Here is an 83,040-nt window from a genome sequence, read left to right as displayed (position 1 = left end):
TTTTTTAGTTAAATCAGCAAATATGTGTTTTTTTACTTGATTAGAAATATTACAATGTTTATCAACTATTTTAGACTCAAGTAAGAAGTATTTATTACAAGATTTACAAAACATTTTCTGCTTCTTTAAATCAATTAGTACAGGATGATCACCTGCCCTAGAGCACCTTACAATAGATGATTTAAATCCGTACTTAATTAGATTATGGTTGGAACCACAATGGGGGCAAACTTGATTAGAATATTTTAATTTAGCTGTTAGAATTGTATGGGTTACACCTTTAATAACTTTGTGATATATTCCATCAGAAAAATTAAGGTTCTTATCTTTGATATTCAGTAATTTTGTAATAAAATAATTGTTAGACATATTTAATCTCCTTTTTAATTTGTAGCTGATTTAATTATAGGGTAAATGATTAAATATGTCTTCTTTTTTTACTAAAAAATCGTGCTGACAGAAGTTTCATTTACTTCTACCAACACGATTTATTATAGAACCCAAAAAAGACAAGGCCATCTGGCCCTGCCTTTTTAAAATTATTCTTATTTTTCGATGCTCATGGCATTGATTTGGTATTCAGATTCCCAAACTGGTGTATTGATGTCGAATCCTTTAACTCTCTTTGTATAACCTGTGTGGTATTGGTTAGAGTATAGAGGAATTTCTGGTAGATAGTCGTTGTACCACATTTCGAAAGCTTCCCAGTTATCTAGGTATTCTTCTTTCTTGGTTGGATCTGTTTGACGAAGTTTAACTGTAAGTTCGTCAGCCTTTGGATCGTTTGTCCTTGTCTTGTTGTCAGATCCCTTAGAGTTATATTGGTACCATGGATCAAATGGTGTACCAAATCCTGTACCCATGTTGAATGCTGTGTATTCTGCATCTTCTTTTGGGTTAGTGTAGTAATCAAGTAGGGTTGTAAATGATCCTGCTGTTACGTTGTATTCCATACCAATTTGTTTAGCATTTACTGGAACTTGGTTTGAAATAAGTGTGGTGATTGGAGATTCGTCAGAACCGTATTGGTTAACTTGAAGTTTCTTTCCAGTTTCGTCATATCTGTAATAATCGAAACCATCAGCATTTTTAGCAAATTCTTCATCTGCCTTTTTCTTATCCCATGGAGTTTTACCATCTTTTTCGAATTTGAATGGTGTTTGGTCAAGAAGTTTGTTAGCTTCATCAAGGTTTAATTGATATTTCTTGAATTCTGGGTTAGCTTCAAGATCTGCTCCTCTTTCCTTATACATCCATTGGCTTGTACCATACATACCGTTTGTTACTACACCGTAACCACCAGCATATGATTGTACGAAGTTGTTTCTATCCATTAGGTGAGCGATAGCTTGTCTAACTTCTTTATATTTTGTAGCTCCTCTGTCTGTTAGGAATGTTACGTTACCATAACCATTTCTTTCAAATGTGTTGTAGCCACCGATTTTGCCTTCGTCAGCTGCAGCTCTCATTTGGTCTACTAGTGGGCCTTCACCTTCAGCTTCCCAAATATCGATGTCGCCATTTTCAAGTAGGTCGATTGCGATATTTTTATTTACGTATTGAAGAATTACGTGTGGGATGGTTGGTTTTTCTCCTTTGAAGTTGCCAGCGTAGTTTTCGTTGATGCTCATTCTAACCATGTTGTTTCCGAATGAATCGAACTTGTATGGTCCTGCTGTTACAGTTGGGTTGATTCTGTATTCATTGTATTCTTTTTGCATAGCATCTTCGATAAGCATGCTGGTTGGGTCGACATCACCTGTTTTTCTCTTTTCAAGTTTGGCTATATCTTCATCGTGAGCTTTTTTAGCTTCTTTGTATGCTTTCTTTTCATCTTCTTTTGCATCGTCAGCTGGTGCTGGATTTTCTTCTTCAAATACTTCGTTATTCTTAGCGATTTGAGCGTCGATGTTTTCGATGTATTTAGCTTTTTCTTCTTCTGTTGGTTTATAACCATCTTTAGCTACGATTTTATTACCTTCTGGAGCTACAGCAAGGTTTTCGCTTACAGCGTGGATTGGGTATGGACCATATCCTCTAAGAGCTGCTTCTTCGTAGTATGGTAGGAATGATGCGTCTACTGTTACGCTAAATGTGTAGTCATCAATCTTTTTAAGACCATCAAATGTGTCTTTGTCACCGTTTTTGTATGCTTCATATCCCATTAGTGGGTCATCACCGATTGATGTTGAACCTGTTACTAATTGGTATGATGGATAGGTGTGAAGAAGTGAACCGAATAGGTAATTATCAGCGTTGATTGGTGTACCATCTGACCATTTTAGGTCTTCTTTAATCTTGTAGGTTGTTGTTTCAGATCCATCAGCATTTTTAACTGTTTTTGGTTCTTCTTTAAGAATGGTCATGTTGTTAATCCATTGACCACCTTCGTCTTGAACAACTGTACCATATCCGTTGTTTCCTTCGATTCCTAGGAATCTTCTAGCTTTAACGTCCATAGAGTTGTTTGTCCAACCTTGTAGGAAGTCACCGTTAAACTCTTGAACAGCACCGATTACAAGTGTGTCGTCAGAAGTTTGTTTGTCGAAAGATTCAAGTTCTGCCTTATCGTCTTTTGCTTCTTCACCTTCAGCTGGAGCTTCTTTGTTATCAGCTGGAGCTTCTGCAGCTTTATCGTCTGTTTTTTCTTTGGCATCTTCTGCCTTATCTCCACCACATGCAACAAGGGTTGCTGCAAGGCCTAGAGCCATAAGTGATGAAAATACTCTTTTCATTTTCATAAGTTTTCCCCCTAAAAATTAAGTAACTTTTTATAGTATAATATTTTATCCTATTAAACCGTCTTTGTCAAGTTTTAGAGCGTTTAGCTTTTCAGTTTTATGAATAATTATTCTTATATTTCGTCAACTTTTCAAGAACTTTGTTAATTTTTTATGGAAGTTCTTTCAGTTTTGCTTATCTCTCTACCTGATTAAACATATAACGAACTTACACCCATCAATAATTTCTAAAATCAAAATTCCAGGCTAATTTAGGCCTAATTTCCAAAATGAATTTACATGAATAATATACAAGAAATAATTACTATATTTTCGAAATTTTGCCTGGTATTTACCCTCCTCTAGTTTTATTTAAATTTTATTCTATTTTATTTAACTTTCTTATTTCTTCCGTCAATTAGGTTTTCTTTTCTATTTAATTTCAAAATCAATATTGATTTCATTTTTAATCTTTAGTTCAATTCTCTCTTCCAATCTTCTTATATGCCAGTCTTATTTTTAAATTTGAATTGGCTTGTCAAAAAATTTCCCACAACAAAAGCAAGGAGAATTTCCTTGCCTTGTTGTGTACTTAATTTAGTTAGGGTGCTATTTATTGCTATTATCTAGGCTCATTGCATTGATTTGGTATTCAGATTCCCAAACTGGTGTGTTGATATCAAAGCCTTTTACCCTCTTTGTATAACCTGAGTGGTATTGGTTTGAATAAAGTGGGATTTCTGGTAGGTAGTCGTTATACCATTTTTCAAATTCTTCCCAATTATCTAGGTAGCCTTCCTTGTCTTCTGGATCTGTTTGACGTAGCTTAACAGTTAGTTCGTCGGCTTTTGGATCGTTGGTCCTTGTCATGTTGTCAGATCCCTTAGAGTTGTATTGGTACCATGGATCAAATGGTGTACTAAAGCTTAAGCCCATGTTAAATACAGTATATTCAGCGTCATCTTTTGGGTGATAGTAGTAATCAAGGAGGGTAGCAAAAGATCCAGCTGTTACATTGTATTCCATACCAACTTGCTTAGCATTTACTGGTACTTGGTTTGAGATTAGGGTTGTGATTGGAGATTCATCAGAACCGTATTGGTTAACTTGGAGTTTCTTTCCATTTTCATCGTACCTATAATAGTCAAAACCATCTGGATTTTTAGAATATTCTTCATCAGCTTTTGCCTTATCCCAAGGTGTCTTGCCGTCTTTTTCAAATTTATAAGGAGTAGCATCTAATAATTCATTGGCCTTGTCTAGGTTTAGGGTGTATTTATTAAAGTCTGGGCTTGCTTCTAGGTCAGCTCCTCTTTCCTTGTACATCCATTGGCTGGTACCATACATACCATTTGTAACTACACCATAACCGCCTGCGAATGATTGGACGTAAGAGTTCCTATCCATTAGGTGGGCAATAGCTTGTCTAACTTCTTTATATTTTGTAGCTCCCCTGTCTGTTAAGAATACTACATTACCATAACCATTTCTTTCGAATGTATTGTAGCCACCGATTTTGCCTTCATCTGCTGCAGCTCTCATTTGATCGATTAGAGCACCTTCAGCTTCTGATTCCCAAAGGTCAATGTCACCATTTTCAAGTAGGTCGATTGCAATTTTACTATTTACATATTGAACTATTACATGTGGAATAGTTGCTTTTTCGCCCTTGAAGTTGCCAGCATAATTTTCGTTTAGGCTTAGTCTAGCCATGTTGTTTTCATAAGAATCAAACTTGTATGGTCCACAAGAAACTGTTGGCTTAATCCTATATTCATTGAATTCTTTTTGCATAGCTTCTTCAATGAGCATGCTTGTTGCATCAATATCGCCTGATTTACGGCTTTCAAGTTTTTTAACTTTTTCATCTTGAGCTTTTTTAGCCTCATCATAGGCTTTCTTTTCGTCTTCTGAAGCATCATCAGCTGGAGCTGGAGTTTGCTCGTTAAATTCCTCGTTTGATTTAGCTATTTGAGCGTCAATATTTTCTATATATTTTTTCTTTTCTTCTTCTGTTGGCTTATAGCCATCTTTAGCAACTATCTTATTTCCTTCTGGAGCTACTGCTATATTATCAGAGATAGCGTGGATTGGGAAAGGCATCACTTGTTTTAAGAAGGCAGATTCATAATAAGGCAAATAAGAAGCATCAGTTGTTACCTTAAATGTGTAATCATCAACTTTTTCAAGACCTTCAAACTTATCATCATCGCCTGCTTTATAGGCTTCATAGCCCTTAACAGAATCCGAACCTATAGTGAAAGCTCCAGTTACCAATTGATAAGATGGATAAGTATGGAAAAGCATGTCAAATAAGTAGTTATCAGCTGTGATAGGCTGTCCATCTGACCACTTCAAATCTTTTTTAATTGTGAAAGTAGTTGTTTCTGAACCATCAGCGTTTTTAACTGTTTCTGGTTCTTTTTCAAGAACAGTCATATTTGCTTGCCATTTGCCACCTTCGTCTTGAACCATAGTTAAGTAGGCATTGTTACCTTCTGTACCTATGTAACGTCTAACTTTAACGTCATAAGAGTTATTTGACCAGGAACCGTAAAAGTCCCCACTCATTTCAGATGTACCTACTACAAGGGTATCATCTGCGGTTTGTTTTTCAAATCCTTCTAATTCTGCCTTTTCATCATCAGAAAGAGCATTTTCGTCAGCATCTTTTGCGTCTTTGTCGTCTTCTTTTTTATCGTCCGCTTTATCTACTGCTTGATCGTCCTTCTTATCAGCAGCATCATCTTTTTTAGCATCTTCTCCACCACAGGCAGCTAGTGTTGCTGCAAGGCCAAGAGCCATCATGGTCGAGAATATTTTTTTCATTTTCATTGTTTTCCCCCTAAAAATTATTTAGCTTTTATAGTTTATTATTTTATTCTGATAACGTGATTTTGTCAAGGCCTATTTTTGCATTTATTTTTATTGTATTTTATATTTATTCATCGTTTTGTCATAATATCAAGAACTATGTTATTTTATTTGTATCTTCTTTCACTTTTTGATAAGGATTTAGAGTGATAAACCTCATTATCATAAGTAGGAAATCATTTGTCCATTTTTATCAAAATCAAAAAAGTATTATTCTTTTTATAGTATATTATTCACAAATTATTTTAAAGATTTGTGCATAAATCAAGATATTCACAAAGTTTTACACAAACTTGCTCTTTAATGGCAAGAAAAAATCCCAGTTTGAACTGGGATTTTGATATTTTTTATAATCAAGAATTGACCTTTTCTTTTTCTTCTAATTTTTCACTTTCCTCATTCTTACCAAAGCCTAAGAAAGATAGTTTGGTTTCAGATATAAGGATAGCTATAAAAATTAAGATGAATCCTATAATCTTATTTCTGGTCAAGGACTCAATTCCCATAAAGACTGGGATTAAGATACCAAATATAGATTCTGTTGCCAAAATTAAGGCAGCTGATGATGCTGTAGCAAATTTTTGGCCAATATTTTGTAAGAGAAGGGCCACAGTTGTGCACATTACGGCAAGGTAGCCTACTTCAAGGATTGCTTTTTTAGTCAAAACTATGGCAGAATTATCTTCAAAGGCCAAAGTTACTATTATAGAAAGGACAGCAGCCATAATAAATTGAAGAATAGTCATCAATATTGGGTCCTTGTCCTTGGATAGCTTGGTTACAGCAACTATGTGGGCTGCAAATAAAAGTCCTGATAGGAGGGCAAAACCATCTCCCATGATAGCTTCCTTGCCTTGGTCAAAGACTGATCCGCCATCACCACCAGCCATTGATACAAAATATATTCCTACTATAGTAAAGGCTGCGGCTATTATATTAAATTTATCAGGTCTTTTCTTCATAGCAAACCAGGCCAAAAATGGCACGATTACGCAATAAGAAGCTGACAAGAAGGCAGACCTACCTGGATCTGTGTAGCCAACTCCAATGGTTTGAACTGAATAGGCCAAAAACAAAAATATACCTATTATAAGGCCGCTTTTTAGGTCGTCCTTAGTCATTTCTCTTAATTTTTTCCAAAAAATTATGGATAGGATTAGGGCTGATACTGTAAACCTAATCGCTAAAATCATATTTGGTCTAAAGGTCTCTTGGGCAACCTTAACTACAGTTAAAGAAGACCCCCAAAGGATGGCCACTATCAAAAGTAGGACCTTTCCTAAGAGACTTTTTTTACTCATTTTTTGAATATTATTTTTTTGTTCACTCATATATTCTCCTTTTTATTCTTTTCTCATTAAAAAACATGTACCTTGTATTCATACCCGAAATGTTGAGTTTTTAAATATTTTTTATATTAAAAGGAAAATCAAAAGAATTTTATGATCTAATTTTAAAAAATACCCACAAAAAAACTAGGCAAGATTTGCCTAGTTTCCTAATATTTATCTTACATTTTGTTTACATACATCCTGTTAGACTTTGCATTTTTTAGTCTGTAATATTTTACAGGTCTTCCTGACCTATCGCCCATGTTACCTACTCTAGGTGTTACTGTTACGCCGTTGCCTGAGTAATTCATGTGGACAATTGTATCTTGGTTTTTATTTAAGATAAAGCCTGTGTGGCCGCCTTCGCCTAGTGACTTGCCTGGAATTCCTGCTACGAAAATATCGCCGTAATCAATCTCATCTGGGCTTATTTCATACATTATATCCCCCTTATCTCCCATAGAAAATAGGGTTTCTGTGTTGCCTACATAGGCATCTGATTTTAAGAATCCTCCATAAATCAAGGCCCTAAATACTGCAGAAGAGCAGTCAGCTGCTTTTTCTGTTTTTCTTAGGTGGCCCATATGGTAGGTCATACCGCTATTTTTAGCCTTAAACATCCATTCCATTACAGAGTCGATGTTTCTATCACCTACTACTTCGTAACCAGAAATTGTTGCTATTCCCTTTTCATCAGTCTTATATATTATACCATTTTGCTTGAATGTAGAATTAACAACCATTCCATTGTTATCAAAGCAATATAGGTTGCCGTTGATTTCCCAAAGACCTTTTTGGACATAACCTGAAGAATTTGTGTGGAAGGTCTTTCCTTCGAATGTCACCCAATCTTCTTTTACAGTTGTTGCTATACCTTTGTCATCAATACTATAGTATTGACCATTGGTAATTGAAGGCCTATTAGTTATCATAGCCCCTGTATTATAGTTAAAAACATAGGAGTTACCATTAATCTCAACCGCTCCCTTAGCTAGAGAACCGTCAGCCAAAGTCCTATAGGTTATGCCATCAAGTGCAAACCAAGTGTTCTTAGGGTTGGTAACAACACCAGTTTGGTCAACTTCATAATATTTATTTGAAAGGATCATCTTCTTATTTTTTTGAAGAACTCCATCCTTATCAAACATATAGTCCTTATTACCAATTCTTGTAACACCCTTGGCAAACTTGCCGTCAGCTAATGTTCTATAAACAGTATTGTTGACATTTACCCACTTATTTGGGGCAGTATTCATCTTACCTACCCTATCTACCTCGTAGTAAACACCTTCGGTGATGATTTTTTTATTTCTTTGAAGGACTCCATCATTTGAGAAATAAAACTTTTGATTTCCAATTTGGCTAATTCCCTTTAGGATATTGCCATTTTGGTCGTTGTAATATATGTCATTGCCAATATTTAGCCATCTATTTTTAGGTTTTGAAATAGTACCAGTTTTGCCAGCCCTATAAATCCTACCATTTACCATGATATTGGCGTTTTTAACTAGTTTGTTATTTTTATAATAGTTAAGTTTGTTATTGTTTTTTACAAAATAACCACCAGCATTACCTGTATAATAATTTTCTTCGCCTAAATTTGTTTGTTCGTTTTGAAGCTCACTAACTTCTCTAGAAGTATTATTCGCTTCTTTGATAATTTCATCCAGGTTCTTGTTATCATAATAAACAACCCCAGGAATTCTCTCATTTGTTGTATTTTCGTCTTTTGTATTTTCTTCAGAATTTTCACCAGGAATTTCCAATACAGCTTGGTCACTAGAATTATCAGAAAGCTTATTTGCATCCTTAGCAAGAGCTTCAGTATTATCAGCACTTGGGTTATTATCAACAACATCTAGGTTTGTGTATGACTTTGGAACTATTTCCAGGTTTTTATCAACAGCTTCACTATCCTCGCTAAACTTATCCACGCTCTCTTTGACAAATAATTTTTCATCCTCATTAGCATAGGCATTATCAGCTAGGTTGATAGCGGAAGTTATAAATAATGTCGAGGCGAGCAGGACAGTTTTATTAATTTTTTTCATTGTCTTTTACCTCTCTTTATTACAATTTAATTACAGACATTTCTTCACTATTATAAAATCTATACCTATTATATAATATTTTAAGGGAAAATGCAACAAAAAGGTTACAATTTTGTAATAATTTCAAAAATTCTTTGAAAGTTTCCTACACTTTGAAGGTCTACTTTATAAAGACTTGCAAAAATGGTATGATGGAATATATAAACTTATTAAAACCGAAATAAAAAAGGATGGAAATATGAATAGAAAAGCACTAATCCTAGCCCTCGCCCTAGGCTTTGTAATAACAGGATGCAAGGACTCTGATCTTCCTCAGTCCAAAGTTTCAGAAGAAACCATAGCCAAGGCCCTAGATGGCAAGGTCGACTTAGAAAAAGAACAAAAAGAAGAAGATAAGAAAGAAAAAACTGCTGATGAATCAACAGAAAACGAAAAATGGCAAGCAAATGGAGATAACCTAAAAAAACTAATGGTAGATATGGGTGAATTTGCCCCATCACTTGCTAGAAAGCTAGACGGAGATGACCTCGTAAAACTTTACAAAAAATGTGAGAAAATGAGCGAAAGGACAGGCTATTGGGATGTAAAAGACTTTTTCTTCCAAGAACTAGCAAATGAATATCCAGACAAATCCCTCAAATTCCCACTAAAATCAATAGAATCAAAATACTACTGGAAAAAATCTACAGATGATTTAATCGGAGACAAATTTGAATGGGAAAGAAACCTCATGGTAGAAAATGGAGCAGACTACAACGAAATCTGGTCTTTCACCGACAAGGAAATCGAAGATGCCTTCCACGAAGCCTACGAAAAAGATCCACTAGCCTACTATGACGACTATGTAAAAATGGCAACAGAGATCCTAACAGGAAGTTCAGACGAAGAAGACGGAGAAACTGGTGCAGCAGATCCAGAAGACTACAAGGATCTAATCAAATTTGGCTCTAACGAAAGAGACTACGAAGCCCTAAAAGATGCCATGGTTAACCACTACGAATTTGACAAAAAAATCGTAGAAAAAATACCAAACAAGGACATAGACCTAGCCTATACCCGTGCCCAAAAACGCCTAGAAGAAACAGGCTTTGGAGACATTGGACTAATCTTTGACGAACTAGGCAAACTCTACCCAGGGGCATCAACACTTTATACTGGAGAAAATTAAAAAAATACAAGTAAAAAGACGGGAAATTTTTCTCGTCTTTTTTGTAATTAGAGTAACTATCAGATTTTCTTGTAATAAAAACTCCCTAGTCCCAAAAATGCCATAGCAAAGCCTATAAAAGCTTTGTAAACTTTCTCTTTTTTTATTAAATCTTAACGATATTTTCCTAAATTCATTCTTCCTCTTCAAGTTCAGATACATCTTCAATTCTTTAGATTATTGTGAGCATTTTACCATAACTTTTTAATGCAAAAAGCCCAGCGTTTCTACTGAGCTTTTATTTTTAGTCCCTGAATTCACCTGTTATTAATTTTGAAGATATCCAGCCCTTTTCTATTTTTAGCCAGTATCTGCCTCCGTCATTTACTACTTCTTCGCAGTGGACTTTATCGCCGTTGTTGACGTAACCTGATACTCCTGAGTTTAAGTTTGGTTCGGTTCTGACTTCTCCCATGTTGGCGTCGATTTTTAGGTCTTTGTTTAGGAAGTCTGCTTCTTTGTAAATGTCTGTGTAGGCTGGGTTGCCGTTTTGGCCGTAGGAGTTTGTTGCCCTTAGTTGTTCAAGGTCATATTTTTCTGCTAATTCTCTCCTGTTGGCTCTGGCTTCCTTGGCGTCTTCATTGCTATCTGTTTTTGCGTCTTTTTCGCTAGATTTATCACTATCTTCTTCTGTATCTTTGCTTGTTTTTTCTTCTGAATCTTCTTTTTTATCAGTTTTTTCTTCTTCTAGGCCAAGGTCAGCTAGGCTTATATTTTCGCCTTTTAATTTTTCCTTAATATCTGCTAGAGTTTTTGATTCTGGCAAGAGGTCTGTGTATGTGTTGGCAAGTTTTCTTGCTTCTTTGTAGTCCTCATCTGTAACTGCCTTTTTGATGTCTTCTATAACTAGGCTTTCGATTTCATCAAGTTTTTCTTGGGCTTTTTTATAATAATCGCTAGCTTCTTCTGGGATGGCTTTTAATATTTCTATGGCTTTCTTGTAGTCTTTCGCCTTTATCTTTTCTTGGCTGGTTGTAATTGCCTTTTCATAAAGTTCTACATTTTCTTCTATGGCTGTTTCTTGCTTATTATTTTTAGCCATTTCTCTTTGAGCACCGAGCTTAAAGAAATAAGATAGGACTATAAAAATAACTGCAAATGCCATTACGGATCCTAGGATTAGGCCGTAGGTCATTAGGTCCCTGTCTTTTGATCTTTGCCTTTGTCTTTCTGTACGCTTCCTACTTTCTTCTTTAGAGATTTTTATCTTTTGTTTTTCATTATTATCTTCTACAAGACTTGCCCCGCAGGACTCGCAGACTTTGGCCCCGTCTTTGTTTTCTTGGCCACATTTTTTACAAATCATATATTTCCTCCCTTGGTTTTTTTACATTAATATCTAGTCTTGTTATTATTATATCATAAATTATAAATTTGCACTTAAAAAACCGACTAAAATCCTAGTCGGTCTGGTTTTTATTTATTAAGATATTCTTTATAGAAACTTAGGTCTTGGACTGTTTCGACAACTCCCTTGTAGACCCCATCCTTATCCCTTACTGCATAGTAGGAAATGGCAAAGTCCCTACCTTTTATATTTCTCACAAGTTTTAGAGAATCTTTACTTCCTGCCTTGAATTCTTTGATTAGGCCCCTTACAATCGGTTCTACTTGGGGTGGATGGCAGGAGTAAACTTCCCTGCCTAGGGATGTTTCTGGTCTTTTGAAGGCTTTTTTCCCTTTGTGGTCGTTGTAGTAGGCGTTTATGTCATTTTCGTCAACATAGGTTATTTCAATTTCTAAAGTATCAAGCATGGCCTCTAATTGGTCAACTCTCATCTTACCCTTGGCAAAATTTATATATCCATCTGTGTATTCATTTATTTTTTTATTTTCCGCTTTTTTGTAGGAAACAAGGTCGTGATCATAGTCACCAAGATCTTTGAAAAGCAGGTCAAAATCTTCATGGCTAATTGTTTCAAAGGCCAAAGGATAGAGGATATTTTCTTCCTTATAGGTCATCTCCTCAGCTCTTTTTATGGTTTCTAGAGCCAGGTCTTTTTTATTAAGTTTAATAGCTTTTTTGAAATTATTTGCTATATCAATATCCACTGCCCACATGACATCTGATGGGCCTGGTTTATTGTATTTGGCCTTTAGGATTGGATAAATTAAGTCGCCTTTTTTCCTGTAATGGTTAAAGACCTTGTAGATATCTTCTCCTAGGTCTTGGTCATTTTCTAGGGACTTTTTTACATTTTCAAGTATTTCTTTGATTTTATCATTTTCCTTGGCAAAATAATCCAAAAATGAACCTTCCTCGTAGGTAGAAGGATTTTTCTCACTTTCTGTCTCACCATGGAATAAGGCAGAATGAACATCACAGAGCTTTCTAACCTCGGCCTTATCCATGCCAGCCCCTAAAAGTTCTTCTTCGGCATCCATAATTTCTGAAGAAGAAACGCCCTCAAAACTTTTCTTAAAATCTTCCCTAACAGATTCCAAATCTTCGCCAGATGACAATCTCTGAAGGTAAGATTTAATTAATTTTTTCCTCTCCAAAACTTCCGGATTTTCTGATGAATCAACTAATTCATAGCCCATTGCTTTTAGTTTAATCTCATAATCTTTAATCCCCATCATCTTGGCTCCGCGCTTAATGGAGACAGATTTTCCTAAACTTTTTACCATAAGCGGGTTATTAAGGGCAGTAAAGCCCACACTTATTAGGTCGTCTTTTAATTTATCATTATCTTTTATCAGTTCATAAACAGTTTTATTTATATCAATTATCATATTTATCACTCCTAATAATATTATATAGCATTAGATAATGATTATCAGTAACTTTTGTTACAAAATTTGAAATTTTTGCAAAAAAAGACCAATAAAGAATTATAAAATCCGATATTAGTCTTTTAGCGTGAATTTATTTTACAAATATACAAAGCCAAATAGTTTTATCTTGGCTTAAGACCCTGTGGATTTTGTGGGGATGGATTGGGAGGATGTCCCCTTCTTTGAGGTCTAACACCTCCCCCTCAATTTCAAGCCTCGCCCTGCCTCTAACAATTTTTACAATCTCTAACTGGTCTTGGTCGTAAAAATCTGTGGCCTGGTCAAGAGAGCAAATCCTGATTATCTTCACCTGGTCATTTTCAAAAATTGTTTCTTCAATTTCCCTATCTTTAGAAAAGACCAAATTGTCGAAAATATTATAAACTTTCATATTTGTCCTAGTCTTCGAGGCACATCTGGTAGATCTTCTTCACATCACTTGGCTTTAGGTCTATGAAGCCTTTTTTGACTCCGGCCTTGCCACATGCCTTGATGCTCATTTCTTCAAAATGTTCTTCATCTATTCCGATTTTTCTGAGGTTTGAATCAAGGCCTAGGTCTTCAAAGAAAAATTCCCTAACTTTTTCTATTGTTTGCCTTGCAATTTCCATAGGGTCCCCTTCCTTATCAAGGTCAAATACATTTACTCCAAGGTCTACATACTTATGGACTGTTTTTTCGCTTAGGCAATATTCCATCCATCTTGGTGTGAGAATTGCAAGTCCAAGGCCGTGGGTTATGTCGTAAAAAGCTGAAAGCTCGTGCTCGATTGGGTGAACTGTCCAGGCTGCCTTGCTCGAATCTGAAATAAAATCATTGATGGCCCAAGATGATGCCCACATGAGGTTGGCCCTAGCTTCGTAGTTTTCTGGGTCTTTTAGGGCTATCGGTCCGTATTTGATGACAGTTTTCATCAAGGCTTCCATAATCCTATCAAGCATAAACATTGTTCCATCAATGTTGAAATAGGTTTCAAAAATGTGGGATAAAATGTCTGCAGAACCTGCTGCTGTTTGGAATTTTGGCACTGTGTAGGTAAGTTCTGGATTTAGGAAAGATACCTTTGGCCTAGTATCGGCATGGCCTGAGGATAATTTTTCCTTAGTTTCTGGATTTGTGATTACACCGCCACAGTCCATTTCAGATCCTGTTGCAGCCATGGTTAGGACTGTCAAAAGTGGGATGGCTGGGCTCATTGGCTTTCCTTCTGAGATAAATTCCCAAGGGTCAAAATCAGCACAGGCACCTGCCGCCATAAATTTGGCTGCGTCTATGGTTGACCCTCCGCCAACAGCAAGGATGGCCCCAATTTTATTTTCCTTGATTATCCTTACTCCTTCTCTGACAGAGTCTATTCTTGGGTTTGGCTGAATACCAGAAAGTTCAAAAACTTCAATCCCTGCGTCCTCAAGCTCTTTTATAGCCTTGTCATAGACTCCATTTTTCTTGATTGACCCACCACCGTAAGTCAAAAGGATTTTGTCTGAGTATTTTTTTGCCTCTTTCCCTATATAATCTAAAGCGTCCCTTCCAAAATGAATCCTTGTTCCGATGTCGTAAGTAAAATTGTTCATAAAAACTCCTCTCTTTTACTAATTTTTACCCAGTTTATCAAATTTCCCAAAAAAAACTCTTCCCATTTCTGGAAAGAGCCTTATATTTAAATATTTTTTCTTTTGCACTTATCTTCTATACCCGTGCTTAGGATTAAAAACCCAAGTCCCAGACCTGTCACAAGGCCTCTTGCCATATCAGGAATTGCAGATCCCTGGCCTAAAACTAAGGCTAGGATTAAGAGGCTAAGACCGATTAGAAGATGGGCTTTCTTATTTTTTTCCATTATTCAGCCATCCTTTCAAATTCTATAGAAAATTTGTTCAAAATCTTTTTTTCAAGTCTTGATACAGTCATCTGGCTGATGTCTAAGCTTTCTGCTATATCAACCTGGGTCCTGCCCTCGTAGTACCTGAGTTCTAGGATTTCTTTCTCAAGGTCAGTTAGCCTTTCCTTTGATTTTTCTATCAAATCCTTTAGCTCAATCGAATCGAAATTCTTATCTTCTTCGCCGATTATCTCTGAAAGGTCAATGGCATTTTCCCCTTTTTGGACTGTGTATTTCATATCAAGCGACTGAGGAGTGTAGACCTTGCTTGCTTCCATGGTTTCAAGGATGGTTTCCTCGTCTTCTCCCAGATAGTCTGCAATATCAGCTATGGTTGGGACTCTTTGGAGTTCTTGGGGTAGGACTTTCTTGGCCACATTTATCTTTTTATAAAGGTTTTGGATACGCCTTGGCACCCTTATGACCCAGCCCTTGTCCCTGAAATATCTCTTTAGCTCACCCATTATAGTTGGGGTTGCAAAGGATGAAAAGGCATAGCCCTTAGATGGGTCAAATCGGTCTACAGCATTAATTAAGCCTAGGCTTGCCACCTGGTAGAGGTCATCTTTTTCTATTCCCTTGCCCACGTACTTGTTAGATAAAATATCAACTATATACATGTGCTCTTCGATCAGTTCATCCCTAAGTTTCTTATCACGGGTCTTGTGGAATTCCTCAAACTTTTTATTTATTTCGTCCTTATACTCTTGGCTGGCATTTGGCTTAGGCATGAGTCTTCCTCATTGTTATTCTCAAAAGCTCGCCTTCGGTCTCAATTTCATCCGCAAGAGCAGCAAGGATTGCATCTCTCATTGCAAGGGCTCTTGTATCGTCATTTTTATCCTTGCCATTAACTTCTATAGATAAGGAGTCTTCCCCTACAAGAAAGTTTAAATTTAAACCATCTTGGCCCATCTTGTAGTTAATAGCCTCGCTAACTAGGACCTTCAAATCCTCGATTTGTTCTATATTAAAACCCATTTCTGATCCAAGGCCTGCCACAAAAAGTCTCACTGACTTTTGGTATTTTTTGTTGGTGGGTATTTTTATACTTATCTTATCCATTGCTACTCCATATTGAAGACATCTGTTAAGTCTGTAATTTTAAACAGTTTGAGGATATTTTCTTTTGGATTTATTATAGAAACTGTCTTGTCTTTTTCCTTGCCGATTTTATAAACTTTCATAAAAAGTCCAAGGCCTGTAGAATCAAGGTAGTCAAGGTCTTTTATGTCTATGACCATATCCTTATCAGCCCCTTCGATTTCCTTTTCGATAAAGCTTCTAAATTCGTCTTCTGAATAGATATCAAGATCGCCCTTTACTTCTATTAGGAGAAATTTTTCCTTGTCGTAGATCTTACTTTCAAACATCTTTTTCCTCATCTTCCAACATATTGTCATAGGTTGTGACTGAAACTATAGCATCACCTTCGCTTGCGAGGTTTTTAAGCTTAACACCCATGGTACTTCTACCTGTAGTTGAAACATCCCTAGCTGCTAGTCTAATCATATCACCTTTTTTAGATACCATCATTATATCTGTATCAAGGTCTACTGGGAGGGTGTCAACAACTTTTCCTGTTTTATCGTTGACTTTGTGGCACCTTACGCCCTTGCCGCCCCTGTTTTGGTTCTTGAAGTTGTTGAAAGATGTCTTCTTACCAAAGCCATTTCTTGTTACAACTAAAAGATAGGTCTCTTCGCCCTTGATATTCATACTTACAACTGCATCGCCCTCATCAAGTCTGATGGCCCTAACACCTACAGCAGTCCTGCCCATGGTCCTTACGTCTTTTGTATTAAACTGAATGGTCATACCATTTTGGGTTGAAATAATTAATTCTTCGTCCTTTTCAATCTGTCTTACAGAAATTAGCTTATCTCCTTCTCTTAGAGAAATTGCTATAATGCCGTTTCTCCTGATATTGGTGAAGTTTTCTGCATCGGTCTTTTTGATTTGACCGTTTTGGGTTTGAAGGACTAGTTGGCTATTTTTGCCAAGTTCAGAAAGGGTAATCATTTCTGTAATCTTTTCGCCCGACTCTAGGTTTAGGATATTTATTATAGCCTGGCCACGAGAAGTACGAGATCCTTCTGGAATCTTGTAGGCTTCAAGCGAATAGACCTTACCAAAGGATGTGAAGAATAAGAGGTCTTCGTGGGTATTAGTTGTTGCTATCTTTTTGATAAAGTCGCCTTCCTTGGTATTGCCAGCGGCTATTCCCTTACCACCCCTATTTTGAACCTTGTAGGTATCTATAGGAAGTCTCTTGATGTAACCATCCTTTGTTAGGGATATTAAAACATCTTCTTCTTCGATAAGTTCAGTTACATCAAATTCTCCCTCATCTGGGACAATCTTTGTACGTCTTTCATCTGAGTATTTTTCCTTAATTTCACTAATTTCATCGATAATTAGGTTTATAAGATTTTCTTCAGAATTTAGGATTGAAAGCAAGTATTCAATTGTTTCTGCAAGTTCCTTATTTTCTGCATTAAGCTTTTCAATTTCAAGACCTGATAGGCGTTTTAATTGCATATCCAAAATGGCTTGAGATTGGGCATCTGATAATTTATACTTGTCAAAGAAAATCTTTTTGATTTGATCATTGTCATAAGATGACCTGATGATTTTGATAATTTCATCTATGTGGTCGATTGCTATAATTAAACCTTCTACTATGTGTTTTCTCTCGCGGGCCTTTGATAGGTCGAAGTTGGTCCTGCGGGTTACAACTTCCTTCTGGTGGTCAACATAGTATTCGATTAGTTCTTTGAGGTTTAAAATCTTTGGCTCACCATTAACTAAGGCTAGGTTTATGATACCAAAGGTGTTTTCTAATTGGGTGTATTTGTAGAGGTTGTTTAGGACAATATTTGCGTTGGAATCTCTCTTGATTTCAACAACTATCCTCATACCCTTCCTGTCAGATTCATCTCTGATATCAGAAATACCGTCTACTCTTTTTTCCTTAACAAGGTCGGCAATTTTTTCTATTAACCTTGCCTTATTTACTTGGTAAGGAATTTCTGAAATTATAATTCTTTCCCTATTTTTCTTGAAAGGCTCGATTCTCGCTACTGCTCTTTGCTTAATCTTGCCCCTGCCTGTTGTGTAGGCGTCTTTGATACCAGACTTGCCTAGAATCAAAGCTCCGGTTGGAAAATCTGGTCCTGGAATGATTTTTATAAGCTCATCAACATCAATTTCTGGATTTCTCATATAGGCAACGCAAGCGTCGATTGCTTCGCCTAGGTTGTGAGGGGCCATGTTGGTTGCCATACCTACGGCTATACCATTTGACCCATTGACTAAAAGATTTGGAAACCTTGAAGGAAGGACTGCTGGCTCCATCTCTTCGCCATCGAAGTTTGGAACAAAGTCTACTGTATCCTTGTTTATATCCCTAAGCATCTCCTTGGCAATCTTGCTCATCCTTACTTCTGTGTAACGCATGGCTGCAGCTTGATCGCCGTCTATAGAACCAAAGTTACCTTGGCCTTGGGCTAGTGGGTACCTTGTTGAAAAATCTTGGGCAAGCCTTACTAGGGCATCGTAGATTGCAGAGTCACCGTGTGGGTGAAATTTACCCATTACATCACCGACAACCCTGGCTGATTTTCTGGTTGGTTTATTTGGATCAAGGCCTAGCTGTTGCATGCCGTAGAGGATTCTCCTGTGAACAGGCTTTAGTCCATCACGGACATCCGGTAGGGCCCTTGATACTATTACAGACATCGAATATTCAAGATAAGATGTCTTCATCTTTTTTTCGAGGTCTATATTAATTATGTTTTGATTTTCTGTCATTTAAGCCTCCTATACGTCTATATCTGTAACGTACTTGGCATTTTCTTGGATAAAGTTACGTCTAGGCTCAACTTTTTCTCCCATTAATAGTGAGAAGGTGTCGTCTGTGGTTGTTGATTCCAAATCTTCTTCAACTCTCAATAGTACACGCCTATCTGGGTCCATAGTTGTTTCCCAAAGTTGTTCGGCGTTCATCTCACCAAGACCCTTATACCTGTTAATCTTAAATGTCTGATCGCCTAGTTCTTTGATGTACTTATCTTTTTCATCGTCGGAATATACATATCTTTCCTTCTTGCCCTGGCTAATCCTGTATAAAGGTGGAAGGGCAACATAGATATGGCCTTGGTCGATCAAATCTTTCATATACCTATAGAAGAAGGTGAGGAGCAAGGTCCTAATGTGGGCCCCGTCCACGTCCGCATCTGTCATGATGATAATCTTGCCGTAGCGGAGTTTTGATATGTCAAATTCCTTGCCAATGCCTGTACCGAAGGCTGTTATCATATTTTTAATTTCTTCTGAATTTAAAACCTTATCTAGGTGGGCCTTTTCTACGTTCATAATTTTGCCCCTAAGTGGGAGAATGGCTTGGATTCTGTTGTCCCTTCCACCCTTAGCAGATCCGCCCGCAGAATTACCCTCGACTATGAAGATTTCATTCTCGCCAATATCTGTAGATTGGCAGTCAGCAAGCTTGCCTGGGAGTGTTGCAGAATCAAGGATTGACCTTTTTCTTGTGAGATCTCTTGCCTTTCTTGCAGCTTCTCTAGCACGCCTACTCGCAAGGGCCTTGTCGATTATAGACTTGGCTGGTTTTGGGTTTTCCTCAAGGAAGGCTGTGAGGTGTTCTGATACATAAGAATCCACAACTCCCCTTACCTCTGAGTTTCCAAGTTTAGACTTGGTCTGGCCCTCAAATTGTGGGTCAGAAATCTTAACAGAAATGATAGCTGTAATACCCTCTCTGATGTCCTCGCCTTGAAGGTTATCCTCATTGTCTTTTATGAAATTATATTTTCTAGCATAGTCATTAACAGTTCTTGTTAAAGATGTTCTAAGGCCTGAAAGGTGGGTACCGCCTTCTGGAGTTTGGATATTGTTAGCATAGGATAAAATATTTTCGCTATAGCCGTCTGTATATTGGAAGGCAAATTCAACTTCAACCCCTTCTTGGACCCCATCAAAGTGAGGAATCATTTCCATTATTGGGTCCTTGTTGCGGTTTAAAAAGCTAACAAATTCTGAGATTCCTCCATCGAATTTAAAAGAGGTCTTGAAGTCTTCTCTTTGGTCTTCAAAACGTATTTCCACTCCCCTATTAAGGAAGGCCATTTCTCTGAACCTATTTTCTAAGATTTGTCTTTCAAAAATTACTGTATCAAAAATTTCCGCATCTGGTTTAAAGGTGATTTTTGTGCCGGTCTCGCTTGTATCACCTATCACTTCTATATCTTTTGTAACTTCGCCTCTGGCAAATTCCATCCTGTGGATGTGGCCGTCTCTTTTTACTTCTGCTATTAAGTATTCTGAAAGGGCGTTTACTACTGATACACCAACTCCGTGGAGACCTCCGGAAACCTTGTAGGCAGAGTCGTCGAACTTACCACCTGCGTGGAGGACTGTAAGAACTGTTTCAAGGGTTGATTTATGGGTTGTTGGGTGTTCTTTAACTGGAATACCTGATCCGTCATCTTCTACTGTTACCACATTATCCTTGTCAATCACTACCTTTATGTAGTCACAACGACCAGCTAGGGCCTCGTCTACTGAGTTGTCCACAACCTCGTAAACAAGATGATGGAGTCCTCTTGAGCTTGTTGAGCCTATATACATACCAGGTCTTAGTCTAACGGGCTCTAGTCCCTCTAAGACCCTGATATTACCAGCATCATAATTGTTTTCTGTCATACTTATCCTTTCTAATCCTGCCATCCTTAATATAGGAAATCTTATCAGCCGAAACATTTTCCAAGCTTTTTGTATTGGTAGCTGTGATTATAGTTTGGTAATCGGCTAGATTTTCTAAAAGAAACTTGCTCCTAGTCTCATCTAATTCCGAAAACACGTCATCAAGCAAAATCACAGCCCTATCCCCACTTATCTCCCTCAAAAGCTTGACTTCGGCGAGCTTTATATTAATAATAGCCGATCTCTGTTGGCCTTGGGAGGCGAAGAGCCTGGTGTTTTTTCCGTTTATTTTGATTATTATATCATCTCTGTGGATGCCAGCTTGGGTACTTTGGTATCTTAGGTCCTCATCTCTTTTTGCCCTGAAAACCTTATAAAATTCCTCTAAACTTTCTGCATTTATATCTGGAAGATAGTCTATTTCTAGCTTTTCAGCTCCCTTTGTGAGGGCCGTTTGAAATTCCTGGGCATATTTTTCTACATATTTAACAAACTTGAGCCTTGACCTGTAAATCTTATAGCCTTCCTTGACTAAGGATTTATCAAAGGCATCGAGTTGCTCATTAAAATATGAGGACGATTTATTCTTTAGTAGTTTATTTCTAGCGAACAAAATCTTATCGTAGTCTTTTTTGACCCTGGCATAGGAAAAATCAATGGATGTGATTATCTCATCCAACAAATCTCGTCTGAGATTGGGTCCTTCCTTGATAATGCTTAGGTCTTCTGGTGTAAATAAGACTAGTTTAAAGAGTGATTTTAAATCTTTGTTCCTCTTATATTCTACTTCATTTACAAAAATATTCTTATCGGCTCCTTCTACCCTGATTAGGACTTTTTTGAAGGAACGCCCCTTCCTGATGGTGCCTGAGATTTCCATCTTTTCCTGGCCAAAATTTATGATGTCCTTATCCCTTAATTTCTTAAAGGATGTGGCATTGGCTAGGTAGTAGCAAGACTCAAGTAAATTTGTCTTGCCCTGGGCATTGTCGCCAATAAAGATATTGGTCGATTCATTAAAAACTACCGACTCGTAAAAATAATTCCTAAAATTGTATAATTTTATATCCTGAATCCACATTATTTGATTATTATTTTCACACCATCAAAGACGACCTCGTCTCCTGGGTGGATTTTCTTACCTGCTATATAACAAGGTTGGTCATTTATAAGGACGCCTTCTTCCCTTATTATATGCTTGGCAAAGCCTCCCGAAGGTAGCAAATTAGTTGCCTTTAGGAGGTCTTTGAGCCTTATTTCACTTGTTTCAAATTCTAATATTTCCATCTTTTTACCTAGCAAGCCTTACTGGGAGAACCAAATAAGTATAGTCCTCACCTTCGTGTTTGGAATCTGTTGGGTAAATTAAACATGGATTTAGGCTTGATTTGAAATTCAATTTGATTTTCTCGCTGTCACAAGCCCTTACCCCATCTTGCATATATTTTGCATTGAAGGCTATATCTAGGCCTTCGCCTTCTTGGTCTATTTCTATAACTTCCTTTACATCTCCGATTTCAGAATTTGATCTTAAGGTCATGACCCTATCTTCGATATTAACACGAATTAGGTTTGCCCTGCCTGGGTCAGATAAAACTTGGGCCCTATCAAGGGCAGCATTTAGGGCAGATTTTTCTACTATAACTGATGTTTCTGAAATATCGTTGATGATATTTCTGTAATCGATAAAGTTTTTGTCTATTACCTTGCATAGCATAGTAGTATCATCAGATACAAACATTAGGTCGTTTTCATTCCTATATAAAGAAGTCTTGGACTCATCTGAAACTATCCTTGACCATTCCAAAAGAGATCTTTTTGGTATGATGTATTCAGTGTTTTCAAAATCTCCCGGATAATCTAGCTTGATTTTCTTTAGGGCCACCCTATATCCATCAAGGGCTACCATATTCAAAGCCCCTTCCCTTAGTTCAAAGAGGATGCCTGTTAGGGCAAGCTTGGTCTCATCTAGGGTTGTGGCAAATTCTGTTTGGCTTATTGATCTTTTTAGCTTGTCATTATCTATAGAAAGGGCCACTGCATCTGGGACCTTGATTTCTTCCTTGTCAAAATATTCAAAGGCAACAAGGTTAAAGTTCGATCTCTTGCAAGAAATCTTAATCTTTCCAGAATCCAATTCTATCTTTACTAACTCGTCTGGAAGCTTTCTTATAATATTAGTAATGAGGTCTGCCTTCACTGCCATGACCCCTTCTTCCAGGATTTTGGCATCTGCTAGAGTTTTGATAGAGATTTCTCCATCAAAGGAAGTCATTGAAAGTCTATTATTTTCTGTAGAAAAGTATATTAATTCATGGATTTGGATATTGGTAGATTTGGATACTGCCCTATTTACTATCGAGAGGGCTTTCATTAGTTCTTTTTGTTTAATTTCAAATTTCATGGATGCTCCTTAACTATTATTTAAACTTAGTAGTATTAGTAGTAGGCCCTGTATAAATGTGGATATCTTTAAAAGTCTTCTATATTTCAAGCTTTATCTCTGTTAATAAGATATGGATAAGCTTAGGGATAAATCGCTAGTTTTCCACACTTTGCACAAGGCGTTCTGGATTGGTCCGTCAAAAAAAGTTATTAACAGACTTATCCACAGGCTTATGCCCAAATCAGTCCCTAATTTCCTTTATTAGGGCCTCAAGTTCGTTTTTTAGATCCTCATCTTCATCCATCAAGTCTGTTATCTTATCGATGCCGTGGATGACTGTTGTATGGTCCCTGTCAAAGGCATTTGCTATTGTGACTAGGGAATCATCTAAGAGCTCCCTTGAGATATACATGGCAATCTGCCTTGGGTTTACAATTTCCTTCTTCCTAGACTTTCCTTTAAGGTCTGCTAGTTTTACATTATATTTACTGGCAACTGCCTGTTGGATGTCGGCTATGGTTAGTTTTTTCTTTTTGTTTTTAACCCTTGTGCCTACACCCTTGATGGCATCTTCCATTGATACTTCTACCCTGCCGTCACTTTTTGCATAGGCAATGGCAGTAGAAAGTGCACCTTCTAGGTCCCTGATATTGGTGTCAATTTCTAGGGCTATGTAGGATAAGATATTATTATCAATTATAGCGCCAAGATCTTCTAGCTTTTTTTGAAGGATGGCCACACGGGTTTCGTAGTCTGGCCTTGATATATCGGCTATAATACCGTAGTTAAACCTTGATACCAACCTATCTTCTAGGTGTTTTATCTCCCTTGGCGGCTTATCTGAAGTGATTACTATTTGTTTGCCCGCATTGTAAAGGTCGTTAAAGGTATGGAAAAATTCCTCTTGGGTCGCTTCTTTATTGGCTATAAACTGAATATCATCTATAAGTAAGATATCAGCTGAGCGGTATTTTTCCCTAAATTCTTGGTTTTTGTTAGTCCTTAGGGCTGCAATCATTTCGTTGGTAAATTTTTCACTAGATAGGTACATGACATAGGCATCGTCCCTGGTTTCTAGGATTTGGTGGGCTATAGCTTGAATTAAGTGGGTTTTTCCAAGGCCACTTGATCCATAGATAAATAGCGGATTATAAACCTTTGATACATCGCCCCTAGAAATGGTATCTGCTACAGCCTGACTGATGCCAAGGGCGTATTGGTTTGATTTACCTTGGACAAAATTTTCAAAAACATTAGCCTCTTCTAGCTGAGGTCTTGGGAAAGACTTTACCTCATCAATCCTCATTTGGCCGTCCTTGTCGTAGTTCTTGCCCAAGGTTAGGATTTTTTGATAATCTTCCCCATCCTTGGCTATTACTTCCACCTTAAGATTTCCTCCAATTTTTGGCCCTATTTTATCAAGAGCATCTTGGAGTTTGGCCTTCCAGATACCTTCAAAGATAAAAAGTGTATCTTTTTTTGGAATCTCAAGATAAAGGACTCCATTGTATAGGTTTAAGGGTTTTAAAATATTAATCCATGTATCAAATTGCTGGTCATCGCTTACATGCATTTTCATTTCATTTTTTAATTCACTCGTAATGAATTCTAGATTCTCCATCTAAGCATTCCTTTCTTAAGTCTTATCCACATTAAGATTTACTTTGTAATTTTAAGCTTATCATTAAAAATTTTGACCTTATCCCCAAATTCGGGATAAGTTGTGGATAAGTCCCTTGTTGATAAAATTTGTCTTGATTTTTTAGGATTTGCCGGAGGATAAATTAAAAATCAAGATATTTTTTTCTATTTTATCCACAAACAAAGAGCAAATTCCTAGTAAATCCAGAGTTTTACCCCTACTTTTACACATCTAATCTTACCATAAATTAGCCATTATTTCAACTTATCCACAATTTATGGATAAAATTATGGATAAGTCAAAACTTGTGTGGTTAGAGGTAATAAGATTGTTGTTGATATGTGGATAAGTATGTGTATTTATTAATTTTTTGTATAGGAAAAAATATATTTTGGCAGATTTTACAAATTCTTTTTTTAGACTAAACATAAATTTAAAAAAATATTCACATGAATTTTTTTCTTCATAAGTTGTGGAAAAGAAAAAATACCCAAAGATATCAACAATAAATAATTATTCTAAAATTCTAAATAAAAAAGAATATTCATACCAAAAATTTAGGAATTTTTTTGCATAGAAAAAAATAAATACATATTCTCCCTTTAGCACTAGAAAAAAGAGAAAATAATCTTGACAGATAAGCTTATTTTCAATATAATAGTTAGAGTCAAAATTTATTAGGAGGTGTAAAAATGAAAAGAACCTATCAACCAAATAGAAGAAGAAGAAAAAAAGATCATGGTTTTAGAAAAAGAATGTCTTCTCCAGGTGGCAGAAGAGTGCTTAAAGCAAGAAGAAAGAAAAACAGAAAAAGACTTTCAGCTTAATTCCATAAGAAGTAATTAATGGAAAAAAGATTAAGCCTAAAGAAAGACAAAGACTTTAAAAAAGTCTACAAAAAAAACTTTGCATGCTATAATAGAGATTTCACTGTCCTTGTAAGATCTAATGACCTAGAGAATCCGCGTTTTGGATTTTCTATAAGCAAAAAAATCGGCAAGGCCCACACCAGAAATCACCTAAAAAGAAAACTTAGAGAGATAATAAGGATAAACTATAAAAACCTCAATGGAGTAGATATAGTAATCATCCCCAAAAAACATACCGCAGAATTTGACTACCAAAGATTAAAATCCTCTCTAGGTCACGCCCTAAATCAGGCATTTAGAAAAAAGAAGATATACTATGCTAAATAAAGTTTTTATAAAAATGATAAGATTTTATCAAAAATTCATTTCTCCACAAATAGGCTATGGAAAATGCAAATACTACCCAACATGTTCTAACTATGCCCTAGAGGCATTTAGGAAATATGGGCCAGTCAAAGCTTTTTTTATGTCTTTGTGGAGAATTTTAAGATGCAATCCATTTTCGAAGGGCGGCTACGACCCGGTAAAATGAGATAATACCACAGTTAATACTACAGAATAAAACGGAGAATATATGTTGAATTTTATAGCGACAATACTCGGTAAGCTAATGAGGATAATCTATGATAACCTCGCAGCAGGCTCAGCCGAACCAGAGTCTATAAGCTACTATGCTATAGCAATTATAATAATGACCCTACTTGTAAGTTTAATATCCATACCAGTAACGGTATCAACCCAAAAACAGGCAGAAAAAACTAGAGCCTTCAAACCAAAAATGGACGAAATCCAAAAAAAATACGGATACGACCAACAAGTTCTACAAAAGAAAATGCAGGAATTATACAAAGAAGAAGGCGTAGCACCAGGACTTGGCGGATGTCTACCAATGATAATTCAGATATTAGTCCTATTCGGCCTCTTTAGAATGATGCAAAATACAGGTAAATACGTATTTCCAGAAGGAATGGAACACCTAAGAACAGACTTCTACTGGGTACCAACCCTCCTAGAAGCAGATCCACTTTGGTACGGCCTACCCCTACTAACATCCCTATCCCAACTATTAACCACACTTTTCTCAATGAAAACAAACCCACAGCAACAACAAGCCATGGGCGGAATGAATACAATGATGTTAATCCTACCACTAGTATTTTTCTTCACCTTTAGACAATTACCAGCAGGACTTCCACTCTACTACACCCTATCATCAGTATTCAGACTAATAATAATGGTAGTGATGCACTTAGTAATGAAAGGTAAAAAGGTAGAAGAGAAATGAAAAAATCTTTAACAAAATCAGCCAAAACAGTAGAAGAAGCAGTAAAACTTGCCCTAGACGAAATAGGCAAACAAAGAAGTGAAGTCACAATTGACGTCCTAGAAGAAGGAAGCGGTGGCTTTCTAGGCCTAATCGGCGGCAAAGATGCGGTAGTTAGAATATCCTACGACGAAGACATGGAAAAGGTCCTAGAAGATCTAAAAAACGAAATCGAAATAGACTCCCTAAAAGCAGTAGAAAAAGACTACGACATCAAGAAAAGATCTGAAGAAATCAAAAGAGAAGAAGGCATCCCAACAGAAGAACCAATCGAAGAAAAAGCTAAAGACATTGGAGAAGCCATCAAGGAAAAATTTGAAGAAGTAGAAGAAATCGTAGAAGAAAAAACTGACGAACTATTCGAAAATGACCTTGACAAAGAAAACGAAGAGGAAATAGAAAAAAGAGACTACGCCCTCTCCAAAAAACGTTCAAACATAGACAACTACTACAAGGCCAAAGAACTCTTAGAAGAAATCCTAACAGCCATGCACTTTGAAAATGTAAGCGTCATAGGCAACCTAGACGGATCAATCATAAAGCTAGACGCAAAAGTCGATGAAAGCGACACAGGCATCGCCATAGGCAAAAACGGAGCAAGCCTAGATGCAATCGAATTTATCATAAGAAAAGCCATCGACTCAAGATCTAACAACCTAAGAGTAAATGTAGACATCAACAACTACAAAAGACGTAGAGACGAAAAAATCGTAAGACTAGCCAGGGAAACAGCCCAAAAAGTAGCCCAAAGCGGAAAATCATGGAACCTAAGATACATGAACTCCTACGAAAGACGCCTAGCCCACGAAGAAATATCAAAACACAGAAACGTAGAAAGCCACTCCGAAGGCCGAGAACCACAAAGATACGTAGTAGTAGACTACGTCGGGGAATAAAAACAATCGAGTATCCGAAAGGGTACTCTTTTTTTGAAAGGAAATAAAATGACCTATAAAGAAATAAAAGAAAATATAGAAAAATATGCCAAAGAAAATTATAAAGACCTAATAAAAGCTATAATAAGTCTAGAAAGCCCAGAAACAAGCGAAAAAACCTTGGATGAAATTTATGAATATTATATGGAAAATGATGGGGTTTACCTTTTGAGTGAGGAGATTAGGGAGAAACTTGCAAATAATTAATAAGGCAGCTATCGGTTATCAACAATTTTTGATATAATTTATATAAGTAAAAAACTTGTTTGTAAGAAATTGATTTATTTTTTATAAAAAATATTATTAAAAGTTGATCTTTTAGATATTTATGGTAAATTATTGAAAGGAAATAAGATGTTTATTAAACTATATGATGATTCGGATCCAAAATCTATAGAAGAATATGCAAGTAAATTAGTTGGGTTTAGTTTTTCTGATGTCATTTATAATGCCTCAAATAATGAATATGAATATCAAGCTTTGGTCGATTATTATAAATCACCATATGGTAAAGGATCTCTTGGTAATTTATTAGAAAGATTATATTTTTTCTACCAACCTAATAGTGATCCTAGACCAGATTTTCCAAAAGCAGGAGTAGAACTTAAGGTAACACCTTATGAATACACCAAAAAGGGAGAACTAAAAGCTGGTGAAAGACTTGTCTTATCGATGATACCGTTTGATAGACCATTAGAAGATGACCTTAAGGAATCACATCTTTTAGAAAAAATCCAATTAATGTTGCTTATTTTTTATCTTAGAGATAGGGAAAAATTAAGAACTGATTATAGGATTGGTTATGTAAATTTATTTCACTTACTTAGCGAGCAAACTAAAGAAGACTTTGAAATAATTAAGGATGATTATAAAAAAATTGTAAAAAAAATCAAAGCGGGGAAAGCTCATGAATTATCCGAAGCCGATACCATGTATTTGGGTGCTTGTACTAAGGGTGCGACTGCTAAATCTAGCTATAGGAGTCAATATTACAGTGATATTCCCGCTAAAAGTAGGGCATTCTCTCTCAAACAATCCTATATGAGATATATGCTAAACCATTACATAGTTAACGAGGTTGAAACTTATCAACCTGCATTTACTGATGAAGACCTTAAGCATAGTGATTTTGAAACTGTGGTTTTAAACAAAATCAATTCTTATGTAGGATCTAAGGCTAATGACTTGTATAAAAAATTCAATTTAAGAGCTAATGTTAAGTCTGTAAATCATTTGCTTGTTATGAGAATATTAGGAGTTAATACTGAGAACGCTCAAGAATTTGAAAAGGCAAATATTCAGATAAAAACTATTAGGGTAAAAAAAGATGGGAAATTAAGGGAACATATGTCTTTTCCTAATTTTGTAATAAAAGATTTTATAGATGAAGATTGGGATAATTCAGAAATTTACGAACTTTTCTCTCAAACAAAATTTATGTTTGTAGTTTTTAAAGAAAATGAAGATGGAGAAGATATTTTACAGGGAGCAAAATTTTGGACCATGCCTGTCAAAGACTTAGAAAATGAAGGCAAGAAAGAATGGAAAATGTTCCAAGAAAAATTTCTTGATGGTATTAACTTTAGAGTAAAAGAAAATACAAAAGGTGGGTATATAGTTGATAATGATATACCTACAGCTAAAGATACAGTTATATTCCATGTTAGACTCCATAGCTCTCAGACAGCCTATATTATAGATGGAGTTAAGTATGGAAAAGGATCTGAAAGTAATATGGATACATTGGCTAATGGGGATAAGATGACTAAGCAATGTTTTTGGCTCAATAAGGATTATGTAAAAGAACAGATAGAAGAACTTATAGAAGGAAAAGATTAATGAAATTAAGAGTTGTAGAACTATTTGCAGGAGTTGGAGGCTTCAGGGTAGGCCTTAATGATATAAATAGTTTTGATAATAAAACAGGCAGAGCTATTGAAAACAGAGATTGGGAATTTGTTTGGGCCAATCAATTCGAGCCGGCCTATAAAACTCAAGATGCTTTTGATTGTTATATTAAGAGATTTGGAAGAGAAGATGTCTCTAATATAGATATAAACCTTGTAGATAAAAAAGAAATTCCAGACCACAATTTACTAGTCGGAGGCTTTCCTTGTCAGGATTACTCTGTAGCTAGGTCTTTATCAAATGAGCAAGGAATAGAAGGCAAAAAAGGTGTTCTATTTTGGCAAATAAGGGACACCTTGATTGAAAAAAAAACACCTTTTGTTTTGTTAGAAAATGTTGATAGGTTGTTAAAATCTCCAGCTTCTAGAAGAGGGAGAGATTTTGCAGTCATGTTAAAAACCCTTGATGATTTAGGCTATAACCTTATATGGAGGGTAATTAATGCGGCAAACTATGGAATGCCTCAAAAGAGGAGGAGAGTCTTCATCTTTGCTTTTAAAAAAGATAGCAAATATTCAAAATCATTAGAAAAACATGATTTATCAGAGATTGTAAAAACTAATTTTATAAATAGGCGCTTTCTTATAAATATAGAAGAAAAAGAGAATAAAGTTATTGATTTAAAATCTTATAAAGATATAGCTGATGTTTCTGAGACTTATAAGAATGGAAAGTTTTTCGAAACAGGAGTTATGATTAACCAAGAGATTTTCACATCTGAATTGGATTCCATAGGAGAGGAAATTTATCCGCTTAGCAGGATTTTATTAGAAGCGAATTATTTTAATTCAGCTGACCTTTCTGACTATGTGGTGGAGGATGAAAAACTAAAAAAATGGGAATATCTTAAAGGATCCAAGAAGATAAAAAGAACAAACAAACAAGGACATGAATACTATTACAGCGAAGGAGCTATGTCATTTCCAGAAGACTTAAATTCTCCAGCAAGGACAATGCTCACTTCAGAGGGAACTGTAAACAGGTCATCTCATATAATTTTTGATGAAAATATAAATAAATATAGGATTATTACAGAAGTAGAAGCGGAACTTATTCAAATGTTTCCGCCAAACTGGACAGATACAATGCCAAAAAGAAGAAGATACTTCATGATGGGAAATGCGTTGGTAACTGGAATTATAAATAGGATGGAAAAGGATTTAAGGGAAATAATTGAAAACGAATAAATAAGTAAAAAGGCAGTAGGTTGAACTACTGCTTTTTATGTTTTATTCTTATGGAAATTACAATTATAAATTTCTAAAATATATCAAATTTCTCCACATGGAGGTCGGATTCTAAAAATGCTATGAAGTGGGATAGTTCTTCTTGGTCTTTTGGGTAGATGTTGAAGTTTAGTATGAATTTTTCGTCCTTAAATCTTAGGTTGTAGCCTTTTTTGTGGAGGTGGTTTTCGTCTACATAGGCATCGATTTTGCCGATTATGTTTGAGTCTCTGGATTCAATCAGGGCTGTATATTGGGTGTGTCTTTGGAAAATCTCTCCTGGAAACATATAGGATTGGAAAAAAACTTATAAAGCTTGTCGCTATGATGCCCATAAAGTACATGCCAGATCCAAAAGCCATGCCTATTATGGATGTGGTCCAGATCCCAGCAGCAGTGGTAAGTCCTGTGACTCCGTAGTTTTTAACGAAAATCACCCCTGCACCCAAGAAACCTACTCCAGATACAATTTGGGCAGCGACTCTTGCCGCATCGAAGTGTTTGACATCATAAAAACCGTATTTTGACACAATCATAGCAAGACATGCTCCCAGGCATACTAAGGTGTGGGTCCTAGTCCCGGCTGATTTATTCTTATTTTCCCTCTCAGATCCGATTATAAAACCCGCTGCCAAGGCCATGGTAATCCTTAAAAGCAAGTAGAAGTTAAAAACATCAAATTTTCCCAAAACATCCTCCTAGTCTTATCTTTCTTCTAGATTCTAATTATAAGTGAAAATTAATTTTCTGTCAAAAGGTGAGGATTTTTCCCAAAGAAAAAAGCCCCATTTGGGGCTTGATTTAGAATATTGCTTTGCCGTCTTCTCCTTCGATGTGGTAGCCGGTGTGGGTTTTGATTGGCTCTACTGTGACTCTGGATATGTTGTAGGCGTGGTCACCGATTCTTTCCATGGTGGATAGGATGTCGTTGTAGACGTAGGAGGCCATGGTTGTCATGTCTAGGCCTTTTTTGAGTCTTCTGTAGTGGCTCTTTCTTAGATTTAATTCCATCAGGTCGAGGGCTGCCTCGTCTTCTGTTAGTTTGTTGAATTTGGCTAGGTCTTCTTCTTCAAATATTTCCATAGCTACTACTATGTTGTTTATTACTAGGTCGCATATGTCGTTTAGGTCAGCTAAGGCTTCTTCTCCATAGCCTGTACCTGATTCGTATATTTCGTGGTAATAGTCTGCTAAGTTTTCAGATAGGTCGGAGATTCTTTCGGCGTTCATTTGTACTTGCAGATAGGTTTGCATGTCTCTTTCGATTTCAGGTGGCAATTGGTTTTGGGCTAGGTTTAGTAGGTAGGCTTGGATTTTTGTGTCCATGTCGTTGACCATTGATTCAGCTTCCTTGCTTGTGTCGTAGTGTTTTTTGTCCTTTGTGTTTAGGTAGGACTTGGTCGCCTTGATGTTTTCAAGGGCTACTACTGATTCCTGGATTATGGCTGTCTTTGTTTGTGAAAGGGCAGCTGCTGGGAAGGCTGAGATTAATCTTTCGTCTAGTTCGATATTGCCTAGGTCGGTTAGGATTGAGTCCTTGCCTGGGATTATCTTTCTTAATATTCTTGCTACAATCTTTATTAATGGTAGGAAGATTATCATTCCTACGAAGTTAAAGGTGAAGTGACCTATAGCTATGGTCATTAGATCGCTTGCATTAGTGGCGCTTGCTATAGTTTGGACTAATTTTTCGTATGGGCTTAGGAATAATAAAAATATTATTGAGACCGATACGTTAAAGAGTATGTGGAAGAGGGATGTCCTTTTTGCTGACAAGCTTCCTCCAAGGCTTGCAAGGATTGCTGTTATACAGGTTCCTATATTAGCACCAAACATGAGGGCTAGGGCCACTTCTAGGCTTATGGCGCCTGATGCGTAAAGTGATTGGGTGATACCTATAAAGGCTGATGATGATTGGAGCATGGCTGTGAGTGCCGTACCGATTAGTACACCTAGGATTGGCTTTTGGCCTACATTTGCTACTACATCTTCAAAGCCTGGGATGTTTTTAAGTTCTTCAAGGGATCCGCCCATCATTTCAAGACCTATGAAAAGAAGACCGAAACCGATAAAGATTTCACCTATGTATTTGTTTTTCCTCTTGGCTGAGAACATAAAGATTAAAACACCAATGAGGGCTATAAAGTAGGAAAAATATCCTAGGTTAAAACCGATTAAGATTGATGTTACAGTTGTACCGATATTGGCTCCAAGGGTGACTCCTATGGCCTGTTCTAGGCTCATGATACCAGCCCTTACGAAGGATATGGCTATAACTGTGGTTGCTGATGAGGACTGGATGAGTCCTGTAATAACTATACCTACAAGGACACCTTTAATTGGGTTTGAGGTGTATTTTTCAACATAACCTCGCATTTTGGGTCCTGCAAAGTTGGTTAGGGCATCGCCCATTAGGCTGATACCGAATAAGAATATTGCAAGTCCTCCTGCGATGAGATTCCATTGTAGGGAAGACAGTGATGATAAATTCATAATTCCTCCAAAAAATCTTCGTTACTTCTAATATATCATATTTAACTAAGAAAATAAACGAATTTTGCGGATTTTTTTGAAAAAATAGGGAAATTTTACATTTATTTTTATTAATCCAAGCAAAATGGCTTTAAGTCAAGCTTTAATGTTGACAAAATGCCAATTTCCACTATAATCTTTATGTTACTAACCACTAGTGAAAGTAGTGGACAATCACTAAACCATAAGGAGGATTTATGGCAAAGACAATAGCAGCTATCTCAACTCCAGCGGGCACTGGTGGGATTTCGATAGTGAGAATGACAGGGGATAAGACCCTTGCCATTATAAATGAAATATTTAGGCCGATTAATAAAAGGCCTATTGATCCTGATAAGGACAATAGGTACCTTCGCTACGGCCACATAATTGGAAATGATGGAGAGATTGTAGATGAGGTTATGGTTGCCTTTATGAAGGCACCTGCGACTTATACCAGAGAAGACGTGTGCGAGATAAACTGCCATGGGTCTTTTGTGGCAGTAAGGGAGATTTTAAACCTCCTTCTTGATAAGGGGGCCGACCTTGCAGAGCCAGGAGAATTTACCAAAAGAGCCTTCCTAAATGGCAGAATTGACCTTTCCCAGGCAGAAGCAGTCCTTGATATAATCAATTCGACCAACAAATTATCTGCAAGCCAAGGTATCAGCCAGCTTCAAGGTTCACTGACTAAAAAAATCAGAGATATAAGGACAGATCTTAAAGAAGGCCTTGCCCGCCTTGAGTATTCGATAAATTTCACAGAAGACGGCGAAGACTTACCTGTTTCTGACATCACTGCCTACATCAAAAAAGCCCAGGCGAAAATCGACGAACTTGCTTCCACATCAAACAAGGGCAAACTTGTAAAAGACGGGATAAATACCACAATTATCGGTAAACCAAATGTAGGAAAATCTTCACTTTTGAACGTTCTTTTGGATGAGAATAGGGCAATTGTTACTGATATACCTGGCACAACTAGGGATTTGATTACAGAATATATTTCTCTTGGAGATTTCACCCTAAAGATTAACGATACAGCCGGTATAAGGGATACGGATGACCTGGTTGAGAAAATCGGGGTTGATAAGTCAATCGAACTTGTAGACCAGTCCGATCTCATTCTTGCAATTTTCGATATATCGAGAGACTTTGACGAGGAAGACGAGAAAATCCTTGATCTTATCAAAGGCAAGAACGCCATTATAATTTTAAACAAGGCAGACCTTGATGGGAAGTTTAACGAGAATTTATTCAAAATAGACCTTCCTATTATTAAAACTTCAATGGTTGACCAAATGGGAATCAGGACACTGGAAGATACAATCAGGGATATTTTTGATACCAAGGAAATAAATAGAGAATCAGTTTTAATTACAAATACCAGACACGAAAGGCTTTTAAAATCAGCTAAGGATAAGATAAGGGAATCCTTATCCGACATGGAGGCCGGCATCCCAATAGATGCTTGCGAGGTTGATTTGTCTTCTGCTTACGAAGATTTGGGCCTAATTATAGGTGAGTCCGTGTCAGGAGAAATTATGGATAAAGTATTTAAGGAGTTTTGCGTTGGAAAATAAATATCAAGCAGGATCCTATGATGTAGTTGTTGTTGGTGCAGGCCACGCTGGTTGTGAGGCAGGTCTTGCTGCAGCAAGGCTTGGAATGAAGACCCTAGTCTTAACTACATCTATGGAATCAATAGCAGACATGCCTTGCAATCCTAATATCGGAGGAACAGGCAAGGGCCATATAGTTAGAGAAATTGATGCTTTGGGCGGGGAAATGGCGATTAATATCGATAAGACCTTCATCCAATCAAGGATGCTAAACACATCAAAGGGCCCAGCTGTCCATTCCCTAAGGGTGCAGGCTGACAAAAGAAAATACCATGAAGAAATGAAAAAAGTTCTTGAAGACGAAGAAAACCTCGATCTTTTTGAACAAGAAGTAGACAAGATAAATTACCAAGACGGGAAAATTGTTTCATGTGAAACAATCCAAGGGGCTATCTATGAAACCAAGGCCCTTATAATTTGTACCGGGACCTACCTAAACGGAAAAATCTTAATAGGTGATTATGAAAAAGTTAGTGGTCCTCACGGCCTTTCTGCAGCGACATATTTGACTGATAGCCTAGTAGAAATGGGTTTTAATATTCGTAGATTTAAGACAGGTACACCTGCTAGAGTACACAGGGATTCTATAAGTTACGACCTAACTACAGTTCAACCTGGCGATAAGGAAGTAATTCCATTTTCATTTTTAAATGAGGGAAAAGATTATTCTGACAGACATCAAGAGGATTGCTACCTAACTTATACAACAGAAGAAACAAAACAAATCATCATAGATAACCTCGATAGGTCTCCAATTTACGGGGGCAAGATCAAGGGGATTGGGCCAAGATATTGCCCATCAATCGAAGATAAGATGGTGAGATTTCCTGACAGGGACGTCCACCAAGTCTTCATAGAGCCTGAAGGTCTAACTACCAATGAAATGTATGTCCAAGGCGTGTCCTCATCCTTACCTCAAGAAGTCCAGATGGAATTTTATAAAACCATAATCGGCCTTGAGGACGTAAAGATAATGAGACCTGCCTATGCGATTGAGTATGACATGATTGATACCAGGGAACTTAAAAGGACTTTAGAATCAAAAGCCTATTCTGGTTTGTATTTTGCAGGCCAAATCAATGGCTCATCAGGTTATGAAGAAGCTGCTGGCCAAGGTTTAGTTGCAGGTATAAATGCAGCCCTAAAAATAAAAGGCCAGGAAGAGTTTATCCTCGATAGGTCTGATGCCTATATAGGAGTGCTAATTGATGACCTTGTTACAAAAGGAACTAACGAACCATATAGGATGATGACATCTAGGTGTGAGTACAGACTAACCATGCGACAAGACAATGCCGACCAAAGGCTTTCAAAAAAGGGCCACGATATTGGACTTGTATCTGATGACCGTTATCAAAAAATGTTAGATAAGCGTGACCTAATTGAAGGTGAAATTCAAAGGCTTAAGACAATTATGCTTACTCCAAAGGAGGAAACTAACAAGGCCCTTGAAGAACTTGGATCTACTCCACTAAACAATGGCCTAACCCTTTATGAGCTTATTAAAAGACCAGAAATAACTTATGAAAATTCAAAAGTTTTTGATCCAGAAAGAGAAGACCTCCCTTCTTATATAAGTATGAGTGTTCAAACTGAAATCAAATATGAAGGCTATATCAATAAGCAGCTTAAAGATATAGAGAAATTTAAAAAACTTGAGAGCAAAAAATTAAGCCATGATATTGATTACTCAAAGATTCCTGGTCTTAAGAAAGAATCGGCAGAAAAGCTTAACGAAATAAAACCAGATTCACTTGGCCAAGCTTCAAGGATATCAGGAGTTAGCCCTGCAGATATAAACGTGCTCTTGATTAGGCTAAAGACAGGGGAACTTTATGGATAAGAAATATAAGGCCTACACAGATTATCTTTTAGAGGTAAACTCTCACACAAACCTAACAACAATAACCGACCCTGAAGAAATTGAATTAAAACATTTTAAGGACTCGCTTACAGTCTTAGATTATATTAAGGAAGGCGATAAGGTTTTGGACCTGGGTGCGGGTGCAGGTTTCCCAGGTATCCCATTAAGGATTGAAAAAGATTTTGACCTAACACTTATAGATTCAGTTAACAAAAAAGTTAATTTCATGAATGAAGTAATAGAAATCTTGGGCCTATCAAATGCCAGGGCCATTCACACCAGGGCTGAGGATTTTGCCAAGGAAAATAGGGAAGGATTTGACGTGGTTGTTTCTCGTGCTGTGGCAAACATGTCAACTCTTTCTGAACTTTGCCTACCATTTGTAAAGGTGGGTGGACTTTTCATCGCCCTTAAGGGACCAAAGGCAGATGAGGAAGTGAAAGCTGCTGCCAATGCCCTTGAGATTTTAGGTGGAGAGGTTATCAAAATGGAAGAAATTGATCTTGATGGCAATGAAAGGGTTAATGTTATTGTAAAAAAAGTTAGGTCTTGTAAGAAGACCTACCCAAGAGGTCAAAATCTACCGAAAAGAAAACCCCTATAATGTTTCACATGAAACAAAGGAGAATTTATGGAACGATTTAAAAAAGCAATTAAAACTCTTTTTATAATAATAGCATTTCTTTTTGCTAATGTCATAATTGATGCTTTCACAGGAGCGACCATTCCTAGTATAATTGCAGGAATTAAGGATGGAGATATTCTAAAATCCTCTGACTATCTTGTATATGGTCTATTTGTAGGCCAGCTTATAAAACTTACTCTTTTATATTTTTATATAGGAAAGCGTGATAAGACTTATAGGAACCAATTGGACAGGCCATATATTTTAAATAATAGAATTATTAATCCGATTCAACTTTTAGGAATAGGACTTGGAACAGTTGGTTTTGGTCAAATTTTTGTTAACATAATAATGAAGATTTTTGCAGGCACAGATCAATTAAGTAGTGCTATGAAACTCCTGGAAAAAGCCTTTAGCCCAAAAGGTCCTGTAGATGGCGTGATTATATTGGTGGTAGTAGCAATCGGTGCACCCCTTGTTGAAGAACTACTTTTTAGAGGAGTCTTGTTTGAAGAAATCAAAAGAGAATGTTCCTTGAATACCACAATATTTTTGACAGCCCTAATGTTTGGGTTTTATCATTTTAATATCATCCAAAGTCCAAATACTTTTTTCATGGGACTTGTTTTAGCCTATGTATATTACAAGACAAAATCGATTAAGGGTCCTATAATAGTACACGCAACAAATAATATCCTTGCAATGATACCTTTTCTAGACCAAGGCTTAAGTCCAATCGGTCTAGCAATCTATGGAACATTTTTGATAATAGGAATATATTCTATAATAACACTTAGGCGAAATGCTTAGGTGTTTTTTAATTTTGCAAAATTAGAATTTACATTCAATAGGAGTAAAATATAAATAGAAAAGTTTCACGTGAAACATTAAGGAAGTTATATGAAAGCAATAATATATTCAGTGGGAACAGAAATCCTGCTGGGATCAATTCTTGATACAAATTCAAAGTTTATCGCCGAAAGGCTCCAAGATATGGGCATAAATTTATATAAGATGGTAACAGTTGGAGATAATCCAGAAAGGCTCTACCAAGCCCTAAAGGAAGCGGATGGCAAATACGACTATGTCTTTATAAGCGGCGGCCTTGGACCAACCGATGATGATATTACCAAGGAAACTCTAGTAAAGGTTTTGGGTCTAGAAGATGAGATGGCTTTAGATCATGAATCCTATGAGGAATTACAAAAATATTTCAACGATGAGAAAAAAGCCATGACTGTAAATAAGAAACAGGCAATTTTCCCAAAATCAGCAACCATACTTAAAAATGACCAAGGAACCGCTCCTGGTTGTATAATAGGCAATAAGACAAAATTTATATTAATGCCTGGCCCACCAAATGAAATGCAAAATATGTTTGATAAGGAAGTCATTCCTAGAATCCACACTGACTTGATGATAAAATCTATTAATTGTAAAATTGCTCTTTTGGGTGAGTGGGATGTGGCAAGTAGGATTGACCTTTCAGGTTCAAATCCAACCATAAGTCCTTATGCTAAAAGTACGGGAGTAGAACTAAGGGTAACAGCAAGTGGAAAAGATGAAGAAGATTTAAAAGCTTCCTTATATATGGGAGTTAATAAGGTAAAAGAAGTTTTTGGCCCTCTCGTTCTGACTACAGAAGAAAAATCAAGAGAAGAAGTTCTCATTGACGAATTAAGAGCAAAGGGAGAATTTATTTCCACTGCCGAATCCATAACAGGCGGACTCGTTGCTTCATCTATAATTGATGTAGCTGGCGCAAGTGATGTTATAAAAGAATCCTATATAACCTACGCCAATGAAACCAAACACAAATTGCTAAATGTTTCATATGAAACAATTGAAAAGTATGACGTGGTAAGTCCGGAAGTGGCAGGAGAAATGCTTGATGGGCTTTTCAAGGCGACAGGTTCAGACTTATGTCTTGCTACAACAGGTTATGCACATTTAGGAATAGCCTACGCAGGTGCCTTATATAAGGGAAGGAAATATATCAGAAAGATTAGTGTAAAGGGAGATAGGAACAAGGTCAGAAGAGTTATTAAGAATAAACTGATCGACATGACTATATTAATAGTGAGAGGTGAATATGAAAACTATATCAGTATTTAACCAAAAAGGTGGGGTTGGAAAAACTACTTCGGTTGTAAACTTGGCAGTAGCCCTAGCCTACCTAGATAAGAAGGTTTTAGTAATTGACATGGACCCACAAGCTAACGCCACAACAGGCCTTGGCATTGATAAAAACAAGGTAGAAACATCTGTTTATGATCTTTTCTATATCCTAGCTGAGCAAGAGGAAAGTAAAAGAGCGGAGGAAGAAGCCAAAGAAAATCACGATGAAAGTGATGAAGAGAATTTAGGTAAGGATGCGAAAGAAGTAAGCTTAGAGGAACCTGGGAAAAGATATATAGACCTAACTGGCCATAGCGAAATTGTTTCACAAGCAAGTCATGAAGAAGAATCATCTTTTGAAGGTTTTGACCAATATATTATAAATACAGTATCAGGTGTTGATTTGATTCCATCTGAGTCTTCCCTATCTGGTCTTGAAGTTGAACTTGTGGAACTTGATCCACTTGAAAGGACCCAAAAGCTTAAGGAAATAATAAGTCAACTAAAAACAAACTACGACTTTGTTCTTATAGATTGTCCACCATCCCTAGGACTTCTTTCTATAAATGCCCTAGTAGCAAGCAATTCGATAATTATTCCAATTCAAACCGAGTATTATGCCCTAGAAGGTGTAAGTGAACTTATGAATACCTTTGAACTTGTAAAGGGAAGTTTAAACAAGGACCTTTATGTGGAAGGTGTTCTCCTATCCATGTTTGATAAGAGGACTAAGCTTAGCTTTGAAGTTGTTGAGGAAGTTAAAAAATTCTTTAAGGACAAGGTCTTTAAGACAATGATTCCTAGAAATGTTAGGCTAGCAGAAGCGCCATCACACGGCAAATCAGGCATAGAATACGATGCAAAAAGCCAGGGGGCTATGGCCTATATCAGTCTTGCTACAGAACTAATTAAGAATATTTAGGAGGATTTATGACCAATAGAAGATCATTAGGAAGGGGTCTGGGTTCTTTGATTCCGAATATTAAGGAAGAAGTAAAAGAAGAAATCCTTGATGAGAAAACAGAAGAATTATCAAGACCAGAAAATATTAGCCAAGAAAATGCTCCGGATATTAATGGAGAAACAAGGGAAGAAAATTTAAAATTTACAAAAATACAAAGTCTAGCAATAGAAAAGATTAGGCCAAGGCAAGGTCAACCAAGGACAGATTTTGATGAAAAATCCCTAGAAGATTTAGCTAATTCTATTAAAGAATATGGACTTTTAAATCCTATTACAGTCACAAAGGTTAGTGACCACTACGAAATCTTAGCTGGAGAGAGAAGGTATAGGGCAAGCCTTTTAAATAAAGAAGAAACCATTGATGCCATTGTAAAAGATTATGAAGAAAAAGACGTTGAAGTTTTATCTTTGATAGAAAATGTCCAAAGAGAAGACCTTTCAGCTATAGAAGAGGCAACAGCCTATAAGAAACTTGCTGATAATTTTTGCTTAACTCAAGATGAGATTGCTCAAAAAATGGGCAAGTCCCGTTCATATATAGCAAATACAATTAGGTTATTAAAATTAAATGAGGAAGAAAAATCCGCCTTAAGCCAAGGAACTATCTCCCCATCCCAGGCAAGAAGCCTTTTATCTTTAAGCGACGAAGATAAAAGAGCCCAGGCCCTTGATGACTATATAAATAAGAAGGCAGTTGTCCGTGATGTAGAGAAAATCTCAAGAGAAGAAAAAGATACTCCTCGCAAAAACTTTATAGACCTATCTGGCAAAAAAGAAATAGAAACAAAAAAAGCAGAAAAAAACCAAGAAAAAAAAGAAAAAAGTGAAAAACTTCCAAACCTGGACTCACTTTTATTTGACGATTTTGAAGAAAAATTCATGGATAAGCTAGCAACAAAAGTTGCCATAGAAAAATCCAAGGATGCCTACAAAGTCGTTATAGATTGTTTTTCTATAGAAGATATAGAAAAGATTTACGACAGGATTTCCTATGAAGATTAATGACCTTAGGGTAGGAGAATTACTAGAAGAAACTAGAAAGGTAAACGCTAAACCAGGTGGCGGAGCCATTGTAATCTTAAGTGCAAATCTCGCCTTAAACTTAGGGCTCATGATGGAAAGAAACGACTGGGGGAATCTAAAAGAAGAAGCTAGGGAAAATCGCAAGACTATGGAAGAAATTTCGGACCTTTTGGTTAAATGTGCCGATGAAGATATTTATTATGCAAATCTTTTAATTGACCAATACAAAAAGAAGAGACCAATCGACGATAAGTTTTACATAGATGCAGCAAGACCTCAGGTGAGACTTAATACTCTGGCTAGTAAGGCTCTTGAAATTCTCGGGTTTTACTTAGAACATGGGAAGGCCTCCACCCTAGCTGATGGAGAAATAGCAAATGAGATGCTCTATAATGCAATGAAGGCAACAGTGCCAACCATAAAAGCAAATCTAGAGGGTGTGTCTTATAAGTATGATCTAGATCAAGCCTTAAAAGAGGCTTACAAATTATATCAAAATAATAGAAATATTATAGAAAGAAGGAAAGCTTGACAGGAATATATATAGGAATGGGCCTTTTGGCACTAATTGTAATCTTGCAATTTGCAATGCTAAAGGGGCTCCAAGATAGGACTCGTAGACAAAAACAAAGATACGATCACCTCTTAAGGGGCAACGACCCAGATGTGAATATAGAAGAATTATTAAACAACTTAAATGACCAAATTGAATCCTCACACAAGGAGCTTAGAAATATAAACAGGACTGCAGCTGATGCTAAAGATACAACTATGGGGGCAGTATCAAATATGGCAGTTGTCCACTTTGACGCCTTCGAAGGCCAGTCTCGTGAATTATCCTTTGCTCTTTGTATGTTAGATAATTTCCACAATGGAATTATCTTAACAAGTCTTTATGGCGCTGATGGTGCTAATGTTTACCTAAAAGAAATTGCAAATGGTTCTGCCAAGGAAGAATTATCTGAGCCAGAAAACCAGGCCCTCAATAAAGCTAAAAGATAAAATTGCAAAAAATTTGCAAAAAAACTAGCTTTATAAATAGAAAACAATATAATAAAAGTAGTAAAAAACAAGGAGGATTTAATGGCAAACATAGGGATTCTAGAACAAGCTATTAATGTTATAAAAGGAAAAAACCTTACCATAGTCTTACCAGAAGGTAATGACCCAAGAGTACTAGAGGCTGCTATTAAGCACCAAGAAGAAGGACTACTAAGTCCACTTGTCTTAGGTGACCAAGGAGAAATCCAAAAAACAGCAGATAAACTTGGTAAAAGTATTTCAAAGATTAAGATTTTAAATCCAGAAACATTTGAACATTTCGATGAAATGGTTGATGCCTTTACAGAAATCAGAAAAGGCAAAATCGATAGAGAAGAAGCAGAATTTATCCTAAGAAGGGATCTAAACTACTTTGGTGTTATGCTAGTAAAACTTGGATACGCAGACGGACTGGTATCAGGTGCTATCCATACAACAGCAGACACAATCAGACCAGCCCTACAAATTATTAGAACAATTCCAGGCAGGAAGAGAGTTTCTGGTGTAATGGTAATGCTAGGACCAGATGGAGAACAACTAGTATTTGCAGATACAGCAGTAAACATCACTCTTGAAGCGGACGAACTTGCAGAAGTAGCAGTAGAAACAGCTCATACAGCAAAGACTTTCGGTCTTGACCCATATGTGGCAATGCTATCATTCTCAACTCACGGTTCAGCCCACCACGATTTAGCAACAAAGGTTGCAAGGGCAACATCTATTGCTAAAGAAATGAATCCAGAAATGAAAATCGTTGGTGAAATCCAATTTGACGCAGCAATTGATCCTGAAACAGCTAAAAACAAAGCTCCAGAATCTGACGTAGCTGGTAAGTGCAATGTATTTATCTTCCCAGACCTACAAGCAGGTAATATCGGATATAAGATAGCTCAAAGACTTGGTGGTTACAAGGCCCTAGGACCAATACTCCAAGGACTAAATGCTCCAGTTAACGACCTTTCAAGAGGTTGTTCAGCACAAGATGTGTATGAAATAGCTATCATCACAGCCATGCAAGCAGCAGAAAGAGCTAGAGAAGCAGCAGAAGCTGCAGCTAATAAATAAAATAAGAACTTAAGGGCAATCAGTTTTGGTTGCTCTTTTTTTATATAATTCTAAGAAAGAGGGTGAGTCTTATATTTATAGATGAAATAAAAAACACATCCAAGTCAGTAGTGCCCATAGCCATCCTAGTTGTGATTTTGAATTTTTTTGTAGGAGTAGAAAGTAAACTCTTAGTTAATTTCTTGTTTGGATGTCTTGGAGTAATCATTGGCCTTGGAGTGTTTCTAACAGGTGTAGAAATATCTGTATCAGAAATTGGCGCAATGATGGGAGAATTTCTTGCAAGGTTTGATAGGATTATAAAGGTAATTGTCTTTGGGGTTTTTATTGGTTTTACCATATCAATAGCAGAGCCAGACATTTTAATCCTTGCAGGAGAAGTCACATCCGCCATAGGAATCCCTACCCAGGTCATAGTAATGATTATTTCCCTTGGAGTGGGAATCATGATTTCTTTTGGTCTTTATAGGATATTTAAGGATATTAGCCTATCGACTATGATGTGCATAATTTATGGGACAGTTTTTATCCTGATGATTTTTACAGAAGAAATGGGTCATGCCATAGCCTTTGATGCCTCAGGGGCTACTACAGGAGCCATGACAACTCCATTTATAATCGCCCTTGGTCTAGGTGTTGCGGGCCTCAAGGGTGAAAAGAGCGAAGATGATTCCTTTGGCCTTGTTGGTCTTGCTTCAACAGGACCAATTTTAGCAGGTCTTTTGATGAGCCTATTTGCTGGTGGAGGCGGGGAAATTGTAACAGATCATGTGGCCCACTCTCCACTAATGTCAGGCTTTATAAATTCAACCTTCGCTATAGTGCCAATAGCCTTGGTATTTTATATAATGAACTATTTATATTTTAAGATAGAAAAAGATGAATTAAAGTCGATAAGCTTGGGACTTGTTTATACCTATCTTGGCCTAATACTTTTCTTAACTAGTGTTGAAGGCGGATTTATGGACCTTGCTAGGGTTATGGGAGAAGGCTTATCGGATAGCAAATTTTTGCCATTAATTGGTTTCGTATTAGGACTTTTGGTTGTTCTTGCAGAGCCGGCGGTGGCTGTTTTATCTGAACAGGTAGAAGACGTCACAGGTGGTTCTATTCCAAGAAAAAATATCCTAATAGCCCTATCAATTGGGGTTGCCTTTGCAGTTATGCTTGCAATCTTCAGGATAAGAATTGAAGGCTTCGCCCTTTGGATGCTAATTGTGCCGGGATTTTTGATTTCCCTAATCCTATCAAGGAGGGTTGATCAAATCTTTGTTGGTATAGCCTTTGACTCGGGAGGGGTCGCATCAGGACCTATGACAGCGACCTTCATTTTGGCATTTTGCCAGGGCGTTGCAGGCAATATTGCCGATGGCTTTGGAGTAATATCCTTTGTAGCCATGATGCCAGTTTTAACTATTATGATAATGGGCAATTTGTATAAGGGAGCGAGATAATGCAATTATTAAGAATAATCTTACCAAGGGGTAAGGGATCTAAATTTATGAATATCTTAAAGGACCACGGAGCTAGTGCCATAGGATGTTTTTATGGCGAAGGCTCTGCGCCAAGCGAGATTTTATCAGCCCTTGCCATAGATAAGACAAAAAAGGAAATAGTTACAGCCCTTATAGAAGAAGAGTCTGTAAAGAAAATAATAGAGGAAATATCTGAAAAGCTACAAGCGGTCAATTCAGCTGTGGCCTTTTCGACATCATTAGAGGGAGAAAATAAAATGGAATATGTTTGCTTATATGTAATTGTCGACAGACACCAAGGCCAAAAAGCCATCCACATAGCCCAAGAAAACGGAGCCAGGGGTGCAACAGTAATCCACGGCAGGGGTTCAGGAGAAGCAGTCAAAAGCAAGTTGTTCTTGTCAATGAACATAGAACCAGAAAAAGATTTGGTAATTATGCTTGTAAAAAAAGACATGGCGGAAAAAATCCAAAACGAAATTTATGACCAAATGGATTTGAAAAGCCAAGGAAAGGGTATAATATATTCACTACCAGTTAATCACGTAGCTGGTCTGGTAGAACAGAGTAATTAAGAAACAAAGGAGCATTTATGCAAAAATTAGATACATTTGAATTTAGAGAAAAGGTAGAAAACGGCACAGGACTTTGCCTTGTAGATTTTTCTGCAACTTGGTGTGGTCCATGCAAGATGCAAGCGCCAATCCTTGAAGAATTAGCAGGAGAAGTTGACTACGACATTTATACAGTAGATGTGGATGAGTCAAACGAAATTGCAGGCCAATACAATATAAACGCAGTTCCTTCTTTATTAATATTTAAAGATGGGGTTTTAAAAGGCAACCTAATTGGTTTTCACCCAAAGGAAACTCTTGTAGAAGAAATGGCAAAATTCATATAATGACCTATGATATTGCAATAATCGGCGCAGGTCCAGCAGGACTTAGCGCCGCTTTAAATTCAAAAATAAGAAATAAGTCGGTAATTCTTTTTGGGAAAGACTCCGAAAAACTAGTTAAAACCAAGAAAATCTCAAATTACTTGGGTTTTACAGATATAAGTGGGTTTGACCTAAATGAAAAATTTAAAAAATCCCTAAAAGATTTTGAAATCAAAAGAGATACCAGGAAGGTTAAAACCATCTATGCCATGGGATCATATTTTGCGATTGAAATCGAAAATGAAAGCCAAATGATAGAAGCAAGGTCAGTGATAATGGCAACTGGTATTGAGCTTAAAAAAGATTTGGGAAATGAAGAAAAGTTTTTTGCCAAGGGGGTAAACTACTGTGCGACTTGTGATGCGGCCCTTTATAGGGGTAAGAAAGTTGTAGTTATCGGCTACAATGATGAATCTGTGGCGGAAGCAAATTTCACCTCAGAGATTGTAGGAAGTCTTGTTTTTGTAAATATGACAGGCAGGGAAGTTTCCCTAAATGAAGGCATAGACCTAATTGAAGGAGAGATTCCTCTTGGTTTTGAGGGAAGTGAAAGGGCAAAAAAACTCATCTTTAAATCTGGTAGAGAAATTATAGCTGATGGATTTTTTATAGAAAAAGATTCGTCAAAGGCTGAAAGATTAGTTCCATGTATAAAAATGGAAGATAATCATATCCTCACATCTAAGGACACATCCACATCTATCAAGGGGCTTTTTGCGGCTGGAGACATAACTGGCAAGCCTTATCAAATCATGAAAGCTGTTGGCGAAGGCCAGGTTGCAGCTCTTAAGGCAGTCTCCTACCTAGCTAGTAAAAATTGATAAATATATAATAGGTGTAAAATATAGCTTTTTATATTGACATAAACTTTAAGATATGTAAAATAATATAGTATATAGGAGGTAGCTATGCCAGATAAACACATAAACTTTTTTGAATTTAACAATACTATATTCTCTATGATTAGGGAAATATCTCATAAAATAGACTTGTTGCTCCAAGATACAGCAAACAGTCTAGACCTCACCCCTCTCCAACTAAAGATAATAATTGCCCTTTATTCTGCTGATGAGGACGTATCAATAGGTAATCTTGGAAGGGCTATAGGGGTCACAGGTGGCAACATTTCTAATATCTGCAAGAAGCTTGAGAAAAAAGGCTTTGTAGATAGGATAAGAAGCGAAGAAGATGAAAGAGTGGTCAATGTCAGGCTAACCGAGACAGGAATTGCTGCAAGCAAGGAACTTGGAGAATATTTCTACAAGATAAGGGAAGAATTCCCAGATGACGCTGTGGATGTAAACCTAGAAACAATAGTAGAAGAGCTAAGAGAACTTGACATACTACTTGATAAATATATATCAAGGAGATCTATATGAACCAAAAACCAAGAAAAAATAGGCCCCTATTATATTATTGGATAGGTGCCATAATTATTTACTTCATATTTTCATATGTCTTTAGCCCTATTGCCCAACAAGACGGGGCAAAAGAAGTATCCTACAGCCAGTTTGTGGAGATGATTGAAAATGACCAAGTAACTGAAGTTAATAAGGACAATTTAAAATATACCTTCAAGGCAAAGGTTGAAGGGGAAGAAAAGACCTACCAAACAGGTCTTTGGGAAGATACAGACCTTACAGAAAGGCTTTTGAAGGCTCAAAAACGCAACGACAAACTAATTTTTGGCAAGGAAATAGAAACAAGGATGAATCCATACTTGTCCCTCTTCCTTACAAGTGTCCTTCCATTTATTTTCCTAATTGGAATCTTCTACTTCGCATCAAGGTCTTTATCAAAGACCATGGGCGGCAGAGGCGGTTCTGATTTCATGAATTTTGGTAAATCCAATGCTAAAATCTACATGGAAAATGAAACAGGCAAGTCTTTTAGAGACGTGGCTGGCCAGGAAGAAGCCAAGGAAAGCTTAAGCGAAATCGTAGACTTCCTCCATAATCCAAGTAAATATAAGGAAATCGGAGCTAGAGTGCCAAAGGGAATTTTACTTGTAGGTCCTCCAGGAACTGGTAAGACCCTACTAGCAAAAGCTGTTGCTGGTGAAGCCAAAGTGCCATTTTTTACAATTTCAGGATCAGAATTTGTGGAAATGTTCGTTGGTATGGGTGCATCTAAGGTAAGAGATTTATTTAAACAAGCCAAGGAAAAGGCCCCATGTATAGTCTTTATAGACGAAATCGACGCAATCGGTAAGAAGCGTGACGTATCAGGATACTCTGGAAACGACGAACGTGAACAAACCCTAAACCAACTCTTAAATGAGATGGATGGTTTTGATGCGGCTGAAGGAGTAGTGTTACTTGCTGCAACCAACAGACCAGAAATCCTAGACCCAGCCCTCACTAGACCAGGTAGGTTTGATAGGCAAGTCCAAGTCGAACTTCCAGACTTAAAAGGCCGTGAGGATATCCTAAAAGTCCACGCAAAGAGGATTAAAAAAGAAACAGACATAGACTATGAAGAAATCGCTAAGAGAACCGCAGGTACATCTGGAGCAGACCTTGCAAACATTGTAAACGAAGGTGCCCTAAGGGCAGTAAGGGAAGGCAGAAATAGGCTAACCCAAGAAGACCTTGAGGAATCAATCGAAACAGTAATAGCTGGTATGCAAAAGAAAAACGCAGTAATCTCTGATGACCAAAAGAAAATCATAGCCTACCACGAAGTTGGCCACGCCCTAGTAGCAGCCATCCAAACCCACAAGACACCAGTTACAAAGATAACCATAGTTCCAAGAACTGGTGGTGCCCTAGGATATACCATGACAGTCGATAAAGACGAAAAATATATCATGACCAAGCAAGAGTTAATCGACGAAATCGTGACCTTTGCAGGTGGTAGGGCGGCAGAAGAGCTAATTTTCAACACCAAGACCACTGGTGCGTCAAATGATATAGAAAAAGCCACAGCTATGGCAAGAAATATGGTCACAATCTATGGTATGGACGACGAATTTGACTTTATGCAATTAGAGCAAATCCAAGGACGTTACCTTGGCGGTCAAAGAGCTATGATAGTATCAGACGGCACAGGCAATAAGATTGACCAAAAGGTCGCAAAAATCATAGCAGACGCCCACTTTAGAGCCATTGAAATTTTAAAGGAAAACATAGATAAACTCCACGAAATCTCTGCCTACCTCCTAAAAGAAGAAACCATAACAGGAGAAGAATTTATGGAAATTCTTGAAGGAAAAAAGGACAAAAATCTTAGTGAAGAAAAAATCGCAGACAATACCGATGTAGATGTTAAAAATCTAGAAAATTCTGAAGAAGAAAATCAACCACAAGGAGATTCTAAAAGTTCAGAAGAATCAGAAAAGCCAGTTGGAAATGAAAATGAAACTGGAAATGAATCTGAAAATGAAAAGGAATCAGAAGTTGAAGGTGAAAATAAGAGATTTATAGACTTGTCTAAAGATGAGGAATAAAATCAATTTAAAAGTTGATGTTGCAGAAATCTGTTCTGCAACATCAACTTTTTTGTTTGCACCTTGCTAGTTTGTAATTTTTATTTTGTAAAGAATAAGCTTAAATTACAAATAAAGAGATATTAATTCAAGTGATATTTTTCTATAATAGTCAGAGGAGTGTCCTCGAGATCTCCAATAATAAACCTGCTATAAACTTCTGTAAAGTTCTTAAAGTCGATATCATCTAGTATTTCATAATAATCTATTATATTTACAATCTTGTTATTTACCAGTTCCCCATAAGAATTTTCCCATGGTGAGACTTTTAGTTTTTCGTTGAAGTAGGATAAAAGTTCAGATTTTTTATTATCAAAAAAATCTTCTTGCACTTTTATTAAGACTAGAGATAGTTCAAAAATTTTTGCCCTATCCTTATTTTTCCTTTCTTTAATTTTCGATTCTTTTAAGAGCAAAACAGAGAAATTTTTAAGATTCATAAAAATTGACCCTCCTCCATCGTTCTAGTAATTATATACCCAGTTTTATCCCAATATTAAGTATTTCCTAGAACATCTTGGTCCAGGATTTATAAGGACCATTTCGACAGAGTGAACCTAGCGAACGATGAGGAATCTTATATATTAATAGTCAGAATAAAGGGAGAGATTAGCCAAAAATCTACACAAAAAACCAGGACTGTTTTCATGTCCTGGTTTGTCTTTATTTTTCTATTTTTACAACTAAGGCCCTCATCAAATCATAGGCTTCTTTTAAGGATATTCCCTCATTTTCAGCTAAATCCTTGGCGGATTCGTATTCTGGATAGGTATAAACTTTATCCTTATATCTAACTTGCTTTGCAAGGTAGTCCTTGTTCTTATAAGAGATTTCGATAATTTCCCTATCTAAGATTGTCCTATCGAGATCAAATTTTCTCACGCCTATGGAGGTGGTTTCTCTAAAAATTATATCCTCGATTTTTTCTTCGTCACAAGCCTTATAGATTACAGATAATTTATAGGCTGGACGGTTTTTTTTCATAAAAATCGGGCTGTAGTAGCAATCTAGGGCGATTTCCATGATTTTTTCTAAGGCAAACCCCAAGATTTCTCCACTGGTATCGTCGATATTTGTTTCAAGTAATTTTATTGTTTTTTTTTACCAGTTTCTATTTCAATTACTCTTAGGATATTAGTGGATTTTTCGAAGTCCTTGTTGCCGGCTCCTAGGCCGATTTTTTTGATTTTAAAACTTTCTGGAGCTTTTTTATAGAAGTATTTGGCTATTGCAGCTCCGGTTGGAGTGATGTGTTCGCCTTCTTCTCCTATAAAGTTAAGATTTATGTTTGAATCTGCTAGGATATTGGCTACAGCTGGCACAGGGATTGGCATTGGGCCGTGGGCACACATTTGATAGCCGAATCCTTCGTAGAGGTCTGAAAAATAAATATTGTTGGCGCCTAGGTCGTCCAAACAGATGCAAGTGCCGACAATATCAATTATAGAATCGATGGCGCCTACTTCATGGAAGTGGACTTGGGATTTGTCAATGCCGTGGGCTTTGGCTTCTGCATCGCCAATGATGTCAAAAATTCCTAGGGCGTTCTTCTTGATATTTTCATTTAGGTTTGAAGAATTGATTATCTTTTCAATATCGTCTAGGTTTCTGTGAATATGGTCGTGGCTATGATGGTGGTCATGGTCGTGAGAATGTTCATGAGAATGGGTATGACCATCTTCGTGTGTGTGTTCGTGGCAATGTTCGTGGTCGTGGTCATGGTCATGGTGGTCATGGTCGTGAGAATGTTCATGAGAATGAGTATGACCATCTTCGTGTGTGTGTTCGTGACAATGTTCGTGGTCGTGGTCATGGTGGTCATGGTCGTGAGAATGTTCATGAGAATGAGTATGACCGTCTTCGTGTGTGTGTTCGTGGCAATGGCAGTGGTCGTGATCATGATCATGATCGTGACTAGCTAGGATTACGTCAAAGTTATAGGCGTCAATGCCATTTTTCTTTACTTTTTCAAAAACCAATTCATAGCCACTTAGGCCAAGAGATTTGATTCCTGATTCTAATTTCTCCTTGCTTGCTCCGAGGTCTAAAAGAGCCCCTATGGTCATGTCACCAGCGATTCCTGAGTACATTTCAAAATATAGGTCCATTATTTGTTTCCTTTCGCTATTAGCCTATTTATCTGGCAGGCTTGGTATGCCGCACCGTAGCCGTTGTCGATATTAACCACGCTTACCCCTTCGGCACAGGAGTTTATCATTGATAGAAGGGCGGTTATCCCTCCAAGATTTGCCCCGTAGCCGACTGATGTTGGAACAGCTATAATTGGCTTATCAACAAGGCCTGCAAGAACTGTTGCAAGGGCTGCTTCCATGCCTGCTATGGCTATAATTACATTTGCTTTTTGTATTTCTTTTGTCTTATCTAAGAGCCTGTGGACTCCTGCAACGCCCACATCCCTGTAGGATTTTACCTTTGCCCCCAAAAACCTAGCTGTGATTTCAGCTTCAAGGCTAATTGGCAAATCGGATGTGCCGGCAGAGACTATGGCGATTTCGCCGATTTTATCAGTCTCTTTGGAGTAGTCAAGGCTAATAATTTGGGCAAGGTCTGAATACTCAACATCAGGTATGATTTCTTTTACGATTTCGAATTGTCTACGGCTTGCCCTGGTGCCGATTACAGATTCACGTCTGTCGTAAAAGGCCTTAAAAATTTCTATAAGGCTCTTGTCATCCTTTGATGCACAGTAAATTGCTTCTGGGAAACCACGTCTTTCCCTTCTTGAGAAGTCGATTTTAGCATTTTCCCCTACATCTGCATATCCCTTGTCTTCAAGGATTTTAAGGGCGGCCTCTTCAGAGATTGTGCCCTTTTTTATTTGTTTGATTAAGGTTTTTTTATCCATTATAAGATCCACTTTTTCTTTTCTTCTTCACTTAGGCCTTCATCCATTGATCCTGACCTAAAACCTTCTAGGTCGACAGTAACATAGGAAAAGCCAAGATTTTTAAATTCTTTTATCACTTGGTCTTTTTTATCAATAAAGGCCATAAAGTCATTTGGAGTTAGCTCTATTCTTGCAATATTTGAGTGATCTCTAACCCTAAATTTTATAAAACCTAGGTCCCTTATAAAAGCTTCTGCTTTTTCAAGTCTGTCTAGTTTCGCTGGGGTAATCTTTGTACCGTAAGGAAACCTAGTTAAAAGACATGGGGCTGATGGCCTTTTGGCAACGCTTATTTTAAGGTAATCCGCAAGGGCCCTCACCATTTCCTTAGAAAAACCAGCCATATTTAGGGGACTTACAACCCCGAGGTCCCTTAGGGCCATGAGTCCTGGCCTATAAACCTTGTGGTCATCGGTGTTAGTCCCGTCTATGACGTAACCGTAACCGAGCTCGTCCTTTAATTTTATAGCTTGTTTAAAAAGGTGACTTTTGCAATGGTAGCACCTGTCTTTTGAATTATTAACTATGTGGTCATCTATAAAGATGTCCACATCCTTTATGAAAAGTTTGACTCCCATCTCTTCTGCCAAGTTTTTGGCATTTGTGAGGTCTTCTTCTGTAGATGATGGAGCCTTAAAAAACATAGCGACTACATCGTTTTCATCTTTTCTTAAGGAAGTAGCGATTTTTAAGAGTAGGGCAGAATCGACTCCACCAGAAAAAGCTAAAACTACTTTTTCTTTTAGTAAATTTTCTATGATATCGTAGAGTTTTTTACTTGAATTTTCCATAAAACACTCCTTTTTTTGAAAAATAATAAAAAATAATTAAGCCATATAAAAATACAGCTTAATCTTTTCTATGTAAATAGGTCCAAATGGACCTATACATAACAATGTAATCGAGTGTTAACGATAATTGTAATGCATATTCATTGTACTGATAGGCTTAAGAAAATGCAATCATCTTAATTAAGTCTTGATTTTTTTCGGGTATAATATTAAAAGTTAAAAGAGAAAAATAAAGGAGTTTTTATGAAAAACAACGCAAAAAGGTGGATAGCTGTGGGCATTGCCCTAGTCATCCTACTAGGCTCAAGTCTATCAGGATTTAACAAGGACAAAAAAGAAGAAATTGGCATGTCCTATCTCAACAAGATTGGCAAAAAAGCCCTAGTAGACGAAGAAGTTTTAAGCGGTACTAACCCAAAGGAAAAAATTAAAGTAGTTGACCTTAGCGGAGTTATCCAATTCGGATCAGCTAGCGATTTTGTAATTAGTGACCTAAAGGCAGCGGGAGAAGACCCAGCTGTTAAGGGAGTCATCCTATCAGTAAATTCACCAGGCGGCTCTGTTTATGTGTCAGAGCAAATTGCCAAGGAAATTAAAAACTTAAGGGCAAAAAATATCCCAGTTTATTCTGTAATGAGAGAGATGGCTGCATCTGGCGGTTATTATGTATCAGCACCTACAGATAGGATTTACGCCTCAAATGAAACCTTAACCGGCTCAATTGGCGTAATCATGCAGATGTATTCGCTCCAAGGACTTTTTGAAAAATATGGAATCAAGGAACAAAATATCACCTCTGGCAAGATGAAAGACGCTGGCAGCCAAGGCAGAAACCTAACAGATGAAGAAAGAAAATACTTCCAAGATCTTGTAAATTCAGCCTACAATAGATTTGTAAAAATAGTTGCAGATGGCAGGGGCATGTCCGAAGCAGATGTTAAAAAAATCGCAGACGGCAGGGTATATGACGGATCTCAAGCCATTAAAAATGGCCTTGTTGATAAGATTGGGGACCTAGATATGGCTATTGAAGATATGACAAAAGAAAATAAGCTAACAGACCCAGTCGTAGTTTCTTCTTCAAGTTTTACACCTTCCCTAATGTCATTTTTCCAAAAGGCCAAGGACTATAGGCAAGGAGCATCTGATCTTGCTATTATCAAGGAATTTATGGACAAAAATACCCTAAGCCCAATGTACCTATACGGGGGAGCTTATGGAAAATAAAGAAGTTTTAATAGATAGGCAAGAATTTAAAGAAAGAAATTACGCCCACGCTTACGCATCTTTTGGAACTAGGGCCATCGCTTTTATAATCGATATGGTTATAGTAGGAGCTTTAAATAAAATAATTATAGGAATCCTTGGCCTTAATCCAGAATTAAGCTTTTATGGTTTTGCTATGACTGATATTCTTAGCTGGGCAATAACACTGGGATATTTTACCCTAGCAAGCCTTATAACCAAGGGCCAAAGCCTGGGCAAGATTATTACAGGGATTAGGGTTGTAAGTCTAACTTCAGACAAGCTTGACCTTGGTCAAATCCTAATCAGGGAAATAGCTGGCAGATTTATCCAAAACACCATTATGTTTGTCTATCTTCTTCCGATTTTCACACCAAAAAAACAAGGACTAATCGACTTTTTTGTCGATACAGCAGTTGTTAAGGAAGATGCCTTTATAGATTTATACGGGGTGGATTTTAGGTAAATTTGTTTTTATTAGCAAATATACTTTTAAAAAACAAAAATTTTTAGGAAAAACAGCACAAAGATAAGCTTTGAAAGCCTTTGTGCTTTTTTTATCTAGATTTCGCACCAGCCCCTATATAAGGTATGATAGATATAGATTTCGATAAAATACCACTACATCTAGTAGTAAGTTTGGAGTTATGAATGAAGATTATTAAAAGAGACGGGTCAAAAGTTGATTTTGAATTGGAAAAAATCAAAAGAGCTATATTCAAGGCCTTTAAGTCGGTAGATTCTACAATTACTGATGAAAAGCTTGAATACATTGCCCAAAAGATTGTAAGGACAATCGAGGAGAAGTTGCCAGCCGACCACACTGTGACGGTAGAAGAAGTTCAAGATTTGGTTGAGCTTAATCTAATCGATGAAAATTATTACAGGGAAGTAAAATCCTTTATCCTCTACCGTGCCAAGCACAACATGGATAGGAAGGTAATTTCCGACTTTAGCACTTATGTATCCGATAAGGACCTAATGGAGATAATTTCCAAGGTTCAAAGAGAATTTGATAGCCAAAGGTATCCTATAGAGTCACTTTATTTCAAGTTTGAGTCCTTCACTAAGCCAGAAATGAACGACAAGGAAGTTTTAGACGCTGTAATCCGTGCTGCAAGCGAATTAACCAGCAAGGAAGCCCCAGATTGGGAAATAATCGCAGCAAGGTTTTTAGCCTACAAGATAAACCTAGAAATAAGAGAAGAGGAAGAACGCTACGAGATCTACGACTTTAAGTCAAAGCTCAAGTTCTTGACAGAAAAAGAACTCTACGGGGCCTATATACTCGAAAATTACTCGTCAGAAGATATAGATGAACTAGAAAAATATCTAGACCATAAGAGAGATGACATTTTCACCTATTCAGGCCTAGATTTATTGAGAAAAAGATACCTAATCACTAACTACGATGGCCGCATCTTGGAAAGGGTCCAAGAGATGTTTATGGGAATCGCTATGCACTTAGCAATTCCAGAAAAAAATAGGGTCGCCTTTGCTAAAAGACTTTACGATATCTTATCAACTCTAAAGGCAACTATGGCAACACCAACTATGACCAACGCTAGAAAGCCATTTAATCAGCTTTCATCATGCTTTATAGAAACTGTTCCTGATACCCTAAAGGGAATTTATAGGTCCATCACCAATTTTGCCGAAGTTTCTAAACACGGTGGCGGCATGGGCATGTATTTTGGAAAAGTAAGGGCAAATGGGTCTGACATCCGTGGTTTTGAGGGAGTTGCAGGTGGGGTTATCCGTTGGATAAGGCTTGCCAACGATACAGCTGTGGCAGTTGATCAGCTAGGCGTTCGCCAGGGGGCTGTGGCAGTTTATCTTGATATTTGGCATAAGGATATGCCTGAGTTTTTGGGACTTAGAACCAACAACGGCGATGACAGAATGAAGGCCCATGACGTCTTCCCAGGAGTTTGCGTGCCAGATTTATTCTGGAAGCAAGTGAAAGATAACATGGAAGGTGACTGGTATATGTTCGACCCACATGAGGTTGTAAAAAAATATGGCAAGGCCATAGAAGATACTTACGGAGACGAATTTGAAGAATTTTACAAAAAATTAGTTGCCGATAAGGAAATTTCTAGAAGGGTCATGCCAATAAAAGATATGGTAAGGCTTCTAATCAAGTCTTGGTCAGAAACAGGCACACCTTTCATTTTCAATAGAGACTTGGTAAATAAAACCAATCCAAACAAGCACATGGGAATGATTTATTCATCAAATCTTTGCACAGAGATTGCTCAAAACATGAGCACATCAGAAACTGTTTCTACAGAAATAGTCACAGAAGATGGAGACATTGTTATAGTGAACAAAACCAAGCCAGGCGACTTTGTGGAATGTAACCTAGCAAGCCTAACCCTTGGTAAAATTGATGTGAATAATGCCGAAGAGCTTGAAGAAACTGTAAGGACAGTTGTAAGGGCTCTTGATAATGTAATAGATCTAAACTACTACCCAACCCCATATGCGGAAGTTACCAACAAAAAATATAGGGCAATTGGCCTTGGCACCAGCGGCTACCACCACATGCTAGTAAAAAATGACATCAGGTGGTCGGACGAAAAAGCTCACGCAGCTTTTGTTGACAGGGTATATGAGGATATAAATTATTATGCCATCAAGGAAAGTGTGGAAATCGCCAAAGATAAGGGATCCTACAAAGTCTTTGAAGGAAGCGACTGGCAAACAGGAGCCTATTTTAAAGATAGAGATTATTCTTCAGAAAGATGGGAAAAACTCGCTGCAGATGTTAAAAAATACGGCCTAAGAAATGGCTACCTAATGGCAATAGCCCCAACAGGATCAACATCAATAATTTCGGGCACATCGGCAGGAGTAGACCCAATCATGAGCCGCTATTTCCTAGAAGAAAAGAAAGGCGCCATAGTCCCAAGAGTGGCACCAGGATTAACCACAAAGACCTTCTGGCTCTATGAAAATGCCCACGATATAGACCAAAATATCTCAATGCGCATGGCAGGAATCAGACAACGTCACCTTGACCAAGCCCAATCGGTAAACATCTATATCACCACCGAATACACCATGAGACAGATTTTAAATGTCTACCTAACAGCGTGGGAAGCAGGAGTGAAGAGTATTTACTATGTGAGAGGAAAATCACTTGAGGTAGAAGAGTGTGATACTTGCTCCGCATAGGATTCTTACAATTAATAATGGATTTTTTGTTTGATTTACAAAGTTTCTATTTATTAGACGATAAGTTTATATATCTTGATTCTTCGGAATTAGGTAAATAAAATAAAATTTGTTATTCACTTGGCAACTCCGTTTTAAGGGGAGGCCCAAGGGACCTTCCGCAGGGTCCCTCACCCGCCTCCCCTTAAACCCCTCTCGGCTACACCCCCGAGCGGCTCCTTGGCGGAGTGCGGATAATGATGCTTGCCTTTTAGGCAAGCTTTTTTTGTGTAGAGAGAACTACCTTGTATAAGATTACGTATCTCCCCACAGATTTCTAATCGTCGGGTTGCTAAAAACTGATAACTCACTAACGCTCAAACAATCAGTTTTTTTAACGCAACACTTGATTAGAAATCTTTGCCTAATAAAGGAGAGAACTAGCCTCGAGGTTCTAGAATGTCCCAGGCTCGTTTGGCTTTGCCAAACATTGCTAGATGAGTTTTTCATTTTCAAACGAAGAGTTAAAAAACTTAAGATTAAGTATTTTAAAATCCCAAGACTCCGTAAAGAAAATTGCACTGACAGCAACTTACGAATAAAAGCAATATAAATACTGTGAACTAATTAAAAATAAAAAGCACAAGTTAGACGAGATTGCAATTTTTAGGAGGCTTGGGATTTTAAAAAAGTTTGGATATAGTACAACTTAAACAAGGACACCGCCATACCAACATGTTTGCCGATAGGCAAACACAATATCCCCCGAGAGGGGTCGCCCGGAGGGTGTAACGGAAGGGGTTTAAGGGGAGCCGATGAGGGAACGTGCGAAACGTTCCCTAGGGCTCCCCTTTTTACGGAGCAGTCACGTCAATGACTAAGAAATAATAAAAGATAATAATTAATATTGTATTAAAGAAAAAAAGATAATTTATCTCGGATAAGAAAAAAGATAACTTATCTCGGATAAGAAAAAAACACAAATATCTGGTATAATAATATTATAAGAACAATTCATCTTGGATGAAAAAAAGGAGTTTATTTTGTTAATTTTATTTATTGCAAATGCTATTTCATTATTTTTAATGAGTAATTTTATCAGCCATATTTCATTTGACAAGACTTCGGCGCTTATTATTACAGCTATTGTTTTGACCCTGCTTCAGAGAGTTGTTGAGCCTGTGCTTAGGTTTTTTGCCTTTCCAATTACTATTTTAACATTGGGTTTATTTTCCTTTGTTATCAGTGCCTTTGTTTTGTATTTGGCTTTTAAATTTGTTGATGGGGCCCATATTGATTCCCATCTATTTAGTTTGGTTTTTGCATCAATTATTTTGTCATTTGTTTCATCTGTTGTTTTAAATATCATTTCTTAGGAGGTAGTGATGGAAGAAAGTAAAAGAAAAGAAGTCGAAAAGCGTGGGATTTTCAATGAAAATGGGGATATTGATCTTGCTAAGAGAAAAATTATCCAAGGTAATACCACAAACCTTAACGATTTTAACAACCTAAAATACACCTGGACATCAGATTGGTACAGACAGGCTATGAACAATTTCTGGATTCCAGAAGAAGTAAATTTAAATCAGGATATAAAAGATTACAGGAATCTTGACGAGCACGAAAAAAGAGCCTATGACATGATCATTTCTTTTTTAACCTATCTTGATTCTATCCAGACTGCAAATTTGCCAAACCTACAGACCTATGTAACTGCAAATGAGATTAACCTTTGTCTGTCAATCCAGACCTACCAAGAGTCAATCCATTCTCAGTCTTATTCATATATTCTTGATACCATCTGTTCGCCAGAAGAAAGAACCAGGATTTTATACCTATGGAAGGAAGACGACCACCTTCTAAGACGTAATGAATTTATCGGTGACCAATATAACGAATTTTTGGAAAGGGATAATGAATTCCAATTTGTAAAGGCCCTAATTGCAAATTATATCCTTGAAGGAATCTATTTCTATTCAGGATTCTCCTTCTTCTACAACCTAGGAAGAAATGGCAAGATGCCAGGAACTGTTCAAGAAATCAGATACATCAACAGGGACGAAAACACCCACTTATGGCTATTTAGGTCCTTGATCAACGACCTTAAAAAGGAAAGGCCAGACCTTTTCACACCAGAAGCAACCCATATTTATAGGGAAATGCTAAAAGAAGGTGTACGCCAAGAAATCGAATGGGGCAAGTATGCTATAGGTGATAATATACCGGGCCTTTCAACAACAATGATTGAAGATTATATCAAATATTTGGGCAACCTTCGTGCCAAGGGACTTGGCTTTGAGCCACTCTTTGAAGGCTATACAGAAATCCCACAATCAATGAAATGGGTAGATGAGTATTCAGATCCAAATGCAGTTAAGACTGACTTTTTCGAAGCAAAAGTAACTGCTTATTCTAAATCATCAATAATTGAAGACGACCTTTAAAATAAAGGGGCTGTTGCAGAATGAATAAATCGTCCCAATATCACCAGAGGAACCTATAAGAAAAATTTTACTCCATGAGCTGGCAGGCTATAGCTGGCCTGCCGGCCTTAAGAGGCAAAATTTTCTAAGAGAACCCTCTGCTGATGGGACGATAGTTATTCACAATTTGCAACAACCCCTTTTAAATTCAAAAATTTTTTGTTTAAATTTAAAGTTTTGGTATTTATAATAATTTTTAAAATTTTTTGGTGTTTTTAGTTAATGTTTCATGTGAAACATTATTTCTTAATTGATTCTTTAATTGAATCGGCCATGGAAATGGCGAGTGATTTGTTGGCTATAGGACCTACTACTATTATTGTGAGATAGGTGTTTTTTCTTTTTGTGACAAACTTTTTTCCTGTAAGGGTATTTTCTTTCATATAAAGCCTGATTTCCCCTTCTAAAATCCCGCCGTCTAGGCTAACCTTGCCCATATTTATCAAACATGTTGAGTAGATTAGGTCTCCTGAGTTTAGGTTATAGGCATCGTAAAGATTCCCATCGACCCTGTCTTCCTTCATTAGGATGGCCCCTATGGATTCGTTGTTTTCCCTAGCTAGGTAATATTTAAATCCGTCGCCTTCTTGTTGGAGGTAGAAATTTTCTGGGATTTTAATACCAAGGCCTGCAAATTTTTCTTCCTTTGTGGCAAAGACTGTAAGCTTATCTTTGTAGTCGGCAAAAGACTTGTTAACTTCGAAAGGATCATCTCCAGAGGTGTAGGCTGTCATGAGGATATCGGCCATGATTTTTCCGCCAAGATTTGGCCTATCTTCTTTTATTACAAAATAAATGGTTGTGTTTGTAGATTTTATAAAAAAGTGGGTGTAGGAATATTCTTCCTCTTTTGTTATAAAATATGCACTATCAAGACCTGTAAAAGAATTTTTTATTGGTTTTGAAACTATTTTGTCTTTTAGTTCTTCATCCCTAATTATCTTTTTGGATAGGTCGATTAGGTCGGAGGAATCTTCCATAGACTTAAAACTAAGGAGGACTTTGTAGGATAAATCGAGGGGGAAGTCCACAAAATAAGTGTCTTCTTTTTTAAAAAGTTGGCACCTGTCGGGTATCCTAAAAAATATGTCACCCATCCTTATTTCCTTATTGTAGTCTAAATTCTCCAAGTCTTTTTTTGTGTAAGTATCATTTTTGACCGAACTTGGATAGGCGATTAGTCTTTGGCCAGTGAGGAGACTATCGTCTTTAGTAAATTCGCTTAGTTCACCAAGGGGATAGGTCTCTTTTGTATTTTCTTCTTTTTTATCACAACCTACTGCCAATATAGCAAATAAAGCCATTAACAAGATTTTTTTCATAAATTTTCCTTTGAATTGTAAAATATTAGTCTTATTTTGTCTAGACTATACCCGTTTTGGGTAAAAATATGATATAATTTAATTAGCATTAGGGGGTGAATTATGACTGATGACATTTTAAATCAAGTGAAAAAAGCCGAAGAATCGGCAGCCCGTGAGCTTGATTTGGCCAAGGAAGATGCCCGAAAGCTAGTTGAAGAAGCCAAGATTAAGGCGGATGAATCTTATAAAGAAGAGATTGACCGAGCCAAGAATAAGGCTAAAAAACTAGTTGAGGATGCCAAAGCCAAGGCCCTTGAAGAAAGTAAACCGGTGTTAGAAAAAGCAAGTGAAGCATCAAAGGAAATCAAACAGAGAGATTTGACTGATTTATCAAAGACTGTAGACTCGCTTGTAGAAAGGATTGTAAATAATGGCAATAGTTAAGATGGATAAGTTTAGCTTGCTTAGTTTCAATGACAAGCGATCTAGCCTACTTAACATTCTTCAAAATTTTAACTATGTGCATTTTAATGACCTAAAATTAAAAGAAGACGAATCCTATCTTAAAGAGGTTGAAAACTCAGCAGTCCTCAATTCTATAGAAGAAAAGCAGGATAAGCTTAAATATGCAGTGGAAACTGCAAAGAAGTATTCGAATGAAGATTTGCCAAATGACCTTAAAAGACTAGATATAGAAAATGTCTATAGGCAGTCAGAAAATTTTGATTTTAACCTTATTTATGATAAGTTACTAAAATTAGTTAAAGAAAGGGAAGGCCTGGTTGATAAAAAACAGGCTAATGATACTAGGATCCAAGATTTAAGTCCATGGAAGGATGTAAATCTAAATATAAACGACCTCTACGAATCAGAAAGGGTCTTTGTAGAAACTGGCTCAATTTCAAGTCAATTCTACGATAGCCTTAGAAAAGAACTCGTAGAAAAGCATTTAGAAAAATCCCTAGTCTATAAACTAAGCGAAAGAGATAAGATTAGCTATATAGTAGGCATTGCTTCCCTTGATGAAAAAGAAGAATTTAATGAAATCCTCAGAGAATTTGGCTTTACCAGGATAAGGATAAAGGCGGAAGGACCTGTAGGAGAAGAGCTTGAAAAATTAAAAGCTAATTCTAAAAAGTATAAAAACGATATCAGTAAATTAGAAGAGGAAATTGGCGGTTTTGCCAAGTATATGGATGACTTCTACCTTTATGAATCTTTTCTTGAAAATGAAAAGAAAAAGGAAGCAAGCGTTGAAAACTTCTTAAAAACCAAGTCTATGGACGTGATTGAAGGCTTTGTCCCATCAGATATGGCGGAGACTTTTAAAAAGGACCTTACAAGTGTCCTTGGCGAAGAATATATCCTTGATATAGGAGAAGCCGACCTTGATGACCCAGACGTGCCAATTATCCTAGATAACAATTCTGTAGTAGAACCTTTTGAGTCGGTAGTAGAAACCTACGCTCTACCAAGATATAACGAAATAGACCCATCCCTACTTGTAGCAATATTTTATACAATCTTTACTGGGTTTATGATTGGTGACTTAGGCTATGGAATTTTGGGAGTTATTGGAACAATTTTCCTACTAAAGAAAAAAGATTTTCCAAAGTCTAGCGAAAAAATGGTCAAGCTATTTTTGGCTATTTCCCTTTCAGCTTGTTTCTTCGGAATCTTGTTCGGTTCGGTTTTTGGCGGCATAATCGAAGTGCCATTTGGCTGGATTGATACCCAAAAAGATGTCTACACCCTAATCGGCATGAGTTTTGCAATAGGTACTGTAGCCCTTATGGTAAGTGTGGGAATGACTATAGTTATACACCTTAAAAACAATAGGCCACTAGATGCTATATATGATTCACTATTTACATATCTTTTCCTTGGAGGAATTGGATATTATGTTTATAGCAAATCAAAAATCGGTCTTTATGTAATGGCAGCTGGTATGGTTGGTATCCTCCTATTTTCAGGAAGAGATGCAAAAACAATCGGCGGCAGACTTGGATCTGGTTTTTATAATGTCTACGGACTTACATCTTGGATAGGAGACTTTGTATCCTTCCTAAGACTTATGGCCCTTGTTTTATCAGGCGGCTTTGTAGCCTACGCAGTAAATGTTATTGTAAAAATGGTAGGAGGAGCAGGATTTTTTGGCCTCTTGGGCGGAATAATTATCTTTGTGATTTTCCAAATCTTTAATATGTTCCTATCCTACTTATCAGCATACGTTCACGGCCTAAGATTAATTTACGTAGAAATGTTTAACAAGTTCTACGAAGGCGGTGGAGTTAAATTTAGAGAAATGTTAGAAGATACTAAAAAGATTATCATTAATAAAAGGAGGAAATAATGAGTAACTTTTTTATTGAAAATGGCGGAATTATACTAGCAGTACTTGGAATGGCAATAGCTACATTTTTACCAGGTTCAGGTTCAGCTAAGGGAACAGGTATGGCAGGTGAGGCAGCAGCAGCACTAACAGTAGAACAACCAGAAAAATTTGGTAAGGCCCTAGTATTACAATTACTACCAGGTACCCAAGGTCTTTACGGATTCGTTATAGCATTCTTTATCATGCTTAGACTTGACGGAAATGTTGACTTTGCAAAAGGTCTATACTTCTTTATGGCAGCCCTACCTATTGCCATAGCAGGTTATACATCAGCTATCGCTCAGGCTAAGGTAGCAGTTGCAGGTATCAACATCCTAGCTAAAAAAGAAGACGAATTTATCAAGGGCGTTGTATACGCAGTAATGGTTGAGCTTTACGCAATCCTAGCCCTAGTTATTTCATTACTTCTAGTTCTAAGAGCATAATATTAGGATAAGATTATGAATAATCTTGATTTAATATTAGAATCTATAAAAAATAAAGCAGAAGAAGAAAAAAATCAGATATTAGATCAGGCAAGGGCCGAGGCCAAGGAAATCACTGACGCAGCCAAGAAAAAGGCAAGCGAAGAGGGAAAAGCAATCATGGAAAAGGCAGAAAAAGAAGCTGCTATAACCCTTACAAATGAAGAACTTTCTTCATCTCGTAAGGCCCGTGATATAAAAATAGGAGCCAAAAACGACCTTATAAACCAAGTTATAGACAAGGTCCTAGCTGAGCTTAAAAACCTAGACGAGCAATCCTACAAAAAATTTGTCCTTAAAAGGCTCGAGGGCTTCCCAGAATCAAATGCTGAAATCATCCTTAAAAAAGGAATGGAGTCTGTCTTTAATTCAGAGGACCTAAAGGGGCTTAAGATTTCAAACGAGACCACAGACGATGGTTTTATAATAAAAGACGGCAATGTCACCTATGACAATTCTTTTTCATCAATAATTGATTACGAAAAAGACCAAATCAAAAAAATAATATCTGACGCACTTTTTACTAAGGAAGAAATATGAAAAGAGAAAACTTCATAGCAGCTTCTACGTCCACAAGGATTTATGAAGATGATCTGCTTAAGGCCCGTGACCTTGAAAGACTAAATGACTATGAAAGTTTAAGTGAAGTGTTAAATGCTCTAAACGACTCATCCTATGCCAGCGCAATCTCAGAGCTAGATAGGGATGAGGAGTACGAAAAAATCCTCAACAAGGAATTAGTAAGGGTTTATGAAAAAATAGACGATGTGACTCCTGATAAAAATATCAGCCAGTATTTAATCGAAAAATATAATTTTCATAACCTAAAACTTTTAGTAAAAGAAATTATCCAAGAAGAAGATTTTTCAAAAATCTATTCGCCTATGGCAAATGTAGACACAGCCTTTATCAAAAGGGAATTATTGAAATCTGCAGACGGCCAAGTAAGTATTGCTTCCGTTGGGAAAAAAGAAGATAGGGAAATCTACCTCGCCTATGCCCAAAAGGCACTCAAGGCTTATAGGGAAAGCGAAAACCCAGCCATGATAGACATATCTCTAGATAAGTCCTATTATGAAAGGGAACTCGCCCTTGCAAAGGCAACTGGAATAGAAACGCTCCTAGCCTATACCAAGGAAACAATCGACCTTGTTAATATCAAGACCCTCTTAAGAATAAGGGGACAAAAACTTGATTTTGATCATTTGAAAAATTCCTTAATAGACGGCGGCAATCTTGATAAAAATGACATCCTTGCCATGATAAGTATGGACGTAAGCGAGATTGTCTCTAAGACTTCAAGCCTTAAGGTAAACTCTTATCTTAAAAAAAGCTTAGACAGGGACAAAAAGGATTCTGAAAATCTTCTCGACCTAGAAAAGGCCATCGATGATCACTTTATGGACTTTGCCAAAAACGCCAAGTCTATGACCTATGGCCCAGAAGTTTTGCTAGGATTTTTGATTGCCAAGGAGCAAGAGATTAAAAACCTAAGGATAATCTTTATCTCTAAGTTAAATTCACTTCCAAAAGACTTTACTAGGGAAAGGTTAAGAGAAACTTATGTATAAAATTGGAGTAATTGGCGATAAGGATTCGATTTTAGCCTTCAAGGCCATAGGAATTGACGCCTTTACAGCCATTGACGAAAAAGACGCAAGTAAACTAATAGACAAGCTTGCTAAGGACAATTACGGTGTGATTTTTATCACCGAAGCTATGGCAGAGCTTTGTCATGAAACTATAGATAAATACAGAGAATCTATGACTCCAGCCATTATCCTAATCCCATCCAACAAGGGATCAATGGGTATCGGCCTTGCTGATATCAACCGTTCGGTTGAAAAGGCAGTTGGAGCCAACATTCTAAATTAAAGGAGCTTAATTTGAATATAGGTAAAATTACTAAAGTATCTGGACCACTAATAGAGGCAGAAGGCCTAACCGATGCTAATATCTATGACGTGGTTGAGGTATCAAAGGATAAGCTCATCGGTGAAATAATAGAGATGAGGGGAGATGTCGCAAGTATTCAAGTATACGAAGAGACAACTGGTATAGGCCCTGGCGATGAGGTTAGGTCAACAGGAAGACCTCTATCAGTAGAGCTTGGACCTGGTATGCTCGAGAGAATGTACGATGGTATCCAAAGACCACTTGAGAAACTTGAAATGCTTGCAGGAAATTTCCTAGAAAAAGGAGTAACAGCACCAGCCCTAGATAGGGAAAAACTTTGGGATTTTGAACCTCTTGCCCAAATTGGAGACCAAGTTGTAGCTGGAGATATACTAGGAAGTGTAGAAGAAACCACAGTTATTACCCACAAAATCATGGTGCCTTACGGAATAAGCGGCAAATTAAAAGATATAAAAGCTGGTGAGTTTACAGTAGCTGACACCATTGCTGTTGTAGAAACAGAAGATGGTGATAAAGAAATAAACATGATTCAGTACTGGCCAGTAAGGCAAGGAAGACCAATCAAGGAAAAAATCGACCCTAACGAACCCCTAATTACAGGTCAAAGGGTAATTGATACCTTCTTCCCAGTTGCTAAGGGCGGTACAGCAGCAATCCCAGGACCATTTGGTTCAGGTAAGACCGTTGTCCAACACCAAATCGCAAAATACGCTGACGCTGACATAGTAATCTACGTTGGTTGCGGCGAACGTGGTAACGAAATGACTGACGTACTTAATGAATTCCCAGAACTAGTTGACCCAAAAACTGGCGAATCAATCATGAAACGTACAGTCCTAATAGCAAATACATCAAACATGCCAGTAGCAGCCAGGGAAGCATCAATCTACACAGGTATCACCCTTGCTGAATACTACAGGGATATGGGCTACAACGTAGCTATGATGGCTGACTCTACATCCAGATGGGCAGAAGCCCTCCGTGAAATGAGTGGACGTTTGGAAGAGATGCCTGGTGACGAAGGTTATCCAGCCTATCTTGCCAGCCGTGTTGCAGATTTCTACGAAAGAGCCGGTAAGGTAAGAGTTTTAGGAAATAGGGAAGATATTGGTACCCTTTCTGTAATCGGGGCTGTATCTCCTCCAGGTGGAGATATGTCAGAGCCAGTAACCCAGGCTACATTACGTATTGTTAAGGTCTTCTGGGGACTAGATTACGATCTTTCTTACCAAAGACACTTCCCAGCTATTAACTGGTTATCATCTTATTCACTTTACCAAGACAAGATGGATAAGTTTATAGATGGCAATGTTGACGAAGAATTCTCAACTATGAGAAAACGTGCCATGAGTTTATTACAACAAGAATCAGGCCTCTTAGAAGTAGTAAGGCTTGTAGGACGTGACGCCCTATCTGATGATGATAAGTTAAAATTAAATGTAACTAAATCTATCAGAGAGGACTACCTCCAACAAAACGCCTTCCACGATGTGGATACCTACTGCTCACTAAATAAGCAAGATAAGATGCTAGGCATCATTCTTTATAACTATGATAAGTGCCTAGAAGCCTTATCAAAAGGCGTTGAAATCAAAGAAATCGAAGGCCTTGACGTTAACGAATCAATCTCAAGACTAAAACTAATTAGCGAAGATAATAAGGAAAGATTTGACGAAATCAGATCTGAAATTGACTCAGCAATTAGCAAGCTAATAAAGGAGGCATAGACGGATGTTAAAAGAATATAAAACAGTAACAGAAGTAGTTGGCCCTCTTATGCTTGTTGAAGGCGTTGAGGGAGTAAACTTCGAAGAACTAGTAGACATCAAACTTCACACAGGTGAGCACAGAAGGGGCAGGGTTATAGAAATTAACAAGGACCGTGCCATGGTTCAGCTTTTTGAAGGATCAACAGGTATCAACCTTGAATCCACATCAGTAAGATTTTTGGGTAGACCTCTAGAACTTGCTGTAAGTGAAGATATGATAGGCCGTGCCTTTAACGGCCTAGGTGAAGCTATAGATGACGGTCCAGAAATAATTCCTGAAGATAAGAGGGATGTTAATGGTACAGCAATAAACCCAGTATCAAGAGACTACCCTTCAGAATTTATCCAAACTGGAATCTCAACCATAGACGGCCTAAATACTCTTGTACGTGGCCAAAAACTTCCAATCTTTTCTGGAAACGGTCTGCCACACAACCAAGTAGCAGCCCAAATCGCCAGACAAGCTAAGGTTTTGGGAGATGACGAAGGCTTTGCGGTAGTATTTGCAGCTATTGGTATCACCTTCGAAGAAGCCCAATTCTTCATGGATGACTTTAAGAAAACAGGGGCTATCGACCGTTCAGTGTTATTTATGAACCTTGCTGACGACCCAGCAATCGAACGTCTTTCAACACCTAAAATGGCCCTTACTTGTGCAGAATACCTAGCCTTTGAAAAGGACATGCAAGTACTTGTAATCATGACAGACATGACCAACTATGCAGAGGCCCTTCGTGAAGTATCTGCAGCCCGTAAGGAAGTACCAGGCAGACGTGGTTATCCAGGTTATTTATATACAGACCTTTCAACAATCTATGAAAGGGCAGGTAAGCTTCGTGGCAAACCAGGAACAATTACCCAAATTCCAATTTTATCAATGCCAGAAGACGACATTACCCACCCAATCCCAGATTTGACAGGCTATATCACAGAAGGACAAATTATCCTAGACCGTGGACTTTATAACCAAGGTATTGCACCACCAGTTTCCATCCTTCCATCCCTATCAAGGCTTAAGGATAAGGGTATAGGCAAGGGCAAGACCCGTGAAGACCACGCAGATACCATGAACCAAATCTACGCAGCCTACGCTTCAGGTGTGGACGCTAGAGAACTTCAAAAGATCTTAGGTGACTCTGCTCTATCAGATGCAGACCTAGCCTTTGCTGAATTTGCCAAGGCCTTTGAAGAAAAATATATCAACCAAGGTTATTACACAAATAGGTCAATCGAAGAGACTCTTAACTTGGGTTGGGAACTTCTAAAGATAATTCCAAAATCAGAGCTTAAGAGAATTGACGACGCCCTAATAGAAAAATACATGGACTAGCCTATGGCAAGATTAAAAGTAACCCCTACTAGGATGAACCTAAACACCCTGAAGGGAAGACTTGCCACCGCCAAAAGAGGATACAAACTTCTAAAAGATAAACAAGATGAGCTTATGAGACAATTTCTTGAACTAATTAGGGAGAATAAAAAACTCAGAGAGGAAGTAGAAAAGGAACTATCAGACTCCTTTGCAGCCTTCCTCATGGCATCAGCCTTTATGAGCCCAGAAATCCTCGAAGAAGCGGTAAGCTTTCCTACCCAGGAAGTTGGCGTTGACATTACGACAAAAAACGTCATGAGTGTTAGGATTCCTAAGATGGAATTTAAGGTAAATGTAAACGAAAAAGCCTCAATGTTTCCATACGGCTACGCCACAACAAGTGTTGGCCTTGACCAAGCAATTTTGAAGCTAAACCATGTCACAGACAGGCTCCTAGAACTAGCTGAGCTTGAAAAAACAACACAGCTAATGGCAGATGAGATTGAATCGACAAGAAGAAGGGTAAACGCCCTAGAATACAGGACCATCCCAGACCTTGAAGAAACAATCAAATACATCAGAGCCAAACTAGAAGAAAACGAAAGAGCAACTATATCAAGATTAATGAAAGTTAAAGATATAATTTCTGAAGAAAGATAAAAAAGACCACCGATTTTTCGGTGGTTTTTTGCTGTGTGAATTTATCATGTTATCCGACATTTCGACGACCGAGGAAAGGAGAAATCTTATAAAGAAAAGACAGACTCAGATAAGGAAAATCACAATCAGATTTTTTTAATAAATTAGACTAAAAATTTCAAAATAATATTTATTATAGGTAATTTCGTTCTGATTTTAGGTAAAACTAGATATAGTCGATGTTTTACACTTTCTTATATTCTAAAATTAAGTATAATGTTAATCGTACTCTTTTTGAGATATTATTTGATTTACTTAATTTTATATAGAGGAAGGTTTTTTATGAAGAAGAAAAATATGAAACTCGCCCTTTGTGTGGGCCTTGTTTCGATAATTTTATCAATATATATTTCCCTAAGTGGGATAGATACTTTTGCGACTGCTTGGGCACTTTTTCCGCCAGTCCTTGCGATTTTTATGGCTCTTTTGACCAAGGAAGTTTATTCTTCCTTGTTTTTGGGAATCTTAGTCGGAGGGATTTTAGGATCTGGTGGTTCACTTTCTAAATCCCTTGACAATGTGGTTAAAGATGGGCTTATAGCTTCTGTTTCCCAAACTGCAGGAATTTTTATCTTCCTTGTTGTTTTGGGAATCATGGTTGTTTTGATAAATCATTCGGGCGGGTCAAGGGCCTTTGGTGAATTTGCCCACTCAAAGATTAAATCGAGAAAGGCAGCCCAACTTTCGACCTTTTTCCTTTGCTCCATGCTTTTTATTGACGATTATTTTAATTGCCTGACATCGGGTTCTGTCATGAAGCCTGTGACTGATTCTTACAAGATTTCAAGGGCCAAACTTGCTTACATCATCGACTCAACAGCAGCTCCAATTTGTATGATTGCACCGATTTCATCTTGGGCAGCGGCGGTTTCTGGATATGCTGAGGGGATTTCTGGCATAGAAATGTTTGTAAGGGCCATTCCTTTCAATTTCTATTCGCTTTTGACCTTGGTTTTTGTAGTGTCAATCATACTTTTTGACAACGACTTTGGACCGATGAAGGATGTTGAGAAAAAAGCAATGGAAACAGGAGACCTTGGAGTGGTTAAGACTACTAAAATTACAGCAGAAGACGGCAATCCAAATGGAAAAGTGATTGACCTTATCTTTCCGATTTTAGTTTTGATTGTAGTTTCTGTTTTATCTTTAGTCTACGTTGGTGGATTTTTTGATCCTGAAAATGAATTTTACGGAGACTTTGTAAATGCCTTTGCTAATACAGATTCATCTGTGGCCCTTGCTATGGGATCTCTTTCTGCCCTTATCATTTCCATAATTTATTTTGTAATGAGGGGTGTCCTTAGTTTTGAAAAGTCAATGGATAGTTTGTCTGAAGGATTTTCTTCTATGGTTGGGGCGATTTTAATCCTAACCATGGCTACAAGCCTCAAAAATATTTCAAACGACCTCCTGGGATCCCAAGCCTTTGTTGGAAATCTAATGAAAGGGGCAGTTGGCAGCCTAAATTCATTTTTGCCTGCAGTTATCTTTGTGGTTGCAATCTTCCTTGCCTTTGCCACAGGAACAAGTTGGGGAACTTTTGGGATTTTGATTCCAATCATAACTGCCATGTTTGAAATAGGTCAGCCTCTGTTTTTCATAGGCATTTCTGCCTGCCTATCTGGGGCCGTTTGTGGTGACCACATTTCGCCAATTTCAGATACAACCATAATGTCATCTGCAGGTGCAGGTTGTGTCCACGTTGATCACGTCAAAACCCAGTTAGCCTATGGTCTTACAGTAGCAGGCGTTTCCAGCATTTCCTACATCGTAGCTGGCTTTACCCATTCGGCAATCATTTCCCTTGCCTTTGGAATTTTTGTAATCATGGTCTTTATGGTGGTTTTAAAATCTATAAACAAAAATAAATCCCTAGCCTAAGTGCGGGGATTTTTTTGACAAGGAAGTTACTATCCCATAGAATGATTAAGATATTTGAAAAATAGGAGCTTATATGGAATATATTTATAAATTTGATACGGACAATGGTTTTGAAGAAACGACCATGCCAAAATTTTATGATGCCATAGAAGACGACGACTTTTACCTAATGTATTTAGGAAAGGCTGATTTTATTGACTTTGCTAAAAAATATAAGCTTGACAATGCCTTGGTCGACCTCCTTGTCACAGAAAATAGCAAAAAATCCTATGTGGCAGTAGAAGACACTTACACTTTTGCGATTTTAGAACTTTTAGACATTAGGGGCAATCTTGACACCTCAGACCTCATTGGTTTTTATATAGAAAATAATAGGCTAGTTGTGGTTGATATGTACGACAAGGACGATTCTACTACACGTGCCTTTAACAAGATGGTAGCCAAGAGATTTTCATCAAGGTCGCCAGGCCGTGCCTTAAAACACTTCATAACAGCCCTAATTGACAAACACACAGGAATTTTTGATTCTATAAAGGACTCCACAGCCCAGATTGAGGATTCGATAATAAATAACAAGTCAAACAAGGATAAGATAGGGGTAATTTCTGATAATAGGCACAAGGCCCTTAATCTTTACACATCCTACGAGAGACTCCTAGATACAATTGAAGTTTTTGTAGAAAATGAAAATGAAATCTTTGATGATGACGACATCAAACACTTAAAATCTCTGGCCTATAGGGTTGAGAGGTATTCAGCTAATATTTCCTATTTGTCTGACTACATTACCAATGTCAAGGACTCCTATGATTCAAAAATGGACCTAACTATGAACTCAACTATGAAAATCCTCACAGTTGTAACCACGATTTTCACCCCGATTACAGTCCTAACTGGCTGGTACGGAATGAACTTTGAAAACATGCCGGAACTCAGCTGGGAATTTGGCTATATGTACATCATTGGCCTATCAATCCTAAGCGTCATCGTTTGCTATCTATTATTTAAAAAGATTGACAAATAGGGTCTGCCTTTGACAAGGATAGGTCTTGTAGATATAGTCAAGGTATATTACATATGTGATATAAACTATTGAAATCAAGCCGTTGTTTCTTTAACAGTCACAAATCCGTCACAAATATATTAATTAGTTACCTTATATCATTTCTACAGCCTGTTTTGACAAATCCATTGTCTTTTTGTTGGTGTGAACATAATTGTTTATTATAGTTTCTACCCTATCACCTGCAAGATAGGCAACTGTTATTATGTCCGTTTTGTTTTGTACAAGATTAGTAATAAAAGTGTGCCTGAAATCGTGAGGGGTTAAACCCTCTAGATGTGTTCCCTCTGTAATTCTTTTTAATTCAATAGCTATTTTTTGACCCATAGCCTTTTTGTTAAAGATTCTGTTACTAATATCAATAGTGGTTTGACTCTTTTTCCATTTCTTTATATAGATTCTTAAATTACTATGGATTGGAATGGTTCTAACAGAATTTTCTGATTTTGGTTCTCTAAATTCACCATACTTATTACTAAATTGTTTATTTATTATGATATTATTATCTGTTATACAATCCCACGTTAATCCAGATAATTCAGAAATTCTTAATCCTGTGTGATATAGAATAATTACCCCTAATTTCACATCATCGAATTTGATTCTATCAAGCAAAAATTCATAATCTGTTTTTGACAATACAAAAGTTTCAGGCTCTTTTTTGATTTTGCCTGTTTTGAATGGATTAGAGATTTTGAAATCTAACTCATTGATTAAAAAGTTATAGAACATTCTCATATATTTAATATGTGATTTTGATTCTGTTTTATTTCTTTTAAGTATTTCAAGCTTACTTACTTGATATACTGTTTTATCATCAAACCAATCAGCGTTATCTATATTACTTTTAATTGTGAAAAACGTACTCTCTCTAACCTCTAGTTTTTTGTATTCAAGAAATACGTCTTTTAATTGCCTGATTGTCATTTTGTCATAATCATTCTCAATCTTTTTTTGCCATTCAGATGATGTGTTTATTGCCCATTGTTTGGCGTCTGTATTCTTGACAAAAGTTTTTGATTGTACTTGTTTCCAGGTGTTACCTTGTTTTTGTCTTATTATAGCTTGCCAATTTCCTGTATCTTTACGTTCTCTTAAAGTATAAGACGTTTCCATAATTTTCTCCTTTCTGTAAAATGTGTTATAATGAAAATAGCATATCAAGGTATGCAAAAAGAGACTCTTGCTTTTGTGGTGATTAGCGTGGGTCTTTTTTATTATTTGTCATTTATGGCATTTTCTCTTTTAGTATCTAATTCGTTATAATATTCAGTGCCATTAACTAGTAGATACCATGGGTCGTGTTTGTAGTATCCGCCAGAGTCTTGTTCTATTCCATCCCAGTCGAAGATGAATTTTATCCTTGAGTTATCAGAATCTTTGTAAGTAACTATATAAGCATCGTGTTTTGGACTATAATTTTGAATAGCCACATTAAAATCACCCTTAGCAACACTCATTTTTATTCCAGTTTGCTTTTCTACATAATCTTGAGCAAAGACTATAGCCAACTCTTTTCTATCCTTTTCAGACAATTTCTTGCCAGGCTCTCTATCGTTTGTAGATTGTGACGAAGGTTCGTCGACTGGTTGCTCTTTTGTATTGGTTTCTACTAGTGTTTTTTCTATTGATTTTGTTTCAACATTTCGAGATGATTTTAATATATTGTTGTCATTTTTTAATTTTTCTATCTCTATTTTCAGTTCTTTATTCTCATCTTCGAGTTCACCAACCCTTTTTAATAATTGTTCATTAGTAGAATTATCTACATTGGAGGTTCTTGAAGATGTGCAAGATTTTAATAAAACTATTAGTAAAACTACTGGTATTATTAATAATAAATTTCTCTTTTTCATTATCTGCTCCCTAGGGTGTACATACCTATCATTTCACCTAATACATGGGCGTTTAAACTATCTTCTTCATTGATAATAATAATAATAGGTGTGTAGGCTTTGTTTTCTGGTTGTAATATTACTTGATTGTCTTTTTTATAAAATCATTTGAAGGTTGTTTCGTTGTCTAAGATGTTTCCATAATCCACCTTTTTATCAGTTTAATATTTTTTAATCTTATAAATCGTTTAATTCTTGTATTAATCTCTTAACAGTATAATAATCAAATTCAGGCTTTATTATTTCATAATGTAACAGACTTAATTCTCTTTGATATTCTTGATTGTTTTCATCTGTAATTCTGATTGTGTTCTTATCATCTGTATTAATCTCTAGTAAAAGAGATTGTTCATACACTTTATCTAAGTCGCTACTAATAATAATTTCATCTGTATTTACAACTAAGATATATTCTGTATCATTAATGATAGTTTTATAAACATTAAATTCTGAAATTTCATCATCTTCAACCCACTTGATCAAATTAGATTTTGTTTTCATTTTTAATAATCTAATCAATTCAATAATTATGTCAGTATTACTTGACAAAGTGTTTCTATTACTTAAGTTTAAATCATTAACAGAAACGTCTAAAATCTCTGATATTTTCAAAAGATTTTCATCTGATGGATTGGAGATACCATTTTCTATTTGAGATACAAAAGTGGTTGAAACACCTATCTTTTTTGCCAATTCTCCCTGTGTCATTTTTTTCTTTTTCCTGTAATACTCTAAATTATTTTTGTCCATAATTAATCCTCCTACTATTGACTATATAGTGTTTATAGTAAAATTCAAGGGATTAAAGTTTACCCTACTTGAATAACTACAAAACAACAGTAAAGTGTAATTACAGGAAATAAAGTGAAAGGAGTGTAAAAGATGAAAATCAAAACTAATTACATTAAGTTTTTAATGAATGGAATGACAGTAAAGGAGTTGGCAGAAAAAACAAACATTTCTTATACTTGGTTATCTACTGTATTATCAAAAGGTGATGCAAGTATGAGTTTAGTTAACAAGATAGCAAATGTGTTAGATGTTGACCCCTCTGAAATAGTAATTTTAGATGATTAATAAGAGGTTATAGAAAGGTAAATTAGAAATGAAGAAAAATATTAGAACATTTACAATGTACAAGGGTAATGTTACAAGATTGAACAAAAAAGTTAAATCAAAGAATAAGGATAAAGAAAAGAAAACAGATAATACAAGCAATCCAGCTTTATTATATTTACAGGATTTTAACAAGAGTTATTTCATTAAGAAACCTGTTAGAGATGTTTATGATGATTATGAACAATGGTGTGAAGACAATGTTGAAAATTGTAACTTAAATATGATAAAAAATGCAATAGAAGAATTATGGCAATTAACAGTTAAATCAGCATGTATAAATGGAAAAGCAACAAGGTGCTTTATAGAGATATAGGGATAAAGGAGATGTTATGCAAAATAATATATTTAATTTAAAACAATTGGGAAATCTAGATTTTACAATGGAAATACAAAACAATGATTATATAGAACTAGGCTATAAAATAGGTGACTACTTATTTTTTAAATATTGTGATAATAACAATTTAAGTAATGATGATATAGTTTTTGTAGAAAATCGACTTGATCAAAAATATATAGCAAAGAGATTTTCAGAAATATCAGACTCAAAAGATTATAGAATAGTCGCAAAAGCTATTGGAGTATATAAGAAAATATAAAGAAAGATGGTGAAAATGACAGATGTATGTAGAATTTGAAAAAGGACAAAAATATTCTAATAATGATGCCGATATGTATGATAAGCACGACTCATTTGAAGATGCTGGCTGGCTATTAGAAGATGATGATTATGTAATTGATATTGATGAACTAGACAAAGACCTTATAAAGAAAATCATTATAAGTTTTGATATAAAAACTCAAACAGTATGGACTGATAGGGGTGTACATTTCTACTTTAAAAAGCCTTTAGATTTTAAAAGAGGGGCAAACAGGGTTTCTCCACTTGGTTTTAAATATGAAATCAAGCATAAGGGAAATACAAAAGCTGTTACTATAAAAAGAAATGGGGTTTTAAGAGATATAGAAAATGAAGGTGTAAGAGAGGAAGCTCCCTTCATATTCACCTCTAATAAACGATTTGAACCACTTTTAGGACTAGATGAGGGTGAAGGTAGGAATAATAAGTTATTCAAGCTTAGAACTCAATTAACAGGGGTTAAAGAGTGGAGAAAGATATTAGGCTTTATCAATGAAAATGTATTTGCTAAACCATTACCAGAAGAAGAATTTCAGACCCTAACTAGGGAGATGGACTTGTCAAACGATGAAATTAGTGAATATGAAGTCGCTGGCTATTTGATGAATGAATTAAACTTTGTTCAATATGGGCAAAGATATTATTTCAAAGAAGATGGCGAATACACTAGTGAGGAGTCAATACTTAGGAAAAGAGTATTTGAAAGGGTGGGTTCACAAAAGACCCGATATGTAGATGAAGTAATAAAACAGATGCAATATAGGTCAAAGAAGATAGACCAAGGAGAGATATTTCCGATTAAGTTTAGGAATGGCTATATAGAAAACGGTCATTTTGTAGACTTGGTTATTGATTCATTTACCCCTTATCATATTGATATTGACTATGATGATGAGGCGGAAAAGGTAGACAAGGTTGATGAATATATAGACCATTTAACTAACCACGATAAAGATTATAGAAATCTCTTGCTTGAAATACTTGGTCATACTTTAATCGTTGACCCTGAATTTAAAAGACTGTTAGCAAAGTTTTTCATCTTTATAGGTGATGGAGGTAATGGCAAGGGTACATTATTACAAATTATAAAGACTATATTAGGGTCAAATAATGTTACTGGCATGTCTATATCCGAATTATCAAACGAACGTTATTTACCGTCATTTAAGGGCAAATTAGCTAACTTAGGAGATGATATTCAAGACCAATCCATAAATGATAAGCATATGAGGGTATTAAAAAATATTTCAACCTGTGATTTTATCTCTACAAGGGAACTCTACAAGAGTGCTGAAGATATGTACTTTACTGGTTCATTAATCTTTACTTCTAATCATATGTTAAAATCTTGGGAAAAAGGAGAGTCGTACAAAAGAAGGGTGGTTTGGCTACCTATGTACACCAAGGTTAAGAAAAAAGACTCAAAGTTTATTACTAACTTAACTACAGAAAAAGCTCTTAAATATTGGATTAAGCTTATTGTTGATGGTTATAAGAGATTGTATGAAAATTGTGGATTCACCCATAGTCAGATTGTAGAAGATTTTAATATTTCTTATCATGAGGAGAATAATCCTGCTTTGACTTATTTACAGGTTTTCGATAGGGATTATTTTATAAAAAGACCTATAAATGATGTTTATGAAGCATACAAAAATTGGTGTCAAAGCAATGGGGAAAATTTCTCAAAAAATACGATTAGAAATACGTTAGAAGAATTGTGGCAATTAGAAACATATCAGACAACCGTAAATGGTATGGGTGCAAGATGTTTTAGGATAAAGCAAAATAAATAAAATTAATGTTGTGTCTTGCAACCTTATAAATTAAATATGTTTATAAGAATAACTATAAACTGCATTTTATTTCTGACAAGTTTTTCTATTATATTTACTTGTTTGTTTTTCCAGAGAAACAAACGTCCAGAATTACGAAAAGGTTTAATAGTATATTTTATATATTTTATAGTTTTAAGAATAATTAATATTAATAAATAACAATAAACGTTGAAAAATAATCATTCTTGAAAAAATAAAAAACTACTTTGAAACTACATTTAAACTACAAAATAGGTAAAAAACTGTAAAGAGATTTAATGCTAATGCTTTACCACTATAAACCAATACCCCAAAACCTCAAAAATAGCTAATAATTGGAAAAAGCTCTCCCGAACCGTTCTATATACCTACTGTCAGATATAAAAAAGAGGGGGGGCTTGTTTATTTTTGTACAGTAAAGAGGTATTGTAATATAAAGAGTATTTACAATATCTATTATACTTTATAAGCAATATCTTTATAGGTGGTAAAGAATGAACAAAGAAGATAATTACAAAAGCAATGAAGAATTATTAAAAGAATATCAGAGAACAAAAGATATTAACATTAGAAATAGGATAGCTTTGAATAATATAAGATTGGTTTACTCTATTGTTAGTAAATATAGTTTTGATAATATTAATAGTAAAGATGAATTAATACAAGAGGGATTCTACTACTTGCTAAAAGCTATTGATAACTTTGATTGTAACAAGGGAAATAAATTTTCTACTTATGCCCATTGGTATATAATAAATGTTTTGAATAAAACTTTAAGATACAATGAAAATATATCACTTGATGAACCTGTAAAGAATACAGATGATTCTGAAGAATTAAATTTAATAGATACTATTGAAGATGAAACTATAAATATTTTTAATGAAGTAGATAGTAAGAATATAGATAAAGAAATAAGAGATTGCTTGACTGATACAGAATATAAAGTTCTTAAATACCATTTTGATTATAATATAACCTTAAAAGATATAAGCAAGAAACTAGGTATTGACTATAAAGAGATAATAAGAATAAAAAACGCTGCAAGAAATAAAGTAATAGATAATAAATACTTTAGAGAATACAAGCAAGAAATGGAAAACAAAAGAGAAATCTCTTATCTTAAGGCTTATGACTATTCTAGAATAAGGGTACAAAGTTCTAATATATCTAATCCTGTTTGGGATATTGTATTACAAAGAGAAAAGAGAGATAATGAAGTATTCAAAAGTATATTCAAATAGGCTCTGAATACAATCCACTTGATCAAAAATTAAATAATATAAGAAAATTAAAAGTAGGTGTAAAAGCTTACTTTTTTGTATTGCCTACTAGTCAGTTATATTATATACTACCTGTCAATCAGTTATATCTACTATTCAAAATATAATAATCTCTTACAATGATTGGTTAATTTAATAGACCTATTACCTATCTAAAAATATAAAACGCCTTAAAACGCAAAATAGGAGCTTGTATTTTTTATAATTTTGTATTTACTTTGTCTTTTTGCTTAAATAATAAATAAACAATAGAAGTTATTAAAAATCTAAAATATAAAACAAAATCTCTCATAAATATAAATTATTGCACAAAATAGAAATTTTGTGTCATAATTAAAGTTGATAAAGTTTATTAAAGTGTATTAAATTGATTGGTGTTATAAAATCAATCTCTTTACTGTTAATCAATAAAAAAGCCTATGAAATATCAATTCTGATAAATCAAAAGGCTTTATTTTGAGTTTTAAGAGATTTTATTTTGTTACATAGGTATTTACATACCTTATTATTTTAAATAGCTTACAAATTAAAATAGACTTACAAAACTAACTCTAAACAATAGACCCTATCCCTGTTTTTATATTTTAATGTAGGAGGATTAATTTTCAATAAACAAGGGTAGAAATATACAGTATGTGACCGTCACAAATCCGTCACAAATCCGTCACAATTATTGTGATAAATTGTGTAAAATTGTGAATAGTGATTTTTATAAAAGCTTGAAATCACACATTTTATTAGATTTTGTGTGGTAATGTTGAAAATAAGGAATATAGTCAAGGTATATTACATTTTTTAAGGAGAAAATATGGACTCTGTTCCCTACCACAGTTTAATTTTAGTTTTAATAGTAATTGGATTAATTTTAGTAAACGGGTTTTTCACAGCCCTCCACACAGGAGTTATAAGCCTATCCCAGGATAAGCTCCGTGATTTAGAAGAAAAAGGCAGCAAGGATGCTGAAGTCTTGTTGAAAATCACATCCAACCAAGACAGGCTAAACCAGTCATTTTCCATGATAAATTCAGTCTTATCCCTAATCACAGTCGCCTTTATAGCCGATATGATCAGGGACTGCGAAGTGATAATGGATAATATTTCTATGAAAACTGCCCTTTTGATTACTATATTGTTTTACATAGTAGTGAAGATAATTTTTGTTGACAAGATTCCCCAAAGGATTGGGGTTAGAAATCCACTGGGCTTTGCCCTAAAGACCACAGGGACTCTAAGGCTTGTCCTCGGTCTAACTAAGCCCTTTGTCCTTGTCACAGACAAGGTGACAAATTTCATCATGAAAATTTTTGGCATAGAAGCTGGGGTCATCCAAAAGGAAGTCACCAACGAGCAGATAAAGTCAATTGTCCAAATCGGTGAAGACCAGGGTATTATAAGGCCTATGGAATCAAAGATGATCCACTCCATCATGAACTTTGATGACATAATAGTAGAAGAAATCATGACCGCAAGGACTGACGTCTTTATGATTGACATCAACGACAAGGACAGGGAATACATGGACGAATTTATCAAAATTCGCCACAACAGGATTCCTATTTTTGAAGATGATGTTGATAATATTTTGGGAGTTTTATATACCAAGGATTATCTTTTGGAAGCAACCAAGGTTGGTCTTTATAATGTTGATCTTGAAAAATTAATCAGGCCTGCCTACTTTGCGCCGGATAAGATAGAAGCTGACAAGCTTTTTTCTGACATGCAAACGGGCCACATCCATATGGCGATTTTGATTGACGAATACGGGGGTTTTTCAGGTGTAATTACCATGGAAGACTTGATTGAAGAAATCGTAGGCGATATGGAAGATAGCTTTGACTACGATATTCCAGAGATAAAAATCAATAGCAAAAACGTCTTTGTTGTAAAGGCTTCTATTGGAATTAAGGACTTAAATGAGAAAATCCCTATAGATATTGACGAAGAAAACGAAAATTACGACTCACTTGGCGGTTTTATAATCGATAAGCTTGGCTATATCCCAGAAGCGGGCGACAATGAAACCATAATCTATAACGGTTATGAAATAAAAATCCTCTATATGGAAGATAACAGGATAAAGGCTTGTAGGATTAGAAAATTAAAGGAAAAACCAGCTGAGGAAAATACCCAAACACAAACTGAAGAAAAAGAAGAAAATTAAAAAAACGTCCAGCAAATGCTTTGAACTGGAAATCCAAAAGAGGATTGAAAGTTCAGGCTTAAGGCTGGTCGTTTTTCGTTTTGATTTTTGTGGAAAATAAAGAAGCTAGGATTCTTATCCTCCTAAGCTTTTTATCATATTGGAAAAATTCTTTAGATTTTCTTTTAAAACCCAATTGATTTTAAAAACCACCCATAAAATCTTTTCAAAAATCTATAGCATCATAGGTGGTTTTAGCATTTAATTTCAATTGCAAATTATTTTATTATTGAAATTTAAAATCAGAAAATTTTCTTAATCGTCTTTTTCGTCTGGACTTATCTCGATAGACACAAGGTCCATATCTTCTGTGAAGGTAAAGTCATAGACGATTTTTTCTATATTCTCAAAGGTGAAAACAAGGGTCACGTCAACTAGGTTTTGGTCGACTGGGGCCGTTTTTATAAGGTCCTTGGCATAGGAAACCTTGACCTTGGACTTATCTGTAAGGGTATTTCCTGCCATGGCAAGGTCGGTTTTAAGACCGTCATACATCTTGTCAAAGTCATCTCCAGTTTGGCCTAGGCCTTTGGCGTATTTTGCAAAAGACTCCTTATCATCTTTTTTTAGGGACTCGATAATATCGTAGGCCCTGTCTACAAAGGCTTGGTGGTCTTCTTTAAGGTCCTTATTTTTGGAAATTGTTGAAAGAAGTTTTATATTAAGGCCTGTTAGCTTATTGCCGTCTTTGTTTAATAAAATTACCAAGGAATCTTCTTTACATTTTCCAATTACAAGGAAGGAGTCGCCCTTTTTTGTGACTTCTTTGATTTCTAAAATCGGACCCGTGTAGTCTATGGCTGTAAGCTTGTCAGCGAGAACCCTTAAATCTCCGCCAATTTCATTTTTAAGAGGTTGTCCCAAATTTTTGGAAAGACTCTCTAGGTCCTTAGCCTCAATGGCTTTTATAGTTTTTGCCAAAAAAGTTTTTTCCTCATCGGAAAGGTCTTCGTTGGCTTTATCTACTAAGTCATAAAAATTATCGGTCAGATTTTCATCTTGGATTTGATCTTCAGTTTTTATTACAACTGATTTTTCGTTTTGTGCTTCGTTTGTCTTATCATTTTTGCAAGCAGAAAAGATAAGACAAAGGCCCAGAAGAAAA

79 protein-coding genes (1 of these 79 running past the window's edge) are annotated in these 83,040 nt (G+C 36.4%); 47 read left to right on the top strand and 32 right to left on the bottom strand.

Going from position 1 to position 83,040, the window contains the following annotated elements:
• The 5 genes from J2Z38_RS04300 to J2Z38_RS04280 all read right to left on the bottom strand — a co-directional run.
• On the bottom strand, positions 1 to 369 hold a 369-nt coding region (locus tag J2Z38_RS04300), incomplete at its 3' end, for a transposase family protein (protein WP_209772838.1).
• A 176-nt stretch (positions 370 to 545) separates the two neighbouring features.
• Positions 546 to 2,741, bottom strand: coding sequence for an ABC transporter substrate-binding protein (locus J2Z38_RS04295; protein WP_209772836.1), 2,196 nt, complete (start codon positions 2,739 to 2,741; stop codon positions 546 to 548).
• Between the two features lie 588 nt (positions 2,742 to 3,329).
• On the bottom strand, positions 3,330 to 5,555 hold the full coding sequence (locus tag J2Z38_RS04290) for an ABC transporter substrate-binding protein (RefSeq protein WP_209772834.1): 2,226 nt from the start codon (positions 5,553 to 5,555) through the stop codon (positions 3,330 to 3,332).
• A gap of 392 nt (positions 5,556 to 5,947) precedes the next feature.
• Entirely contained in the window at positions 5,948 to 6,925 is a 978-nt protein-coding gene (locus tag J2Z38_RS04285) for a DMT family transporter (protein WP_374045214.1), read from the bottom strand.
• Positions 6,926 to 7,104: 179 nt separating this feature from the next.
• Positions 7,105 to 8,976, bottom strand: a complete 1,872-nt coding sequence (locus J2Z38_RS04280) for a peptidoglycan amidohydrolase family protein (protein ID WP_209772832.1) — start codon at positions 8,974 to 8,976, stop codon at positions 7,105 to 7,107.
• Between the two features lie 238 nt (positions 8,977 to 9,214).
• Here J2Z38_RS04280 and J2Z38_RS04275 point away from each other — a divergent pair, with 238 nt between their 5' ends.
• A complete protein-coding gene (locus J2Z38_RS04275; protein ID WP_209772830.1) occupies positions 9,215 to 10,144 on the top strand; it encodes a hypothetical protein in 930 nt (309 codons plus the stop codon).
• Positions 10,145 to 10,427: 283 nt separating this feature from the next.
• Here the strand turns inward: J2Z38_RS04275 and J2Z38_RS04270 are convergent, their stop codons facing one another.
• From J2Z38_RS04270 to dnaA, 14 genes are all read right to left on the bottom strand, one after another.
• On the bottom strand, positions 10,428 to 11,489 hold the full coding sequence (locus J2Z38_RS04270; RefSeq protein ID WP_209772829.1) for a zinc-ribbon domain-containing protein: 1,062 nt from the start codon (positions 11,487 to 11,489) through the stop codon (positions 10,428 to 10,430).
• A 110-nt stretch (positions 11,490 to 11,599) separates the two neighbouring features.
• Positions 11,600 to 12,919, bottom strand: coding sequence for a DUF438 domain-containing protein (locus tag J2Z38_RS04265; RefSeq protein WP_209772826.1), 1,320 nt, complete (start codon positions 12,917 to 12,919; stop codon positions 11,600 to 11,602).
• Positions 12,920 to 13,052: 133 nt separating this feature from the next.
• Positions 13,053 to 13,352, bottom strand: a complete 300-nt coding sequence (locus J2Z38_RS04260) for an AraC family ligand binding domain-containing protein (protein ID WP_209772824.1) — start codon at positions 13,350 to 13,352, stop codon at positions 13,053 to 13,055.
• Between the two features lie 7 nt (positions 13,353 to 13,359).
• On the bottom strand, positions 13,360 to 14,535 hold the full coding sequence (locus tag J2Z38_RS04255) for an iron-containing alcohol dehydrogenase (protein WP_209772822.1): 1,176 nt from the start codon (positions 14,533 to 14,535) through the stop codon (positions 13,360 to 13,362).
• A gap of 86 nt (positions 14,536 to 14,621) precedes the next feature.
• Positions 14,622 to 14,801, bottom strand: coding sequence for a hypothetical protein (locus J2Z38_RS04250; RefSeq protein ID WP_209772821.1), 180 nt, complete (start codon positions 14,799 to 14,801; stop codon positions 14,622 to 14,624).
• The gene (locus J2Z38_RS04245; protein WP_209772820.1) at positions 14,801 to 15,574 is read right to left on the bottom strand and encodes a SigB/SigF/SigG family RNA polymerase sigma factor; all 774 of its coding nucleotides are present in this window, start codon (positions 15,572 to 15,574) and stop codon (positions 14,801 to 14,803) included. Before J2Z38_RS04245 ends, J2Z38_RS04250 begins: the two co-directional genes overlap by 1 nt.
• Entirely contained in the window at positions 15,567 to 15,908 is a 342-nt protein-coding gene (locus J2Z38_RS04240) for an ATP-binding protein (RefSeq protein WP_209772818.1), read from the bottom strand. Before J2Z38_RS04240 ends, J2Z38_RS04245 begins: the two co-directional genes overlap by 8 nt.
• A 2-nt stretch (positions 15,909 to 15,910) precedes the next feature.
• The gene (locus J2Z38_RS04235; RefSeq protein WP_209772816.1) at positions 15,911 to 16,216 is read right to left on the bottom strand and encodes an STAS domain-containing protein; all 306 of its coding nucleotides are present in this window, start codon (positions 16,214 to 16,216) and stop codon (positions 15,911 to 15,913) included.
• On the bottom strand, positions 16,209 to 18,656 hold the full coding sequence (gyrA, locus tag J2Z38_RS04230) for a DNA gyrase subunit A (protein ID WP_209772815.1): 2,448 nt from the start codon (positions 18,654 to 18,656) through the stop codon (positions 16,209 to 16,211). The genes J2Z38_RS04235 and gyrA overlap by 8 nt, the downstream gene beginning before the upstream one ends.
• A 9-nt stretch (positions 18,657 to 18,665) precedes the next feature.
• Positions 18,666 to 20,567 carry a DNA topoisomerase (ATP-hydrolyzing) subunit B gene (gene gyrB / locus J2Z38_RS04225; protein WP_233463484.1) on the bottom strand — a complete coding sequence of 634 codons (1,902 nt, stop codon included), beginning with the start codon at positions 20,565 to 20,567 and terminating at the stop codon, positions 18,666 to 18,668.
• Positions 20,548 to 21,648 carry a DNA replication/repair protein RecF gene (gene recF, locus J2Z38_RS04220; RefSeq protein ID WP_209772814.1) on the bottom strand — a complete coding sequence of 367 codons (1,101 nt, stop codon included), beginning with the start codon at positions 21,646 to 21,648 and terminating at the stop codon, positions 20,548 to 20,550. The genes gyrB and recF overlap by 20 nt, the downstream gene beginning before the upstream one ends.
• A complete protein-coding gene (locus J2Z38_RS04215) occupies positions 21,648 to 21,854 on the bottom strand; it encodes an RNA-binding S4 domain-containing protein (RefSeq protein ID WP_209772813.1) in 207 nt (68 codons plus the stop codon). Before J2Z38_RS04215 ends, recF begins: the two co-directional genes overlap by 1 nt.
• Positions 21,855 to 21,858: 4 nt before the next feature.
• The gene (gene dnaN, locus J2Z38_RS04210) at positions 21,859 to 22,971 is read right to left on the bottom strand and encodes a DNA polymerase III subunit beta (RefSeq protein ID WP_209772812.1); all 1,113 of its coding nucleotides are present in this window, start codon (positions 22,969 to 22,971) and stop codon (positions 21,859 to 21,861) included.
• A gap of 223 nt (positions 22,972 to 23,194) precedes the next feature.
• Positions 23,195 to 24,574, bottom strand: coding sequence for a chromosomal replication initiator protein DnaA (gene dnaA, locus J2Z38_RS04205; protein WP_209772811.1), 1,380 nt, complete (start codon positions 24,572 to 24,574; stop codon positions 23,195 to 23,197).
• Between the two features lie 713 nt (positions 24,575 to 25,287).
• On the opposite strand from dnaA, the gene rpmH reads away from it, so the two are divergent.
• From rpmH to dcm, 8 genes are all read left to right on the top strand, one after another.
• Positions 25,288 to 25,422, top strand: a complete 135-nt coding sequence (rpmH, locus tag J2Z38_RS04200) for a 50S ribosomal protein L34 (RefSeq protein WP_209772810.1) — start codon at positions 25,288 to 25,290, stop codon at positions 25,420 to 25,422.
• Between the two features lie 18 nt (positions 25,423 to 25,440).
• Positions 25,441 to 25,791, top strand: a complete 351-nt coding sequence (rnpA, locus tag J2Z38_RS04195; RefSeq protein WP_209772809.1) for a ribonuclease P protein component — start codon at positions 25,441 to 25,443, stop codon at positions 25,789 to 25,791.
• Positions 25,781 to 25,996, top strand: coding sequence for a membrane protein insertion efficiency factor YidD (gene yidD / locus J2Z38_RS04190; protein ID WP_209772806.1), 216 nt, complete (start codon positions 25,781 to 25,783; stop codon positions 25,994 to 25,996). The genes rnpA and yidD overlap by 11 nt, the downstream gene beginning before the upstream one ends.
• A 42-nt stretch (positions 25,997 to 26,038) precedes the next feature.
• Entirely contained in the window at positions 26,039 to 26,749 is a 711-nt protein-coding gene (locus J2Z38_RS04185) for a YidC/Oxa1 family membrane protein insertase (RefSeq protein ID WP_209772803.1), read from the top strand.
• A complete protein-coding gene (gene jag, locus J2Z38_RS04180) occupies positions 26,746 to 27,684 on the top strand; it encodes an RNA-binding cell elongation regulator Jag/EloR (RefSeq protein ID WP_209772800.1) in 939 nt (312 codons plus the stop codon). Before J2Z38_RS04185 ends, jag begins: the two co-directional genes overlap by 4 nt.
• Before the next feature lie 48 nt (positions 27,685 to 27,732).
• Positions 27,733 to 27,930 carry a hypothetical protein gene (locus J2Z38_RS04175; RefSeq protein ID WP_209772798.1) on the top strand — a complete coding sequence of 66 codons (198 nt, stop codon included), beginning with the start codon at positions 27,733 to 27,735 and terminating at the stop codon, positions 27,928 to 27,930.
• A gap of 147 nt (positions 27,931 to 28,077) precedes the next feature.
• A complete protein-coding gene (locus J2Z38_RS04170) occupies positions 28,078 to 29,562 on the top strand; it encodes a Sau3AI family type II restriction endonuclease (RefSeq protein ID WP_209772796.1) in 1,485 nt (494 codons plus the stop codon).
• Positions 29,562 to 30,818, top strand: a complete 1,257-nt coding sequence (gene dcm / locus J2Z38_RS04165; RefSeq protein ID WP_209772794.1) for a DNA (cytosine-5-)-methyltransferase — start codon at positions 29,562 to 29,564, stop codon at positions 30,816 to 30,818. The genes J2Z38_RS04170 and dcm overlap by 1 nt, the downstream gene beginning before the upstream one ends.
• A gap of 73 nt (positions 30,819 to 30,891) precedes the next feature.
• On the opposite strand, the gene J2Z38_RS10505 is transcribed toward dcm, so the two are convergent.
• From J2Z38_RS10505 to J2Z38_RS04155, 3 genes are all read right to left on the bottom strand, one after another.
• Positions 30,892 to 31,146, bottom strand: a complete 255-nt coding sequence (locus tag J2Z38_RS10505; protein WP_225304640.1) for a hypothetical protein — start codon at positions 31,144 to 31,146, stop codon at positions 30,892 to 30,894.
• Positions 31,094 to 31,546 (bottom strand): MgtC/SapB family protein, encoded by a 453-nt coding sequence (locus J2Z38_RS10500; protein WP_318527695.1) that lies wholly within the window; start codon positions 31,544 to 31,546, stop codon positions 31,094 to 31,096. Before J2Z38_RS10500 ends, J2Z38_RS10505 begins: the two co-directional genes overlap by 53 nt.
• A gap of 112 nt (positions 31,547 to 31,658) precedes the next feature.
• Positions 31,659 to 33,350, bottom strand: a complete 1,692-nt coding sequence (locus J2Z38_RS04155; RefSeq protein WP_209772793.1) for a Na/Pi cotransporter family protein — start codon at positions 33,348 to 33,350, stop codon at positions 31,659 to 31,661.
• 236 nt (positions 33,351 to 33,586) lie between these two features.
• Between J2Z38_RS04155 and mnmE the strand changes: the two genes are divergently transcribed.
• From mnmE to ftsH, 16 genes are all read left to right on the top strand, one after another.
• Entirely contained in the window at positions 33,587 to 34,951 is a 1,365-nt protein-coding gene (gene mnmE / locus J2Z38_RS04150) for a tRNA uridine-5-carboxymethylaminomethyl(34) synthesis GTPase MnmE (protein WP_209772792.1), read from the top strand.
• Positions 34,941 to 36,833, top strand: a complete 1,893-nt coding sequence (gene mnmG, locus J2Z38_RS04145) for a tRNA uridine-5-carboxymethylaminomethyl(34) synthesis enzyme MnmG (protein WP_209772790.1) — start codon at positions 34,941 to 34,943, stop codon at positions 36,831 to 36,833. The genes mnmE and mnmG overlap by 11 nt, the downstream gene beginning before the upstream one ends.
• The gene (gene rsmG, locus J2Z38_RS04140) at positions 36,826 to 37,458 is read left to right on the top strand and encodes a 16S rRNA (guanine(527)-N(7))-methyltransferase RsmG (RefSeq protein ID WP_209772788.1); all 633 of its coding nucleotides are present in this window, start codon (positions 36,826 to 36,828) and stop codon (positions 37,456 to 37,458) included. Before mnmG ends, rsmG begins: the two co-directional genes overlap by 8 nt.
• A 27-nt stretch (positions 37,459 to 37,485) precedes the next feature.
• Complete coding sequence (locus tag J2Z38_RS04135) at positions 37,486 to 38,289, top strand: CPBP family intramembrane glutamic endopeptidase (protein ID WP_209772786.1); 804 nt, start codon at positions 37,486 to 37,488, stop codon at positions 38,287 to 38,289.
• Positions 38,290 to 38,379: 90 nt separating this feature from the next.
• The gene (locus tag J2Z38_RS04130; protein ID WP_209772784.1) at positions 38,380 to 39,594 is read left to right on the top strand and encodes a CinA family nicotinamide mononucleotide deamidase-related protein; all 1,215 of its coding nucleotides are present in this window, start codon (positions 38,380 to 38,382) and stop codon (positions 39,592 to 39,594) included.
• Positions 39,572 to 40,519, top strand: coding sequence for a ParA family protein (locus tag J2Z38_RS04125; RefSeq protein ID WP_209772783.1), 948 nt, complete (start codon positions 39,572 to 39,574; stop codon positions 40,517 to 40,519). The genes J2Z38_RS04130 and J2Z38_RS04125 overlap by 23 nt, the downstream gene beginning before the upstream one ends.
• Positions 40,520 to 40,527: 8 nt before the next feature.
• A complete protein-coding gene (locus J2Z38_RS04120) occupies positions 40,528 to 41,562 on the top strand; it encodes a ParB/RepB/Spo0J family partition protein (RefSeq protein WP_209772781.1) in 1,035 nt (344 codons plus the stop codon).
• Positions 41,552 to 42,115: a cyclodeaminase/cyclohydrolase family protein gene (locus J2Z38_RS04115; RefSeq protein ID WP_209772779.1), complete on the top strand. Its 564-nt coding sequence runs from the start codon at positions 41,552 to 41,554 to the stop codon at positions 42,113 to 42,115. The genes J2Z38_RS04120 and J2Z38_RS04115 overlap by 11 nt, the downstream gene beginning before the upstream one ends.
• Positions 42,112 to 42,585: a DUF4446 family protein gene (locus J2Z38_RS04110; RefSeq protein WP_209772777.1), complete on the top strand. Its 474-nt coding sequence runs from the start codon at positions 42,112 to 42,114 to the stop codon at positions 42,583 to 42,585. Before J2Z38_RS04115 ends, J2Z38_RS04110 begins: the two co-directional genes overlap by 4 nt.
• Before the next feature lie 81 nt (positions 42,586 to 42,666).
• Complete coding sequence (gene pta, locus J2Z38_RS04105) at positions 42,667 to 43,689, top strand: phosphate acetyltransferase (protein ID WP_209772776.1); 1,023 nt, start codon at positions 42,667 to 42,669, stop codon at positions 43,687 to 43,689.
• A gap of 62 nt (positions 43,690 to 43,751) precedes the next feature.
• Complete coding sequence (locus tag J2Z38_RS04100; RefSeq protein WP_209772775.1) at positions 43,752 to 45,143, top strand: DUF1538 domain-containing protein; 1,392 nt, start codon at positions 43,752 to 43,754, stop codon at positions 45,141 to 45,143.
• The gene (locus tag J2Z38_RS04095; RefSeq protein WP_209772773.1) at positions 45,143 to 45,739 is read left to right on the top strand and encodes a P-II family nitrogen regulator; all 597 of its coding nucleotides are present in this window, start codon (positions 45,143 to 45,145) and stop codon (positions 45,737 to 45,739) included. The genes J2Z38_RS04100 and J2Z38_RS04095 overlap by 1 nt, the downstream gene beginning before the upstream one ends.
• Before the next feature lie 17 nt (positions 45,740 to 45,756).
• Complete coding sequence (locus tag J2Z38_RS04090) at positions 45,757 to 46,065, top strand: thioredoxin family protein (RefSeq protein ID WP_209772771.1); 309 nt, start codon at positions 45,757 to 45,759, stop codon at positions 46,063 to 46,065.
• Positions 46,065 to 46,925: an NAD(P)/FAD-dependent oxidoreductase gene (locus tag J2Z38_RS04085; protein ID WP_209772769.1), complete on the top strand. Its 861-nt coding sequence runs from the start codon at positions 46,065 to 46,067 to the stop codon at positions 46,923 to 46,925. The genes J2Z38_RS04090 and J2Z38_RS04085 overlap by 1 nt, the downstream gene beginning before the upstream one ends.
• An 87-nt stretch (positions 46,926 to 47,012) precedes the next feature.
• Positions 47,013 to 47,483, top strand: coding sequence for a MarR family winged helix-turn-helix transcriptional regulator (locus tag J2Z38_RS04080; protein ID WP_209772767.1), 471 nt, complete (start codon positions 47,013 to 47,015; stop codon positions 47,481 to 47,483).
• A complete protein-coding gene (gene ftsH / locus J2Z38_RS04075) occupies positions 47,480 to 49,552 on the top strand; it encodes an ATP-dependent zinc metalloprotease FtsH (protein WP_209772765.1) in 2,073 nt (690 codons plus the stop codon). Before J2Z38_RS04080 ends, ftsH begins: the two co-directional genes overlap by 4 nt.
• Before the next feature lie 122 nt (positions 49,553 to 49,674).
• Here ftsH and J2Z38_RS04070 read toward each other — a convergent pair whose 3' ends face one another.
• The 5 genes from J2Z38_RS04070 to larE all read right to left on the bottom strand — a co-directional run bounded on the left by J2Z38_RS04070 (position 49,675) and on the right by larE (position 53,290).
• Positions 49,675 to 50,031: a hypothetical protein gene (locus J2Z38_RS04070; RefSeq protein WP_209772763.1), complete on the bottom strand. Its 357-nt coding sequence runs from the start codon at positions 50,029 to 50,031 to the stop codon at positions 49,675 to 49,677.
• Between the two features lie 223 nt (positions 50,032 to 50,254).
• Positions 50,255 to 50,683 (bottom strand): nickel pincer cofactor biosynthesis protein LarC2, encoded by a 429-nt coding sequence (gene larC2, locus J2Z38_RS10630; RefSeq protein WP_209772844.1) that lies wholly within the window; start codon positions 50,681 to 50,683, stop codon positions 50,255 to 50,257.
• Positions 50,680 to 51,699, bottom strand: a complete 1,020-nt coding sequence (gene larC, locus J2Z38_RS04060; RefSeq protein WP_209772759.1) for a nickel pincer cofactor biosynthesis protein LarC — start codon at positions 51,697 to 51,699, stop codon at positions 50,680 to 50,682. The genes larC2 and larC overlap by 4 nt, the downstream gene beginning before the upstream one ends.
• A complete protein-coding gene (gene larB / locus J2Z38_RS04055) occupies positions 51,699 to 52,457 on the bottom strand; it encodes a nickel pincer cofactor biosynthesis protein LarB (RefSeq protein ID WP_209772757.1) in 759 nt (252 codons plus the stop codon). The genes larC and larB overlap by 1 nt, the downstream gene beginning before the upstream one ends.
• Positions 52,457 to 53,290 carry an ATP-dependent sacrificial sulfur transferase LarE gene (larE, locus tag J2Z38_RS04050; protein WP_209772754.1) on the bottom strand — a complete coding sequence of 278 codons (834 nt, stop codon included), beginning with the start codon at positions 53,288 to 53,290 and terminating at the stop codon, positions 52,457 to 52,459. The genes larB and larE overlap by 1 nt, the downstream gene beginning before the upstream one ends.
• Positions 53,291 to 53,533: 243 nt before the next feature.
• Between larE and sppA the strand changes: the two genes are divergently transcribed.
• The 5 genes from sppA to J2Z38_RS04025 all read left to right on the top strand — a co-directional run bounded on the left by sppA (position 53,534) and on the right by J2Z38_RS04025 (position 60,138).
• A complete protein-coding gene (gene sppA / locus J2Z38_RS04045) occupies positions 53,534 to 54,517 on the top strand; it encodes a signal peptide peptidase SppA (protein ID WP_209772751.1) in 984 nt (327 codons plus the stop codon).
• Entirely contained in the window at positions 54,507 to 55,001 is a 495-nt protein-coding gene (locus J2Z38_RS04040; RefSeq protein WP_209772749.1) for an RDD family protein, read from the top strand. The genes sppA and J2Z38_RS04040 overlap by 11 nt, the downstream gene beginning before the upstream one ends.
• A 185-nt stretch (positions 55,002 to 55,186) precedes the next feature.
• Positions 55,187 to 57,715 (top strand): ribonucleoside-diphosphate reductase subunit alpha, encoded by a 2,529-nt coding sequence (locus tag J2Z38_RS04035; RefSeq protein ID WP_209772747.1) that lies wholly within the window; start codon positions 55,187 to 55,189, stop codon positions 57,713 to 57,715.
• 1,022 nt (positions 57,716 to 58,737) lie between these two features.
• Positions 58,738 to 59,070, top strand: a complete 333-nt coding sequence (locus tag J2Z38_RS04030; RefSeq protein ID WP_225304639.1) for a phage holin family protein — start codon at positions 58,738 to 58,740, stop codon at positions 59,068 to 59,070.
• A gap of 9 nt (positions 59,071 to 59,079) precedes the next feature.
• Positions 59,080 to 60,138, top strand: a complete 1,059-nt coding sequence (locus J2Z38_RS04025) for a ribonucleotide-diphosphate reductase subunit beta (RefSeq protein WP_209772743.1) — start codon at positions 59,080 to 59,082, stop codon at positions 60,136 to 60,138.
• Positions 60,139 to 60,416: 278 nt separating this feature from the next.
• Here J2Z38_RS04025 and J2Z38_RS04020 read toward each other — a convergent pair whose 3' ends face one another.
• A complete protein-coding gene (locus J2Z38_RS04020) occupies positions 60,417 to 61,499 on the bottom strand; it encodes a hypothetical protein (RefSeq protein WP_209772741.1) in 1,083 nt (360 codons plus the stop codon).
• Positions 61,500 to 61,601: 102 nt separating this feature from the next.
• On the opposite strand from J2Z38_RS04020, the gene J2Z38_RS04015 reads away from it, so the two are divergent.
• The 11 genes from J2Z38_RS04015 to J2Z38_RS03965 all read left to right on the top strand — a co-directional run bounded on the left by J2Z38_RS04015 (position 61,602) and on the right by J2Z38_RS03965 (position 72,942).
• Positions 61,602 to 61,925 carry a hypothetical protein gene (locus J2Z38_RS04015; protein ID WP_209772739.1) on the top strand — a complete coding sequence of 108 codons (324 nt, stop codon included), beginning with the start codon at positions 61,602 to 61,604 and terminating at the stop codon, positions 61,923 to 61,925.
• Positions 61,912 to 63,834: a V-type ATP synthase subunit I gene (locus tag J2Z38_RS04010; RefSeq protein ID WP_209772736.1), complete on the top strand. Its 1,923-nt coding sequence runs from the start codon at positions 61,912 to 61,914 to the stop codon at positions 63,832 to 63,834. The genes J2Z38_RS04015 and J2Z38_RS04010 overlap by 14 nt, the downstream gene beginning before the upstream one ends.
• Positions 63,834 to 64,301: a V-type ATP synthase subunit K gene (locus tag J2Z38_RS04005; protein WP_209772733.1), complete on the top strand. Its 468-nt coding sequence runs from the start codon at positions 63,834 to 63,836 to the stop codon at positions 64,299 to 64,301. The genes J2Z38_RS04010 and J2Z38_RS04005 overlap by 1 nt, the downstream gene beginning before the upstream one ends.
• A gap of 15 nt (positions 64,302 to 64,316) precedes the next feature.
• On the top strand, positions 64,317 to 64,880 hold the full coding sequence (locus J2Z38_RS04000) for a V-type ATP synthase subunit E (RefSeq protein ID WP_209772730.1): 564 nt from the start codon (positions 64,317 to 64,319) through the stop codon (positions 64,878 to 64,880).
• Positions 64,877 to 65,911: a V-type ATP synthase subunit C gene (locus J2Z38_RS03995; protein ID WP_209772728.1), complete on the top strand. Its 1,035-nt coding sequence runs from the start codon at positions 64,877 to 64,879 to the stop codon at positions 65,909 to 65,911. The genes J2Z38_RS04000 and J2Z38_RS03995 overlap by 4 nt, the downstream gene beginning before the upstream one ends.
• Complete coding sequence (locus tag J2Z38_RS03990) at positions 65,904 to 66,215, top strand: V-type ATP synthase subunit F (protein WP_209772727.1); 312 nt, start codon at positions 65,904 to 65,906, stop codon at positions 66,213 to 66,215. The genes J2Z38_RS03995 and J2Z38_RS03990 overlap by 8 nt, the downstream gene beginning before the upstream one ends.
• 11 nt (positions 66,216 to 66,226) lie before the next feature.
• Positions 66,227 to 67,984: a V-type ATP synthase subunit A gene (locus J2Z38_RS03985; RefSeq protein ID WP_209772725.1), complete on the top strand. Its 1,758-nt coding sequence runs from the start codon at positions 66,227 to 66,229 to the stop codon at positions 67,982 to 67,984.
• Positions 67,985 to 67,988: 4 nt separating this feature from the next.
• Positions 67,989 to 69,356, top strand: a complete 1,368-nt coding sequence (locus tag J2Z38_RS03980; RefSeq protein ID WP_209772723.1) for a V-type ATP synthase subunit B — start codon at positions 67,989 to 67,991, stop codon at positions 69,354 to 69,356.
• 3 nt (positions 69,357 to 69,359) lie between these two features.
• Positions 69,360 to 69,998: a V-type ATP synthase subunit D gene (locus J2Z38_RS03975; protein WP_209772721.1), complete on the top strand. Its 639-nt coding sequence runs from the start codon at positions 69,360 to 69,362 to the stop codon at positions 69,996 to 69,998.
• A 321-nt stretch (positions 69,999 to 70,319) separates the two neighbouring features.
• Positions 70,320 to 71,918 (top strand): Na+/H+ antiporter NhaC family protein, encoded by a 1,599-nt coding sequence (locus J2Z38_RS03970; protein ID WP_209772719.1) that lies wholly within the window; start codon positions 70,320 to 70,322, stop codon positions 71,916 to 71,918.
• 73 nt (positions 71,919 to 71,991) lie between these two features.
• Positions 71,992 to 72,942, top strand: coding sequence for a magnesium transporter CorA family protein (locus J2Z38_RS03965; protein ID WP_209772717.1), 951 nt, complete (start codon positions 71,992 to 71,994; stop codon positions 72,940 to 72,942).
• Positions 72,943 to 73,074: 132 nt separating this feature from the next.
• On the opposite strand, the gene J2Z38_RS03960 is transcribed toward J2Z38_RS03965, so the two are convergent.
• From J2Z38_RS03960 to J2Z38_RS03950, 3 genes are all read right to left on the bottom strand, one after another.
• A complete protein-coding gene (locus J2Z38_RS03960) occupies positions 73,075 to 74,097 on the bottom strand; it encodes a tyrosine-type recombinase/integrase (RefSeq protein WP_209772713.1) in 1,023 nt (340 codons plus the stop codon).
• Positions 74,098 to 74,198: 101 nt separating this feature from the next.
• A complete protein-coding gene (locus J2Z38_RS03955) occupies positions 74,199 to 74,837 on the bottom strand; it encodes a hypothetical protein (RefSeq protein ID WP_209772710.1) in 639 nt (212 codons plus the stop codon).
• Between the two features lie 216 nt (positions 74,838 to 75,053).
• Positions 75,054 to 75,626, bottom strand: coding sequence for a helix-turn-helix domain-containing protein (locus J2Z38_RS03950; RefSeq protein ID WP_209772707.1), 573 nt, complete (start codon positions 75,624 to 75,626; stop codon positions 75,054 to 75,056).
• Positions 75,627 to 75,758: 132 nt separating this feature from the next.
• On the opposite strand from J2Z38_RS03950, the gene J2Z38_RS03945 reads away from it, so the two are divergent.
• From J2Z38_RS03945 to J2Z38_RS03920, 6 genes are all read left to right on the top strand, one after another.
• Positions 75,759 to 75,953 (top strand): helix-turn-helix domain-containing protein, encoded by a 195-nt coding sequence (locus tag J2Z38_RS03945; RefSeq protein WP_209772705.1) that lies wholly within the window; start codon positions 75,759 to 75,761, stop codon positions 75,951 to 75,953.
• A gap of 28 nt (positions 75,954 to 75,981) precedes the next feature.
• Positions 75,982 to 76,308, top strand: a complete 327-nt coding sequence (locus J2Z38_RS03940; protein ID WP_209772702.1) for a hypothetical protein — start codon at positions 75,982 to 75,984, stop codon at positions 76,306 to 76,308.
• 16 nt (positions 76,309 to 76,324) lie between these two features.
• A complete protein-coding gene (locus tag J2Z38_RS03935) occupies positions 76,325 to 76,594 on the top strand; it encodes a hypothetical protein (protein ID WP_209772699.1) in 270 nt (89 codons plus the stop codon).
• A 22-nt stretch (positions 76,595 to 76,616) separates the two neighbouring features.
• Positions 76,617 to 78,431: a DNA primase family protein gene (locus J2Z38_RS03930; protein WP_209772696.1), complete on the top strand. Its 1,815-nt coding sequence runs from the start codon at positions 76,617 to 76,619 to the stop codon at positions 78,429 to 78,431.
• Positions 78,432 to 78,946: 515 nt separating this feature from the next.
• On the top strand, positions 78,947 to 79,696 hold the full coding sequence (locus J2Z38_RS03925; RefSeq protein ID WP_209772693.1) for a sigma-70 family RNA polymerase sigma factor: 750 nt from the start codon (positions 78,947 to 78,949) through the stop codon (positions 79,694 to 79,696).
• Positions 79,697 to 80,543: 847 nt separating this feature from the next.
• A complete protein-coding gene (locus tag J2Z38_RS03920; protein WP_209772690.1) occupies positions 80,544 to 81,896 on the top strand; it encodes a hemolysin family protein in 1,353 nt (450 codons plus the stop codon).
• Positions 81,897 to 82,190: 294 nt separating this feature from the next.
• On the opposite strand, the gene J2Z38_RS03915 is transcribed toward J2Z38_RS03920, so the two are convergent.
• Positions 82,191 to 83,040, bottom strand: the 3' portion of a protein-coding gene (locus J2Z38_RS03915; RefSeq protein ID WP_209772687.1) for a hypothetical protein. 23 nt of this gene lie beyond the right edge of the window; only the last 850 of its 873 coding nucleotides appear in the window; its start codon lies beyond the right edge, outside the window; its stop codon occupies positions 82,191 to 82,193.

It is taken from the genome of Anaerococcus degeneri, assembly GCF_017874475.1.
GTDB classification, from domain to species: domain Bacteria; phylum Bacillota; class Clostridia; order Tissierellales; family Peptoniphilaceae; genus Anaerococcus; species Anaerococcus degeneri.
The sequence above is the reverse complement of the archived record's forward strand: the minus strand, read 5'-3'. Positions and strand labels throughout refer to the sequence as shown.

Coding starts and splice junctions, on each gene's coding strand:
- J2Z38_RS04295 (WP_209772836.1), bottom strand. CDS start 2,741: ATGAAAATGAAAAGAGTATTTTCATCACTTATGGCTCTAGGCCTTGCA.
- J2Z38_RS04290 (WP_209772834.1), bottom strand. CDS start 5,555: ATGAAAATGAAAAAAATATTCTCGACCATGATGGCTCTTGGCCTTGCA.
- J2Z38_RS04285 (WP_374045214.1), bottom strand. CDS start 6,925: ATGAGTGAACAAAAAAATAATATTCAAAAAATGAGTAAAAAAAGTCTC.
- J2Z38_RS04280 (WP_209772832.1), bottom strand. CDS start 8,976: ATGAAAAAAATTAATAAAACTGTCCTGCTCGCCTCGACATTATTTATA.
- J2Z38_RS04275 (WP_209772830.1), top strand. CDS start 9,215: ATGAATAGAAAAGCACTAATCCTAGCCCTCGCCCTAGGCTTTGTAATA.
- J2Z38_RS04270 (WP_209772829.1), bottom strand. CDS start 11,489: ATGATTTGTAAAAAATGTGGCCAAGAAAACAAAGACGGGGCCAAAGTC.
- J2Z38_RS04265 (WP_209772826.1), bottom strand. CDS start 12,919: ATGATAATTGATATAAATAAAACTGTTTATGAACTGATAAAAGATAAT.
- J2Z38_RS04260 (WP_209772824.1), bottom strand. CDS start 13,352: ATGAAAGTTTATAATATTTTCGACAATTTGGTCTTTTCTAAAGATAGG.
- J2Z38_RS04255 (WP_209772822.1), bottom strand. CDS start 14,535: ATGAACAATTTTACTTACGACATCGGAACAAGGATTCATTTTGGAAGG.
- J2Z38_RS04250 (WP_209772821.1), bottom strand. CDS start 14,801: ATGGAAAAAAATAAGAAAGCCCATCTTCTAATCGGTCTTAGCCTCTTA.
- J2Z38_RS04245 (WP_209772820.1), bottom strand. CDS start 15,574: ATGCCTAAGCCAAATGCCAGCCAAGAGTATAAGGACGAAATAAATAAA.
- J2Z38_RS04240 (WP_209772818.1), bottom strand. CDS start 15,908: ATGGATAAGATAAGTATAAAAATACCCACCAACAAAAAATACCAAAAG.
- J2Z38_RS04235 (WP_209772816.1), bottom strand. CDS start 16,216: ATGTTTGAAAGTAAGATCTACGACAAGGAAAAATTTCTCCTAATAGAA.
- gyrA (WP_209772815.1), bottom strand. CDS start 18,656: ATGACAGAAAATCAAAACATAATTAATATAGACCTCGAAAAAAAGATG.
- gyrB (WP_233463484.1), bottom strand. CDS start 20,567: ATGACAGAAAACAATTATGATGCTGGTAATATCAGGGTCTTAGAGGGA.
- recF (WP_209772814.1), bottom strand. CDS start 21,648: ATGTGGATTCAGGATATAAAATTATACAATTTTAGGAATTATTTTTAC.
- J2Z38_RS04215 (WP_209772813.1), bottom strand. CDS start 21,854: ATGGAAATATTAGAATTTGAAACAAGTGAAATAAGGCTCAAAGACCTC.
- dnaN (WP_209772812.1), bottom strand. CDS start 22,971: ATGAAATTTGAAATTAAACAAAAAGAACTAATGAAAGCCCTCTCGATA.
- dnaA (WP_209772811.1), bottom strand. CDS start 24,574: ATGGAGAATCTAGAATTCATTACGAGTGAATTAAAAAATGAAATGAAA.
- rpmH (WP_209772810.1), top strand. CDS start 25,288: ATGAAAAGAACCTATCAACCAAATAGAAGAAGAAGAAAAAAAGATCAT.
- rnpA (WP_209772809.1), top strand. CDS start 25,441: ATGGAAAAAAGATTAAGCCTAAAGAAAGACAAAGACTTTAAAAAAGTC.
- yidD (WP_209772806.1), top strand. CDS start 25,781: ATGCTAAATAAAGTTTTTATAAAAATGATAAGATTTTATCAAAAATTC.
- J2Z38_RS04185 (WP_209772803.1), top strand. CDS start 26,039: ATGTTGAATTTTATAGCGACAATACTCGGTAAGCTAATGAGGATAATC.
- jag (WP_209772800.1), top strand. CDS start 26,746: ATGAAAAAATCTTTAACAAAATCAGCCAAAACAGTAGAAGAAGCAGTA.
- J2Z38_RS04175 (WP_209772798.1), top strand. CDS start 27,733: ATGACCTATAAAGAAATAAAAGAAAATATAGAAAAATATGCCAAAGAA.
- J2Z38_RS04170 (WP_209772796.1), top strand. CDS start 28,078: ATGTTTATTAAACTATATGATGATTCGGATCCAAAATCTATAGAAGAA.
- dcm (WP_209772794.1), top strand. CDS start 29,562: ATGAAATTAAGAGTTGTAGAACTATTTGCAGGAGTTGGAGGCTTCAGG.
- J2Z38_RS10505 (WP_225304640.1), bottom strand. CDS start 31,146: ATGTTTCCAGGAGAGATTTTCCAAAGACACACCCAATATACAGCCCTG.
- J2Z38_RS04155 (WP_209772793.1), bottom strand. CDS start 33,350: ATGAATTTATCATCACTGTCTTCCCTACAATGGAATCTCATCGCAGGA.
- mnmE (WP_209772792.1), top strand. CDS start 33,587: ATGGCAAAGACAATAGCAGCTATCTCAACTCCAGCGGGCACTGGTGGG.
- rsmG (WP_209772788.1), top strand. CDS start 36,826: ATGGATAAGAAATATAAGGCCTACACAGATTATCTTTTAGAGGTAAAC.
- J2Z38_RS04135 (WP_209772786.1), top strand. CDS start 37,486: ATGGAACGATTTAAAAAAGCAATTAAAACTCTTTTTATAATAATAGCA.
- J2Z38_RS04130 (WP_209772784.1), top strand. CDS start 38,380: ATGAAAGCAATAATATATTCAGTGGGAACAGAAATCCTGCTGGGATCA.
- J2Z38_RS04125 (WP_209772783.1), top strand. CDS start 39,572: ATGAAAACTATATCAGTATTTAACCAAAAAGGTGGGGTTGGAAAAACT.
- J2Z38_RS04120 (WP_209772781.1), top strand. CDS start 40,528: ATGACCAATAGAAGATCATTAGGAAGGGGTCTGGGTTCTTTGATTCCG.
- J2Z38_RS04115 (WP_209772779.1), top strand. CDS start 41,552: ATGAAGATTAATGACCTTAGGGTAGGAGAATTACTAGAAGAAACTAGA.
- pta (WP_209772776.1), top strand. CDS start 42,667: ATGGCAAACATAGGGATTCTAGAACAAGCTATTAATGTTATAAAAGGA.
- J2Z38_RS04095 (WP_209772773.1), top strand. CDS start 45,143: ATGCAATTATTAAGAATAATCTTACCAAGGGGTAAGGGATCTAAATTT.
- J2Z38_RS04090 (WP_209772771.1), top strand. CDS start 45,757: ATGCAAAAATTAGATACATTTGAATTTAGAGAAAAGGTAGAAAACGGC.
- J2Z38_RS04085 (WP_209772769.1), top strand. CDS start 46,065: ATGACCTATGATATTGCAATAATCGGCGCAGGTCCAGCAGGACTTAGC.
- J2Z38_RS04080 (WP_209772767.1), top strand. CDS start 47,013: ATGCCAGATAAACACATAAACTTTTTTGAATTTAACAATACTATATTC.
- ftsH (WP_209772765.1), top strand. CDS start 47,480: ATGAACCAAAAACCAAGAAAAAATAGGCCCCTATTATATTATTGGATA.
- J2Z38_RS04070 (WP_209772763.1), bottom strand. CDS start 50,031: ATGAATCTTAAAAATTTCTCTGTTTTGCTCTTAAAAGAATCGAAAATT.
- larC (WP_209772759.1), bottom strand. CDS start 51,699: ATGGACCTATATTTTGAAATGTACTCAGGAATCGCTGGTGACATGACC.
- larB (WP_209772757.1), bottom strand. CDS start 52,457: ATGGATAAAAAAACCTTAATCAAACAAATAAAAAAGGGCACAATCTCT.
- larE (WP_209772754.1), bottom strand. CDS start 53,290: ATGGAAAATTCAAGTAAAAAACTCTACGATATCATAGAAAATTTACTA.
- sppA (WP_209772751.1), top strand. CDS start 53,534: ATGAAAAACAACGCAAAAAGGTGGATAGCTGTGGGCATTGCCCTAGTC.
- J2Z38_RS04040 (WP_209772749.1), top strand. CDS start 54,507: ATGGAAAATAAAGAAGTTTTAATAGATAGGCAAGAATTTAAAGAAAGA.
- J2Z38_RS04035 (WP_209772747.1), top strand. CDS start 55,187: ATGAAGATTATTAAAAGAGACGGGTCAAAAGTTGATTTTGAATTGGAA.
- J2Z38_RS04025 (WP_209772743.1), top strand. CDS start 59,080: ATGGAAGAAAGTAAAAGAAAAGAAGTCGAAAAGCGTGGGATTTTCAAT.
- J2Z38_RS04020 (WP_209772741.1), bottom strand. CDS start 61,499: ATGAAAAAAATCTTGTTAATGGCTTTATTTGCTATATTGGCAGTAGGT.
- J2Z38_RS04015 (WP_209772739.1), top strand. CDS start 61,602: ATGACTGATGACATTTTAAATCAAGTGAAAAAAGCCGAAGAATCGGCA.
- J2Z38_RS04010 (WP_209772736.1), top strand. CDS start 61,912: ATGGCAATAGTTAAGATGGATAAGTTTAGCTTGCTTAGTTTCAATGAC.
- J2Z38_RS04005 (WP_209772733.1), top strand. CDS start 63,834: ATGAGTAACTTTTTTATTGAAAATGGCGGAATTATACTAGCAGTACTT.
- J2Z38_RS04000 (WP_209772730.1), top strand. CDS start 64,317: ATGAATAATCTTGATTTAATATTAGAATCTATAAAAAATAAAGCAGAA.
- J2Z38_RS03995 (WP_209772728.1), top strand. CDS start 64,877: ATGAAAAGAGAAAACTTCATAGCAGCTTCTACGTCCACAAGGATTTAT.
- J2Z38_RS03990 (WP_209772727.1), top strand. CDS start 65,904: ATGTATAAAATTGGAGTAATTGGCGATAAGGATTCGATTTTAGCCTTC.
- J2Z38_RS03980 (WP_209772723.1), top strand. CDS start 67,989: ATGTTAAAAGAATATAAAACAGTAACAGAAGTAGTTGGCCCTCTTATG.
- J2Z38_RS03975 (WP_209772721.1), top strand. CDS start 69,360: ATGGCAAGATTAAAAGTAACCCCTACTAGGATGAACCTAAACACCCTG.
- J2Z38_RS03970 (WP_209772719.1), top strand. CDS start 70,320: ATGAAGAAGAAAAATATGAAACTCGCCCTTTGTGTGGGCCTTGTTTCG.
- J2Z38_RS03965 (WP_209772717.1), top strand. CDS start 71,992: ATGGAATATATTTATAAATTTGATACGGACAATGGTTTTGAAGAAACG.
- J2Z38_RS03960 (WP_209772713.1), bottom strand. CDS start 74,097: ATGGAAACGTCTTATACTTTAAGAGAACGTAAAGATACAGGAAATTGG.
- J2Z38_RS03955 (WP_209772710.1), bottom strand. CDS start 74,837: ATGAAAAAGAGAAATTTATTATTAATAATACCAGTAGTTTTACTAATA.
- J2Z38_RS03950 (WP_209772707.1), bottom strand. CDS start 75,626: ATGGACAAAAATAATTTAGAGTATTACAGGAAAAAGAAAAAAATGACA.
- J2Z38_RS03945 (WP_209772705.1), top strand. CDS start 75,759: ATGAAAATCAAAACTAATTACATTAAGTTTTTAATGAATGGAATGACA.
- J2Z38_RS03940 (WP_209772702.1), top strand. CDS start 75,982: ATGAAGAAAAATATTAGAACATTTACAATGTACAAGGGTAATGTTACA.
- J2Z38_RS03935 (WP_209772699.1), top strand. CDS start 76,325: ATGCAAAATAATATATTTAATTTAAAACAATTGGGAAATCTAGATTTT.
- J2Z38_RS03930 (WP_209772696.1), top strand. CDS start 76,617: ATGTATGTAGAATTTGAAAAAGGACAAAAATATTCTAATAATGATGCC.
- J2Z38_RS03925 (WP_209772693.1), top strand. CDS start 78,947: ATGAACAAAGAAGATAATTACAAAAGCAATGAAGAATTATTAAAAGAA.
- J2Z38_RS03920 (WP_209772690.1), top strand. CDS start 80,544: ATGGACTCTGTTCCCTACCACAGTTTAATTTTAGTTTTAATAGTAATT.